Below are 103,905 nucleotides of genomic sequence, written 5' to 3' on the forward strand. Positions count from 1 at the left end.
TAAAACTATCCAGGCCATCTCAGTAAAACTATCCAGGCCATCTCAGTAAAACTATTCAAACAATCTCAGTGCAAAACCACTTGAAATTTTAAAAAATAAAATATTAAAATAATATTTCACATAAAAATAATTCATCAAAAAATGGACATTTTCCCCGGCATTCACTTAATTTATCGCAATCTCCACAATCTGTTCTACCATATTCGGTTATACTATTCCGATAATCTAAAAATTTGTTTTGCCAAATATCTTCGAAGTTAAATTCTTTTAAATTATATTTGTATTTATCATTATTACAAAAAGAACAAGGCATTACATTTAAGTTTTCATCTATATAAACTGAGAAAAATCCGCATTCGCAACTATCTATCATGTTATTGTCTACATCGGTATTTTTCATTAGAATCGGAACAAAGCAAGCATCAAAACCAATTCTAACTTTAGAAATTGGATTATCTATCAAATTTAAGAATGAATTGAGTTTATCTGGTGATTTGATAGAATCTTGGTTATCTGCTCTTCCAAATGGTTTATGAGTTAAAAAAATAATCGCATTGAACATCTCAAAATATTTATCATATTTTCCTTCAATTATCTCAATTGCATTATCTAAAGTTTTTTCGGATATTACATAATGAATATTTGCTTTAATATCATTTTCAAATAAATTAGACCCTATTTTATATAGTTCATCCAAAGATAAATCTCTATAGGGATCATAAGAAATTGCTATTGCTCCACAATATTTTTTTGTTGATTCAATATTCTTTTCATCAAAAAATTTTCCACTTGTTGTATAATTGGGAATAATATTAAATTTTTCCTTAGTTATCTCCAAAATTTCATTAAAATCTGGATGTAAAAGAGGTTCCCCTCCACCCAATGCAACTTGAAATACTGCTCCATATTTATTGCTTGTTAACTGTTCCAATATAAATTCATAGTTTTTGATTGAAATTAATTTACCTTCAGGATTACTAGACCTATAACAGTATTCACATTCATTAGTACAGTAATTGGATATTGAAATATCTGCTAATTCCGGCCAAGGAGCCATATATGGATTTTCTTTAAAATTTTTACCCCATCTAAACGTAATTCCCGTTTCAGGAATTCCAACAAAGTTATAGCCATCATAATGTTTTCTAATCATTGTATCATTAATTATGATATACAACTGTCAACCCAATACCGTATAATAAATTTGGGCGAGTTATTACAATATTATATAAAAATTTAAGTAACGTCTCATCATCTAAATCATTTACATCATAAGTATGCATTACAAAATCTAATTCTGAATTACTTACTTCATATTCAGTTCCATCTAAGGTTATACCATCTTGAGTATTAAAATCCAATTTCAATAAATATACTTCTTCATCATCTATAATAATTTTATTTCCTTCATTTTTAATTTTATCCATATAATACTTAATAAACGGATCCATACCACTTTCTTCTAGATAAACTTCATTATAAAATGTTTCACTCATTGCTAGGATATAACTTGCTGAACTACTATTAGTTACAAAATCTCCTCTAATTTTCATAAAATTCCCCCAAATTATTATTGAATATTAAAAATAAGAACTATCTATAAGAGTTGCACCTATACCTAATAAATCCTGTCCATCAGCTATTGCTAACTTTAATAATTCATCAAGCTCATCATCTTTTATGTTGCTAAAATCTGTATCTAGCCAGAAGTTTTTTTCAGAATATCCCTCAGGATGGTTAATATCATCATTACCAAAAGTTAATTTCATAAAAAATAACTCTTCTCCATCAATAGATATTTTGTTGCCTTCATTTTTGATTTTTGATTTAATATATTTAAGAAAAGACCCTCTTTCAGAGTTGTATCCATCAAACATATTAACAGTTCTATCAAATAGATCTTCTTTCATTGTTAATATATAACTTACAGAGCTACTATTTGTTACAAAATCTCCGCGAATTTTCACAATATACCCCCAGAATATAGTTAATTTATTATTTAACTAATTCTGTAAACAGAACTAATTTTTTTCCCAATAAAATGTAATATACCGATAATTTAAATTATTAAAGCTTAAATTTTTCTATTAAAATTATCAATAATTGGATTTTTTTCAATTTTTATTAATATAAACTCTGAAGTATGGAAAACCTTTTAAATCGAATTATTCCTTCTTTTATCGAATGAACTCTTAAGTAACTCAGATCTCATACTGTTATTTAATAAAATATTTATAACTAGTAAATAATATTAAAAATCATGTTTGAAACAGCAACTGTTTTAATTTTGGGGGCTGGTGCTAGTATGCCCTATGGGTACCCATCAGGAGAAGATTTAAGATCTTACATAATTAAAAACTTATCAAATGATGAATCGAAATTAAATGAAATTATACAACTTGGATATTCTCTAAAAGATGTTAAAAATTTTGTAAATGACCTTAAAGGTTCTCAAACATATACAATTGATGAATTTATCGAATCAAGAGAAGAATTAATAGAAATAGGCAAATGTGCAATAGCTCAAGCTTTGATTCCATATGAATCGAAAAATAAATTATATGAAGAAAATAATCCTCAACATTGGTACAGATTGCTTTTTAAAAGAATGAGAACTAAGAAATTTGAAGATTTTGATTCAAATGAAATTTCAATTGTTACTTTTAATTATGACAGATCTATTGAAGAATTCCTATTCAATACAATTCAAAGACTTTATGGTAAAAGTAATGATAAATGTTCTGAAAAAATAAACGAAATCCCCATTGTCCATGTATATGGAAAATTGGGTGATTTAGAATGGCAAAATTCTATGGGAAGACCTTATGATCCAAAAATTACTTCAATGAAATTAAAATCTGCTGCAATGGGCATTAGAACTATGCATGACTATGATAAAATGGGAATCAAAAAGATAAAAAATTTTTGTAAAAAATGTAAAGAGTTGTATTTTCTTGGTTTTGGTTATGATCCTATTAACTTAAGAAGATTAGATATCCTAAGTGATATCAAAGAATTTGATGGTTATGATAATGATACAATTAATAAAACAATAAGAGGAACTGCCTTTGATTTGGGGGAGCATAATATGCGGGAAGTTTCTAGGTATTTTAATGGAAAAATTGAATTTGGATCAAATGAAGAAGATTGTGCTAAATTTTTAAAAAAGTATGGATTTTAACCCAATCAATAAATCGTCACTCAAGCTATTCAACTTCGTTAAATCGTTGAGTATATAGCGAATTCTTCGATAGCGTTCGTAATGTAATAAATTCGCTATATACTGATTTGACGCTCGTTGTAATAGGTTTCCGCCGGAGGTACAAATTCCTGATTTTAGATTATTTATTATATATGAACCTGATCAGAGTACTGAATATTGTATAATGCATTGGTATGATTACTTTTTAAGATAATAATTTAGTTAAACTATTTAAAATTTGATAAATAATTGGTTTAATATTTATAACTAGTTTATCAAACTAGAATTGGTAGAAATGAAAACTGAAAATGAACTTAGCTCATGGATGAAAAATTATATTTTGAATTTTAGAGAAGAATATGATAAATTATCTGCTGATGAAAAAGAACAGTTAACAACTCTTGAAGATTTAAACAAACCTGTACAAGTTGAATCCATATGGATCAAAAATAAAGAATTAAATGTAGATCTACAATTCCATTTCTTTACTAAATTTATAAATAATAAAGATTTGGATATTGGTGTATCCGTCTTAGATTCAGAAAATTACATTGAATTTCTCGACGAATATCTTAAAATGGAGAAATGGAATAAATTAGTACATGGAAATGAATCTAAAATTTATATTAAAGATAGGAAATATTCAGATGAAATCAAAATTATTCTAATTAATGGAATAGAAACTTTTAAAAATTATATTCAAAATTTACATTCAAAAAGAAAAAAAACGAATTCAACAATAATAAAAATGAGAATTGGCCCAGATGCTTTTGGTTGGGTTCATTTAGGTAAAATTCAGGAAATTAAACCAGAAAATGAAGTATTCAATATAATTTCTCAAGTTAAGTTAAGAAAAAAACAAAAATTAATCAAACCAATTAATGAGAATAGAGAAAAAAAATTCATCCAAGGATATGGAACATTTTTTTATCCACCAATTTGGATTGGTGATCAATTCCCAAATCCTTCATTGAGTGATATATTATCCAGAAAACCATTAGTAAAGTTTACAAAAACCATTCAAGACATCAATTACAAAAATAAAATTTTAATAATTAAAAGTGATGGTTTTGTTGCAATTGAGGAAACTGATAGAAAAAAAGCAACTAAAAAGTTAAATGAAATAATGGCTATTGCACTCCTATTTGATATTCCGGTATCTATTATAAATGAATCTGAACTGGGGGAAGTTAAAATTGATCCTGATGATCGAAAGATTGGAAGTCAATCTATGCCTATAAATTCCATGAGAACAAGTTTAGTTAACGCACAATGGAATATACCTGTAAATATGGAATTTAATAGGATAAAAATATCAAAAAATAAAATATATAAATTATTTGGTACAATTGACAAAATTACTAATGATGAAATTTTTAAAGATTTCTTAATTTTTTATTTAGAAAGTTATACTTATTTCATGAATTATTTATACTCGCAATCATTCATAATAAGCTGGTTAATTGTAGAACGATATTTATCAATCAAATGGAAAGAAAAAATTATTGATAATATAGTAGAAAATGATAAACAAAACAAAAATAGAAAAAATGATTTAAAAAATCCGGGTCGCTGGTCAGCATACTACATTATTGAAACTCTAAGACTTTTAGGAATAATAAAAACCGATGATGAGTATAAAATCTTTATGAATCTTAAAAGAAAAAGAGATAAAATTGTTCATGAAGGTCAAGAATGTTCAAAAAAAGAATCTGAAAAATGCCTAAATTTAGCTAAACGTATTCTTAATGAACAAATAGAAAATAATAAATAAAAAGAGTTTAACTGTTTATTTATTTCTATTGAAACCGTCTCTGATTCTAGTTTTAACTCTTTTCTGTAGATCTGGGTCCAATAAATATTCGATCATCAAACATTGTGCAACCAGGTTAACTTTGAATTTTCCTGAAGTTTTCCAGATCTGTTCATGCATCGGTTTTGGTAGCAAAACATACAATCTTTTTTCATTCTTCATACGATTATCTCCTTATTCCCTTCAATTTTATCTTCTTATTGTTTTTAATTTTTGTTTGGCTTTCCACCAGGCCGTTTGGTATCCGCATTTATCACATTCTAGATAAATCCACCAATGGCCATTTCTTCCTATTAGTCTGACACCATGGATATCGGGGAACATTTTTGCTATTCCTTTTTTGGATTTGCAACTTAAACATCCTGTCTGGTTGAATAGTTGGATTACTTTTTTATCTCTGCAGATTTCCTTATCTTCTGGATCTTTGGATTTATCCTGAAAAGTACTAAGAGGACTTATTTTTCCACAGGCATGGCACCATCCGCATGGTGTGAAATGACCCCCGTCTGTGTGGATTTTATGGTCTTCTCTCATCATGTCTATTGCTCTGCAGTCGGGGGAATGTAATCTTCCTGTGTTACTGTTACCAATTAAACATCCTTCATGTCTCCGATCATCCGGGACAGCTAAAACCATTTGTTCTATTTCTTTCTCACTTTTCATTTTCACCACCAATTTTTATAATAATACTAATCTTGCTACAAGTACTATTATGTCATCCGGCCCTTATAAATGTTTTGTCTTAAATTACTCCGTTTAACTTATAAAAGAATAATATAGGTGTTTAAATGTTATTAATGAATTATGTATACAATTATGTTTTTGTGACGGAGGTGCTTGCGCCGACGGAACTTTGCATCATTTAAATGGGAATTGGAAAAACATAATTTCATTATCTTTTTTAATATAGAAGATCATAAATTATCATATGGAGATAGATCTTTGAAAATAACGAGAATAATTATAATTTTGGTATTAATTGCATCTATTGTAGCAATTGCAGGTTATTCAAGCCAAAATAATAATTCTCATAATACAAATTCAATTTCAAGTAATAATAACTCCTCTAATACATTATCAAATCTAAATAATAGTCCTAAAAGTACTAAAAATTATGAAGCAAGTGGATATTGCTCTTATGTAGTTGATGGAGATACAATCGATGTGGATGGTATTGGCAGAATACGATTTGTCGGAGTAAATACTCCTGAAAGAGGCCAACCAGGATATCAAGAAGCAAAAGATTTCGTATCAAGTTTATGTCTAGGAAAAACAGTAGGTTTAGACATTGACGATGCTAAACATTATGATAAATATGGAAGAGTTCTTGCAGTAGTTTATTCTGGAGATATGAATGTAAATGCAGAATTACTAAAAAGAGGATACGCAGAAGTTATGTATATTCCTCCATCAGAATTTAATCCATATTCATGGATATAAATATTAAATTAATGGAACCCTAAAATGTCCTGCTTTCCACCAAAAACAGATAAAAAAAATTTATAGTGTTATTAACCTATTTCTTTAATTGCCAGTTCAATATCTACTGCTTTAACAGTTGTTCTTCCAGCGTGTTTTGCAAGTAGAATAGCTTGTTTGGAAATATCTTCTCCACATTGTTCTAAAACTTTTCCTAAAGCTTCTTTTGAATCCTCACTGATTCTTATATTTGCATCTGCATTTTTTATTATTCTTCCTATTGTTGCTATTGGTAGTTCACTCATATTTATCACCAAATATAGTTAATAGCCTCATTTTATTTAAACACACTGAATATTAACAGATTTCCATAACAATAACTGCTTTTCATTAAGATTTAAGTGACGTTAATCACCAAAGAACAGTCATAACATGTAAGTGTTAAAAAATAAATCTTAATCAAAATGAATATTTTTAAAAACTACTACAAAAATAAAATATTTAGAGAATTATCTATAATTTAAACTGAATAGTTCCTCTTAATGCTAATATTAATCCTTCTATAAAATAACGTACCGTAATGCCTAATAAGAAGATATAAGTAAATAATGAAAAACTAAATAAAATAATCTTTAAATATTCACTAATATAATTAGCGGGATTAGTATAGGAAACACCTAATTGAATTAATAAGTCATCTGTGTCAGAATCATAAGTATCCTTTAAATCTAATTCCCTCAGCCCCATATTATCCCCCAATATCTCTGCATCAGTAAATTAAGATCATTCCTATAGATCATCTATTACAGTAGGATTTAATTAAATGTTTTCCAAAAAAATTTCACATTAACAATTAGATTAAAGATTTAAATATGAATTATATTCACTGAGTAGTTCTTTATGAGTGATTCCATTTTTATCACCTTGGAATAGAAAAATTTGTTTAGTATGCCCTCTATTCTCATAATTATTTATTGTTATCACCATTTTGAAATCTTTTTTTTCAATTGAAAGCTTTCCAATACTGAATGTCACTTGTGGATATATAAATATCGAACTTGGTGGATATCCCGCTAGATTTCTAAATGATGAAATAGAAAAATTATCATAAGTAAAAAATTTATTTAGAGAAGATTCGATAGTTTTATCTTTACTTCCAAAATCTAATCCATTAACTGGGACATTTATTTCATTCATATTCAAGTCGAAACCTTTCATATTCTTCAAATCAATATCTGAACTACGTTGTTTTTCAATTGATGACCCTTCGATCGAATAATTCAAATTGGAATTAGATACAACATTAATACTATTATATATATATCTACCAGGTTCCAAACCTTCATTGTACAGTTTTATCCCAAAAGAATAAGAATCTTTATCAGCATGCTGTTGAAATTTTGTAAAAATTTTGGCATGATTTTTGTTAGCTAAGAGTTCTAAAAAACTAGGTATATCTAGAGTCTTAGTTTCATCTCCACGTCGGATATAAACATTATTATCTAATTTTGAATAATAAATACCATCCAAATTATTACTTCCGACTTCAATTAGAAAAATATTCCCCTCATCAAATGGTACTGGAATTATATCCAACTTAAATGGCTTGATATTAGATGGTATTGTTCCTATTTGTTTATAAATTAAATTCCTTATCTGTTCTTTATCCTTCAGAGTAGTTACGCCCTTTATTGCTATTTGATCGTTTTCTTCTAAACCCAATATCAATAATCCTACCCCTCTCCCTGAGTTCAAGAAACTAACCAATTCTGATACAATTTTATTAATTTGATTTGATTTTTTCTTTTTTTTGGAAAGTTTACTTTTTTCCTCATTAATAAATCTATCAGCATCTTTGAATTCAATTTCATCATTCTCATGTAAAATATCAGAATTTATGGCATTTTTTATATCTAAAAGATTTAAACCAGAACCCTCTCCAAAAATCTCTTTAATTTTAGACATTAGAACCCCATCAAATAATCAATTAAAACTATAATTTATTATTTGCTATTTGGATTTCATAATTACTTTTCAAATGCTCTTACTTAACTTGCTTTAATCATAAAGCTCATATTCCAATTAACATATAAAAAAATATATATATTGATTCCAAGTTTGGAAAGAGGTATTCAATGAAAAATGCATTAGTTTCTCCAGTCGTTAAGTGGGTTGGGGGAAAACGTCAATTAATCACTGTTATTCATGAGAATGTGCCGAAAGAGAAATTTAAGTATTATTGCGAGCCGTTTTTGGGTGGTGGTGCTGTTTTATTTGATTTACAACCCAAAAATGCAATTGTTAATGATTTAAATTCTGAATTAATGAATGTATATGAAGTAATCAAAAATAATGTCGATGAGTTAATACTAGATTTAAAAAAACATAAAAATGAGTCAGACTATTTTTATGAAATGAGAGGATTAGATAGGGATAAAAAAATATATAATAATCTTTCTAATGTTGAAAAAGCATCAAGAATTTTATATTTAAATAAAACCTGTTTTAACGGTTTGTTCAGAGTTAATAGTTCGGGAGAATTTAATACTCCATTTGGTCGATATAAAAACCCTAACATAATAAACGAATCTACTTTGAGGGCCGTAAATTCTTATTTCAATGAATCTGACATTGTATTTTATAATAAAGATTATGAATTGGTACTTGATTCCCTTAAAAAAGATTCATTTGTATATTTAGATCCTCCATATGATCCTGTTTCAGACAGTTCAAGTTTTACAGGTTATAATAAAGGAGGATTTAATAAAAAAGAACAAAAACGACTAAAAGAGTGTTGCGATAATTTAAATAGTAGAGGAATAAAGTTTTTACTTTCAAATTCAGCTACTGATTTTATAAAAAATTTATATGAAGATTATAATATCGCAATTGTTAAAGCAAAACGTTCAATTAATTCTGTTTCAAATAAAAGAGGACAAATTGATGAAGTATTAGTGAAAAATTATGACAAAAAATGATGATGCTTGGGTAAAATTATTTGAAGATCATGATATTTTGAATGAAATTGAAGAAAAAGGGATGTATGAGATTGAATCTTCAGAGATAAATCTAATCCGAGAATCACGATTAATGGCTAAATTTGATTATAAAAATCAATTACCTCAAATTTTTAAGGATAATAATCTTTCAATTCTTCCAATAAGTAGAGGTAAATATGTAATTTCTAGCTTTGATGTGTATCATAACTTGGAAGAAAAAACAAAAGAAATAGATAATTGTGTATTCCCTAGTTATATAGAAAGTATTGATTTTAACAATATAAAAAGTGAAACTCAAGCAATAAACTGTGCTTATATTACGGGGATAATTAGTGATTTTTTGGAAGATAAAGAAATTTATCCCACGGTTGAGGGTAGAATGACGTCCGGTCAATTTGATTTTAAAATTTTAGATACAAAATCTTCACAAATTTTTGATCTTGAAATTGATAATTCACAAATAGAGATTGATGGTGCGTATGAAGGATTAGATTTTTTGTCGTTATTCGAAGCAAAAATAGAATACCCTGAAAACTTTTTGGTTAGACAACTTTATTTTCCATTTAGAACTTTGAATGATCGAGTATCAAAGAATATAAAAAATATTTTCTTAGTATATTCCAACGGAATCTACAGCCTTTACGAATATGTTTTTGAAAATAAGGATTGTTATAACTCTTTAAAATTAATAAAACAAAAAAATTATTCTATAATTGATGGAGATATTGAAATAGAAGATATCGAAAAGATAGTTGATTCTATTGAAACTATTCAAGAACCTAAGATACCTTTTCCACAAGCAGATGTATTTGAAAGAGTTATTAATTTATGTGAAATGCTCAAAGAAAATAGATTAAGCGCAGAACAAATTACTCAAGAATATTCTTTTGATAGACGCCAATCGGGTTATTATACTTCTGCTGGAGTATATTTAGATCTAATAGAAAAAATTAGTGATAATGGAACAATTGTTTATCAACTAACTCAACGAGGAAATAGAATATTTAATTTAAACCTTAAAGAGAGACAATTAGATTTGGTTAAATGTATTTTAGAACATGAAGTATTTTTAAACATTATTAAATTATGGTTTAGAAAAGCATCTCCCCCATCCAAAAATGAAATTGTTGAAAATATGAAAAAAATTGATATTTATAATATTGAGTCTGAAAGTACTTATAAACGACGTTCTAGCACTGTTAAAAGATGGGTTGAATGGATTTTACAATTAAGAAATATCTAAATAACCTAACAATAATTTTTTCACTATTAAATCCGCTAACTTTTCTTCAGATATTTTATTTCCATTAATATATCCTATCGTTGGAGTGATTCCTGGTATTTCTGTTTCATCAAAACGCACAGGTAAAATATATTCCTCTCTTTCTTCAAATGATCTTGCTTGTGCACTTCTACGTTCGTGATTAGTCCATAATTTATCTGCATAATCTTTTGAAATAAACATTACACAATATTTGGCCTTTTTCCTGTAAATTTCATCAAAATGAGTATAAAGATCTTTACCCCAGTTTTCAACTGTTTCAAAATTATCATAAAATACCTTAATCTTTTTATATAAGAGATAATTGGCTACTTTTTCGACGTAAATTCTATCTTCCCCTGCAAATGATAAAACTACATCATAATCATATTTAGAACCAATTTGAAAATAATTCTCAATTTCATAAAAAGTATAATCTAATGGATTTTTGACTTTTTTAATTTCTACTTGAATATCTCTTAAAAAACAATCAGCTCCCAAAGCATTATTGTAAGCTTTGGATATATCTTCCTTTATCAATTCATCAACTAATTCAATTTCATCCATCGGAATTTTAACGTACAAATGCCATCCAGTTAGTGTTCGATCTCCATCAAAAAGAACATCTGAACTTTCAACTAATTTTAAACTAGAATTTTGCAAAATATCTAATGCATCATCTTTTTCGTTATAAGATAAAAATTCGAATGCAGTTTGATGAATTATTATTTCCTGTTTAGTATCCACTATAATCCCCATAAAATATTATTTATTTGATATATATTACATCTTAGGATCTAAAATGGTAATGTTTGTTGAATTATAACTTTGTCTTTAGGTACAACTTTAAGTTTAATGGCTGTTTTGTTGGTGTTGTATATGGATGCATCGAGATAGGTTTGTAGTGGTTCTTTTGTTAGTATTGAATCTATATTTTTATCTAGTAGGTGTATTCTTTGTAGGATTTTAGGCCAGTATCCTATTAATTTCCAGTCTTCATTTCTGTCCAGGTACAGATCTATATTATTGATATAGTTTATTTGTTCCATCATAGAAGTGTAAAATCGATTAAATTCATTCCTTGTGAATACGATTACTTCTTCATGTTCTTGGAACATTTCAGGTTGGGATAGTTCTGCAATTCTTCCATTGGGTATTCCGTCACTCACTCTCATATATCATCAACTCCCCTATTTTCATGGAATTGAATTTATGATATTTGGATTATAACCCTGTTGAGATAGAGCCTATGAGAATAATTCAATATAATTAAATTAAAAATAGTCAATGAGTAGTTAATAAATAGTACCTATTCACGAACCTAATCACGAACCTAATCACGAACCTATTTTTTATTTTTAGTAAATACTTCCATGAAAGAAGAAATTACTTCATAATGTATTTCGTCATAGGGCCGTATGACGAAGTAATGATTTGATAATAATAATTGAAAATTGATCTAAGGCATTATTTATCAATTTAATGAAGTTTTAATATAATAAACATAATTTTTCCTTCAAAATCAAAATGAACAAATCTTCAAAAAATTGTTATATCTTACTAATTTTGTAAAAAATCCAATTTCTAAAGATATGTATGCATAAATAAAGTAAATAAATAAACATGAAGAGAAATTCTATGAATTCATTATAGGCCCATATAATGAAGTTTATATAAAAAAAATTAATTAAATTAGTTAATATGTGATAAATATCTGATAATTATAAAACCTTAAAATTAAGATTCCTAAAAAAAACAGTTAAAATAGATCTATAGTCAAATATAAAATATGTGCCTCATCAAGTCAATATCGACTATAACCCCTAAATATCATGAATGATATTCAAAAACACATTATCTGTCAATATTGGTTCCATTGCATCAATAGAAACGTTTTTCTTCAAATTTGCATACTGAATACCTCTATTAGCTTCAGCCCAGTAAGGTTTTTTTAATTTATATACTCTTAATATCCAAATAAAAGCAGTTTTGTTTTTTATATACTTCTTAACGTGGTCTCTGGTCCAAATATAATATTTATCAGATGGTATCGAATGAATTGACTTTTCAATTATATTTTCAACTATTATACAATATTTAATTAAAACCTTCCCTTCATTCTTCTCAGGTAATAAGTTTTTTTCTACAAAAGACTGATATTTCTCCTGAAAATGGTTTAAATAGTCTTTTTTTGATGAATAACTCACAGTTGGGTACAATAGAAACTCAGAAGCATTGGTTTTATAGTTTCGAATTAAAATAGTCTGTTTTCCTTGACCTAAAGCTTCTACAGTAGCATTCCAATCTTTAAGACATTTGTTTGTACTTTTCAGTCATATCCCTCCCTGATTAATTCTGAAATCTATTATTTAGTATAATTATTTATTATATATTAATATTCATACAAGTCATAATAATAAATTTTAAGAAAAACTTATAATTCTCGTTGAACAAACTATAATAACAGAAGAAATAAGGGGGTTATAATCTGGATAGAAATCAATATTTATTTCCAGGAATAATAATTTTAGTTGTAGTTCTTGTGGTATTGGTGTTTGCTTTTGCTTTAGGGGGAAATAATACTTTCAACTCGGGAACTGTTTCATTCCAATATCCTAACTCATGGTCACAGGAAAATCAGGTCGGAAATTTCAGTAATAGCTCTATATATTCAGCTGTAACATTAACAGCTAATTATGCAGATGCTAGTGGTAAAAATCAGCCAGCATATATTGTAGTGCAAATGCAGCAAAAGACAAATGGTGCTTTGAATCTTCCTACTACCAATAATATTGTATTAAATACAACTAACTCATCTGTGGCATCCACAACAGTTAACAATGTAACTGCTTCACAGATAGGAAGTGTAGGTACTAACATAGCAACTAAGTATACTATTATCGACAAAAACAACAATTATTACTTGTTAACATATATATGTCCTAGATTTGCACTTAATCAGACGGAACAGGCATACAACAACCTTTTAACATCACTGAAAATCAATTAATTTTTTAATTTTTTTTTTATCAGCATTACACTAAATCTATCTATGTTATTCAATAATTATAAAACTAAATGAGTTTATAGTAAGGATAATGGAAATTGTAAATATTGTTGCTATTGCAAAAATGAGAGAACCATTTGATTTAGACTTGCTATTAAATAAATTAGATCATACAGAAAGAGCTCCTGTTTGGCTTAAAATGAGATTAAAACCAGAAAACTATTATATAGCATTTTACGGATCTGGTAAATTTTTAATAACAGGTATTAAAGATATAAAAATGGTAGAGAATATTTCCAAAAGAGTAATAAAATTATTACATAATGCTAAAATTAATAATACATTAGAAAATATTAAAATAAAAAATATAGTCATGACTGATGAAGTTAATCTGAAAAAATCACTTAATGATATAATTGTGTCATTGAATAGTTCTTCTGCTTCATATGAACCCGAACAGTTTCCAGGTCTATTTTATAAAGACTCAGCAGGAATAACATATACTCTATTTTCAAGTGGAAAAATAACTATGACTGGTTTCATAGATCAAGAATTAGCTAAAAAAAATATTAAAAAGTTTAAAAAATTATTGATATGAGTTCATATCAACATATTATTCTGAAATCCTTTTCTATTAACTCTATATCTGTTTCTGAAAGATCATACATTTTATAAATCAAATAATCTATTTTACTGATTATTTCAGCACTATTTTTTATAAAAGGTACCAAAATACTTAAACTCTTGTTAAATTTTCTACTAACATTATCCTTGGAATTTATTTCGATTTTATTATCTATTAATACCTTAAAAAAATCATCTTCTGATAATTCATAATATTTTTCAAGTTTATTAGGTAATTTTTCAATATTAAAATCCTTTTTTAAATAATTAATAAATTTATTTCTTTCATTCATTTCGGAGTTTTTAATATTAATTACTTTATTAATATTGTTCACAATTTGATCTTGATTATCGTTAAGGCGAATGGGAAGCTTTTCTACAGTTTCCATATTAGTTTGAGCCATTACTCTTCCTAAAGAAAGATTAGTTAAATGATAATAGTGATTTAATAATTTTGAATTGAATAAAGCCATTAAAAATTTTAAATCATATTTTTTGTCTTTAAGTACTATTGAATGCATTATATCCAAATGGTATAAACCATCAGTATCAAGAGCAGTTATTAAACTATCTCCTGTTTTTCGCATCAATAGTTTATCTTGCTTGATAATATCTTTGTCGAAACCACCAGCCCACAATAAGTCTGGATCTAAATTGATATAATTGTGACAATAATTTACATTAAAATGTGTTATTTCATTGCCTTTAATTAACCCTTTTTTCCATTTATCATCTTTAGGAGTTTTTGAAGAGATATTCTTATATCCAATACGAGGTCTTATCCCAACATGTAAACTAACTACATCTCCAGCTTGTAATGATTTAGATTCAATTTTTTCTACAAGGATTTTTGAAAATTGATCAAAAAATAACCTAAAACGATTATATTGGATTGTTCTAAAATAGTTCTGAGGATAGCAATATTGCTTCAAAATTCCTTTATTAAAAGCCTTTATTGATTTTGTACAAATAGCAGTTAAATTATTATCTTCTCGTTTAACATTATCATCTTCTTTTTTAAATATGGCTATTACAGGAAAACCTATTACTCCAACCTTCCAAAAGTCTTCTCTAAATAAAAGAATTCTTTCAATTTTGCAAGTATTCATTATGAAATTTCGTAATTTAGAATAATATCTTCCAATTAAAAAACTATCTGGGGTAATATAACTCATAAATCCATCCTTGTTTAATAAGGAAATTCCTTTATTCATGAAAATAGCATAAGTACTAATTTTATATTCTGCCGAACTAGTATAATAATCTGTTAAATATTCTTTATAAGACTTTAAAAGCTTTTTCTCAATTCCTTTCGAACCACTGACTCTAGAAAAAGTTAAATAAGGAGGATTTCCAATGACTATATCAAAACCATCATTTAAAAAAATTTCATTAAAATCAACCATCCAATGTAAGGGTTCTAATAAATCGTATTCATCACGTGTAATCTTAATTCCTTCTGATCGAATATAATCATAAAAAACACCATTGATCTTATCATATATCGGTTTCCGTATACTTTCTATAACTATTTTCAGTTGTTCTGCTTCACCTTCAGTTGAATAAGAATAAAGATCTTTAAGAAGAGACATAGCTTTTGCATAACTTTGCATATCCTTTTTTAATAGTACTCTTTTGATATCATCAATTTTATCTTTATAGTGGATTTTTAATGCATCTAAAACTACCAATACCATTTTATCCAAATTAAATAAAACACTTTGTTTTAACTCTTCTTTTGTCCATCCAACTAATGAGTTTCCCACAACAAAATTATATTCAATGTTCGGTAAAGGTTCTACATCACCATGCGAACTACTTATTAACCAAAGCCATAATCTTAATTTGCATATTTCTACTGCTCCCTCTTGTATATCTACTCCAAAAATATTATTTACTATAATTTCTTTCTTCAAATTATACCGACTAATATTTTCTTTTCCCAATTTTCTTTGTATTAGAACTTTGTATTCGAGTAATATCTCTCCCGCTTTGATTAAAAAAGCACCAGACCCACATCCAGGATCACAAATAGTAATTTGATTTAAGATTTCATTCGATTTATTTAGAATTTCTATGTTGGAATTACTTAAAAAATCATTAAAATCCATATCAGACTTGATTCCCAACTTTTCATAGAGAAAAAGAGTAATAGTATTACGAGATATATAATCAGTGACTAATTCTGGAGTATAATAAGCTCCAATTTTCTTATTACCTTTAATTAGATATCCTTTTTTTGATATTTTAAGTTCATCAAGATTAATTTCGTTTAATGTTTCAATTGAAATTACAAATTTTTCATAAATATGTCCAATAATTTCAGGTGTTAAATTGCCCTCATATTCCCCTTCTAAATCGGATATATTATCTTCGATTATCCACGAATATTTATTCAAAGGTTCAAAAATACTATTCCAATTATATTCTATTACTAAATCTTCCTCACTAATTCCACCAATTGTTTTTGGTCTAAATAAACCCCCATTTAGATAAGGAGTTTTTATATAGACTCCATCACCACAATCTAGTTCTTTAACACCTGATTTTGCAAATTGTTCAAAAAATAAATGTTTTAAATAATCCCATGTATTGGAGGAAATTTGATCTAATATATCAGAAAACAATATATTTCCTTTAATCGGTTCTAAAACAGTTGATGAATCTGTTTTTACAAATACTAAATCCTTTTCACAAACAAAATAAGTAAATATTATTCTATCAATAATATGCTGAGCTTCCATTAAAGCATCGCTATCAGATAAGCCATTTTTATTTCTGATTTCTTTCCCTAATTCTAATCTTATATCCCAAAGCTTTTTATAAAAATAATCAAATACAGCTTTTTGATCGAATAAACTATCTATTGTATCTCTTTGGAGGTTTTTTAGTACTTTTAATTTGCCTTTAATATATTCTGTAGTATTTACCATTGAATGAGGGTTGTAAATGAAGACCTTATTTTCTCCAAATGATCTAGTCAAATATATAGCATTAGTCCTATTAACATATCCCCAAATATATGTCGGTTTTAATGATTCATTGTTTTTAATTTGATTTATTTCATTATCTAATTCTTCTTTGGTATTTTTTTCAACATAGATTAAAGAACCCTCTATGAGACTTATTCTAGGATAAATATACTCTTTATCAAATTTCCCTAATTTATTTTCAAGGAATGTAATATCAAAACTAAACATTATTATCTTCCTCTTGGTATTGTATAAATGCTTTAATATTTTTTTTATATGATTCAGGATCTTTAACCCATGTTTCCATAACTTTAATCTCTTCTGGATATTCTTCATCAATTATAGTTTCTATTTGAGATTTCCATTTGTGGATTTTAGATATCTCTTTATAGAATATAAACCCTTTTTTTGAAGATTCCATATAAATTTCGTCTATAATTGTTTTTATTTGAGGATTTGTATATATTTTAGTTGAAAATATATTGTTTATTGTGCTCTTTAATGGAATAATTTTTTTTTGGATTTTTTTGAGTTTATTTACAATAATAATCTCTTTAGAATCATCCATTGCTTGATCTTCTTTTAGATACTCAATTTCACGAAATTTATTTTTTATTATTCCACAAAATAAGGATATATCGGAATTTTTATAATTTTTAATTGGTTTTAGTGGTTGCTGGATGAATTCAGCAGGATGACCATATTCATAAAAATCATTATCAAATTTATATACCCCGTAAAATCCTTTTTTATTACTAATTAAAGATGTATAAATTGGTTTAGATGGTTTAGTAATAGGTATATCTTCTGAATTGATATCATATTTCTCAATGCTTTTTCTAAGAAGAATATCAAGTTTAGATTCATCTTTTAAATTAACTTGATAAATTTCTTCAGGATTTTCTTCGGCGATTCTTCTTTTCAACTCTCTTATGACTTCACATTTGTTAACACTTTCTATTTTCTCCCTATCTTTTATCATTTGTTCTGTATCAGACCAAATACTGTAATCAATACCAATCATACTAATTATGTTTGATATTCTTAATTTCAATTTTTCAATTAGTTGTAATTCTTGATCAATCGATATATCAGGATGGAAATTTCGGATCTGAATTTTTTTTGGAACATTTATTCTAGTTGCTCTACCAACTCTTTGAATTAATCGAACAGGATTGTAGGGTAGATCGTAATTTATGACTATATCTGCTTCAGGAATGTTAAAACCTTCTGATAAAACTTCAGTTGACAATAAATGATTAAAAATACCCTCTTTAAAACTCTTAATTCTTTTATCTTTTTGTGAAGGTTTCATTATTTGACCTTCAATATTTTTACCTGCAACATAATCAATACTAAAATCATCTTTAAGATTTTTATATAAATATTCTAGAGTATCAAAGTACTCTGTGAATATTAAACATTTTTTATCATCATTTTCTTTGAGAATAGTTTTTAATTTTTCTAATTTGGTGTCGTTTCTAAAACAACTATTTTCTTTCAATTCTTTAAGCTCGGAAAGCATTTCACTAACGGCAATGATATCCTCGTTTAAATTATTTATAATTCGTTCCTTAGATTGCTCTTCAAAATCATCGTAAATAGATTTAGCAAGGTTTAAACGTTCTTGAAGTTCATTTATATTATTAAATCGGCCAAAATCTGCAGATAATAAATTATTTTCTAGAAAAGCAACATATAATTCTAACTTATTTTTTAATCTGTTCAAAGAAGTGTAAAACGAATGTATGCTACTTTCTGCCCTCTTATATAAAAGCCACCTATACATATGAATTAAATTCTTATCTTCAATATATGTAGGACCTTTCCTTTCATCCATTCTAAATTTGGTATATTCATAATTCAAATCATAAAGGAAATCAGGTAAACGATCAAAGAATTTCTGGCGGTACTCTTTAGGATAATCATAATCTTCTTTTATAACCTCTGGTTCAGGTAGCTCTTTGGTACCAGCTAATTTTAATAAATCCTCTGCAAAATATTTTCTGATCATACTTCTCGTAGATTTAACAATCAGTTCCTGTTCAATATATCTTTGAAGTTCTTGAACCTCATCAAAAAGTTTTTTTGATTCTTCAGGGGCTAATTCTAATTTATTAACCTTAGTTTTAAATTTTTCATATTTACCTTTAAGTTCTTTATTTAGCCATCTGTACTTATTAACATCATAAAACAAATCAATAAGACTATTTAAATCACTAATCCTAATATTAATTGGTGTTGCAGTTAATAATAAATATTTTGCATTAGGAGAGTTCTTTATAAGTTCAATCATATTGTTCCTGCGATTAGATACATTCCTAAGATTGTGAGCTTCATCTATTACAATTAAATCATAATCTTTATACAAAGTCGCATCAAAATTACTTTGCTGTAAATCACCAAATCCTAATGTTTCGACCTCTAAATCATATTTATCAAGATAATCATTCCATACACCGCCTTTAACCAGGTTCGAAGGACCAATAAGTAATGCTTCCATATCATTATTTTCTGTATAACGCATAACCTCTAAAGCTACATATGATTTCCCTAAACCAACAGAAGATGCTAAAATGCACCCATTATACTTTTCTAAAATATTCATTACTTGGTAGAAGTCAAAGCTTTGGAATTTTACAAGTAATGTGTTATCACTAATATCTGAGTCATAAAACAGATATTCTTTGTCCATAAGTTTTATTAAGTTTTCAAAGAATTTTTTTGGTTCGTAATAAATAAAATCATATGATTTGTAAGATTGAATAATTTTTAGAACATTTAAATCATCCGTGGCTCTTTCCCATAATTTCATGAACCATACTTTATGTGCTTTTCTTATTCCATATGATGCATTAACAGGGGCTGTGAGTTCAATATTTCGGGTCATTCCAGAAGATGTTAAATTAGCTGAGCCTACGAATACATCCATGATAGCACGAGCATCGTAGAAAAAGTAAATTTTAGCATGAAATTTTTGTTCAGTGAAAACTTTAAATTTAATATAATCTTTTTCTATTAAATCCTCTAAAAACTTTAAATATTCTTCATTATGGGCATTAAATGCATATTTTATCATATTCGTTGCATTTACCAATGCTTGTTTAGTAGTTTGATTTGTTTCCTTACCCATTAGTACAAGTATCGGTGCACGAGTACCCCAATGTTTGAGATATGTATCAGATCCGAGATTAAGTTTTTTTAAGTCTATTTTATTATATAACTCTCCGAAACCATCTAAAAAGAAAAACCCTGAACCAACATGAAATTTAAAGTCTTCTGCATCATCATGATATTCTTGAAATATATCTACCATATTATAATGTGTTAGACCATCTTTGAGATCTTTTTGATTATCTACAATTTTACTCGTATAAATCTCTCCCTTTATTTGCTTGAATTAATTGATCATTTATATCTTCAAAATATAAAATTAGTGATTTAAGATTGTTGTAGAAATTTGGGAGTATTTCAAATTGATTATATTATTATAAAATTTGAAAATATCCCTTATTAAGTTACAATATTAATATTAATAAGAATAATGTTATGGTTTATAAAGAGGGTAAATTAATTGGGGTGATTTTATCAACAAAGAATGTGAAAATTATTTAATAGAATTAGGCAAATTAATTAAAGCAATTAAGAGTTTAAGTGGTTATTATGCTCTTAATGAAATTACTGAATTTGAAAATCATTATAATAAGGTTTATAATTCAATTAATGATTCTATTACTCGAATAAATGACAATTGTTCTTTAAACTTTAAACATACAAATTTTTATGATAACTCTGATAAGATATTTTTATCTGGAATGTCTTCAGAAGAACTGAAGAAGTATTTTGAAGATGCTTATGACAATTTAGATGATCAAATAAAAAGAATCCTAACTGAGGATATTGAAAGCAAAAATGGTAATGTTATAACTAGAATGGAAGAATCTAAAGAGTTAAATTGGGATGTATTCATTTGTCATGCTTCTGAAGACAAGGCTGATATTGTTGAACCTCTGGCTAAATGTCTCAGGTCATACGGTGTAAAAGTCTGGTATGATGATTTTACTTTAAAAGTAGGAGATAGTATTTCAAGATCGATTGATATGGGTTTAAGTAAATCTAAACAAGGAATAATTGTCATAAGTAAAGATTTTATTAGAAAAAGTGAAGGATGGCCTGGTCATGAACTAGGAGGAATGCGAGCCAAAAAAATGAAAGAAAAAACTAAAATAATCCCAATTTGGCATGGTGTTGATGAAGACGACATTATTGAATATAGTCCTTCTCTTCTTGATATTAAAGCAATAAATTCTAAAAGAATTAAACTTAAAGAAATTTGTTTATCCGTAATTGAAGTAGTAAGGCCAGATATTTATGAGAATATCCACCGAATTGATTCATTTAAAAAAATGATTAAAGAAACTAAACCTGAACTTATTCCAATAAATGATTTAAAATCAGGACCAATCAGACACAAAGAATTGCCAAAAACTTTGACAACAAGAATAAATATGATATTCAAAACCCTATCAGAAGTTCAATTAGGAACTATTGATGAATTTACAGATGCATTTAAGCGTGATATTGATCCTAATACAGAAATTGAAATCTGGGAAAGAATTGCTATTCAATATCATGCTGTGACTAATAAGAGGGAATTATCAATTAACAAAAAAAAGGAAATTTTTGCAATGTTACTTCAAACTTCTTTGGGATTTGATTTAAACAAATTTAAATTCAAGTATTTGACTAAAGAAGATATCTCAAATATATCTGAAGACATATCTGAATTAAAATTATAAAATATTTATTTTTAGATAAATCTCTTAGCTCATAATCATTCATTTATATTTTTATTTATCTAATCATTTTCTGAAGATCAATTTCTAGCATGTTTTTATATCGAATGGATTCATAAAACTCAATATATTTTTAAGTAAGAATTACATTAAATAAGGTAGTTAACAAAAATGTTAAGTTCCTGGCCAAGGAATTATACATGAACGATATTATCCGTAGTTTTAGATTAACTTAGAATATTTATTTTATCTTTCTGAATTGATAAATAATTTTTAAATAAAATAGAACATTGTACTATCAAATTATCTCTTAATTATGCTTAATATATTGATAGGTAAGTACATTGATTCGTATAGTTATTCGTTTATCGTTGATTTAATTTGCCATTACGGTAAGAAAAATGAAGAATGAATAAGTAAGAGATTTAATATGTTGTATACTATATCTGGGGGGATTACCCAAAACACAAGTTTATTATAAAAAAGTGGAAATGGATGAGTTCCATTCCAAAGGAAAATTTTGGGCGTTTTTTAAATTATAGCTTCAAACTAAGGAGTTGAAATTTAATATATTCAAATTATTCTTTTTTATTGTCCAAAACGCCTTCGTGTTCTAAGTATTTTCTGATGGTTTTGACAGGTACTGGGGGATTTGTATCGTTTTTATGTTCATCGTATATTGTTTTCAATTTTTCATCGAGACCTTTTAACATACATTTCACCTCCATTCAGTTCTATATTTTCAATTATATTTATGATTAAATTACTATTTAGTATTATCTATTATGAAAATTACGAAATTTCTAAGAAAAAAGATAATAAATCCCGTTAAAATAGTAAAAATAATTAAATGTACTCTTAATTCGAAGAAATATTAGTATCTAACTTGTCTAACTCTTCCAATTCTTCTATTACATTTTGATTGTTCAATATTTTATCCAAAAATTTGTCTCTTGCTTGATTTCTTTCTTTCATTTCCGCCATTTCTTTAACTAATGCAGATACTACTTCGTCTTTTTCTCTGGATTTTTCAATATATTCCTTGAATTCTTTGCTTTCAACATCTTTTACCTTTGCTTTATCAAGTGATAGGTATGGAAGTACTTCCAAGTAGTGTTTTTTTAGGTCAGCGGGATCTGCTTTCCAGTATGTTCTATCTTGGTCGTTAATTTTATGGCCTACCATGTAATCTGCAAAAATTTTTTCACGCATTTTATTAATTATTATGCTGATGAAATATTTTCGAAGTGAATGAGCTCTCCAAAAACTATAGGTTCCTTTTTCTCTTTTAAAACCGGCTTTTTCACCCATTCTACGGAAATTTGTAACTACACTGTCTCTACTTAATCTACTACCATAATTACTTACAAAAACAGTATCATCATTATTTTTTATTCTAATTTTTTTATTTCGGCCATAACATCTTTCTTTTAGGTAGGTTATGACCTCTCTAGTACATTCCGGAGGCATAAATGTATGATGTCGTATTTTGCTTTTGCTTCTTGTAATATCTAGAGTCAAAATTTCTTTAAGTAGTTCATCTTCGAATTTAAATAAATCATAAACATCATCTAAATCCTTTTCAATTGCTGAGCTAGCAAAACTTAATAATTTTCTCAATGTTAAATCTCTGGCCTCTCTTTGTCCCATACCTGACAGAGTCATTAAATAGATAAGAGCTCTTTCTCTAGGTGGAGAAACGCTTATTAATTTATGAATATCTTTACGAGTCAATGGTTTACCAATATTCTTATCTAATCCAATATCTCCCTTTGGAATCTCAATTTCAGGTAAAAAAATATGAAATGCTTTGTAAAATGATTTGATAGCATAAAAATAGAGATTTGAAGTTGATGGAGCTAATTCGCTATTTTCAAGATATTTTCTATATTTGAGTAAATAAATATTTATGTTGCGTTTCCTGAAGAGAATACCTTTTACTTCTTGCTTTTCAGCTTCTTCAATCAATTCATGTACTTCTTTGTTAATAATTCCTGTATAAAGCTTTAATGACCTTTTATAGGCTATTTGTGTTCCTGATGAAATATTTCGTTTAAGAAACCATTCTTCAATTAAATTTTCATCATCACTTTCCATAGTATTAATTTGTTCTAAATTGTTATTAAATTTTATGTTACCACATCCAATATATCGATACTGTGGATATGGTTAGTACCGTTTAGCGAAATAAAATTATTATTTATAATATGAATAGTAATATACCATTGTAAAAAAAGTCAGATCATTTAAAATTTAAAATTTCTAAAAGTTATCTATTCTAAAGTCCATCCATTTTTTATGATTTGCTAGGATCGTTAGAGTAAGTTCGTTTTGGGTACGGTTATGAAGTTTATCTTTTTCATTCATATCATCCCTATCATAATTTTCTGGTGTTAAATAATTCTTATCTATCTCATAATATTCCACAAGGGATTTTAGTGATATTTCATCCCCGATTTTTTTACCAATTTTTTTATTAAATTCTAATATGGCTTCTAAAAGTTTACTTGTTCTATCAATTGATTCTTCTTTTCCTTCAAAATAAACATCCATAAACGCCTGAAGGCTATCAAGATTCAATTCCTGATTAACATCAAAACGACCACATTTCTCCGCTTCTGCTATCAATGAAATTCTATATTCTTCTATTTCTTTTACAATTAAATCAAATTGATCGTCAGCTATCTCAAATAATGCGATTAATCGATTTAATTTTCTCCTTAAGTGCGTTGGAACATCTTCTTCACGTTTATAGGAAATTTTATGAGATACATCTGCCCAAGCATGCATTAATATAGTTCTAATTTGTATTTCCGCTTTTAGTCCTCTTAAATCACGAGTACTAGGAGTATATAGCCAATCATCTTCTAATGACACCACAAAATGTAAAGATAAATAATCAAACTTGTCGTGTTCTAATGAATCAAGTTTGTTTTCATATTTTAAAATATCAAACTCCCTTCTAATTACTTTAGATATTTTATCTAAATTGGCTTTATGAGTACAGATTATTCTGATTCCACATAGATCTTCAATATCCTCGAATGGATCGGCATATGGTTTTCTTTCAATTTTCTTCCAGAAAGAGTCAAAATCTTTTGTTCGATAATATATATCCATTACAGGAATTTCATTATCTTCAAAAAGAGTTTTTAATTCGTGATTTAACAAAATCCCCAATCTATCATATTTATCACGAACTTCTTCGTATTTTGCCAATACTTCTTCTTTAATAAAAGTTTTTCCAGACATATTTTCCTCAAGGCTATTATGATTACTTTGTAACTATACTTGTTTAAAGTTTAAAAATGAAATTTTTCTCTAGTCTTTATTAATTTGACTAAAAAACTTTAGACTTATTTACTATTCCAATTTAGATTAGAGAGTTGTATCCGCAATAATTTTCATTAATCTCTTTCAATTTACCATCAATCAAATTGCAGATTACATCATCAACTTCAAAGAACATACCTTGTAAATTTTTATTTGTAGAAATCCAATCGTCTAGGAGAGGATTTACTTTCATGTCCCTGTATTGAAGAGGATAGACAAATTCATGAATAATTTCATACTTACAACAATGGCCATTTATTATAACACCTTTTTGAGTTTCTATATGACAATCCTGCACTGATTCACTCTTTACTAAGGCCATTTCTTCAATATAACTCTTGGGATTCTTATGGTAAATAAAACATATATCTCCAACTTGGACATCCGGGCCACAATCACCCCAACAACCTTCTTGTCCTATAATTGCTTCTTTCTTAGCCACCCATAACCAAAAATTCATTATAAATCCCCCATATTAATCAAACTTCCTCAAATTATGGTTTTTACCTATTTAGGATATTCATCAAAATGCTTCCCTTTATATTCTGGTTTTACAAAATAACCTAATTCCTTTTGCATTTGATTACAATTCTTTATATCTTCTTCATTCCATTCTGGCCTATAAAGATAACACAAATCATAAGCATGACCTCCACCGTTGATATATTTGCTTGAAGCTATCCCAACTACCTCATTGTTTTTTCTAATAACATTCCTAGCAGCAAGGCATCTTAAAGTAAGATCCATATACCTCTGTTTCCTATCATTTTCCCGATATTCATCTAATAAAAAAACATATGTTACTCCAGAAGGAGATGTAGCTATACGTGCTTGAGATTTCGGTTCACCATAAACCCCAACAAAATCAAAGAATGCATCCACTAATATCATACGATTAAATCTTGACTCTTTAGCCATTACTCGAAGAGCTTGTTCAACTTCGTGAAAATCATTAGTAAAAAGTAGTTCTCCTTTTGACATATCACGATAAAATTCTTCTATAAATCTATCCCAAAATTTACTGTTTTCTTCTTGTTGTTTCCTATTTTTATATTCTGGCTTCTGAATGAGTTCTTCCCAGGAATCCCTATTAATTAAAGTATTATCAATGGTTTTAGGAAACCATCTACCCCTATGTAAATAAATAGCCAGTAAATCTTCTTCACTACTAAAATAAGCATTTTTTCCTAAATCAAAAAATTTTTCTTTTTCATCTAAATATTTAACAAAATCTGTGATTGTATCTAATTCATTTAATAGTATTGGAAATGATTGTTGATCAAAAAAATGGATAAATCCTTTGCCTTGATCACCAAATGGAAGTGGGAACGATTCCCTCCTACCAAAAGAAATACCTATACGATATACTTTCATTTTGTCTGAGTCTGGAAATTTAATTTCATATTTTTTGTCAGAAGTCAGGACATCTGTATGAGAATTACGTATAGCTCTTTCAGCACCATATATCTGTTTATACGATTTTTTTATTGCATTTTTTTCCCATCTTCTAATATCTATTTCTCTATTTCCACTGGGGTTGATATTTATTTCTTTTACAGAAATTATGATCACATATGGATCGTTTACAATCAATATGTCTGTTAGTTCTTTATTGTTATCAGTTCTAATCGTGTTAGGAAAGCTCCAAAAGGATAGAAATGAGTTTTTGCATACATCACTGACTATTTTTTCTGAAATGTTCATAATACTATCCCATTCATAATTAATTTAATTTTATTATTCAATACGTTTCTTATAAATTATGGTAAGCTCTCCTGATTTACATTCGTTACATTTCCAATCTTTATATTCTTGATATAACTCTGGTTCTTCATCTACTGGAAGTTTAAGATTATAATGTTTGGAGCAATTATTACATTCCAGTTTTAATTGATAAATCATAATATTACTCATAGGATAACCTCCCATAATATTAATCTAGTCCTAATACCTCATATAAACTATTTATACCATCTCGTTTAAGACGTGTATAAGAAATAAAGGGTAAAGACATATCTTGAATATATGTAATAGGGATTTCACGAACAGTTACAAATATTGAAAAAACTTGAAATTCATTTGATTTCAACCCATAAGCAGATATTAATTTGTGAGTATTTTCATTGAGCCATTTATCCCTCTTAGAATGTTTAGTAATCCAAGAATCACTTTCATCTTTTTCCCCAATGAATTTTTCAAGTTCATTTTTAATTTCACGAGGATTACGCCCATAAAAGATGTGTTTGCATTCGATTGAGAAGATATTCTTATTTTCATTATCAATCACTAATACATCTATGTCTCCCAAGTCTAAATTAGCTTTTAATGCCCTTCTTGGAGCAATTGGTACTTCAGAATAGATATCAAACTCTGTATTTTCCTCAAACCATTCTTTTACACTATTAGTAAATTTTTTGCCACGATCATTGATCTGTTTTCCAACAAGTTCTTTCATTTCACGAGGAGTACTCTCATTTACTTGGTATTGGCCACTAATAACTAAATTAACTAAATTCCTTTCAGCCTCCTCCACATGACGTGGACCCCAATATATCAAAGGATCATCATCAGGTTCAGAACATATAATTATAGGCCTTCTCAAGAAAGAAAGAGAGCGATTATATCTCCAAGGCCAAATATCCGTAGTTTCAAATCCATTCGGGGGAACTTCCCACTTATTTCTTTGTTTCAATGCAAAAATATCTAATGAATTATTAAATTCTACATCAGTCCACTCAAGTTCAGCTATAATTCTTAACTTTAATTCGGACATTAAAATTGAAGGAGCAGAAGATTCCTGCTCAAAAGCTATTCTTATTAATATATCATTAAATTGAATCATCTGAGTTAATGTTAATCCAAATTCTACCTTAAAAGCTTGATCTAATTCTTCCTTCAAACTTTCATCGGGTTTATGTTCCGGTTTATATATAAATTTAAAATTATCCAAATTAGTTTCTACATTCTCTAATGTTTTAGATCTCATAAAGGGATCCCATGTATCTGACATTCCCTTCCTATTCACCCCTACACGTCCAGATCTTAGAATTTTTAGATCAATATCATATAAATCAAAATAAATATCATCGCTTAACATAGCCCAATTGATAATATGATAAGTTATTGCAAGTATATTATCTAATGCTTCCATAGTTATTTCATGAACTCCATTTGGAGGTTCAGCTGCAATGATTTCTATAAGTGCTCTTGTAGTTAAAGCAGTTCTTTCTACTTCCATTACTTCTATAATATCTTTTTCAACTTTTGATGGGATATCCAAATAACATCCTAATACTGGTGCTGTTTTTAATGATTCATTAGCCCTTATATTACAAATTGCCTCATTATTACCAACTAATTTCTCTAAAACTGATTTCCAGTTGAATTCAGAAAGTGTCGTTTTTAAATTTTCATAATATACATCTACTATATTACCACAAAGCTCTACTTTGGCCTCTTTATCTAGAATTTCTCCTAATGGGGGAGTTTTATCTCCCAAATTATCTACAAGCCCATCTAAATTCTTTTCAATATCATGTTCTTGGAGTTTACGCAATTCAGGAATGTATTGTGGGTTTAAAGATATATTATTTGTTGCATTTATTAATAAGAAATGTTTTTTCATTCCAAGAGGTGCATGTATATCTAAAATATGTTGCCTCTCCAAATCATTTAAATTATTTGTTAATCCATGATTTTCTAATAATATTCCAAACGCCTTTAAAATCCCATCAATAATTAACCTATCAGCCGTATTATCTGTTTGATTCATTATAAAAAAGATTCCTTCTGGAATTTTATATTGAATAGTTTGATCATTAACCTCAAATTCTAAATTTGGAGTTTCAGTCGATTCTTCAAAATCACCAAACATCCAATTTTCAGGATCTTCTAAATCAATAATTATACGAATGGGATTAAAACCTAACGGTTCCAGATGAAGTTTAAGGTTAGGTGTTAATTGCCATAACCAATAGCTAATTGATGATGTTACATCCCAACTCAAACTTCTTAATTCTGGTTTTTCATATATTTCATCTATAATCCCTACCCATATGGGTTGATGATAACCCTCTATCAACCTTTCATGGGTTATTTCGTAATAGTATATTGGTATATTTTCATCTAAACGGTTGACTTTTGCATTTGGATTATCAAAGTGTACTGCAGAGTGAGTATCCCAAAGATTTGCTACTTTAATACGTAATGATTTACCAAGCTCAGGTATTGATATAGATATTGAACTTGGCTCGAAATCATCTGAAATATAAAAGCTATGATTGTTATTTACATAAAACACATATTTATCTAAGAATGAAGCGAATACCGAATTATTGATTGAATCCTGTACTTTTGCATACTTCCAAAGAGTTAAATTATCACATTCTCTAGTTTTTGCTGCCACACCTAATTCTTCATAAGTCATAAGTATAGTCTGTGAATATTCGGGTAACTCATTTATACAAATAGTTCCATAACGACCAATTTGCCCATAAATAACAAGTACAAGTACTTCATTACAATCAGACACATTTCCTTTTAGCCAATTGACCATGAACTCACATCTTTCACTAGCTAATTTGGAATAATCTGATGAATCCCAAGTCCCAAAGGGTTCATTTATGTCATAATCAGTTAAATCATCAGTTATTAGTAAAACATAAGCCAATTTATCATTATCTATTTTAAAAACATCTTCATCAAATGGTAAACTCTCCTCCAAAGAAGGAATATCTAAATCTATTTTTTGAAAAGACATCCACCTTAAATATTCATTTACATCAAACCATATTTTTGATTTTAAATTCTCTAATAAAAAATCTGTAACTCCAAATTGTTGAGATGTTATCAATATAAAATGTCTTAGTGTACCTGCTATGGTTCCGGGATTGGCAATGACAATATCATTAGATATTTTAATTAACGGAGTTTTAAATAGAGGATTCTTTGATATATCTTCATTGTTAAAATTTTGATGTCCAAATGGTAGAATGAAAGGGATAAACATGTGATAATCAATATCTTCAATTTCTTCTATTTTCTCTTTAGTAAATATAGTAGTTTTAGATAATTCATGTAATCCTTCACTTGCTGGAACTTTTATATCTTTTCGCCACCTATCAGGGCTACTCATATAACGATATTGTCCATTTCTATTGGCTAATTCATTACTCAAAGATAATAAACTAATAGCTCCAAAATAAATAAATGCATGAAATTTTTCTGGAAATTCATCTTTTAATAAAAATATTACGTTTAAAAGATTTTGTACACAAAGAGGTTCAGTATGAGATAAACCAGAATACACAGTATAATTACTCTGGCCAAACATTATGTTATCAGTAAATAGGCCTTCAGGTGGGTCTTCTAGTATCCCTATGCCACCATTAGAATGTAGATAAGTATTAAGATTTAAACTAAAATCAATAGGGTCTATACTTTCATTTCTAAAATTTTTTGTTTTACAAGCTATTCTCGAAGCAGTTTCAAGACGAAGTATTTGAGAATGATTTTCTTGACAAAGTTGTAGTCCCCCCAATGTTGAAACCAATTCTAATGGATCATATTTTTCAAAATATTTTTCTAATAGTTCTAAAGGCGTATGCATATTCATTCTCCATCATAACATTTTTAATTTTATTATACACTTTTTCAAGATCATAAACATTCCTATTGAGTATTTTTACCATATAATTCGTTACCATAGCAAAATCCATCATATGAAGTTAAATTGAATATTTTAGGATGTTATTCAAGATTATTAGTATTTGATAATAAAAATATTTCTATTTGATCTATTAGATAATACGGAATATCTTATTTTTTTATGATATAATAAACAATATTTCAATGAAATATTAACATACTTTCAATTTGATCGTTTTTTGACTTTGACGAACATAAAACCATAAACAATCAGGATATTACCTTTTTTATGTAAATTAACATTTTGAAAAGAATAAGTTTGTAGAAAAATTTATTATCATAAGAAATAAACTACCCTTGATAAATGAATAAAAACGTGATTTTAGTATATCTTTCACAAAACACCAGAAGGTCAAAAAGGCTATTACTAAATATTTAAAAATAAATGGTTGAATGTAAAACTGGCAGTAATATTTGTTCTGGAATGATTTTAGGAGAGGAATAATTGAGAATTATTTGAAAATGTGAATTTGGAGTTGTAATCAATGAATTTAGACAGCAAAAAATTGAGATGATTTTTTTGAATTTTACAGAAAAATTTAGCTTCATGGATAAAAAGTATGTAATATCTTTAACATTAGTTATAATATCCGTTAATTTGATTTTAGATCTATTTTTATACGTATTCTTTAAAATACCAACAAAATTTAGTTCTATCATAATTCTTATAATATTAGCTTTCTGTTTAAGCATTTTAGCTAATTATGGCTCTTTTCTATTAATTAGTAATTTTGACAGAGCTACTAAATTTTATAAAAGCAAATTTTTTCATATTTTTGTTCTTCTAACGCCAATATATCTTACTATAGTGTTTATTTCATATGGTATTAATATTAATGATGTTGATTCTGCTCGATATATGATTAGTTCCATAATTCAAAGTGAAGCAGCTATCATAGCTATTGTAATATCTTTGAGTCTAGTTGCTATTCAATTAGCTTCTTCATCGTATTCTGTAAGAATAATTGATATATTTAAAGAGTCAAAAAGCCTTTGGATATTAATTTTTTCATATATTATTGCGATAATTTATGGTTTAATAATTTTAGGTTTAATTAATAGAAATAATATCCAATATTATGAAGATCAAATAATAATAATTTATTATTTGGCTATTTTTGCATTCGGGGCTTTAATTCCATATATTATAGAAGTTATAGATTTGTTACAACCATCTACAGTTATTAAGAAATTATCATCCCATATAAATGATAAAAATATAATTGAAGCTATTAGAACTGAATCAGAAACGGAAGATATTGAATTTTATCCTGAGTTTAGTTTCCTAAATTCTTTTGAGGTTAATCAGATTAAACCAATAATTCAATCAGACAAAGAACCCATTCAACCCATTATAGATATTATAAGAAGTTCAATTATCCTTAATGATGTAAAAACTTTTAAAGATGGACTTATGGCCATACATCGCGTTGATATAATACTAGAAGATAATAAATTAGAAAGTAAAGATAAAGAAGAAATTTTGAAACTTTTATTGACGTATTTAGGGAGAATAGGGAGATTATTAATTGATAATGGGGATGAAGAAACTCTTTATGATTTAATTTTTCATTTACGTTATTATGGAAATAAATCTAAACAAAAAAGTTTTTATCAAGCCCTTATTTTAGTTATTAATACATTAGGAACTCTCGGAAAGATTGCATTGAATGGAAATCATGAGAATGTAGCTAGTTTTTGTGTGCATTCAATTAATATACTCTTTGATGATATAAAAGATGAAAAATTCAGTCAGAATATACAAAATTTATCACTTAATTATTATAAAAATATTGGAAGATATGCTATAAAAAAAGAATTTGATGACACTGCTTTTGCCGTAGCTTATTCACTTCAGAATTTGAGTAGAACACAAAATAAATTCACGGAGTTAAAAATCGAAATAATTAACTTTCTTGGAGAACTTGGAATTTTTTCAACAGAATCACGTTTAGAATATGCTTCAATAACATCTACAAGAAGCCTCTTGGAAATTGCTAAAGATGTTACAATAGACAATAGAAGTGAATTTAGTGAAATTATTTCTTATTTTTTGGAAATAGGTAATAGAAGTATCAATGAAAGGTTAAAAATGCCTGCTGCATCATCGGTCATTTCTCTCCAAAATTCTTCTGAATTAGCAATTATTGAAGGTTTTGAATTAGAAGCCATTAGAATTGGTAAATTTAATGTTAAATTAGCTGAAAAAGCCATAAACAATAAATTTGAAGTTTTATATGATATTCCTAGAATAGTTAAAGAAATCATCAAATTTGCTATTATTAATCATTATGATCGTTTAGAAACTATCAATACAGTTCAAAATATTATTGGTTCTTTAGCCAATTATGATGTTAAAGATATAAGAAAAGGTTTAGAGAACTATAAAAAATATAATAGCATACGTGTAATTAATAAATTAATAAATTCATTAGGTGATTTAGGAGAATTAATTGCATATGATAATCCTTATTGCCAAACAAGTAGAATTATCGAACATTTTACAGAAATCAATGAATTAGGATCAAAACTGGAAATCAGTCATTCAGTAGTATCAAATCTAAGCAAAATAGGTAAAATAGCAAGTGAAAAAAATGCGAAAGAAAATGTTGTTAGAATTATAGATTCTATTATTGTAATCATTAATGAAAGTATTAACAACAAGTCAAATATAGGAATGTATGACTTACAAAATGTCACAATAATAGCAAAAAATGCTATGAAAAGTGAATTTGAAAATTATAACGGATCAAACAAAGGATATGTAAAAATTTATGAAAATGTAATAGAATCTTTGATCGACTTTAGTAAAGAGATGATTAATGAGAAAAATAATAATATATTTCTATTTGGATTTTCACTAGGTGATATTGGGAAAAATGCTGCTCAATATAGAAATCTGGAAGTATTAAGAATTATATTAGATTCAATACAATTTATTGGAAAAAATAGTGCAGAATTAGGCTTATTTAATGGGGTTAATAGTGCTTCCTATTCTTTTGCAATAATAGGTAAAGAAGCAACGGATCAAGGATTTGAAAAAATTTCTGAGGAATGTATTAATTTCTTTAGAGAGAATACAAAAACGATTGTTGACACGGAAAACTATTTAGCTTTGAAATGGGCTGTTAATTCTTTGGGAGAAATAGGAAAAATAAGTACCAAGAAGAAATTTATAGAATTATCTAATATGTGCATTGAATATTCCGGACAATTAGGCAAATATTTAATTGGAAAAATAATTTGTAATAATAACATTAATAAGGAATCTATTGAAGAAATGCATAATTTATTTAATTTATTGGACTTTATGATTGTAATATCTAAACAAGCATATCAAAGCTCTGATTTAGAAACAGCATCCAAAATTGATATAGCTTTAAGTGAATTGGCTGAATATTCCAATGCTAATAGTTTAAACATATTAGAAAAACGTATTCAGAAATATGTTCAAGAGTTTAGAGGTATAAAATAAATTAATGTTCAAAAAAGTATTCAAGTTATACAATAAATTCCCTATTCACGTTCAAACAGTATATAATGAACACTCGTATTACCTACAATAACTTGAAGCGACCTACAATTTTCTTGAGTTAAAATATGTCTAATTTAATCTCCATCATCCAGTTTAAACAGCAAACAAATGATAGATGGTTTATGACTTGTACGGTTTGAAACCAGAGGAAAATTAAAATTAATTAAAACAAGTACAAATAGAATGATCAAGGAGTGATAATGTGCCTAAAGATTTTTTAGAATCGTTTCCATTATATAAAAAATTTTATTATGATTTTATAAATCAATCATTAGGGCTTGTACCTAAACCTCCAATAAAAATGTATTGCGATATTTGCAAATCTAATCAAACATTCAATAATACTATGGATTATTTTAAATTATATAAACGGCCTGAAGATTACCGAGCCAATGGTGAAGTTATAGGTCTTGAATATATTTGTATGAGTTGTAAAAAATTTAAAAGATATTTTTTCATAGAAATTAGTGAAGATTTGAATTGGATTAGGAAAATTGGACAAGTACCTCCATGGGATATTTCAGTAGATAAAGAAATAGGAGATTTATTAGGTAAGGAACGTTTAGAAATTTATCAAAAAGGTTTAATTAATGAGTCTCAAAGTTATGGGATAGGTGCATTTGCTTATTATCGCCGAATTGTTGAAGGAGTAATTGACGAACTTTTAAAAGAGATTTCTGTAATGATTGATGAAAAAAACCTTGTAGAATATAACGAGGCTTTAAAAAAGCTTAAAGATTCACATAATGGTGAAGAAAAAATCAAAGCGGTCTATGATTTACTTCCTTTAAGACTTATTCCTAATGGTAATAATCCATTGAAGATATTATATAAAGTATTGAGTGAAGGAATACATTCTGATTCAGACGAAGAATGTCTAGAAAATGCTCAAACAATACGTCACATCCTCATATTTTTGATCACTGAAGTAAAAAATCATCAAATAGGTGCTAAGCAGTTTACAGCAGGACTTAAAAGATTAGGAGAAAAAAATAAAGATTAAAAAGTTTTTTTCTTTAAAATAAAACAGTATTTCAGTCTATTAAAACAATGCGAGATACAATTAGGAGTGGAAAACTTAAATAATTAAATATTTTTAACCTCCACCTATTAAAATTGCAATAATAATCTGGGTTATTGTTGGTATCGTCCAATTAGCATTTTTCCTTAACCAATTAGAAATTTTTTGTATATTTGTTTTATTAATGTTTTCTTTAGTTAGTTCACTCTGCAATCTGGTTACCATTTCTTTTACTTCATCGGTATTTTGAGGATTTTTATTTTCTATTTGAGAATATATCTCATTAAAACTATCCTGAATATTTATTGAGATATCATGAGAGTTTATGAATACTCCAGAACTATTACTCACTATATTCTGTGTAAATGAAACAGGAGATTGGTTTATTAATTCGTTTTCATTTTCGACTAAATCTTTCCCATAAGTCGTTATTCGAGCTGCAAGAAAATATACATGACTTGCTGTTATAATTTCTAATAAACCTTTATCTTTTAAATTTATCACATCAGAATCTAGTTCATTAAAATCAATATGTAACTTCTCTTGCAGTTCTTCTCTATCTATATATTGGCGAAAATTTTCTCTATCTTTTTCATATAAAATTTCTAAAATTTTTTTTCTAATTTCTTTTCCCATTTAAACCCATCCAATAAATGTTATAATTATTGATTGTTCTAGATGGTTATATGTATGGTTAGGTATTTACACTTGCATATTATGAACTGGTTTTTGGTGATAATAGTCACTAAATCTTTATAAAAAGAATATAAAACGGTGAAAATCTATTAATATACTGTTTATTTAAAGAAAATGAATTATTTAATTATATATGGTGATATATAAAGACTGAACTACCAATAGCTCCAACAAAAAGAATAATAAAAAATGCCAGTGCAAAAAGAGTAAGTGAAATGCAGAAGAAGCTTTATCAAGGTTTTAGAACAATTTGGACAATATATCTCCCTACAAGCAGTTAAACTTGCAAAACATGCCGGAAGAGTGACTGTTAACGCATCAGATATTGAACTAACTGTTAAAGCACTAGACTAATAATCCTCATTAAATTTTTCTATTAATTATTTACCATAACATTTCTAAGAAGTCCCTCAATAAAATTAAGAATTTAAGTTATAGGATTGCTTAATGAGTGTCATTAAATAGTCCAAATCATCTTCAGGTGTTATAGAAATCTCATAGTCCCCATTTCCATGATGGCCTGTGTTTGAAACGTCTCTTGCTAAATTTTTTGGATCATCTAACGTTCCTTTTCTTAAATTGAGAAATAATTTGATAGTATTTTTAGTAAATTCAATATCAACAAAATTTTTGCTAGATTTAAAAGCAATATAAATTTTCAAAGGTTTAATTTCAACATTATCACCTAAATCTAAAATTCTTTTCTTAATATCTTCGTACAATTCTTTTATTTCTTCATAAGGAATTTTTAGATGGTCATCTTCTGTATATTTTTTTACAACAGAGCCAACTTCTTTAACAACCTCACTCTTAGAACTAACAGTATTTATTGATTCGCTTGTATCAGGAGATTTTAACTGATTAAAAAGTACTGTATTGTTTGTGTATTTACTTATTTCCCATAATTCAATGGGTAAATCTTTAAATTCAATTGCTTGCTGCTGATATTTGGTAAATTGTGGAGCAATAAATATAACTCTTGATTGTGACCAGTCCACATCGTTTTTCTTCAAAAAATTTTCTTTTCTCTCGTTATATTCTAAAATAAAATCAGCTTTGTTATTTAAAAGTAAAGCAAGGTATGCATATCCCTGATCTATAACGCTGAAATTTTTATCCCTTTTATATTCAATTATGACAAATGAATTGGTTTCTTCATCAAAAGCTAATGAATCTATCCTCAAATTATTGAGCTGAAATTCAGATTTTACAAAATCTAAACCAAAAATAATATTCATATTATGTTCGCTAATATTCTGAATATCTTTTTCTAACTTAAAATCAACTCGATGAACTTTCTTTAATTCTTGCCCATTTATTGAAAAAAGCACCATAAATAATACACCCCTCTCAACCTATTTTTCCCCATAATATTCTATTGTTTACTTAATAAATTAAATATTATATCGTTATATATTGGATTATTGGATCAGATATCAAAAATATAATTTAAACAAAATTCGAATGTTTCATTTTATTACAAAACATTGTTCAGTTTACTCATTAAAATAAAAATTCTAATAATTTAATTAACGCTCTAATTATAAAATAAAACTTCAGGAGCATATTTTAATTTTATTATTTATTTATGACTTCGTCATACTGTCCTATGACGAAATAAATTTTGTCTAAATTTATGCCGCATTTTACGCCGCAAAAATTCAGTTTATGCCTCATGAAAATTTATGCCACATTTTATACCTCTAATTGCTGCTTTTCTGATTCTAAAAAAGATGTATTTAAACAGGTTTTCGGTGATAACTAATGAAAAGTTATATGTATGGATAATAATGCTAATAGATATTTATTAAAAATAATAATAGATCTCAATTGTGGATTCGACAAGAAATTTAATTATGTATCATTATTATGTAAATATTTTTTTACTTTTTTATCAAAGTCTGAAACATAACTCGCATCTTGTATTTTCCTAAATTTTTTATATTCGTTGGTAGCAATTTCGTTAGCTACTTCTCTTGAAACATTGCCTGCGTCATTTAAAATTTCATATTCATTAAATTTTAGAAATGCATCCATTCTTTCTGTCCATTCTTCCATTGACATTAATTTATGTCTTCTAGCTTGATTTTCAGCATAGTCAAGATACATATTGACAATGTTATTAAGTTCGGACAGTTCATCTCTTGTCAAATAATTCTTTGCAATTGTTACATCACTCTTTAATATTTTACCTTCAGGTGAATTTTTCCAGCTACTAAGACCTAAATTTTCTTTTTTACTATCAACACGATCTACAACGATTTCAGCTGCAGTATGGCCTGTGATGGCCCAATGAAGTTTATTTTGAACTGAAGCATAAAATTTTTTAGTGGTTTCAGCATCCTTATTATAATCATAACTACACTGAGAATAAATATCCGTAATTTTCTGATAAAATCTACGTTCACTGGCTCTGATTTCTTTGATTCGTTCTAGTAACTCATCAAAGTAATCTTTTCCAAATCTAGTTCCATTCTTTAATAGTTCATCATCTAGGACAAATCCCTTGGTTATAAATTCATTTAAAGTATTTGTTGCCCAAATCCTAAATTGTGTTGCTTGCTTAGAATTAACACGATACCCTGTAGCGATGATGGCATCTAGGTTGTAAAAGTTTACATTTCTTGAAATATTCCTTTTCCCTTCTTTTTGAACTATCCGGAATTTCCGGATAGTTGAGGATTCGTTTAATTCTTCGCTTTCAAAAATGTTAAGTAAATGTTCATTAATAGTCCTTATATCAACATCAAATAGTTGAGCCATAGTTTTCTGCGTTGACCACATCATTCCATCTTTAATTAGCACTTCAACAGTTTTAGCACCTTCATCACTTGTGTAAAGAACTATTTCGTTTATTTGTATAATTTCATCTTTATCCATAATATATTCCCCAATAATTTGATATTTATATTAACGTGCTTTTTTGTTATATTTCTCGCCTAAGCAATTCTATGCTGATTCTATGCTGATTTATGAGTATAATTAAGAGAGAATGTTGAAATATGAGATGATCAAATAATGTTAATAGAACTACTCTATATTCTAATTTATTAATGTTTTCTTCCAAAGATAGGATATAAAACGAATTATTTAATGGCGGTGATTTTAATTGAGGAGATTTCATCCAGTTATAGCAATAATCACAGGAAGCTTCTTTATTTTTATAATAAACCAAATTATGAATTATATATTTGATTCCATACCTATAAACGGCATGTTGGGTTCGGAATTGATAACTATTTTGGTTCCTGTTTTGTTGATACTTGGAGGGTTTATAACAGCTTTTATTACTAATAGAAATAGGTTGTTATGTGCCTTTTGTGTGGGACTATTCTTCCCCATAATTAATAATGCAATCAATATAGCATATTTAAATTCAATCAGTGCAATAGTTTTGTTTGTTTTAGGAGCTTTATTTGCTGCTTTAATTACAACCCTAGGAGGATTTATTGCGGTGAGAGCAATCACAAAATATGTTAATGCTTTAAACGACAAAGGAATCGCTTTAGACGAAATTGGAAAACATGAAGAAGCAATTAAAGCCTATGATCGTGCCTTAAAATTAGATACAAATAACATTGAAGCGTTGTTTAATAAAGGGGAAACTTTAGGTATTATTGGAAAACATGAAGAAGCAATAAAATATTTCAATATTATTTTGAAAATCGATCCAGATGATGCAGAAACCCTGTATGAAAAGGGAGTAAACTTAAAAAAACTAGGAGAACATGAACAAGCAATAAAATACTTCGATAAAGCATTACAATTAGATCCAGATGATACTGATGCACAGAAAGGAAAAGAAGAAATATTATCCATGATACAATCAAAAAACACTTAAAATTTATAACCACCGAAACTTGGATGTACTAAGAGGGTTTACATAAATTAGGAGACAATTAAATGCATCATTTAACATCTAAATTAATGATCTACAGAAACATAGACAAGAATAGCATCTTGTTTAGATTATCGGATATTTACCGACAGTTTGAGGCAGAGAGCTATGTGAAAGATGATTTAATTAGAGATATTTATATAGAAATCAATCGTCTGCTTGATATTTCAACCCATTATGGGTTTGACAATAATCTATGGCACAATTATCTGGCTTTTGTTTTGGCCATGACTGAAAACCCCTTTACACGGGTATCTGAAAAAGTTGGAGCCAACAATGGTACTGTAAATAAATTTGCCAAGGGTGATTTCAGCATATTCAAACAGTTGTTTGACTTCGACTTTTCCAAATTGGAAAATGAACTGGCTATAGATTGTTTTACTGTTATCACAAATTATAAGGCTGTTGTGAAAGGTGAACAGATCTTCAACAAGAGTGTGAGTGAAAAAGTTCAAGAACTAAGTCAAGCCATTGAACAGTCTGAAGATGATATCGAGCTGTATCAGGTAATTACAGGTTTCTATAAAACATATGGTGTTGGAAAGTTAGGATTAAATAAGGCCTTCCGTATTTCAACTGATGATAAATCTGGATTCCTTTGCCCAATAACCATGACCAGTGATATGCTGCTGGATGATTTGGTGGGTTATGAATCTCAAAAAAAGGAACTAATAAAGAATACAGAAGCATTCGTTGAAGGATACAGGGCGAACAATGTTCTTTTATATGGTGATGCAGGTACTGGTAAATCCGCAAGTATAAAAGCCATTTTAAATCAGTATTACAGTCAGGGACTCCGGATGATCGAAGTCTACAAACATGAATTTAAGGAACTGCCCAAGGTCATTGCAGCGATAAAAAATAGAAACTATCGATTTATTATTTATATGGACGATTTATCATTTGAAGAGTTCGAAATAGAATATAAATATTTGAAGGCAGTTTTGGAGGGTGGTTTAGAGCCAAAACCTGAAAACGTACTTATATATGCCACATCGAACAGGCGACATCTCATCCGTGAAACATGGAGCGACCGTTCAGATATGTCGGAGGATGAAATGCATCGATCTGATACAATAGAGGAAAAACTATCCCTGGCAGAGCGATTTGGTGTGACCATCGGTTATTACAAGCCAAATAGAGAAGAATATTTCAACATAGTCACTAATCTTGCAAGGCGACACCCTGAAATCAAACTATCAGATGAAGAACTGAGATCAGAAGCAGGTAAATGGGAAATGCGCCATGGTGGAATGTCAGGGCGTACAGCACAGCAGTTTATTGATTCATTGCTGGGACCTGTATGATTTACCCTAATCTGTTATTTTAAAAGTAAATTTGTCTCAACTTCGTTTTCAGGATATTTTAGTGTTGTCTGGTTTAAAATTTGGTATAATCCATTTTAATCAACAAATATATCCCATTTTCATTCTATTTTATTTATTTTCCATAACCTAAACAAAATAAACTATTAACAGTTTTTCTATATTGACTCTCGGATTTTGCCAGCCCACAACAATTATTTTAATCAAGATCATAATATTTAGTTTGATATTTTTTTCCATTACTACCAGTTTGTAATAATTTGCACATACTGAATTTTCTCCATCATTATTGAGATAGAGGATAAAAAATAAAAAAATATATGAAAAAATTATATCCTTATCTGTACTTATTTAAGTCTTTCATTTCCTTTTCTATCTTGTCTAACTTTTTATTGTAGAATTTTTCTAATCCAAACATTGTTACACTTAATACTATTAGGACAACTATGATGATTATCCCTATAACAACCACTATGATTGATGCGGCATAAAAAGGGCTTAATACGGCTAGAATTGCTGCCAGGATTCCTGAGATTATAGCTAATATTTCCATTACTTCTTTCTTATGATTAAGAGGTATGTAATCACTAACTAATTCATTGTATTTATTCTGATATATTCTATTAATTATGAAATCAGGATTTGCTTTATTGTCCATATTTACTAATTTGATCTGTTTGTTTTGGTCGTCGCTTATAAAGGAGTCAATATCCAATTGAATTTCTTTTTTATCAGCTTTTAATATTACATGTTTTGAATCATTAGTAAGGCCCTTAAAAACGAAATATCTTATGTAACCATTACTGTTAATATACTGTACTATGTCACCATTTTGCAATTCATTAGAAAGATTTCCAGTTTTATTATAATTCTCTTTTGTTACAGTAATATTGTTTATACTCTTTAATTCTCCAATAGTCTTATTCGCATCTATATTTGCTTTATCTGGTTTGTAGGCACTCTTTTTTTTGGTACTTGAGTTTTGAATTTCGTTTATATTATTAACAGGTATATTAAGATTTTCTTCTTGCTCATTAATATTTTTTAACTGATTATTATTGACATCAAGTTTTTCTGCTTCTTTATTGATTTGTTTAATTTCTTTCATTATTTTAACGAACTTAATTGTAAGTTTTATTTTCTCAATTACACTTAATTTGTTCATTTTATATTTGTTCAAATTTTGTGCATCGTTTTTTATAGATTCACTGTGTTTTTGAATATCACTAATATCATTTGCAAATGCAGGTACAATGTTAATTATCATGATGACTAAAATGGCTGCTAAAATGCTTAATTTCATATTAAAAACCTCATATATGATTAATTCCAATTTAAATGGTAAAAAAAAAATTTAGTTTGTCATATATCTATCAATATCATTTTTTTGAGCATTCGCAACTGCTAGTTCTTTCGATGCTAATCTATTCACAATCCCTTCAGATATTCCTAAACTTGCTGTTGCAAATGCAGTAGCGCCAAGTGTTATGAGTAGTGTTATGAATACAGCCTTTTGAGTTTTTGATATCGGGTCGAATAAGCCTATGAATGGTGCTCCTTCATTAAACATAGCATACTGTCTAATTTTTCTAATCATTTCCCATAATTTTACTAATGAACAAATTATTCCCAATACTCCAGTTAAATATAGAAGGATACGAAATGCAACCCTTAGGTCTGAGACACGTTCTAGTCTGTTTGATGCATCTTTTATCTCACTCAGTATTTCCTGATTTTCTGCCATAAATATTTCATGTACAACGTATTCAGGTGGTTTATTAGAGTTATTAAATTTAATACCAGTTTTAGATTTCCAAAACTCATCAAAAGCCATAACTGTATTTATTCCATCTGCTCTAAGACGTACATAAATTAAATTGGAATCTTCAAGGGACTCTTCAAATATTAAATATCTTATGAATGCCTTTCCAACTTTATCATCCTTGCTCATTATCTGAACTATGTCCCCTGAAACAAGTTCATCTATTTTTTGGTAAGTTCCTTCATCTACAGCTATATTTTTCTCTTTTAACTGTTTAATCGTTTTATCTGCATTTTTAAGGTCATATGATGGTATCCCCTCATTTTTATCGTTAGTATCAGTTATTTTATTATTGTTATCGGTTGTTCCATCATTAATACCGGTTGTTCCATTATCAGCATCAGTTGTTTCATCAGTAATATCAGTTGATCCATCATCATTAATATCGGTTGTTCCATTGTTAGTATCGGTGTGATTCGAACCGTCAACTGGGATATTTCTGTTATTATTTTTTAAGTAATTATATAAGGCTTTACTTTCTTTTTCTTGTTTTTTAAGTCGTTTTAAATCTTTTCTAGCTTTTAAATTTAATTTATGGGCGTTTTTTGTTATCTTAACAGATTTTTTCATGATTTTTGGAAGTTTAGTTAGTAATTTTATCATATCCATAAAACTAAATTTCTTTAATTTCCCATAATATTCTAGTTTTTTCGTATCTTTACTTAAGGATTCAGAATAGTTCTCTATATTTCCTATCTCCGTTGCAAAAGCAGGTACAAGGTTAATAATTATAACAACTAAAAATACTGCTAACAACTTTTTTTTCATTATATAATCCCTCCATATATTTTATAAACATTACTAAGTTTGCAAATGATTATTATGGCACTTAGAATGGTTTCTTGAAAATTCATATCTAAATTTTCATTATCTTAAGATTATTTAATAATATTATAATAACATTAATTTAACATGCAAAAGTTGCATTATATATATTTTTCGAATTGTATGGATATGTGATATTATCATAAAGGTTATATAGTATAAATTTTACATGTAAACGTAAAATAGAGTTATTAATTAATTGAGGTGAATTATTAAATGAAAATAAAAATTTTCGGTATAATTATGACTTTAATAGTAATGTCTTGCATATTTGCAGCTAATGCTGAAAGTGGTGGGCAGGATATGAGTGTCATTTACGTGAATCCTAATCTAGGTAATCCTGTAAATATGGGTAATGACCATAACCCTGGAAATGATATTCATGCACCTAAACTAACCATAACAAGTGCTTTAGATGCTGTAAATAATGGGGGAACAATATACCTCAGCAATGGAGTATATACTGATCCCGATATGTATGACAATTATATAATAAATAAAAATGTTACAATCATCGGAGAAGACAAAGATCGGACCATAATAGATGGATTAGGCCGACAATATTCATTTATTCGTATTAAGCCTAATAGTACTGTTAATTTTCAGAAAATAACATTCAAAGGGAACAACAAAGTCGTCCAAGCAGAAGGATTAATCTTTAATCGTGGAAATACCACAATCACCCAATGTACTTTCAGAGAAAACGATGGCGGTTTTGCAGCCATATATAACCTAGGTATATTAAACGTTACCCACTGCCTGTTCATTAATAACCCCGCTTTATGCATAGCAGGCGCTAATTCCCAAGACCACGGATACCTTATCCAAACTATGGGGGAAAATAGTAAATGCTCTGTAACCTACAGTACATTCATAAACAACAGCGCATATGTGGATTTCATTGCATATGATTCAAATAGTTCAATAAACTATTGCAACTTTTACGACCAAGGCGATGTAGTTGCTGTTGGAATATGTACCTTAGATGCTAAATACAACTTCTGGAATGGTACACCAAATATATTTACAAACTGGGGAGGAAATCTAACCTGGGAACCTGTTTCAGACAGTCCATTTTAAAATAAAACTAAAATCACAAATAAGAGAAAATGGATATGGAAAAACAGATTAAAATCAAAACAATGGTTTACTATCCGCAATATTAATTAACATATCGGGATAACCTATCATTTATAAAAATATTGATAAATTAAATTATAAATTTAAAAAGAAACTATGAAACTCAAAAAACTAAAAAATATTGAAAAGAAATATTTCGGATTAATTTTTGTCATCGTTATTATTTTAGTGGCAGTTACTGGTGGGTATTTTCTACTTAATACTGGAAACGAAGCTAAATACTATGAAAATTATGGATTACAATATAAAGCAATAAATAACGCTACTGATACAAGTAGTAATCTAATAGCCAGTATATTCAGCTCAATGATGGTTTCTGAAGGTATAAATTTAGAAGATGAAGATTTGAATTTGACAAAAAACACAAATTCAAATGTAAATGATGATGTAGATAGTGCTAAAAACAATATTTTAATAGCTATTAATTATGACCATGAAATGATTAAATATGCTAAAACGGGATTACAAAAGAAATATGCTGAAATTTTAAACCAACAAGCAAATGCAATGTTGAAATCAATGGACCTAATTAAAGAACTATCAATAGCCTCAAAAAACAACGAACAAGGAAAAGTTGATAATATAACAGCCCAACTTGAAGAAATTAATAACCAGATGGATGGATTTCAACATGAATTAGATGATATGAAAAATCAAGATACCAATTTTAAAACTAGCCTGGAAAAAATAGAGAATGGAGAAACAGATGAAAATTAATTAAGGATGTGGGAATCATATTCTTCTACAAATCTAAGTTTAGTATTTTTTTATCTAATTTTTTTTATTTCGGCTCCTTAAATCTAAATAATACATATTTTAGTCATAGATCAGTTGGAAAACAAGCTATCTTTTCATATTTACTGTTATAACCCCATCTTTACAAGTTACTGAAGTTAGAGCGAGATGTGAGTCAACTCGTAAAGTACCATTTTCATCTTTATAAATTAACTTCATCCGTTGATCCTCTTTACTTTTTAGATGAATGTATATTCTAGTATTTCTAGTATTTCTGTTAAACTTAAAATCTGCTTTTCCACCTTCATAATAATGATGAGTTACGTCAGTAATTTCAAATTCATCTATCTCTAAATAAACTGAAGACATTATTGGCATATATCTCACTCCATAGAATACTTGTAGGATTTATTAAGTAATATTTTCTATTAACTAATATATATTATTACAATCTAAAATAAATGCAAATCATTCTAACGAAATACTAATATTTTATATCATTTATTGAAAATTAGTTTATAGGATTAATCTAAGGAATCTTAAAAAATTTAGAAAAATAAAATTATGGAGTATGATCGAGATTTATTAAAATCGTCTACTTTAATTGTTATTTATTATGTCTTGATTACTATGAGATATAGTTAAGAACTATTTACTTTAGGATCTTTTATTGTGGCTTTCTTTTATTCTTTGGCTTTATATTTTTCAATTTTAACATGATCTAACAGTTATTTATTTAAAAAATGATTTTCAATGATAAATATTTTTAAATTCATAATTATCAAATCTATACTTCATTATAAAATCCTGTAGAAATAAATTATTGAATCACACATAACAAATAATAAATTATAGTTTTAATTGACTATTCTTTGGGGGGGAATTCGTTTGGATTATTTGATTTGTGATAAATGTGAGGGGTATTATGAGCTTCAATCTGGAGAGTCCCCTAATGATTTTGATTTATCATGTGATTGTGGTGGAGAATTACAGGTTCATAATATGTCCAATGATTATGCATCTGAGAATAATGAACCTAAAAGAGAAATTATTGGTATTGGTAAGGGTTATGCTGAAAAAAAGAGCTCTCACTACAACAACCTTTTTATTTTTGGTGGAATTATTGGTTTAATTGGATTAATTGGTATTATTATAACTCCATTCTCTTTAATTATTCTATTATCCGGATGTGGATTGCTTTATTATGGATATAATAATGGTAAAAGTTGGAATAAGGGTATTATTGGAGAATCTATTGTTGCAGATTATCTAAATCAATTACCTGAAGATTATTATATTTTTAATGATGTTAAATTCCCTGGAAGCTATGGAAATCTTGATCACATCGTAATTGGCCCTAATGGAATTTTTGTAATAGAAACAAAAAATTATAAAGGATTTTACTTTGTTAAAGATAAAGAATGGTTCTATAAAACTGGTAAATATACCAAAAAAGCACGTTCACAACCTGGAAAACAGGTAATCCTAAATGCAATGTCATTAAGAAAATTTTTAGTTGATAATAATATTAAAATGGACGATGTCTGGATTGATTCAATAGTTACATTACTAAATAACAATTTTAAGATTGAAAAAAGACCAAAAGATTATAATGTTTTGTTCCCTTCCACTATACCACAATTCATTCTAAATTCAAGAAGAAATATTGATATAAATATTCTTAATAAAGCTATTGTTTTAATAGAACCATTTTGTATAGAATTGTCTTATATATATCAAACAGGTAAAGAATCAGATGAATAGAATAACCACTTAAATTTAATATTCTAAATGAATTTAAATAACAAACTTATTTTTTTGTGATAAAAAAAATGATTTAAGTGATAAATTTTTATGCAAATCTTTATATTTTCCCCTTTCTCTTTACTTGTATTATTGTTGGGACATACATCACTGCAAAACCAATGACAATGGAAAATACAATGTCCAAGGTAGTAAATGTTCCCCATAAGTTAGAATAAATATACAATGAAAGTGGGGCGTATATTGCACTTGCAGTCACAACCCCCTGGTGAATATTCGCCAGTGTACAACGTGTATGATGCATGAATTATAAAATTTGAAAATATCCATGCTGCTGTTGACAATCCCAGAATTAACGTCCATTCACTTGGATAAAAAATTGCAAGTGACACTGATACAAGAACATAAACCATGAAAATAACATTTCCAACAATGAACTGTTCAAATGTTTCAGGTGCACCAAAATATTTCTTTGCCCAAGGCACAAATCGTGGTGATTCTTCTAATATATGTACAAAATATGCTAAAGGTACAAACCACAGAATTTTTAAATCCATAAATTTATTACCCCTTTAATATTAATCCTATTTATTAATACTAAGTATAAATAGTTATTAATGTTAAATTAGTCAGATAGCTTTGAACAATTAATTTTTATTAAACAACTTGAATTAGATATGAATTTAGCTAAAAAAAAGAAATATTTAATTTATGTAGCACTAGCAGTTGTGTAAGCATCGTACATACCGTAAAGCCATACAATAATGTAGAGTATATACGCAATTATTCCCAATAAAAAGATTGTTGCCAATGCTCCTAGTATCACTGCTACGATGAATATTATTATTCCCTTCATTATATTTCCAGCGTATACAGTACCGATACCTGGCAAAAAGAAAGATATAATCAATGCTAAAATAGGGTTTGCCATTTTTTTTCACCTCAGATAGTTTATCTATATTACTATTGGTTTAACTAATTAATATTCTTTTTCTTCACTCCTAAAACAGAACTATTGTATAGTATGCTTTATTTGATGTTTTATTTTGTTCAGCCAATCTGCAGCCATGAGGTTTAGATACATGACACCAACGGAAAGGGTTGGAAAATATGTCTTCAACATATTTATATGAAGTAATCATCTACAATAATAAGTGCATACTAATCTGTATAAATATTATAAAAAAATAGGTGATTTAAATGGCAAATCTAACTGTAAATATATTATATGTAATTTTATTCGTGGTTATCATAGTCTTTTTAGATTTTAAATATTTTAGAAATGACCTTATGAAACGGTTAATTGCAAATGTATTGATTGTTTTGGTGGCTGTTGCTATATATTATCAGTTTTTAGTTAATTTATAAAAAAAATAGATTAAAATGGTCATATAATAACCGTTAAAGTTAAAGAATTATATTTAATGGATTAAATTAGTTTAGTATTCTGGCACAAACTATTTGATGATCTGGTCAGTATTCCATTACTGATCAATTTATTTTAATTTTTTATAATAGTACAACAGGCTTATTTTCCATTTAATTACCCGGTCGATTGATTACTTTCATAAATTTTTTTTGATCAATCTTTTTTGAAAAATTTCTATAAATTTCTTATAAATACTAAATAAACAACCCCAAACACAATAACAATTAATATATTAACGATTAGTCTAGCAATGAAATCTTGGCTTAAAAATGTCATTGTGTCTAAAAGAATTATTAGAGCTACTAAAATAATTATATATATCAATGAAATTATTGGATTTCCTCTTTTTCGGTCCATTCTTGGTTTCCCCCTGTTAAACTGGCGATTACAAAAAAAACAACAAGTGCTACAATAAAAATTAATATAGTAGTAATGCTTATTCGGAAATATATAAAATCTAGAATTACAGTTAATACAAAAAGTAAAGTTACAATCCATCCTTGCCATGTTTTTGGAGCTGGTCCATATCCAACAAGTTTTTTACCAAACCATGGTTTTTGAGTTATTCTTTTCATGTTTTCACCCGTACATATGAATGTTATTATTATTTAACATGTTTATATTTATATTGTAATACAGGAAATTAGTCATTTAAATTAAGAAATCATTACAATGATACATGATCTTTTTGCTCCCCTACCGTATTACATTTAACTGCTATAATTAATTTAATTTATATATTTTATTCCATCAAAAAATGTCTCAAAAAATATTTTCCTTTCTTTGGTCTTTGTCTGGATAATGTATTCAACTGTAAATGAGACGTGAGCTGAAAAAAACTTTAAAATGTATTTGGGAGGTATTTAAAGGAATATGGAGTAGGAGTGAAACTACAACTTCAACTTTGTTTTTAAATATCGAAGCTATTCATTATTTATTTCTCTATTTCATTATTATTTTTCCTGTAATCCTTCATTATTTCAATTTCATCATCTAAAAGAGACTTTTTATTATCTTTTTCGTGTCTGATAATCTTTTTAGATTTTAAATATTTTAGCAATGACCTTCTGAAACGGTTAATTGTAAATGTATTGATTGTTTTAGTGGCTGTTGCTTTATATTATCTGTTTTTAGTTAATTTATAAAAAATAAGGATCAAAATGGTTAGATAACAACAGTGAAGTAAAAAGTCATATTAAATGGATTAAATTAGTTAGTATTCAGGCAAAATACTATATTGAAGTCAATTGTTTAGATTTTTTGGGCTATCCCTTCATACTTAGAGAATACCATCAGAAAACAAGCTGTATTTTTAGAACTTAATCCTAAATATCCGGTTATTACATGAAAAAAATATGTGAGGATTTTTAAATCCTCTATAGATATTCGTTTATTTTATTTGTTTTTTTATGTTGTGGTTGTTGTGAATTTTGTTGTGTATGGTGTTGTTAGTCCTGCTCCGCCTGTGCTTGTAACGCTGTTTGAATGTAGTATGACTGTGTAGGTTGTTCCTCTTGCAAATGCTGCGTTGGCTGTTATATTCAGTGTGTTACCGTTTATACTGGTTGTGTATGGTTTTATTTGTCCGTATTGATTTTTGAGTTCTATCCATGAGTTAGTTCCGAGTTGGATGGCTTTGCTGAAGTTGATTTGTATCACCTTATTTACAGCCACATTAACTTCGTTGTTCATTGGACTTGTGCTTGTTACGACTGGTGGTAAGGTTGTTGTGAATATGGTTGTGTACGGTGTGTTTAAACCATTTCCTTGCATGTCTGTTATGCTGTTGGAGTGTAGGATGACTGTGTATTTAGTTCCTGCATTTAAGAGTGAGTTAGGTGTTATTGATAGTACATTTCCTATTATGTTTGTTGTGTATGGTACTATTGTTCCACTGTTGCTTGTTTTGAGTTCGATCCATGGATTGGTTCCGAGTTGTATGGCTTTATCAAAGGTTATCTGTATCACCTTATTTAATGCGACGTTAAATGCATTGTAAAGTGGATTTGTACTGGTAACAACTGGTGCTGCCTCTGTAGTGAATCGTGTTGTATAAGGGGCTGCTAATCCAATTCCTGCTAGATTTGTGATGCTGTTGGAGTGTAGGATAACAGAATATTCTGTTCCTAGTGCTAGTAGTGAGGAGGGTGTTATGGATAATACATTGTCTACTATGTTTGTTGAGAATGTTTTGATGTTTCCTGTTCCTGTTTCATAGAGTTCTATCCAAGGGTTCACTCCGAATTTAATGTTTTTGTCGAAGACTATCTGTATCACCTTATTCAAATCGACATTAACTGAATTGTTAACCGGACTTGTACTTGTAACAACTGGAGGCACATTTTCATTAATTGTAACATCTGTTGTTACAGTTGCTGCATCAACAGTTGATGTTATTGTAGATATTCCCGGATTTAAACCTGCAGTGAAGATGGTTGATGCCATACCATTAATCATAGTACCTGTTAATGGGTTAACTGTGCCTAATGCATCACTACTTAAGTTCACAACTATACCATCAGGTACATGACCATTTGCGGGGTTATAGACTGTTCCATTATTGTCATGCTGTAAATCAACAATTACAGTTGAATTACCACCATTCAGAATACTGGTTGTTGATGCTTTTAAACTGAGTATTAACCATGTGTTAGCATTTACATTATTATTTACTCTTCCCGCTGTTACTGGATTGTTTCCCTGGAAGTTAGTTCCCCACCAATTATTGGTAGCATTAACACCACTTATACCCCAAATATCATAACTTCCAGTATTGTTTAGAATACGGTTGAAATGAATTTGAGTGTTAGCATTTATTGTGTAGATAGCAATACCATTGTTACCGGTGATATTATTGCATGTAATAGTACAGATAGTACCTGAATTGTAGATAGCACCGTAATTATAAGATGAACTGCTACCTGTGAAAGTGCTTCCATTAATGGTTAAAATACCTGCATGTGGGATAGAGCCATCTGAATTGGAAATAGATCCGCCCCAAATAGCTGCAATATTACCATTAAATATGCTGTTATTAATATTACAAGTTCCACCATAGTTTTGGATAGCACCACCTCCACCACTTGCATTATTATTGGTGAATGTACTTCCATTAACAGTTAAATTACCACCCTCATAACTGTAGATAGCACCACCATCATAACTAGTTGCAGTGTTACCTGTGAATTTACTTTCAGTAACCGTTAACTTACCATTCTCACCATTGAAAATTGAACCACCATAAAAAGTTGCTATGTTACTTGTGAAATTGCTGCCAGTAATAGTTAAATTATCCTCATTATAGATTGCGCCACCAGAATAAGTTGCAGAGTTACTGGTGAAAGTACTGTTATTTACAGTCACAGTACCATAATAATTGTAGATAGCACCACCCTGAGTTGCGGTGTTACTTGTGAAAGTACTGTCATTAACAGTCACAGTATTCTCATTGTAGATAGCACCCCCAGAATGACTTGCAGTGTTACTGGTGAAAGTATTGTTGTTTACATTCAAAGTACCAGCATTGTAGATAGCACCACCATAATAATTTGCATAGTTATTGGTGAAAGTACTGTCTGTTACATTCAAAGTACGACCATTATTGTAGATAGCACCACCAACATCTGCGGTGTTACTGGTGAATGTGCTGTTGTTTATTGTCAAAGTACCAACATTGTAGATAGCACCACCATAATAAGTTGTGGTTGCGTTGGTTAGTGTTAGGTTGTTGATTGTAACATATATTCCACTGTTAATATGGAATATCCCGTTGGTGCCGGTTCCGTTTATTATGGTATCTGTTTGACTTTCTCCATTAATAGTCATGTTTTTATCAATGGTGATTTGTGTGTTGTTTATTCCTTTGTATTGTTCATTGGCTATGTATATTTGTCCGTTGGTGTTTACTGTTCCTGTTGCGTTTTTTATTGAATATTTTGGACCGATTATGCCTGATTGATATGTTGCAGATTCACCGTTCCAATCATCGTTTCCCAGAGTACTGTTTCCATTAACATAAATAGTATCTCCCGAAGCAGCTGAAACATTACCCATACCCAAAGCAAAAATAACCCCTAACAAGGTTATTAAAACTGCAAAAATAATTAAATTATGATCATTTATTGAAAATTTATTAATTCTATAAATCTTTCCACCCCCTCCTCAAAAATGTTTTTTTTTATAAAAAAAATTATTGACCTTCCTTTGATATTTTTACAATATGGGCTATTAATATATTTGTTTAATAACAACCAAATAGAAAGACTTTTAAGTAAAAAAAAAGGATTATATGACGTTTTCACATAATTGAATACACACAAAATAAAATTCATAAAATTTATTTTACCAACTTGAACGAGATAAATTTTTTTTGAGAAATAAAATTGTATATAATGAAGTAACATACCCATCAAGTGTTCTATAAGTTGTTGCGATAAGTTATTTCGGAATTTATTTTGATAACTATCAAACAGATAAATAATTATAAAATAGTATATTTCCATTCATTTTATCTAATACTGGTCTAAGCCGGAAGATATGGAGGCAACACACCTTATAATATGGTAAGTATCCATTATTAGTCAATTATTTTTTTTAATCCAATTAGAATTAATAATTTAATTAGTAAATATTTATATTAGTTAAATATCAAAAAAGATTTAAAGTTAATTTGAGGTAAAATGTCTAATAATAGTAATTCTAATCCCACCGTAGAGTCTTATAAATTAATTTTTGAATCTAGTTTGGATGCTATTTTACTTACTCATCCTGACGGTACTATTTTTTATGCTAATTCTTCTGCTGAGGAATTGTATGGATACACTCAACAAGAGATTTGTGATCTTGGAAGAAGTGGAATTGCGGATACAAATGATCCGAATTTACAAGTGATTTTAGATGAAATGGCACGTTTAGATAGATCTAAAGGTGAACTAACCCTTATAAAGAAAGATGGATCTAAGTTCCCCGCCGAGGTATCTACAAGTATTTTCAAAGATGAAAATGGCAATATAAATACTTTCATGACAATTCGAGATATCTCCCAATGTAAACGGAATGAAAAACAAGCCAAGGAACTATTAGAGAGTGAACAACAACTTGTAGAAGAGCTTCAAGCATCAAATGAAGAATTACAGTCTGTTACTGAAGAATTACATGTTTCTAATGAAGAGCTTCAACATCAAAGAGAGGGATTGGTAAAGGTCAATCAAGCCTTGCTAGAAAGTGAAGAAAGAAAGGATAGATCACAGGAAATTGCACATCTCGGCAGTTGGGAACTTGATATTTTAAAAAATAAATTATTCTGGTCTGATGAGGTTTACAGGATTTTTGGACTGAAACCACAAGAATTTGATGCAACATACGAAGCTTTCCTAAAAGCAATACACCCTGATGATCGAGAAGCAGTAGATGAAGCATATACTAGCTCTTTACATGAGGGAGTAGACACTTATGAAATAGAACATCGCGTTGTAAGAAGATCAACAGGTGAAATTCGTATAGTCCATGAAAAATGCGAACATTTACGAGATAGTTCTGGTAGGATTGTTCGTTCGTTAGGAATGGTACATGATATCACTGAACGTAAAAAAGTTGAAGAATCTCTTAATCAGAGTCAAAAATTGTTGCAAGATATAATTAATGGTTTTCCATCTCCTATTTTTGTTAAGGACATTGAAGGCCGGTTTTTAACAGTCAATAACAAATTTGAGGAATTACTTGGAGTTAAAAATAAGGAATTAAAGGGTAAAACTGATTATGATATCATCACTAAGGAATTAGCGGAATATTATAGGGCTAATGACCAGAAAGTGCTTGAAGAAGGAAAGGCGATATCCATTGAAGAAGAAGCAGATTTGATTGATGGACATCATACTTTTATTGCAAACAAATTCCCTATCTATGACAATAACAGTCAAGCTTATGGAATAGGCTCTGTTTCCACCGACATTACTGAATTGAAAAAAACTGAAGAAATTTTAAAGGAAAGTGAAGAACGGTTGCGTCTAGCCCAAAGTCTAGGCAATGTAGGCATATGGGATTGGAACACAATTACAGATGAACTACATTTTACCCCTGAGCTTGAGCTATTATATGGGTTAATCCCAGGAACAATAAAAACATATCAAGATTGGCGTCAGTTAACTCACCCAGACGACATTGAAAAAATTGAAGCAGAAAGAGATGAAAAAATTGCAAACCACGAAGCTTTCGATTTACAATTCCGCATACTACACAAATCAGGTCAAATCCATTGGTTATCAGCCAAAGGTGGAGCAATCTACAATGATGAAGGAGATATATTACGAGTACTTGGCATAAACTCAGATATTACGGATCGTATTAATCGTGAAGAAGAACTGAAAATCTTTATGAATGAGTTAGAACGCTCCAACAAGGAGTTAGAGCAATTCGCATATATTACATCTCATGACCTACGGGAACCATTAAGGATGATAATTAGTTTTTTACAATTATTAGAGCGACGATATAAAGATCAGTTGGATGAAGATGCTAATGAATTTATTGGGTTTGCAGTTGATGGTGCTAAGCGCTTGGATGCTATGACAAATGATCTTTTACAATATTCTAAAATTACTAGCGAAAAAAGAGAAGTTAAACCTGTAAATTTTGAAAATGTCATGGAACATGCTTTAACAAACCTGAAAGTACCAATTGAAGAAAATAATGCAATAATCACCCACGATCCATTACCAACAATCAATGGGGATGAACAACTAAAGGTTCAACTATTCCAAAACCTCATAGGAAATGCTATTAAATATAGAAGCCAAGAAACTCCTAAAATTCACATATCTGCAACTAAAGAAAAAAATCAATATCTCTTTAGCATCAATGATAATGGAATTGGAATATCCCAAGAACACTTGAAAAAAATATTTACAATCTTTCAACGACTTCACACCCAGGAACAGTATGAAGGAACTGGAATAGGGCTTGCAATAGCACAAAAAATCGTACACCAACGAGGTGGACAAATCTGGGCAGAATCAGAACTAGGTGAAGGTTCAACTTTCTATTTTACAATACCATATTAAAAATATTGAATTTCCAATAAATACTTCGATAAGATGGATGTCTAAGAAATTGCTAATTTAGTAAAATTTAGCAAATTGTTTTGAATAATTATTCCCGAGTAATGACAAAAAGAGGAGATTTTTTTCTATGAGTAAAGAAGTTTATTATTTTTAGGGACTGGAAATTCTTTACATGTGGCTAAAAAATTACAAAAATTCCAGAAACAAATCTAATAGCAATAGCCGGTCTTTTAAATAATGAAGTTATAGGAATCAGTGGAAAATGAATCCTTTTTTAAATCTTCAACAAGGAAATTCCAATCTCTGAGAAAACCTGTAATTTTATTCATTCTATCAAATCCTAAAAAATTATTTTTCTATTTTTTCAATAATATCAAATAGGATTCCTTACATATTATATCATAGGTAAATATCTATGGCAGATGTATTAAAATTCTATTAGTTGAAGATGAGAGCATAGAACTATATTTTAGAATTAATTTAATTTCTCTAAGATCTGATAATTGTTTAAAAGTACATTACAGAAAAGTATACTAAACTTATACAAAAATTGGGGTGAGTTTTAGTGAATACAAAAGATATTGTTCAAAGTTATTATAAAAGTCTAGATGAAAAAGATGATAAATGGAAAGACCTCTATTTAGAAGACGCTGTATTTTCAGATGCATCTCAAACTCTGTTAGCAAAAGGAAAAGAAGCAGTTGTTCAATCTTTCACACCTTTTTTAAAGGGAGTGGCGGGAATAAAAATAAAACAACTAATTGTTGAAGGAGAAAGTGCCTGCGCAATAGTAGGCTATGATTATGTAAATCCTAAAGGAGAAAGAATGAGCCAAGATGTATCAGAAATATGGGAGGTCAAAAATAATAAACTGGCAAAATTAACCATTTATTTTGACCTGACTGCATACCGAAACTTTATGAGCAGTTAATCAAGAATAAAAGGAGTAAAAAATAATGATTTCAAAAATGAGTGAAAGTAAAGGAAATGTATTGGGCTTCAAACTAATAGGAGACATTACTAAAGAAGATTTCAAAATAATAGTGCCTGAAGTGCAAGCATTGGTAGACAAAGAAGAATCAATCTCCCTACTTCTCGATATGACACAATTCAAATGGGAAAATATCGATGCATGGGGGGCTGATTTTAACTTTAATCGTACATACCGCAAGAAGATAAATAAAATAGCCATCATTGGGAATAAAACTTGGGAAAAGTGGCTAACAAAGCTTGTAGAACCATTTTATCATTCAGCAGAAGCCAAATTTTTCAACCCAATTAATATAGAAGCCGCATGGAAATGGTTAAAAGAATAAAACTTCGCAAACAGAACAACCCATAGACCTACTTCTACAGAGGCGGAGCAGCAAAATAGAAGCACCCAAATTAAGGATGAAATACTCAGATTGATAAAAAGGACACATACTAATATGGAGTCCTAACAGGCTCCTCTTAACTTATTTTTATAACTTAGACATAAATGATATCACATTTATATTTCATTCATTAAACTATCAGATTAAAAACTTTCAATTTAAAAAAAAAGAGGAGATATTACTTGTTTATCGATAACTTAGATAAAATTATTGCAATGGTGGGTATGATTATGGGAATTGAATTAATCGCCATCGGAATTTTTACACTTTCAATTGCATATTTCAGGAGTCCTGTAGTAGCAGGAATAATTGGAAATATCTCCAGTCTTGGAATGATGTTAGGAGTTATTTTTGTCTTTGTAAAAAAAGAAATTCATTAAACTTTGATACTTACAAATTTGTCACAGATTAAGGAAAAAATTACTTCTTACATCTTATTAATTTTCAAGTTTTAATTTCCTTTGCTTTAAAGCTCTTCTGCTGTGTTTACGATAGATAAATTCAACTAAAAAAGCTGTAGTTGTTACTGTTACTAATAATTCCAGAATTAATGGTGAATTATAGATTTGGTAGTATATTAGTACGGTAAGTGCAAATATGCAGCCGATTATGGCTAGCTAGATGATGTATTTGTTTGCGTTTGTTTGTTTATGTACTTTGAGGTGTGCGATGTTTACTCCGGCATAGATTATTAGAAAATAATGCACTGCCCATCAAAGCTACGCTGCTCAAGTTTAGGAATATTGTGAAGAAGATAACAATAGCGTTTGTGATAATTAAACCTTCTTTACCCTCCCTCCATGCGGTTCTATTGAAAATTTTAGGTAGTTCAGCTTTTTTTTGCCATGATATAACTTATATTAGCCCCACCGTAAAGAGTGGCATTAATTGCAGATGAAGTTGAAATTATAGCTGCTATGGCCATCATAGTAAATCCAATTGCTCCTGCAAAGGGTTCAGCTGCCACTGCCAAGGCATAATCAGCTGTTTTAGCAACCTCAGGAATTGGAAGATTTCCCACAACCACCAAAGAGACAATTACGTATATTATCATCACTAGTGAAACTGTACAGTGCTCTAGATATGTTTTTTTCAGGGGTTTTCTATATCCTCCGCAGTATTTGTGATTAAACCAAAGCCCTGATATCCTAAAAATAATAATGCAGATGCTGTTGATATGTTAGTAACATGGGGAAACTGAGAAATTGTTAATAGGGAAGGTTTTATGAAGAACAATCCTACTAAAGCAAAAGTTAACAATATCCCTACCTTTATTCCCACAATTACTATTTCTGATCTTCCCACAACTTTGGGTCCCAAAAAATTGATGAATGTAAATATCAATATAATTAGAATCGCCAAAATAGTAACAGAGAATCCTGATTGGCCCATAGTAGGAAAATAGAAGCATAATTTCCAAATGCCTCTGCATAAACACTCAGAGCAAAGATGTAACCAATCCACAATAAAAAATTAAATCCACCCTCAAGACACCATCATCAAATCCTCTGACTAAAAATTCTACAGTTCCTCCTGCAGATGGATATTTAGTAGCTAATTTGGCATAGGAGTACGTACTGAGAAGTGCATAATTGCAGCTAAAAAAACCTCAAGAAGAACTATAGAAGTTCTCATGTTGATGCTCAAAGGTTCAGTTCCAGATTTCAATTTTTCTCACCATCTATTGTAGATAAAATACTTGCTAAGAACTTTATCACTTAATATTCTAGTTCAATAAAAGGGTTTGTAAAATTTAAGCATCATTATTCATTGTACTGTAATTTTTGGAAATTAGCAAGCATCATGAGGAGATTAAATCCTTTCTTGGTTATCATATAATCTCCTCTTTCATGACGCTGCAGTATGAGATCGGTTTCTAATAGTTTTTGTATGTGGAAGAGTAAATTACCGCCACGAAGTCCTGTGGATTCCGAAAGAGCCGAAAAAGTTCTGGTCTCTGAGGCCATAGATTTGAGTATCTGAAGCCTTTGTTTATTGGATAATGGTTCGAGTACACTTTTGACTATATTCTCTTCTTGAATAGTTGAAATTTCAGTCCTTTTTTCTTTATTAGTACTGTAGATTTGAAGTGAACTAATTAGGTCTAATTGTTTATTAAATAGTGAATTGACTTCAGAAAAACAAATATCACATTTATCAAACGGTGCTCCTTTTCGAATTTCACTCAATTCTAATTTCTTCTCTTCAATAACATCTTCCGGGACATTATCTTGCAGGAAAAGATTTTCATTGTTAGCTAGGAAATTTGTAAATCTTGACTTACATGTTTCCCTCATCTCGCAGGGATCTACCATGCTGCTCTCTAAGCAATTTTCTCTATCATCTGAAACGTAAGATGTGATGGAATTTAAAAAATCCTTCTTTAAATTGGATAACATTAATTCAAGATATTCTTTATTGGACCTTTCCATCAAACGTTTAATATCTTGATGTATTGAGTCTAATTTAGCGTCAATGTCCACTATTTTTTCACTGTAGATTTCTTCTACCTTCTCCATAAAATACTATTTCGATTTAATAAATAATAAAGGTTTCTATTAAAACCTTAAAGGTCATCTTAGTAATTATAATGTAGTAACTATATTTTACTGACCGTCAAGTATATTATCATCTCACACCAATTATTATTTAGAATTAAAAAAGGCAGGTGATTATATTGGTATTAAGTACAGAAATGATGGATTCTATTGAAAAGAGTAATATAGTCTTTTTAGCGACTGCAAACAAAGAAGATTATCCTAATGTCGTTCCAATAGGGCTTGCCAGACCATTAGATAATGAAACAGTATTGTTAGTTGCTAATTTCATGAATAAAACATATGAAAATCTCAAAGAGAATCCAAAAGCCGCTATTATTGTGGCGGATGTAACAAAATGCCCTTATCAGTTCAAAGGTAATGTAGAGATACATGAATCAGGTAAATATTTTGAGGATGCAGTAGAGTGGGCAAAAGGTGTTATGGCTCAACTCAACCCCAAAGGTGCAGTTTTACTCAAGATTGACGAAATATATTCAGTACAACCAGGTCCAGATGCTGGCAAAAAAATAGAATAAACAGTTCGTTGACTATTAATAAAAAAGAGGTGAAGTCATATGATGATAAAATTCGATTTACAACATTTCTGTTGTGGCCCTAAAGGCTGTGAAATTGAAATAGTTTACGGTGAAATGTTAGATGCAGAAGAATAATGGGCTTGCCATTTCCCATTCTACATTCTGAATTGATTGATTGATAAAATATAAATGGAGGAGAAAAAATGAGCGTAAAAGAAGAAATACATGCACAAATAGTAGGAGCACTCGCAGGAACCAAGTTCCCAATAGAAACACCCGAAGCACTTCTAGGGGCATTTCCGGATGGTGCAGAAACTACATGTAAATCTGGAGATGTGGAATTAAAAGCAGGAGATGCAGGAAAAGTTTTAACTGCAGATGATTTCCCCTTTAAATCCGCCAAAGAAGTTGCAGATGTTATAGTGGATAGGGCAGGTTTGTAAACCTATCCCTTTTTATTTATTAAAATATAACAAATGTTACTTAAATTTGCAAAGGTGGTAGTTTGAAGACGGAATGGGCAATGATGAAGAAAAAGAAATAAACGCAGAAAAATTACCGGAAAAGAATTATTAGCAGAACTTGATATCTCGGCATTTGAAGCCATGATCATGAAAAACAATAAAATAGTAAGAGAAAGTGAAGTGCTCACCAATCAAGACAAAATAAAAATTTTAAATATGATTCATGGTGGCTAAAAATTAATTGTTAAACTTTTCAATTATCTGTAAATTCAATATTTTTCCATATCAAAAGTATCACCTCCTTTTATATTCAGGGTGAAGATCCATAAGAAGAACTGATTACAATGATCCAACAATAATTGAAACTGAATCTGATTCTGAAACACTAAAGTTTAGTCTGTAAATAAGTAAAATAGAAGGAAATTTGTCATATTAAACGAATATGGAGGAAGGATGAAACTACAACTTAAACTTTGTTTGAAATATCGAAGCTAATCAATATTTATTTCTCTATTTTATTGTTATTTTTCCCATAATCCTTCATTATTTCAATTTCATCATCTAAAAGAGACTTTTTATTATTTTTTTCGTGTCTGATTAAAATCCATACTCCAAAAACCGCACCAATAACTGCTCCTACTATATCAACCATTAAATCCGTCATAGTATCTGTAAATGGATCTAATATTGAAGATCCTTGAGTTAAAGCACCTTGAGTAATATAAAAATTAGTAGCCGGACCAATAAAGTGGTCATAACTATATTCTATCACCTCAAGCACAGCACCCATGCCAATTGTAACAAATACAATTATTATTCCTGACATTAAGTAACTTGCCTTAAATTTACCAAAACGATAACCAATATACACTAGCAATACGCCCATAAATGAGATAATTGCCGGAATCATGGTGTGTTGGAACTTATCATAGTAACCAAATCTTGCATAGAAACTTAGGGAATCAGCTACAACATATTCAAGGACAATTATTATTAGAAATAAAATTTCCAACTCAAGTGGAATAAATATATGTTGACGAGTTAAAATAGCAGGAAGCAAAATAAAAGAAACTGCAACCAAGATCATAAAACCATAAACTGGAAAACCAAATATAATTTCATAAATTCCAAAAATTATAAGGAACAACCTTAATGTCCATGCAATAATGATACTTATTTTGTGATCTTTAAAAAGTATATCATCAGTTTTAGAAATCATAGTACTCAATAATAAATAAGTAATTTAATGTATATCCATTTATGTCCTTAGATGGATATATTTACGGTATAGCCATTCAAAAAGGAATGATACGATTACTAATGCTACAAAAATGTATAAAGTTAGAGGTGAGTTGAATATTTCATAGTAAACCAAGACAATTAATGAAAATAAACATCCAATAATGGCTGACCATATGATATACTTATTAGCATTAGTTTTTTTATATAATTTAAGGTGAGCTACGTTAACACTCATGTAAATCAGTAAAAACGCTGCACTACCTAACATAACTACGCTACTTAAATCCAATAAAACTATCAAAACTAGAATAATGAAACTTGTTATGAATAAACCAGTCCTACTGCCATAAAAAGATCTTCGATTAAAACATTTGGGTATTTCACATTTTTCAGACATCAACCCACAAACGTTAACTCCTCCATAGAGTGTTGCATTTATAGCTGAAGAAGTTGAAAAAAGTGCAGCTATAACTATAATTGTAAATCCAATTGCCCCTGCAAAGGGTTCTGCTGCAACTGCCAATGCATAATCTGCAGTTAATTTAATTTCAGCGAAGGATAAGTTGCCCACTACTGCAATAGAAACTGCTACATATATCAAAATTACAAATATAACAGTTAAATATAAAGCTCTAGGTATATTCTTTTTTGGATTTTCAATATCCCCTGCAGTACAGGATATTAAACCAAACCCTTCGTATCCCATGAAAAGTAATGCTGCACCTGTTAACACGTTACCAGTAGATATGTTTGTTGGAAATGATAAATAAGATATTTTAATAAAGAAAAATCCTATCACTGCAAAACTGATTAATATTCCCACTTTGATAGCTACAATTAAAGTTTCTGATTTTCCAACGGCTTTTGCTCCTAAGAGGTTAATAATTGTGAAAAATAGTACAATACTAATGGCTAAGATTGTGGCAATAATCGGTGATGGAGTCGAAGAGAAAAGAGTCGCTGCGTAAACTCCAAAAGCTTTAGCATAAACACTTATTACAATAATATAACCTAAATATAAAAGGATATTAAATCCTCCACTTAAAACCCCATCACCAAATCCTCTAATTAAAAATATAACTGGCCCACCTGCAGATGGATATTTAGAACTTAATTTAGCATAAGAATAAGCACATAATAACGCAATAACACCCGCAATAATGAATGAAATATATACTAAATTACCAGCAATTTCAGTAGCAATACCTAAAATAGAGAAGATACCCGCTCCAATCATACCCCCTATTCCAATGGCAATTGCTGACCATAACCCAATAGGTTTTCCATTTAAAGCTTTAGTAGTCTTACCCATCATTAGTGTTTAGAATATTCTAATTGTTATTAGTAACGTTTTATGTTCAAAATGAATCCTTCATAATTAAAGAATCCCATCAGAAACAGATGTATTCTAGAACTTACATGAATATCCATTATTATGTAAAAAAAATTCAAAATTGAAACGGGATCTTAGTACTTGAACAACTATGAATCAAAGAAACTATATTTTGTAGGTTTATGTCTTTAATTATAACTGCTTTGTAATTTTACAATGAAACCAATGCACTCAACATCATCTAAAGTACATTGATTCCTACTGAAGTCTAATCAGAGCAAATAGAACAATTAAAATTGAAATCCACACAATTATTGATCGTATAGCAACTCTTCTTGCATTTATAGATTCTTTTTCTTTTAATGGTCTAATTTTTTGAGCTATGAATGAAATGGTTGCAACTAAATTTATGCTAACCAAATTTACTAAAAATAAGATCAATGCACTTAATGCTAATATATAATTTTCTGAACCTGTATGGAGTCCAAATGTAGCTAGTGGTGGCAATAATGCCACAGCTTATCATAACCCCGACAAAGGAAGAACTTAATTCTGTTGTTATGGCCAGTAATCCCGCCAGTCCTGATGCTAATGCTAGTAAAATACTACCTGCAGCAACATTTGTTCTTAAAACTATTGAAGAATTTTGAGGATTTACAACCCACAGCATTCCCATAATAAAAGATATTACAAATACTATTAATATCCCTATAATATTTGTTTTAATAGCCTTGTATCTCAATTTATTATCACCAACTACATTTGCCAAGGATAAACCAATATTTGGACCTATTAAAGGTTCTATAATCATGGTACCAATGATTACAGCCACATCATCATTTATAAGTCCTATTGATGCTACAAGAGCAGATGCAGCTACTAATATCATGTAAACATTTGTTAGTTCGCTCATTTCAGATACTTCTGCTATTATTTCTTCCCTGCTGATTCTTTCATGTTAACCTTTGGTTCTAAATCATCTATTCCACGATTAATTTCTTCTATAGGTAGGCATGTCCTCGATGGGGATGATTATTATCCTGAATCCATCTAAATTTGAAAATGTTTTCTGGAAAATTCCAAGCAATTCTTCTGTTAAATCCCTTCCAACAATTATATGAAATTATAAATTTGTTTCTGAATATGTTGATATGGAATAATCCATAACATTGTATTCTTCTAATAGTTTTTCTACATCTTCCCTATTAGATTTCGGTAACACAAATTCAATTAATCTGAATATCATCCTATCATCTTGTTTTTTTAAATACATAATAACATTATTTACTATCCTAGTAAAATTAAATCTATACTAGCCCGATAAAACAGTATTGAAATTATGAATATGGAAAGTAGTATTGACCATATCAAGATAGCAGTGTAAGTCCATTTTTTGGCTAATTCTATTCTATCTTCTTTAATAGGACGAATATTTTGTATCATGAATGTGATAACACCTGATAAATTAACACAGACAAGGTTAATTAAAAATAGTAGAAATGCCCCTAATGCCAGTGAAAGATGTCCTGAGCCTAAAAGTAGTCCAGAAGTAATCAATGGAGGTAGTAGGGCTACTGCAACCATTACTCCTATTAATGTACTTCTAAAACCAACTGTAAATGAAAGTGCACCCGCAATACCTGATGCTAATGCTAATGTGACACTTCCAAGACCTGCTTGTGTCCTTAACAAGATTTCAGGAATTGTGGGATTAACAGTTAGTATGGATCCTAGAATTGTGGATAAGATTAAAGCTGTGAAAATACCAAAAAAATTAGTTTTAATGGCACTTTTAGCTAAATCAACATCCCCAAGTACAGTAGCCAATGATAAAGCAGTATTTGGCCCTAAAAGAGGAGCTATAACCATTGCCCCAATTATTACTGCAACATTATTATTTAAAACACCAATTGCACCTACAATAGAAGATAGAATAACCATTAAAATAAAAACTTTCGATAATTGTGCAATATCAGATATATCTGCATATAGTTCATGTCTGCTTAACCTGTTAACAAGTTCTTGAGGACCTATACGATCTGTAAAGTCTTCAATTAATGTTTCTGTATCTTCTGGTTTTGATTTAGTAAGTGTATTCTTAATAGGTTCTGGGATCGGGATAGATGCCTCTACTGGAAGCAAACTTATGCTAAAATTTTCTAGATTTGAAAATTCTTTTTGCAAGGTATTTAAAAGTGATTCTGTTTTTTCTCTTCTTATAATTATATTAGTAATAGTTTTTTCTTCTGTTTCTACAGTCCAGGATTCAATTACATCATACCTATAGAGTAGATTCTTTACCTTTTCAACTTTACCCTCAGGAAGGATCAATATTATCAGACGATAAGTCATGTTAGCACACCTATTTAATACTGCCCATCATCTTCGTCTCATCAATTAAGATGTTTTAATCGAGATCATAGCTAAGATACCTTTCAACCATACTTCATAAAAATAGATTTAATTATTATTTCTGATTCAAATTGGCCCTCTTCCAATTTCTTAATATGCTTTAAAATAAGATCTTGATTTGAGGGGTTGAATTTAAAATTCTTTGAATATTTCCTCATCAATGTTTGATTAAAAAGATCATTCTTCATTACCATAATTATGTATTTGGTTTAATTAAATATGTTTTCATTTGTTTCGGCAATATTGATATAAACTAATGCAACAATTTATCGACGTATTTATAGGGATAATGTAATAGATATGCAATATTACTTAAAAATTTGGAAAATATGGCTTGAAGTACTAGAAACCAAAATAAGACCAAATAAATCATCATAGATTTCTTTCAATTTTAATTGTAAAAAATAAGTTGATGAATTAATCCTGATTTTGAATGATTTAAATAACAATAATATTGATATAATCCCATCATTAACTAATTCCTCATTGAATATAAATAATTAGATCATAATTCATATCCTATTTTCCATTTACAAATAACTAAAAAATAACAGCGTCTTTTCCGAACAATATTATCATTACTTATAAATGCTTTCATCAATTAATATTTAGAACAATCTAATTGTTATTAGTAGCGATTTTACGTTCAAAATGATTTATTCACCACCTTAGTATAAATATCTCTAACAATTATTTATTTATATCATCAGATCTATTTCTAAGATTAAATTATATGCGAGTAGATTGCTAAATTAAAAATAATAATATTTATATAAAATTGTTATATAAAATTAATATAATAAATTTTTTTTGAAAGGTGATGGAGTTCACCATTAACCGCTTTTTTTTAAGCTGATGACTCCTACTTAGATTTTTTAGGAGTAGGAGATAATATGGCAGTTGATTTAGTAACGTATGCAAATATATTAGTATTGGTAATAGTTATTTTGTTGTCGAGTTTAATTTCCCTAAGATTGGGATTGGCTGTATCAATAATAGAATTAGTTATTGGGGCAATTTTTGGAAATTTTGGTTTTCTTCATGCAACTGATTGGATGACTCTCATAGCAACATTTGGTGGTATACTTTCAACATTTATGGCCGGTACAGAGATCGATGTCAATCTAATGAGAGAGAAGTACAAGGAAAGTTTTTTAATAGGATTCTTTTCGTTTTTAGCACCATTTATAGGGGCATTTCTTTTCACATATTTTATAGCTGGCTGGACTATGCAATCTTCTTTAATTGCAGGAATTGCACTTTCATCTACTTCATTTGCTGTTATTTATTCAGTTCTGATTGAATCGGATCTTCCTGATGTTAATTTGGCTAAAACACTTTTAGCAGCAACATTTGTTACTAATATGACAACTATTATAATGTTGAGCATAATTTTCATAAAACCTGATTTATATACCATTTTGTTTTTAATAATTTCCATAATAGTCATAGTTTTGGCAGCTAAGTATTCTGAACATATTTTTAACCATGACAAACTGAAAAACAAAGTTATTGAGCCTGAAATAAAATATGTCTTTTTACTTCTGGTAATATTTATGTACTTTGCTGCCCTTGGAAATGGCGAGGCTGTTCTACCTGCATTCATATTAGGTCTTTTAATGTCTAAACAATTAGCAAAAGTGAAAAATTTAATGATAAGAATGAGAACCGTATCATATGCCGTTATAACTCCTATTTTTTTTATAGTGGGTGGTCTGAGGATTTCTTTTGAATTAATATTAACATCCCTAGGATTATTTATAATTTTACTTGGAATCAAAATTTTCTCCAAATTCATAGGAGTTTACTTCCTTACTAATAAATACATATCTAATGGAAACATGTATTTCACTCTTCTAATGAGTACTGGTTTAACATTTGGAACCATTACTAGCCTATTTGGTCTCAACGCAGGCTATATAAACCAAGTACAATATTCTGTTTTAATAGGAGTGGTGGTTTCTAGTGCGATAATCCCAACGTTTGTAGCACAAAAATGGTTCTTACCACAGCATAGCGAAGATATGATTGAATAAATTCCATTACAAATAATAAAAGAAATAAATATCACCAAAGTAATCTTAAACAATAAACATTGGATATTTAATTGATGATGGATATTTTTTGATAGGAAATTAATAGTCAGATGCAGACAGCATCTAAAAATCAGATATAATATAAAAACATGTTATTTATGATATTACTGCTATGATGAATAATATGTTCAAATTAATTAGTATTTGGAAATACTGTTTAAATTATTTCTACAATATTCACAAACAAAACTTGACAACTCCATAATTAAAAATTAAATCAACAACAACCTGTAAAATGACTTGAAGCTCTCACAGGATAATCATGTTAAGAAATGATTGTCACAGCACATTTTGCATTTTGTACTACTTTTTCAGCTACACTTCCCATCAAAAGTCGGTTAAAGCCATGTTTTCCAGAATTTCCCATGACAACCAAATCAATATCATTGTCCTCTACTGTTTGGAGTATTACATTTGCAGGAGAACCTTCTTTAATTATGAATGAAACATTAATTTCAGGAGATTTCTCTAAAAGTCTTGATATATTATCCAAGGCAGTATTGCCTTCTTCTATTAACATATTTATTAGTTTATGTTCAACATCTACTGCAATTATTTCTGGAAGTTTAGAGGATTCCACAACATTTAAAACAAAAATATCTGCATTACATAAATTAGCAGCCCATATAGCATGTTTAGCAGCTTTATGGGCATATTCTGATCCATCTGTAGGTAAAAGTATTTTTTTATACATATAATACACCATTCAAATAAATAATCTTCATAAATATCTTATTAAATTTTTGTTATTCCGTTTTTGTACCGGTTCGTACTAGTAAAACCGTGCATGGGGCAGAGTGAATAACTTTTTCAGATACACTTCCCAGTAGGCGTTTATCTATTCTATTCTTTCCTGTTCCAAGTACTATTAGATCAATTTCCTCTTTCTCGGAGGTTTTTACTATTTCATCAGCGGGATCTCCTTCTAAAAGCAGTTTACGAAAGTTTATCATGTAACTGCTAGGTGAGTGGAATTTCTGTTCCATGCTGTCAAGTATTTCCTGACCACGCTCCGTTAATTCTTCGGTCATCATTTCTTTTACTTTTTTAGGAGTTAAAAATGGTACAGAAGTTTCGACCACATATATTCCTATTACTTCTGTTCTCTTTTCCCCTATGATGTCCAAAGTATGTTCCATTATTTCATCCATATATTCGCCCATGGTTGCAACTAATATTTTTTTATACATTTTTTTATCACACCAATACAGTTAATCTAATTACAGCATATGAAATGTAGGTAGCCAGTAATATTATTCCTCCATTTCTAGTGAGTTTACCGTTTCTTTTTACTAGGAGCAATAGTAAAACCGTTACAAAGATCATCACAGGAGCGTCGAAGGTTAGTGAAAGTTTTTCAACGGGTATGTCAATGAACAGTGCAGGTATTCCAATACCTATTAGTATGTTGAAAGTGTTACTTCCAAGTACCGTTCCTATTGATAGTTCGTGTAAACCTTTCATTGCAGAGGAAAGAGTAACAACCAATTCAGGTATGCTAGTTCCAATTGCAAGGGTAAATAATCCCATAATCATCTCAGGTATTCCTGCGATCCTTGCAAGCTCAACACCACTGTACACAAGAATTCTGCAGCCTATAATCAAACCGGCCAAACCTATAATTACAAAAACAATCTTTCTTTTATCAATAGGCTTTTTTTCAGGAGTCTCATAAGCTAATTCGTCTTTAATTTTCTCTTCTTTATATTCTTTTTGACTCTTTATTAAACGCCATAGGTAGAATATATATAGAGTTATCATCACTACAGATGCAATCCAATTAATGTCTCCAAATAACATGAAAAATATGAGTATTACACCTGTTGCAAGTGTCATAAGACCATCACGATTAATTCCACGTGAATCTGTTCGTATAATTCCTGCAGCAATTGCTGAAATACCTAGTATACCTGCAATGTTCCATATGTTGGAACCTATAACGGTACCAACTCCTATTTCAACGCTACCTGAAAGCGATGCTATCATGGCTGATCCAAACTCGGGGAGTGAAGTTCCAATGGCTGCAGCTGTAACTCCCAATATTATCTGAGATATTCCCAAAGCCCCCCCAATATCTACTAAATTGTCAACAAAAATATCTGCTGACTTTATAACTATGATTAAGGCTATTATTAATGCTACTATCAAAATCACAATTTCAATCATTACATCACCGGAAGTAACTTTCCTCTTATTAGTATATGTATTTTTTGGATAAAATTTTTCTAATCTATCCCTATAATTTTTAGTATGTTATTTGGAGGATAAAAATATTTTTTAAATTGTTTTTTTTGTTTATTCTTAATTATTAATCGTTTTCTGATGATCCCCATCTAAATGTTAGTAAGAATAATAATTCAAATAATATAATTGATTAATACCCTTGCATCATTCCAGATCCCATATAATTACCATAGTTACCATGGAATCCGCCCATATAAGGAGTGTACATCCATAACCAACTTAATATAACTAATATGACTACTGCAATGATCAACACTAATATCATTATCATTGTGTTTCTATCCATTAAGTCAACCTCCTTAATCATTTTAGTTATATCTGTACTAAAAATTGGGTAATGAGTTAATCCAGTGATATTCAATCAACCCCATATGATTATCTCCCTATATCCTATGTTTAACAATTTTATCAATTTTAAGGGTTCTTGAGTTAAAAGCAACAATAATGGTACTCATTGACATTAATATAACTCCTGCTGCAGGTGTTATAAGAATTCCAAAACTATAAAGAACTCCTGCTGCAATAGGAATAGCAAAAATGTTATATCCTGCACCCCAAGCTAGATTTTGGAACATTTTATTGTAGGTGGATTTTGCAAGTTTTATTATGTATACCGCATCAAGAGGATTGCTTCTAACCAGGACAATATCTGCTACTTCAATAGCTACATCTGTACCTGCACCAATTGCAATACCTACATCAGCTTGTGCAAGTGCAGGGGCATCATTGATACCATCTCCAGTCATGGCAACAACTAAACCTTCAGCTTGAATTTCTCTAACCTTTTCTGCTTTTTCCTGTGGTAAAACTTCTGCATAATATTTATCAAGCCCGATTTCTTTTGATACCCATTCTGCAACCTCTTTTCTGTCCCCTGTAATCATCATGCACTGGATTCCCATATCTTTGAATTCTTTTATCGCTTCTTTGGACTCTTCCCTTATAATATCTGCAAGTGCAAGCGCACCTTTAAGTTCTCTGTCAATAATTACGAAAACAATTGTTTTTCCCTCAGATAAGAGTTTATCTATCTTTTCATTAGGAATATCAATGTTAAGTTCCTTTAAATATCCTGGACTTACTACCTCAACATTTTTTGTATTAATTTTACCTTGAATACCTTTTCCAGGGATTGATTTAAAGTCTTCAACGTCAAAAGTCTCTTTTGCAGAGTTTACAACTCCTTTGGCAATAGGGTGCTCAGAATATGATTCGAGTGAAGCAGCATATTTTAAAACATCATTTTCATGGTATTCACGACTTAAAGGAACAATATCAGTTACACCGAACTTTCCTTCTGTAAGTGTTCCTGTTTTGTCAAATATTATGGCATTAATATCCCTTGATCTTTCAAAAGAGGTACGATTTCTTATTAATAGTCCATTTCGTGCTGATAAAGATGTTGAGACCGCAACAACTAGGGGTACTGCAAGTCCGAGTGCATGTGGACATGTAATAACCATTACAGTTACAGCTCTCTCTAGAGCAAATTCAAATCCATAACTTGTAATTCCCAACCATACTAACAGTGTTATAAATCCACCAGATAATGCTATTATCGTAAGCCATGTTGCAAAACGGTCTGCCAAGTTCTGTGTCTTTGATTTAGTTGCTTGTGCTTCCTCAACAAGGTTTATAACTTGTGAAAGGAATGAATCCTTCCCTGTTTTTTTTATTTCCACTGTAATGGATCCATCCCCATTAATGGATCCACCAATGACTACTGCCCCATTTTCCTTAAATAACGGTTCTGATTCACCAGTAAGCATTGATTCATCAATGGAAGTACTCCCTTTAATAATTTCCCCATCTATCGGGACCTTTTCTCCTGGTTTAATGATTACATTGTCTCCCACATTCAGTTCATCTGAAGGTACATCCATTGTGCTTCCGTCAGCCATTATTTTATGTGCACTTGATGGGATGAGTTTTACAAGTTCTTCAAGTGCTCGGGAAGCGCCCATCACAGATCTCATCTCCAGCCAGTGCCCTATAAGCATAATATCAATTAAAGTAGCAAGTTCCCAGAAAAAAACTTCACCATTAAGACCGAAAACAACTGCACTGCTGTAAAGATAAGCACTTGTAATGGCAACAGAAATTAGCATATCCATTCCAGGTGTTCTCAATTTAATTTCATTTAAAAATCCTTTAAAAAATGGATAACCACCATAAAAATAAACTATCGATGATAAGGCGAAAAGAAGGTATAAATCTCCTGTAAATCTGATTGAATTACCTATACCAACTAATCCTTGAATTGTTGGTGATAATATAATAATTGGTATAGTTATGAGTAATGAAATATAAAATCTCTTTTTTAAATCATCAATCATACTTGAATGGACGTGTCCTCCTTCCATTCTATGTTGTTCAGTAAGTTTTCCTCCACATACAACACATTCACCCTTTTTTTCAGGACTTTCATGATCCATATGTTTCATCTGATGATTAGAATCGTCGTAACCCAATTTATCATCCCCAATTAGTACTAATCTAATTTATGAATCTAATAGTTTAATAAATTTAGTTATTTTTATGATGCATTTTTTGAATAACTCCTTTAGAACCTTAAAAACCGTTTAAAGAATAAATTTAAGATATTGGATTCATTAACATTTATTATTTTCATTAGAATGAATTACTAGTCATATTAAAAAATATAGATATCAATGGCAATAGAAAATCAAAAAAATATGAATGTTTACGAATTCATTTTCATTTTATGTCTTCGTAATTTATTATTTTGATGATTAAATAAAAAAAATCACTTTATTATTGCAATCTTAAAATAGGAAAATAATCATGTTTATTGATTACTTAGATAAAATAATTGAATTATCAGGTTTATTAATGGGAATTGAATTGATTGCCAATAGCAATTTTTAAGTTTCACTTGCATATTTCAAAAGTCCAGTAGTTGCGGGAGTAAATTGGAATATGTCAAGTTCAAGGAATGTCATTAGAAACTATTATTGTTTTTATGAGAGAAATGTAATATTGAACTTTTTTAAACCAAAGATTTACAAGACTATAAAATATTTAATTGAAAAAAGGTTTTTCTAGTAATTTTTGAATATGGAAGAGTAAATTACCCCCCCCACGAAGTACTTCTACAGAGACGTAATCGCAAAATAGAAAGCTCAATTTTTCTAAACAATAATAATTTTTTAAGTTATTAAATTTTTTTTGTTTTATATTTGATTTTAAATATCAGTATTTTAATAAAATTTATTAGTTATGCTCTACTAACATTGTAATAAGGTGATATAGACTGAATAATCTTGTATTTATTAAATCAATATATCAATTTTTTAGAGGATTATATATGATAATCAATATCAACAAAAAATTTACAAAAGTTGATTAAATGTTATAGTTATGATTAAATCATTTCAAGGCGTTATAAACCTATTTAACGGGAAACTACAATATTCATTGTGATGGTATAGATAAATTAGCAATTATTAATATTGAAAATTAAATTGAAAATGATTGTTCTAAATAAATTTTAAGGCTTAAGTTTTAGTATTCATGCCCAAATAAAGAAGTAATAATTATAATATTTCCCAACACTATATTGTATGTCAAGAGCTGACATTAATTTGGATAATAAAATAGAGATTTATAAAAAATGGAAATCTATAACAAAATTAAAGTTCTTCTTATAGAAGATAATCCTGGAGACACAGCATTAATACGAGAAATGCTTGATGATAGTGAACAAATTCATTTTGAAGTAACAGATGCTGCCCGATTGGATAACGGTCTTAAATTCTTAGTTAAAGATAGTTTTGATGTCATACTTCTAGATCTCTGTTTACCCGATAGTAATGGAATTGATACTTTCAATGTTATGAATTATAATGCAACAAATATTCCAATAATAGTACTTACTGGCCTTAAAGATGACATATTTGCTGTAACTGCAGTAGGGCGTGGTGCTCAAGATTATTTAGTTAAAGGAGAAGTTACAAACAAACAACTAATCCGTTCTATTTGCTATGCAATTGAACGTAAACGTATTGAAAAGGAATTAAATGAATCAGATGATAGATTCCATTTAGCTCAAAAGGCCGGAGGAATTGGAACTTTCGATTGGAATATAGAGACTAATGAGATTATATGGACAGATGAACTGGATAAAATTTATGGCCTACCTTCAGGAAGTTTTGGAGGTAAATATGAAAATTGGATAGATCTAATATATCCTGAAGATAGAGAACGTGTGAAAGATGAACAACAAAAATCTATAAAAAACCTTAAAGATTGGAGTGACTTCTTTAGGATAATATGGCCAGATAAATCAATACATTGGATTAAAGCACAAGCAATGATAACCTACAATAAAGAAGATAAACCCCTACGTATGATTGGAGTGAATTTCGATGTAACAGATCTTGTATAAAAATTTAGATAAATTTTAATCTAATTAATATAGAGGTATATATATGACAGAGCTTAAACGTGACCTTGGCCTTTGGGGTGCAGCTAGTATTGGTATTGGTGCTATAATTGGTACTGGTATTTTTGTGTTATTAGGTGTAGCTGCAGGTTTGGCTGGTCCTTCTGTAATTTTTTCATTTATGATAGCAGGTTTAACTGCACTTCTTACTGGACTTTCTTCGGCAGAACTTTCTTCATTCATTACCGAAGCGGGAGGAAGTTATATTTATACTACCAAAGCTTTTGGTCGGCTTCCGGGTTTTATTATTGGGTGGTTGGTGAGTTTTGATTATATTGTAGGTTCCAGTGCTGTTAGTATAGGATTTGCATCTTATTTCACATATTTTCTTCATTTACCTCCTATCCAAAGTACAATAGTTGCTGTGGCAATAGTTTGGCCTCTTATTCTTATGATACTAAATTTAAAGGGTATAAAAGAAGCATCTGGAGCAAATAATGGTTTGGTTTTTCTAAAAGTTTCAGCATTGATTCTTTTTATTATTGTTGGTACAACTTACATTTTTGGTCATCATAATCTATCCAATTATATTCCATTTTTTCCTACAGGGATTAATGGTATGCTTTCGGGTGCAGCTATAATCTTCTTTGCTTTTATAGGATTTAATACAGTCACTATGGCTGCAGAGGAAATTAAAGATCCTCAAAAAAATGTTCCACGAGCTGTTCTTCTGGCATTTGCCGTTTGTACACTGCTCTATATTTTAGTAGCCTTAGTGGCAGTTGGATTGTTAAATTGGCAGATTTTAGGTATGTCAGCAGCGCCTGTGGAAGCAGCTTTGACTGTGGCGACTAATAATTTCTGGATATTGGAGTTTGTTGCTATATCTGCATTATTTGCTACCACATCTGTTATTTTGTCATCTATTATTGGCGGTTCTAGGGCTCTTTTCTCCATGTCTAGACATAAATCACTTCCAGTAATATTTAGTAGAATTTCAAAAAATGGTGTTCCATTGTTTACAGTTATTATTTCAGGTATTTCCATATCTCTCATTATATTAGTTTCATATGGTAATCTTGATCAGCTTGCTTCTATTTTCAATTTTGGAACTCTTTTAACATTCATCTTTATTAATCTAAGTTTATTAAAATTGAGGAGAAGTTTGCCGAATATTGAACGTAGATTTAAGGTCCCATATTACCCTTTAACACCAATTTTAGGTATTATAAGTTGCGTGGGGTTAGCTTTTTATTTAAATCATAATTCCTTGATTTATGGTGGTTCATGGGTTCTGATAGGGATTGTAATATTTTTATTAAACAGATGGCGTCTAAAGAGGAAAAATGAGAAGCTTGGAAAGATTATCAAATGGTGAATGGACATCTAAATTAAAGAAATAAATCAACTAAGGGATTGTACATGGATAAAATAATTATAAACGTAGATGAAGCAAAAAAAAATTCTATGAAAGAATTGTTAAGTAAATTATCTTCTAATAAAAACGGTTTGTCCGTTCAAGAGGCTAATCAACGTCTTCAAAAATATGGGCCAAATGAAATCATTGAAAAAAAACAAATCCTTTTATTAAATTTATTAGATATTTTTGGGGTCCTATACCATGGCTTATTGAAGTAGCAATTATTTTGTCTGCTTTAATTCAACACTGGGCCGATTTAGGAATAATATCTGTATTACTTGTTTTGAATGCGGTTGTAGGTTTCTGGCAGGAATATAAAGCAGATAATGCAATTGAATTACTAAAAGAGAAACTTGCATTAAGAGCACGAGCATTACGTGACAATAAATGGCAAGAAATGTCAGCAAAAGAACTGGTTCCTGGAGATATTATACACATAAGTTCCGGAGATATTGTCCCTGCAGATTCAAAGATAATTGATGAAATATTAGTAGATGAATCAGCTTTAACAGGAGAATCTTTACCTATAGAAAAAAAAGCTTCAGATGTTGCCTATTCTAGTTCAATAGTCAGTCAGGGAGAAACCAATGCACTGGTTATTGCAACAGGACAGAATACATATTTTGGTAAAACAGCTCAATTAGTTGAAAAAGCCAGAACCATAAGCTTCCTACAAAAAACGGTCATAAAAATTGGAGATTATCTAATTTTACTTGCAATGATTATGGTAACAATCATTTTTATTGCAGCACTGTTCCGTCATGAAAGTATCTTTAACACACTGCAATTTGTACTAGTACTAATTGTTGCATCAATACCAGTAGCATTACCTGCAGTTCTCTCGGTTACAATGGCTGTAGGTGCAGTAGCTCTTGCTAAAAAAGAAGCAATAGTAAGTAAATTGGTGGCTATTGAAGAGATGGCTGGAGTGGACATATTATGTTCTGATAAAACAGGGACAATAACCGAAAATAAACTTACTTTAGGAGAAATCAAACCATTTGCCAATTTTAAAGAGGAAGATGTCTTGTTGTATGCTGCTTTAGCATCTCAGAAGGATATTAAAGATCCCATAGATGTTGCAATACTATCTAAAACAGAAGAAAATTCCATTGAAACTAATGGATATATAATAAAAGAATTTGAACCATTTAATTCCCTTTCAAAACGTACACAATCATTAGTAAAAAATTCTAAGGAATTTAAAGTTTCAAAGGGTGCAACACAAGTGATATTAGCACTCATAGAAAATAATGAAATAATTTCAGATAAAATGAATGGGATTGTCAACAAATTTGCTGAGAAGGGTTATCGTGCTCTTGGTGTTGGAAAAACTGATGAATCTGGAAAATGGCAATATGTGGGCCTTCTTGGGTTTTATGATCCTCCGCGTGAAGATTCAGCTGAAACTATTAAAACAGCTGAATCAATGGGAATAGATGTGAAGATGGTTACAGGTGATCATATTGCAATTGCAAAGGAAACATCGAAACTGGTAGGTCTTGGCACTAAAATCGTAATTCCAGAAAATTTTGTTGATAAACCCGATAGAAAAGCAAAGAAAGTTGTTGAAGAAACAGACGGATTTGCTGAAGTTTTTCCAGAACATAAATACCATATTGTTGAACTGCTTCAAGATAAAGGACATATTGTGGGTATGACTGGAGATGGAGTAAATGATGCCCCAGCACTTAAAAAGGCCAATGTAGGGATTGCAGTTGCAGGAGCTACTGATGCAGCCAAATCTGCAGCTTCTATTGTTCTCACACAGCCAGGAATTTCAGTGATCATTGATTCTATAAAACAAAGCCGTAAAATTTTCCAAAGAATGAATAATTATGCTATTTATAGAATAACTGAGACTATAAGGATATTATTTTTCATTACAATGTCTATTCTTATATTTAATTTTTATCCGATAACAGCTTTGATGATAGTATTGTTAGCATTATTAAATGATGGACCTATTATGACTATTGCTTATGATAATGTGAGATACTCAAATGAACCTGAAAGGTGGGATTTAAGGATTATTTTAGGTATTGCTACTTTTCTTGGAGTTTTAGGAGTAATTGAATCATTTTTTGTGCTTTATTTAGGAATTGATATATTAAAATTATCCCTTCCAGTTCTTCAATCGTTTATATATCTAAAACTTTCTATAGCTGGTACGTTAACGCTTTATATGGCCCGAACTAAGGGTCATTTCTGGGAAATTCGCCCAGCAAAACAACTTTTTATTGCTATTACCGGGGCACAGATTACTGCAACACTAATCACTGTTTATGGAATATTGTTACCAGCTATGGGCTGGTTTTTAGCAGGTGTAATTTGGGTAGAAGCTTTAACAGCATTTTTCATAATAGACGCAATAAAAGTACGTTTTTATCAATTATTAAACAGAGAAGGAATTGATGTATATAAATAGCTCAAAACGAATTAATCTATATAATTTTAAAAATTAAGGATCAAACTAAATAATTAGACTAATGATAGTAAAAAATCCATACAACCACGGTATTTGATGTATAAATTATGACAAGGACGTATTTGTTTTTACATTCTATTCCTTGAAAAAATCTCATTTTTATATGACTGGGAAAATAGTAGATAGTTGAAAAAACAGATAATAGAATATGGAAGAACATGAACAAGTTGAAGTAAAAATTGATGATGACTTTGTTATTATGGTTGATAATGGAATGGAAGATATTGTTAAAAACTTTTTTCACTGGGAAATTGAAACATGTAACTCCTGCATTGATTACCGTGGATCAGTGTGGATAGAATTCTGCGATTTTGAGGATTGGAAAAAATTTTTACATTTAGCCTTACGAAACAATATTGAGATCAATGGTTCATGCCATAAACAAGACACTCTATGGGATTTCCTTCAAGAAAAAGTAAATGTAAAACTGGTTTTTGATGAAGAACTCATGGAAGACCCGAACAATGAAGATAAAGTTCTAGGTACTGGTGTACTTGTTATCTGTGTAGGATTAATCTTCCCAATAGAACTTTTAGATGAGTTTAAAAAATTGTTCTTTGAAGTCTTAAAACCAGAATAAATAAAACTATTTAATTTATTTTTTCTATTTTTCGTTTAAATACATGTTCACTATAATTGACAAGAATAAAATTTATTAATTATGGTAAAATATATTTCTTATGTTGTATAATATTGTAATAGGGTGAAATAAGTTACATTTAATTTAACTAAAATAAATCATCCTAATTTTGTAAATAAATTGTTGAAACTCAAATTATAAAATTAGAGACAATACTGTAAAAACAATGAAATTTTAGATATTGACTATCTAAAAATGAATTAAGGTTAGGAGGATTATTTTGTCTGAAACCATCACTATTAAACCCAATAACAATGTTAATAATTTATTGAAATTTATCAAACTGGGAAAACCACAATTTGCTGTAGGATTGTTCTTTTATTTCAGTCTAGGTGCTTTACTTGGGGTTTTATTTAATGCTGAATTTGTTTTAAGCAAATTTATACTAGGATTTGCAATTATATTCTTATCAACATGGGCAGTTCACTATCATAACGATTATTATGATTTTGTTTCAGATCATTTTGGCACTCCAACAGCCATTTCTGGTGGTAGTGGAGTTCTGGTTGAACATCCTGAATGGAGAAATAAATCTAAAATAATGGGTATCACACTAATTGGATTGGCCATTGGCATTTCTGTACTTTTTACATTCTTATTTTCTTACCCAATAACTTTTATCCTCTTTGTTATTGTTGCAAATCTTATAGCATGGTTTTATGCGGCTCCACCATTTCAACTATCTTATCGTGGCCTAGGTGAATTTGGAAATACTGCAATCGGCCTTCTATTTCCAGGTTTAGGTTACTTTGCATTAATTGGAACGTTAAACCTTCCTTTTTTTGTTTTTGCCATTCCCATGCTGTTTTTACAATTATTATTTACACTCAGCGTAGAAATTCCTGACATGGAAGGGGATATATTGGGGGGCAAAATGACATGGATTGCTTCCAAAGGTCGTGAATTTGGATTTAAAATCATTGCAATATCCGGATTATTAGCAACTATCTCATTTCTAATACTGCCCTTCACAAATCTATTCCCTACAATAATCGATTTCCGTATAATAGCCCTTATATCATTAATTCCATTGAGTTTAGGAATAATTGAACTAATAAAAAAGCCATTAGACAAACTCTCTGCCACAAAATACTGTATTTACAACCTAGCATCAATATTTGCAGCTGTAATACTAATTAATCTCTATTTCATTTACCTAATAAAAATAATATAATACCTCCATTATTGGGAAATACTATGGAATATAATCTTAACACATTATCTAAAATTATTAAACTTGGAAGGTTCAAATATCTACTTGGAGACTTCCTTTTATTCACAATGGGAGCATTACTAGCTATTTTGCTTAATGCCGAATTTGTATTAAGCAAGTTTGTACTAGGATATGCCATATTATTTACAGCCCATCTATCTGTACATTACAGTAATGACTATTTTGATTCCAATGTAGATCAACACACTTCACCTACAGTAATTTCAGGCGGTAGTGGGATCCTAGTTGATAACCCCGAATTAAAAGAGTTTGCAAAATGGTTTTCAATAATTATAATGAGCATATCAATTATTCTTACAGCGGTTTTTACTGTTATATTCAAGTATCCCATAACATTTTTCTTATTCTTATTATTTGGAAACATGTTAGCGTGGTTTTACACTGCCCCTCCTATCAAATTATCTTATAGAAGGTTAGGAGAAGTTGCAAATATTATAGCGGTTGTTATATTCCTTGGAACTGGTTACTTTGCTTTACAACGAACATTAGATCTATCTTTCTTTTTATTTTCAATTCCCATTATTTTTTTAAATTTGGTGTTTATAGTTAGCTTTCAAATTCCTGATATGGAAGGAGACAAATTAGGAGGTAAAATTACATGGATTGTTCTCAAGGGTCGTGAATTTGGATTCAAAATCATTGCTATTTCAGGATTATTAGCAACAATTTCATTTTTGATCTTACCATTCACGAATATGTTTCCATTGAGAATAGATTTCCATGTACTAGCATTGATCTCACTCATATCTCTATCGTTGGGAATTATTGGAATGATAAAAAGACCGGTTAATAGGGAATCAGCAACAAAATTAGCTATTATTAATGTAGCAGCTCTTTTTATTATTTCAATACTAATAGATCTATATTTCATTAAACTTATTCATTAAAATATAAATTATTATAAAATATAAGTGGATTATTGGGATTCTTTAAAGTTAGAACTCTTATGGGTAATAATTACGATTACTAATTAAATTGTTATTTTAAAATGTCTAATAATCTATAGCAACAGATGCAGAACTAGCTAATTCTTAATTTGAATGTTTACTAATTTTTCTTAGAATCTGATATTAAGAGTATTCCTACAACCAATGATATAATTCCACCAGGAATAACTATAGAATATAAAAAACTACTGATTAAAATAATCACACCTAATATGCAAAATATAATTCCTAATCCTAACTTCTGCTTATTCCTCATAATAATCAACAAGATGACAGGATATTTAATCTCATAGAAAGTTGTAGGACTTCAAGAATTCTATAAGAAAGAAATTTGAAAAATACATTAAGTACAATCCCTGTTTTATCTATTATTTTTTTAATCAGACAAATACTTAAAATTTTTGAAGATGTTTATTTTAAAGTAGGAGGGTAAAGGGCAGGAAATAAATTTAATAAATTTAATAAAATATTTTACTGAGGATGTGTCTGTAAATCACCGAATAGTCCTGCCCTCTATTCTTGTTATTGAATAATTTTACTAAAATAAAAAATAAAAATGATTCACAAGTTAATTTCATCCCTATTAGTCTGAAAAGATACGGTATCAAATTAAAACTTTAAAAAAAAAATAGAAAGAAAAAATAAGTTATCTTTCTTGCTTTAATTCGTCTGGGATTGGTAAAATATTTTAATATTCACATTAATAGGTTTACAAACCAAAACCTACTGTCAGCAGCATATAAAGAGCCCAAACCAATATAACTGTAAGAATTACCAATTCCTTCCATGCTCTTCCAGGACTTGCTTCTATTGCATAAGACATCATTTTTATAGGCGATATTGGTGGTTCTGGTGATTCTTCTGTTTTTAATGGCTTTGAAAAACTGTGGAAATACAGTTGAATAAGTAACATTCCAACAAATAGTCCAGTAGTGAAGCTGATATACTGCATTCCTCCAGATACAAACAGGAGGCCCAGTAAAATTAAAGCCATAACTAGAAGAAATATATCCTGTACTTGGGTTGCACTAGTTTTCCCATTGTAAGATGAATCAAGCAATTTACGCCTTCTTTCGTACTTTATAAAAAAGAAAACGTAAAATTTGATTAACGAGTACATAACGAAGAATATTAACAGTATCTTTAGACCAAACAATGCATAATCTGCCATTTTTTCCTTCCTTTTGAATAAAATAATTATTGACCGATAGTCATTTAATATGTATTAATGGTTAATAAATTTAATGGAGATACTTTTAAATATATTATCGTTCAATAAGTGATACAATGACAAGAGTTGTACCTGATTATAAGGAAATAGCTAGATCTAATATTTTACAGGCTTCCATAAAAGTTTTCTCTAAAAAAGGATTTCATGGAGCCACAATGAATGAGATCGCCAAGGAAGTAGGTGTTAGCAAGGGAACATTATACACATACTTCAAAAGTAAAGAAGATATACTAAACGAAATATGGGTATTGTCAAGTCAAAATATTTTAGATCTGAAAAATACCTATAAAGGACGAGATTTCATAGAGGTATTGGAAGAATTATATGCTATGATGGTTGAATCAACAGGATTGCAGTTATCCTTTGAAGTGATATTAATATCACAGCAAAACGAAAAGATCAAAAAAATCAATCAGAAATCATACAAATCAAAATTGGAATCATTAAAGATATTCATACAGGATCAACAGGATAATGGCAGTGTTAGAAAGGATTTAGATGCTGATTTATTGGCTCAGATTTTAACTGGTTTATACACAGATGTTGCAGCACAGCTATTAATTGGACTTGATAATGAGGAAGTACATGAAAAATGGATAAAATCAGTAAAAGCCATATTAAAACAATAAATGTACATTTTATACAATAATCCAATCTTTCTTGAAATTTAAAATCAAAATACATAATAAGCCAGAAATTGAACACAGTTCATAGATATTTGATTATTATCATATTACAAACTCAAAAGGATACACTCCGTAGACCAACATAGTTACCCAAATATTCAGTTATATCCATGAACCTATAATTTAACAGTCACAAAAAACAATTATTATAATATGAAGTTAACAAAAATTGAAGGTAAAATAATTCAAGAATGCGATTTTGGAAATGATACCGCTAAAATTGTATTCACAGATGGAACAATACTAGAATTTGAAATGTGCTTAGAAGGAGATCCTCCACTAATTAATGTTTTTCTAACTAAGCCCGGAGAAGAACGTAAACTTTATTAATCAATTTTTAAGAAACTCTTTATAAAATTGTTAGAATTCCATAATATTTATTTTATAAGGCTCCTATTAATTTTAATTGGAAAAATACTTGTCTATAATAATTATAATCAAATATATTACTCAGAATGGGGATTAAAATGATGATAACCCCACTTATTATCTTACTTGAATAAAGTATTGAAAATTATAAATTGTATCTTTTTTTAGGGAAATCATATCATTTAGGTTCCAGTATTACCTAATTAATTTATTTCAAATATGCCTAATTTTGATGTCTGTCCATGTTAACTCCATATCAACACCAAATAACAATTTGTTTGGAAACATTTATTTAATTAAAATGTAATAGATGATTTTATAACGATGAATATTCTCTTTAATCAAATTTCCATGGAATATTCAACAAAACTTCAATCAGATTGAGATATAAATGGGTGTGAAAGATGAACAAAAAGATTTCAATATTGATTATTTTAGTAGCAATAATTGGTATTTATGGATTGTTTTATGTAGCAGTAACAAATGTTCTAATGCCAATGGAACTAGATAGTTTTAAAAATGATTTAAATGGAATGCCTCAACTTCCAGTAAATAATAATTCTACCATTAGTGATCTAGAAAATTCTGCGGATATTATTGAAAATAACCCTTCATTGAAGTATATGTCTCAGAGCCAAAGATCCGAAATGGCTAATCAAATGCGACATCTTAATTCTCCACCAATTGGATTTTTAAATCAAAATTTTACCGATTATAATAATTTTTATGCGGGTAGTGTTTTAGCATATAAACTAATAGGAAAAGGAACTCTTGCTAATGAAATAAGTAATCTATCGAGTATCACTAATAACCTAACGTCTTTAACAAACGAATCAACAGCTATAAATCAAAAAACTGCCAATGACTTTGAAAATGGAGACGATAAAGCATATGCTGAAGATTTGAGAAGTAGTGTCAATAATCTGAAACAATATAACAAGGTAATGGAAGAGTTAAAAACCCAACTACAAAAAATAATAAACCAATTAGCGGATAAAAAAACATGAAATGGAACCTAATATATGCTCTGTTTATTAACCTTAGTGCATATATTCGGTAATTCATATGACAAAGCTTTATGATGTTAATTAACTTTTTTTTTATCAAATTACCTTAATAAAAATAGTAAATATTAAATCATAGTTTCAATTAACTTAATTTTGAAGCAAAATGGCTGAAAATATCAAATGTCCCCGTTGCGGATTTAAAGGTCAAATGAATAGATTTGTTCGTCCTTTAAGTTCCAAAGATGAAAATTCAGAACCAAAGCAGAGTAACTATAGGACTATTCTTGTTACAGAGAGTTATTGTCCAAAATGTAAAAAGTGGTTTAAACTTTAATTTTGTGATAAATCTAAAATTTATTTCTTATTTTCTGTGTCCGCAACCAGTCTCTATTTATATCTGGCCCATTTGGTAATTGGGAGGTATGATGAGAAGTCTTTTATAATTTTATTCCAAACATTTATGGTAGTACTCTAATCTGTGAATCTTTAGTTAATATTAATCTATCCTGGGTTTTTAGGATAGAATAATAGTTGATTTCTGTTAATATGGTTATTTCTCCTTGAAAAATTTAAAAACCCTTGCTCATAGTAACGAATAATTAATTTTTAATGTATTTTGGTATTTTCTACTATAACCTCTTTTATAATCATATAATTTGATTATTAGTATTATATATTTGTGCTTTGTAAATATAATTAGAATAACAAATAATTGGATATAACTAAATTTTTTTTTAACAATACCTTAAATTAAATTAAATGGGCTTAATAGGATGTATCCCTGTAATAAACTGTTTGATAACCTAATAAATAAAAAGACTTAATAATCACAAATTATAATTGGAAAATATAAACATCAATTAGGAGGATATGAATGAATAAAAACTTTGCCATAATAATGTATTTTCTTGTGGGGTTTTATCTCATAGTTATACCATTTTGGCCGGTTTGGGAGGGTTTGAACCCTTCAAATTTATCATTGTTAGCTTTAGGAGTTTTCGCAATAATGGGTGGTGTAATTGTATTATATGATAAATACACTTTCTCTTTAAAACTTTACAAACTGATTTTAGCATTATTATCTCTAATTGAAGGAATTTTAATAATTGATATTTTTATTAACTCCTTTACCCACAATGACTTTATAATTTATATTATTTTAATGTTAACAGGATTATTAACCATCATATTCATCATAGCTATAATTTACTTCCTTGTTAATAAAAGAGAAATATCCAAAATTCAAAGAGGTTTCGAACTCATTGATCAGAGTAAATATCAAGAGGCATGTGATTACTTTGATAAATATGTAAAATCGGATCCTGAAAATCCGCTGGCATGGTCTGGTAAAGCTGTAGCACTTTTAAAACTTAATAAATATGAAGAAGCTTTAGAATGTTCAAATATTGCTTTAGATATAAAATTAAGCCTTAATAAATTTCTGGTTAAAAAGACAATTAACGTTATCCAACTTAGCAGTAAAGGCCTAGCTCTTGCTGGGCTTAAAAGATATGATGAAGCTTTAGATTATTTTGATAAGGTTTTAAAAATGAATCCAAAGTACTTAGTTGCATTGAACGCTAGAGCATGTGTTCTTGCAAAACTCAAAAATTATGATGAAGCTTTAAAAATAATTAATAAAGCTCAGAAACTGAGTCCAAAAAATGCATATATACTTGATACTAAAGCATATATATTAAGCGGATTAGGAAAATCAGACGAAGCACTCCAATATTATCAAAAAGCAATTGATATAAATCCACACAATGAAGAAATACATTATAATAAAGGTAAAACCCATAAAAAACTTCAACAATATAATGCTGCTTTGGATTGTTTTGATGAATCATTAAATATAAATCCAAATTTTGAAGATGCAGTGAAAGCTAAAAATGTAGTTATGAAGTTGATAGAGAAGTGAGAATTTTTTGAACTTATTATTAAATTTTAAATTGAAGAGGGGTGTATTAATTTATTCAGTTTTACAGAAGATCATCAAAAGCCATAGAATATTTAAGTACACCATTTACTCTACAAAGAGCATCTGTTACTAGTTCATATACCATGAAGACATCTTCAGGAACTTCAAATGGGTGTTGGATGCCATTTTGTTCTGCTGGTTTAAATCCAAAACGAGGATAGAATTCAGGATGTCCAACTAGTATTATAATTGAATGTCCCTGATTTCTGCATTCAACAATCCCTTTTTCAACGAGTTTAGATCCTATACCCTGATTTTGATATTCGGGTAGAACAGCAATGGGTGCAAGTATAAGTGCGGGAAATGATTCCTTATCATTTTCAATGGTTAATGGGCTGAAAAGTATATGGCCAACCACTTTATCCTCAACAGTTGCAACCATTGAAATAACATCCATAGAATTTCTGATTCTTTCAACGAGAGTTGCTTCAACATCACTCGGGAATGCTTTGAGATTCACTTCCCTGATTGTAGAATGGTCATCTGTTTTTTCCATGCGGATAATCATTAAATTATACCTCTTGATTTTATTGATAATTTACACACGTTACATTGGATTATACCATTAAATAAATCTTTATAATCTATTTTATATATGAAAATTTAGATATAACTGTATATAATATTATATACGTTACTAAACTTTAAGAATATATCAAATTAGAAGGTTAATAATGAAAAGATATCATTCCGTTATTGCAATAATATTTGGCATTGTTTCAGTGTCATTTTAGGATTTATTTTACCAATCATCTTAACATTTTTTAGCTGGATTTCGGATGGATTCACACCAATATCTATCTCAAACAAATAAAAACACCGGTAGATATACTTGATAATTACTTAAACATGGGAATTTTCATATTATTCATATTTCTTTACGGTAGGGCTTATCTTCGCAGATATAAAGCTGTTAAATTACCTTGGAAAGATGAATGGTAATCTAACAATTTATTTCCAGTGCACCGGAGTTTATTCTTTTACACCTATATAAATCTCAACTTCCGAATTTTCTAAGTCGTTATATTTGTCTCCATAAACTTCGAAATCTGTTACATAAGATCTTTTTACATCAATTTCAGGACTCCATATATATTGCCACACCTCAACTATTTTGTCTGGCATTTTCCCTTTTGCAGTGAATATTTCATATTTTGCTGAGGAAATTGATTTTCCTATCATACCATCTGGAATATCACTTAAAGAATTCACTGCACATCCAAGAATGTAAGTATAGGGCTTTGTAAAATTTCCTTCATAATTAGTATAAATCGCCAAAACATTATTATCTAGCCTATTTGGAATATTCTTTTTTATATCCTTTGTATAAAATTTCTCCCATAAACTTGGGATATCTTCCATTGCTTGTTCATTTGATGTCCTTATCTCTATCCCTATGACTTGAAATGGTTTTTTGGAATTGGTTTTTTGATTCATAAATTTACTCCTCAACTTAAATTATTAATTAAATCTTTAAATATTCTATTTTATATTATGTTTCTGTAATTCCACATATTCAAATATAACTCCTTCAACACATTTTTTCAATCATATTTTTATCTTTAGTCAGGTTTTTTGTAAAAAAAGGATATAAATAGAATAAATATTGTCTATAAACTAATTTACCAACCCTTTGACATGAATTTTTTAACCATATTCTCCACCGATACAACCTCATCTTCGGATGGAATGTTAAGTTGGAATGGATATTCTTCTTCACTGAATCTTTCAAGAAGTATAATACCCTCATTTGTATCTGATGTTACTTCAAAACGTTTTAATTCTCCTAAAGGGATGTTTTCAAGCATGCTTAACATTTGCTCTTTGGTTTTCTTATCCAATCCTTTGATAAAAAATTTCATTATGGCCATATTAGATTCCAAGGAATACCCAAACTCCAATATTTTCACTTCAACCATTATTAACACCTCTTTCTACCAAATCAGCTTTGAATATAGATAAGTTTCTTATATTGGATATAAGGATTTATGATATAAACTAATTTTGATAATGGGAAAAAATTACCAAATGGGAAAATTAATTATTAATGATAAACCCAGTATTCATACGGTGATATAATATGAAAGTTAAATACGCTACCATCATAGTTGAGGATATGGACGAATCAATTAAATTTTACACAGATGTTATGGGACTTGAAATAGATAGCCAACACAACCCTTATCCCGGATTAACGATCACATTACTTAAAGGGGAAGGAGATGCTATGATAGAACTCATAAAAAATACAGAAAATGAAACTGGCCTGTTTTCAGTGGGAATGGAAGTTGAAGATATAAACAAAACAGTAAAAGAACTCAAATCCAAAGGAGCCAAAATCACCAAAGAACCCATGCCAATAACAATTGGAACCCTTGCATTCTTAGAAGATCCAAATGGGGCTACAATAGTACTAATTCAACACCACTAATCCACTTTAATTCATTTCAGTTTTTATTTACTCGAATATTCCCGAATATTATGGCTTAAATTAATTAACGCGTTTTCCGTTGCTTTTTTAATTTCAGGATTATCATTTTTTTCTAATTCCTGAAGTGCATCTATAGCATCTGGTCTACTAATATTAATTTGACCTAGGGTTCTTGCTGACTCCCATATAATTGCAGCATCATAATTACTTTTTAATATATTTACCAACGGGGTTAATGCTTCTTCACTATGTTTAAATCCACTTAAAGCTCTTATTATTTTCCATAAACTAATTTTATTATCTGAATGTGTTTCAAGGCCATCAATCATAACAGACAATACACTTTTATCATCTGTCTTAGCTGCTATTCCTCCTATAGCATCAATTGCCTGTTGCATGATAAAATCATCTTGTTCTTCCATTACTTTAATTAGATAAGGTGTAGCTGGTTTTCCAATTTTTATAATGGTTCTTGCAGCCATATCACGTGCTAATGGGAAACTTCTCTTGTTAAAATATTTTTTTGGTAATTCAACTTCTTGATTGTTCCCAATTTGGCCTAATAATTTGATTAATGGCAGAACTGATGCTTCACCCATTTTTCCTAACGCTTCAGACATGGCAATTCGTGAATAGAGTGCATTTTCTTTCTTTAAAGAGTTGCATAGATTTCTAATGCATTTACTGTCCCTTTTATTTCCTAAAATAGTCGCAGCAATTGTTCTTTTTTGAGGATTATTATCATCTAACATTTTGATTAAATGTTCTGTTGAAAATTCAGCATATGCTTTAATATCTTCAGGCGAAATCTGTCCCCTTCTTTTTCGATCCAAATTTCTTTTCTCTTCAGAACTATTTATCATTAATTTAACACCCTATTTACTTTTAGAACACTGTTAAAAACCACATATCTACAAACGATGATTAACATAAGTTGGATCTACTCTAATAAATTTATATTTATTGAAATTTATTATAAATTCTAAAACTTTTGAGTGGTCACAGTTTTCTTAGATTTCTGGCCACTTCCATCTGCAAAATCCCTTGCTACCTGTTTTACTATTTCCATCATGTTATTATATTTCAGTCTGGGTGTTATTTTTGGTTTGACAAGTATTTTTATGTCGCATCTCCTCATATCACTGGTGTAACTATTTCCTATCTGTTTCTTGTACTTCTCATCCAATGTGGATATGTAATGATAGGAATAATCAGCTACCCTTTTCGGGTCAAAAAGGTGTTCAAGTTCTTCTGTGATGTTGTTAAGCACACCCACTGCCAGGTTAAACTCTGCTATGTTGAGGGATTTTGTTCTCTCCCTATTTGTGGAGTTGATCTGGTATAAACCATCTATATATTCCTTTATATCACCCTGCCATTTATGGAAGTCTCTGGTGGGGAAGACCAATATGTAATCCCCACTTAAAAATATTTGTGGCTCGTACAACAATATCTTTCTTCTATCCATGATGCCGTAGCTGTAACGCATATTATATCAGTCCATTAAAATTAGGAGAGTTAAATTGGAAGCTGTGATTGTGCTGGTACCTTACTTTTAGATACTGCAACATTCTTCTCTAAACTTCCAACAGCATTGTATAGGCATGCATCAAGATAGCATTGTAATGGTTCTTTTTTTAATATTGAATCCATGTTCATATCCAGGATATGTACTCTACCCAGAATTTTTGGCCAGTATCCTATTAACTTCCATTCTTCACCCCTACACAGATGCAGATCAGTTTTATTAATATAGTCGATCTGTTCCCTCATAGATGTGTAAGTGCGATTGAATTCATCCCTGGTAAATACAATGACTTCTTCACGTTCCTGGAACATTTCAGGGTTATATAGTTCTGCAATTCTCCCTCGGGGTTCCCCTTCACTCATTCTCATATCTATTTTCACCTCCCCTAACGGGTTAATTACTATATCATCCAAAGGTCATGGAAATTGAGGTAGAGAGCATATGAGAAGTAATAATGATTTAAAAAGTATATAACCCACGCATAATAAATTAAATCTTATATGGAGACTAGACAATTCGTACTTTTAGACATTGATTACATCACCAAGAACCATATCGCAGTGATAAGATTATTTGGCAGACTCATTGGAGAAAATGAAGGATCAATAATAGCCCTAGATAAAAGTTTCAGACCATACATATACGTTCAACCGCATGATATGGACAACTGTGTAAATGATTTAAGTGAATTGAAGCTTCTTAAAGTAGAAAAACTCCAAAAAAGAGATAATGGACTGTTGAAAGATTTCCTTAAGGTAACCCTTAATCATCCCCAAGATATCTACAAGTTAAAAGATAAAATAATGGAATTGAAATCTGTTGAAAATATCAGGGAGTATGATATACCATTTTACCGCAGATATCTCATAGATAACGGATTATTCCCCATGAACACCATAGAAGTGGAGGGTAAGGTATTGAATTCCACCCATTCTTCGCGTGGTGGAAAATGCTTATTTGAAATTCATGGCGAACCTAAAAATCTAGAATCTGATTTAGAGGGACTAAATATGCTTAGTTTTAATATTGAAGCATGCAATCCCAAGGGCATGCCCCAGGTAAAGGAAGATCCCATCATCATGGTAAGTTTCTCAAGTAACCAGGGCTTTCAGAAGATATTCTCCACCAAAAAATCGTCACTGGACTTTGTAGAAACCTTGTGCAACGAGAAAGATTTAATTGAAAAATATGTTAACACCATACAATCAGAAGACCCAGATATTATTCTCGGATATAATTCAGACCGTTTTGACTTTCCCTATATTAAGGAGAGAGCAGAGAAGTTGGGTGTACCCCTTAAATTAGGAGTTGATGAGTCATACCTTAAAATCACGAATAATGGCCTTAGAAATGCCACACAGATAAAGGGAAGAATCCATATCGATCTCTACTCCAACATGCGCCGTAACCTGCCACTGGAGCATCACTCGCTGAAAAGGGTGTATAAAGAGCTTTTTGGGAAGAATAAAATTGATATCCCTGGAAACGAGGTATACACCTGTTGGAACGATGGTGGTGAAAAATTAGAGAAACTCTTTAGATATTCACTGGGAGATGTAATGGCAGTCACCGAAATCGGAGAGAAAATGCTGCCATTGAGTATGGAATTAACACGAATTGTTGGCCAGCCCTTATTTGATGTGGCCCGTATGGGCTCGGGAAAACAGGTGGAATGGTATTTAATAAGGAAAGCCTTTGAATATGGGGACATGGCACCGAACAAATTTGGAAATTATTTAAGAGATGTTGTGGGTGGCTATGTTGAAGAACCTGTTAAGGGATTACATACGAATATTTATTACTTCGACTTTAGAAGTCTCTATCCCAGCATAATAATTTCTAAAAATATTTCACCCGAAACACTGGTTGAAGATGATAGTAAAGAATGCCACATAGCACCAGAATTCGGGTATAAATTCAGGAAATCTCCCCAAGGATTTATCCCATCGGTTGTCAGCGAAGTATTAGAAAATAGAATGCGAATTAAATCTCTCATAGCAGAATCCACAGATTACAGGGAACGTCAGGTGTTAAATTATCAACAAGAAGCATTTAAAAGACTCGCCAGCACTATTTATGGACTTTACAATCACAGCACATTTAGATGGTACAGCATTGAGTGCTCGGAAGCCATAACTGCATGGGGAAGAGATTTTCTACAGAAAACAATGAAAAGAGCTGAAAAACATGGTTTCAAACCAGTATATGCTGATACTGATGGATTCTATGCTATACTCGATAGAGATTAGGATAAGATAATATCATAATTACTAACAAAATATTTCAAAAATGATTATATTTCATAGTAATTTATCGTTACTCTTTTATAGACTGATATACTGTTTTATTTTTATTTTTTTCTTGAATCAGCTAAGATCTCAAATTTACATATATCAGTAGTATTTTAATTTTTGTTTATTATGAATTCCATTTAATAAGTGACATACCATCCAATTCTTAATTATCTAACCCAAGTACTTATAAAAAATTTACGGTTCTGACTTGTTTGCACAATTCTTTTTTTGAAAATTATTTAACAAAGTTTAAGTATTTTATATTGTATAATACATTTTAGTAGAATATAAAAAAATGACTTATTATTCTTTTGGATTTCTGTGATAGAGTCCTTCGTGGGGGGGGAATCATCTATAAAAGGAATAGATCTATAAATGGTAAATTAAGTTGCGGTAAAGTTCATTTAACAATGTTCGCAGTGGTTTTAATTGGTTTAGTAGTTATCTTTTCGTATGGCGTGGGTAATGTTTCAGCTGCTAATTCAACTGGATTAACTGTTAATAAAAATATAGTTAATACTGTACCTGGGAAAGATTTAGTGGTTACTTCTGTAACTGCTCCGTTAACTGGTGATAAAAGTCTGAAATTTTTTTTTCATAACACTATTAAAAATCAGGGATCTGCTGCGGCTTCAGGTTTCTGGGTGAATTATTATTTAAGAGCTAATTTCACCAGTCCTACTAAATATATTGGGCATCGATATATCAGTAATCTTGGTGCAGGAACTAGCAACAGCCAAAATACCGTATTAACTATTCCAAATACTATTGCCTCAGGTCGTTACTATATTTTAGTCTATGCAGATTCATCAAGAATAATAACAGAGTCTAATGAACACAACAATTGTCTTTACAGTTCCTCCACAATAAAAATCCATTCAATCAAGGGTTACTGGATAAACAATGGTCCAGATGAACTTAATTATATTAATGTCACAGAACTTAAAAAAGAAGGTGTCTCTGATCTTTTTGTTCTGACAAATAAACAAAACCCTACAAGTACTCTTAAGCCATTTGTAGATGCTTTTTCTGGATCAGGTATTAAAATTAATGCATGGATAACCTGTTTCAAGAATCGAGAAGGGAAATGGTTTGATCCAAGAGGAAATCCTGTTTTAGTAGATGAATTAGTTAACAAAATAGCATCAATTGCTACGAATTATAATGTGGATGGAATACACCTTGATTATATGCGTTATCCCGGCACAGCCTACCGATACTCAAATGCTGCCAATACTGTGACCTCTTTTGTGCATAGGATAAACGGAAAAATTCAAAATATCAATAATCAGAACATCCCGGGAAAACATCGAATACTTTTATCAGCAGCTTTGATGCCAGAATGTAGTATAAACAGCTATTATTATGGACAAAACTATGGTCAATTAGCACCTTATATGGATTTCCTAGTACCAATGATCTATAAAGGGAACTACAATCAAAATACTAACTGGATCGCTGCAACAACACATTACATAAAAATACATGCAAATGGAAAACCTGTAGTGGCGGGATTATTAAGTTACAACTCTGACACTAACCCTATTCCCCTATCTGCCAGTAGACTTAAATCAGATATAAATGCAGCCCTAACTAATGGATCTTCTGGATTCGTTTTATTCAAATACGGATTAGTGGACAGCAATATACTTAGAATTCCCACTTATAAAACCGCTTCCATAGCACAGATCACTACTACAGCAGCAATAGTCAAAACATATATCGAAAAAAATAAAAAACTTCCTTCTAATGTGACCTTAAATGGTGTTAAGTGGGGAATGCCTACGTTTTTCCATCTCTTATTAAATTGTTTATCAAAAGTTAGTAAAGGATATACAGGTTCCATAAAAATTAAAGTTTTTAGATTACCACTTTATTCTTCTGAAACATTAATAAGTGGAAATATGATAAAAAATGATTATTTAAGCCTAGCTACAAACATTCAAAATTTCATGGATGTCAATGGAGCAGCTCCCAAATATATGAACATTAAACTGGGAAAAATTCGCTACGAATCTCTTATTTACATGTATTCCCGTATTCTTAACTATTATAGTGTTAACAAAGTTTTACCCTCCAATATCATGGTAAAACCTTGGTTTAACCCCAAATCCACATATTACTACTGATCTACAGTAATATACTGCTGTAGTATCCTAATATTCACTTTTTAGAAAGACAAAAAATCTGTCTTTAGGAAATGTGCGGCGATTAGGATTGGCAAATGCCATTATACATATCCAGATACCTATTTTAGATGAACCTGCCAATGGACTGAACCCTGTAGGTATTGTTAAGCCCCTACCCAAGTATAGGCAGTTATATAATATTATTCTCCTACAATATCTTGGGAGTAATAGCTACTCTGGTTTGGTGGCGATTTGCGGGATCAAAGTTAAGCAAAAAGAAAATTTTATTTATTTTTTAAGTTAATTCAACTAGAGAACATTTATTCATGTTTTAAAGATTAAATTTATTTTACTGTAGGGTAATATAATTAGATTGGGGTATTTGAAATTATTATAAATTACAATAAGGATACTTTGAAAAAAATTATAGAATTAGGAAAACCTCAGTTCACCTTTGGTATTTTTATGTACTTTTTAATAGGAGCCCTGTTTGCTCTTCTATTAAATGCACAATTCGTTTTATCTAAATTTATTTGGGGATATTTAATTCTGTTTATGGCCAGTATGGCTATCCATTATGCCAATGATTATTTTGATTTTGAAGTCGACCATTTTGGTACTCCTACTACCTTCACAGGTGGAAGTGGTATCCTAGTTGAAAATCCCGAATTAAGAGGAATATCAAAAAATTTGGCAATATTTTTTATTATCATATCCATAATCATTGGGGCATTATTTACGGTTATTTATTCATATCCAATTTCATTCTTCTTGTTCGTATTAGTTGGAAACGCTCTAGTATGGTTTTATTCCGCTCCTCCCATTAAATTATCATATCGTAGATTAGGAGAATTTGCAAATGCAATAAATGGCTTTATACTGCCTGCAATGGGTTATTTTGTTGTAATGGGTACAATTGATCTCCCATTCATAATTTTCTCAATACCCTTTGTGTTTTTACAACTAATGTTTACTGTAGGAGTTGAAATTCCTGATCTGGAAGGGGATAAATTAGGCAATAAAATTACTTGGACAGTATCTAAAGGACGTGAATTCAGTTTTAAATTACTTGGAATATTAGCAATACTTACCACAACTTCATTTATAGTTTTATCATTAACTAATCTATTTCCTCAAAGCATTAATTTTCTTATACTCGCCCTCATTTCAGTTATTTCTTTAAGTTTGGGGATCGTTGCAATAATTAAAAGACCTATAGCTAAAATACCAGCTACAAAACTAGCCACACTTAATGTTGCAACGGTTTTCGTTGTTATAATCCTTGTAAATTGTTACTTCGTTTATGTGTTAGCTTAACTGAATAATTTTCAATATATCCAAGATGCCCTTAAAATCATTAAACTATATGATTCCCATTCAAATCATTAAAAAGAAGTAGCAGATTTGATATGTAGAAGAAGACAGGTTTATAAAACACCCATATCCTACTCTTTTTTATTCCATTTTTCTACTAATTTTATTCCACGAGGAAGGATATTTACTTCAAAACCATCTAGATATGGCTCAATAGTTAGATATCTTTCTCCTTCTAAATAATTCGTGATAACAACTAATTCATCGGGTTTAATATCTAATTTTTCTTTTAAATCGTTATTATCTACCTGATATTTTGGATTTTCCTTATATGAATCATATAGAACTTTCAAGACTTCTTTATATTCTTCATCCATTTAAAATCCCCTCAAAATAATATTATTCCCCTAAAGGTTAATTAACTTTTCATAAAAAAAATCTTGGACAATATATTAAAATTTATAGAAAGACCATACACTCTTCCAAAAAAAATTTATAAAAATAATTACAATAAATAAGTATGGAATAAAAAAAATTGGGGAGATGTTAAATGAAAAAATATCAATGTTCAGGCTGTCAGTATGTCTACAATCCCGAAGTAGGAGACCCAGATCAAGGAGTAGCACCAGGAACACCCTTTGAAGATTTACCCGATGACTGGGTATGTCCATTGTGTGGGCTTGATAAAGACCTATTTAAAATGAAATAAAATTCTTTTTTTATATTTTTGCTCCAAACTTCCATTGTTATAACCAAATTTGTATTCATTTTTAGCCAATAAAAACATTAAATTTTATACGAACGAACGTTAGTTTTATATGCTATGCTGCATGATTACAATTAACGAACAATCGTTAGTATACTTGTATGATATAGTAATTTTATTGAATCAAAACAGTACATACCCTTAATTATATTGAGATAGTTGTAGGAGGATGGGGAATGAATATTGTTGACAAACTTGGAATTGAAACACCACCATGGCCCAAAACCTCCAGTTCAGACATGAAAAATATTAAAAAGATCCAAAAAACAGCAAAGATCTTCTATAAATCACTTGAATCTTATGAGCTTCCAAAGCCAAGTTTAATGGATTACATGAGATTTAGAATAGTTAAAGAAATGTCACGCCGTTTAGACGGATATCTGCAGGCAGACTACCAGTTTTACGATAAATTAGAAAATTACTACTACGATACAAAAATAAGTATATTTAAAAAACTAATGGGTAAAATAATGCTTAAAATAGGGTTCTACACAATAAGGGACAATTTTGTTGAAAAATAACTAAGAAAATGTAAAGTCAATATAATCGTCAGACCTAACGTAATCTACTATTCATGCACCATTGGAAAGGAACAGACCTAAATTTCTCCTTTTTTATTTTTTAATCCCTTTATTGGTATTTTTTATTTATTTCTTAATTTGAACTCTGCAAATATATTATTCTAATACATAAAGATGATCTTAGAAAATGATTAATACATTGAGAGGGTAGATTAAATTATTTAATCATTGAAAATAGGGGGATTTTATGGCAGAACTACCTGAAATTATGATATTAACCAGGCAGATATCCCATGAACTCAAGGGTAAAGAATTTGAATCTGTGGAAATAATCCAAGAAAAAAGTTTAAACATGGAAAAAAATGATTTTATTGAGAATATCCTCTCTAAAAAAGTTACCGGAGCATATAATAAGGGAAAATGGATATTTTTAGAGTTATCTGGAAATTCTAATCTTTTGCTTAATCTTGGAATGGGTGCTGATATTCTGTTTTATAATGCAGGGGAAGATTTGCCTGAGAAGTATCAATGCCACTTTCAATTTAATGACCAATCAGGATTTACCTGCAGGTTCTGGTGGTTTGGCCATGTAGAATTTGTTCCAACTCAAGAGTTAAACGAACACAAACCCACCATGGACATGGCACTTTCTCCTTTGGATACCAATTTCACAAATGAACATTTCACCAAGTTAATTAAGGGACGTTCCCAGATAAAAAACCTTATTTTAAACCAGAAAAAAATTGGCGGCATTGGAAACGTATATATACAGGATATCCTCTTTAAAGCTAAAATACACCCTCAAAGATTAGCAAATACTTTAAAACCAGAAGAAATAAATGATATCTACAAAATAATGAGGGAAAATTTGAAAAATGCCCTTGATAAAGGTGGTCTGGCATATGAAATGGATTTTTATGGAATCAAAGAAGGATACACCACAGAAGATTTCCTGGTGGCTTATAAAGACGGAGAACCCTGCCCTGTTTGCAGTACCATCATTGAAAAGATAAAAACAAGCAGTACATCCTCTTACATCTGTCCACAGTGTCAGCAGCTGTGAACAATTTTACTGTCTGTTTTATTATTGCATTAAATGGATTTTTACTTTCACCTCATCTGGTCTATTTTAACCTATTGATTACTTAATAAATTCTTGTTGAATCCTTCCTGTTACGTATCACCTCTACAAGTATGATTCAGGTATAATCATTAGTAGAAACTAAAAAATATTAGAGAAAAAAAAGATATTATGTGTTAATGTTTGAATTCAAAAAATATATTTCGCTATCTAGTTTGTTTAAGGCTTATTTTACTCAATAATTGGTAGTTTGTGAAGTTTAAATTTGTGATACTAATTTGTGTCAGTCATAATATAAATAATTTTTATCAATAAAATAACACTTAAAAGGAGATCTATCATAAAAAATAAATATTAAAACAAAACATAATCTAATAATAGTATAAATGAGAATTTAAGATATATAGTTGGGGGGAAATGTATATGAGAATATATATAATTCTGTTAATAATTGTTTCAGTGGTAATTATGTCTTCTGGATGTACTATACCCTTGCCGTGGGAAAACAACAATAACAACACAACACCAAACACTACGGTGATAGTCCAAAATAATAGTGATGGCTCTTCATCAGGCGGGGGCAACACAGTGAAAGCTGCTGCACAAGACTGTCTAAATTGTGGGCACTACCCATGGTATAAAGGTACCAGATGTTCGGAATGTGGGTATGGGGACAATGATGGGATACTTAACTGTCCAAACTGTGGACGATACACTTTCCATGGAACTTCTTGGGCTCAGGGATCCTGTAGTTCCTGTGGATATGGAACCTATAAATAACACCAAAATTCAGTTTAGAATCAAATATTTTGTTAACTTCACTAGTTTAATAATCCCGAAGTTAAATGAATCTAAAATGATACAAAATTTTTATTTAAATGTCTATTTAACTCAGTTTAAGAAACATTATGAATAAAAAAGGAAAAGCTATTCTAATTGGTGCTGAAGACGAAGAAAACTTGGCAATAAGGTATTTAGCAGCGATTTTAAAGTTTGAAGGGCATGAAATCACAGTAATTTCCTGTTCAGGATATAATGACTTTTCCCGAATATTATCAAAGGTTAAAAGCTGGGATCCTGACATGGTAATAGTTTCTATGGCTTTCCAATCCTTGGCATTCATGTTCTTTGCAATTATCCAACAAATAAAAGAAATCAAACCCGAAATTCATGTAACTGTTGGAGGCCATTTTCCCACCTTCGAATACCAGAAAATATTAGAAAATGAATATGTAGACTCTTTAATCCGTTTTGAAGGTGAAAAACCAATATCCATGCTAATGGATTGTCTTATGAATGGAAAAGATTTATCAGATATTCCTAACTTGTTATATAAAAATTATGAAGATGGAAAGGTAGTAGAAAACCATTTAAAACCTGAATTTCCTGATCTAGATGTATTACCATTTCCTATGCGTAATAAAAAACCTCAATTTAGATTAGGTGAGAAGTTTGCAACCTTAGTCACCAGCCGGGGTTGTTTCTATTCTAAATGTCTTTATTGTTGTATTGGTGCATTTCACACCCCTAAGAAAGGAACTAAATACGCCATTAGAACTCCAGAAAATGTTGCAAAGGAAATGGCGCAATTGTATCACCATCAAGGAGTGAAATTATTTCAGTTCCATGATGATAACTTCCTCTTACCCTCAAAAAAAAAATCTTTAAAAAGGGTTAATTTATTAAAAAAAGCCCTTAAAGATAGAGGAGTGGGGGTTGACGAGATAGCTATCATGATAAAGACCCGTCCCGACTCATTGCATGAAAATATGGTAAATTCTCTTGTGGAAATGGGCACTGTTGGAATATTCCTCGGTGTTGAAAATGCAAGTGAAAGCGGGTTAAAGGCACTTGCAAGAGGTTCAAATCTTGATGAAATATATGATTCACTCGAATTACTGGATAAGTATCCTATTTCGTTGACATTTAATCTGCTTATCTTCCATCCTAAAGCCAACCTAGTTGAAATCAATGATAACATCTGCTTCATGAATAAAAATTTGGATAAAGCCTTTGATTTTGGAAGGGCTGAAATTGTTGCAGGTTCTCCCTTAGAAAAGCTTGTAAGGAGAAAGGGACTTTTAAGGGGTGAATGGCCTCAATGGGATTATACCATTGAAGATCAGGAGGTAGAGAAGATGTTTAGAATCAATTCTTTGACCTTTTATCGTGAAAATTCGCCCTACCCTGATTTTTCACATCATTTAATTGCACTCTCATATCGTGCCCAGTTGCTTAAACGATTTTATCCCGGTAGAATGTCCCGAAAATTAGCAAACGAAACATTGGATATTATCACAAAATCCAATGCATTTACAATTGAAAAACTGCTCAAAATATATGAGATTACAGCAGATATAGAAATTGATGGTGAAATTAACTTACTCTACAATGAAATGGAAAAATTTTATTTAAGTTTAAATAGAAAGGTTGATAAATTATCAGATAAAATGTTGAGGTTCCAATTAGTAGAGCAAAAGTTCCAAAATCAGGGTTTAGTGGGGTACTTTCAAAATTCACAGACATTGAGTAAAATATTTAGGATTTAGAATTAATATCTTATTAAAAATTAGTCATATAAAGAAATATAATATTATATTATGAATTAAGGTTGGATTAGATGAGGGTTGGTTAACTATGGTTGATATCAAAATGGTTCTTTATCCCAATAAGTTCAAGATCTTCTTGTGTTTAATGTTGTTTATTCCATGTTTAACTGTAATCATAGTTATTTTAGGCCCTACTTATGCATATTCCAAGGTATTCCTCTATTTCTCTTCAATTATTCTAAATGATCCTATATTTATAATCAGCATTTTTTTGGGTTTCATTTTAAGCTATATTTTAGGCTGTTCAATTGATAATTACATAGAAAATAAAAATCTTAAAATTTTCATTGCAGTTCTATCTGGAATAATCTCTTTAATAATTATTTATGCCCTTTATAAAATGGTCACTGACCCGGTAATTTGTGATCCTGTACATATGCCCCAGAATCATACGATTTGTGATCCTGTTCATAAGAATGCTCAAGGAAATATTTACAATTTAGATATTTTAAAGGACATTAACGTTGATTCTCAATCTATTAAAGATTCATACCAACAATGTATCAACAATCTAGGAAACAAATGATTAAATAAATTTATTTGATAATACTTATAAGAATTTATTTTCATCAAATTATATCCGATTACTTTTTAGTTATGGTTATAACCATTTTTCAAGAGCAGAATATTAAAATAAATAAAAGAAAAAAAAGAAGTAAGTTTATGCTCCTGTTTTGAATCTGAAGTGTATGTGGCTGCTAGGTTGTTGCCTGCGATGTCTTTGATTGCTTTGGCGTGCATATGACATGGATACTAGACTAATCATAAAGGATCTAATGTTTCTATACGATCCATCTCAACTTTGATTAAAATTCTAACTCTTTTTTTATTGTTAGGATGTAACAAGTTCGGCATTAATACTCCTACTTCTAGTGGATAGATGTGTATCCAAGTAACACTCAGATGCTTCTATCATCCTATATCTGGCCTTAGGATTAGAGTCTTTTAACAATTTATAAAATGAAGGAACAGTTTCTAAACCCAATTCTACAACTTTTTTAAAGGCATATTTTTTAAATTCATGTTATTAGTTTCATAAAATTAAAAGTATCGTTTGTGATGATAGATTCTTTATACATTTCTACGTTTTCTGTAATATTTATCGTATTTTCTTTTATTTGGTTGTTATTAAACAAAAATATATTAATAGTCCATATTGTAAAAAGATCAAAGGAAGGTAAATAAATTTTTTTTTGTTAAAAAAAAACTTTTTTGGGATGGGGGTGGAAAGATTTATAGGACAAAATAAATTTTCAATAAATGATCATAATTTAATTATTTTTGCAGTTTTAATAACCCTATTAGCTGTTATTTTTGCTTTGGGTATGGGTAATGTTTCAGCTGTTCCGGGAGATACTATTTATGTTAATGGAAATAGTACACTGGGAAACGATGATTGGAATGGTGAATCTGCAACATATCAATCAGGTATAATCGGCCCGAAATATTCAATAAAAAACGCAACAGGAACAGTAAACACCAACGGACAAATATACATAGCCAATGAACAATACCAAGGAATAAACAACACAGGAATCACCATTGATAAAAACATGACTATTAATGGAGAAAGTCAAACAGATACCATAATAAACGGAACCTGCGCCAACTGGATATTCAAAATGTATAGTGGAATATATGTTACAATCAACAACATAACACTAACTGACACACAGTCAGATCAGGGTGGTGCTATCTACAATAATGGTGGTACTTTGACAGTAAACAACAGTACTTTCACCAGTAACACCGCAAATTCTGGTGGTGCTATCTACAATAATGATGGTACTTTGACAGTAAACAACAGTACTTTCACCAGTAACACTGCATATTATGGTGGTGCTATCTGCAATTATGGTAGTGTGACTGTAAACAACAGTACTTTCACCAGTAACACTGCATCTTATGGTGGTGCTATCGCCAATTATGAAAGTACTGTGATAAATAATAGTACTTTCACCAGTAACCCCGCAAATTCTAATGGTGGTGCTATCTACAATTATGATGGTACTGTGACTGTAAACGACAGTACTTTCACCAGTAACACCGCAAATTCTGGTGGTGCTATCTACAATAATTATGCTGGTACTGTGACTGTAACAGACAGTACTTTCACAAATAACACTGCACCGAATGGTTATGGTGGTGCTATCTACAATGATGGTACTTTGACTGTTGATAACAGTACTTTCACAAATAAC

At 29.6% G+C, this 103,905-nt stretch carries 98 protein-coding genes, 1 pseudogene and 1 riboswitch; of the genes and pseudogenes, 47 read left to right on the top strand and 52 right to left on the bottom strand.

Translation table 11 applies throughout. The features are described from left to right. Window positions 1–103 precede the first annotated feature (103 nt). Genes K8N75_RS00175 through K8N75_RS00185 form a run of 3 tightly spaced genes read right to left on the bottom strand, consistent with a single transcriptional unit; the run spans window position 104 to window position 1,967 of the window. Window positions 104–1,153: a radical SAM/SPASM domain-containing protein gene (locus K8N75_RS00175; protein WP_223790155.1), complete on the bottom strand. Its 1,050-nt coding sequence runs from the start codon at window positions 1,151–1,153 to the stop codon at window positions 104–106. A 7-nt stretch (window positions 1,154–1,160) separates the two neighbouring features. Further along, window positions 1,161–1,553 carry a hypothetical protein gene (locus K8N75_RS00180; protein ID WP_223790156.1) on the bottom strand — a complete coding sequence of 131 codons (393 nt, stop codon included), beginning with the start codon at window positions 1,551–1,553 and terminating at the stop codon, window positions 1,161–1,163. 27 nt (window positions 1,554–1,580) lie between these two features. Then, window positions 1,581–1,967, bottom strand: coding sequence for a hypothetical protein (locus K8N75_RS00185; protein ID WP_223790157.1), 387 nt, complete (start codon window positions 1,965–1,967; stop codon window positions 1,581–1,583). Between the two features lie 293 nt (window positions 1,968–2,260). Here K8N75_RS00185 and K8N75_RS00190 point away from each other — a divergent pair, with 293 nt between their 5' ends. Together K8N75_RS00190 and K8N75_RS00195 are read left to right on the top strand one after the other, a co-directional pair. Beyond that, window positions 2,261–3,181 carry a hypothetical protein gene (locus tag K8N75_RS00190; protein ID WP_223790158.1) on the top strand — a complete coding sequence of 307 codons (921 nt, stop codon included), beginning with the start codon at window positions 2,261–2,263 and terminating at the stop codon, window positions 3,179–3,181. A 598-nt stretch (window positions 3,182–3,779) separates the two neighbouring features. Further along, window positions 3,780–4,976: a hypothetical protein gene (locus K8N75_RS00195; RefSeq protein ID WP_223790159.1), complete on the top strand. Its 1,197-nt coding sequence runs from the start codon at window positions 3,780–3,782 to the stop codon at window positions 4,974–4,976. 15 nt (window positions 4,977–4,991) lie between these two features. On the opposite strand, the gene K8N75_RS00200 is transcribed toward K8N75_RS00195, so the two are convergent. Next, a complete protein-coding gene (locus K8N75_RS00200; RefSeq protein WP_223790160.1) occupies window positions 4,992–5,177 on the bottom strand; it encodes a hypothetical protein in 186 nt (61 codons plus the stop codon). Between the two features lie 27 nt (window positions 5,178–5,204). Then, window positions 5,205–5,678 carry a hypothetical protein gene (locus tag K8N75_RS00205; protein ID WP_223790161.1) on the bottom strand — a complete coding sequence of 158 codons (474 nt, stop codon included), beginning with the start codon at window positions 5,676–5,678 and terminating at the stop codon, window positions 5,205–5,207. 279 nt (window positions 5,679–5,957) lie between these two features. Between K8N75_RS00205 and K8N75_RS00210 the strand changes: the two genes are divergently transcribed. Then, entirely contained in the window at window positions 5,958–6,455 is a 498-nt protein-coding gene (locus tag K8N75_RS00210; protein WP_255590746.1) for a thermonuclease family protein, read from the top strand. A 71-nt stretch (window positions 6,456–6,526) separates the two neighbouring features. Here K8N75_RS00210 and K8N75_RS00215 read toward each other — a convergent pair whose 3' ends face one another. The 3 genes from K8N75_RS00215 to K8N75_RS00225 form a co-directional block, all read right to left on the bottom strand. Further along, window positions 6,527–6,739, bottom strand: coding sequence for a histone family protein (locus K8N75_RS00215; RefSeq protein ID WP_223790162.1), 213 nt, complete (start codon window positions 6,737–6,739; stop codon window positions 6,527–6,529). Between the two features lie 208 nt (window positions 6,740–6,947). Next, window positions 6,948–7,181, bottom strand: a complete 234-nt coding sequence (locus K8N75_RS00220; protein WP_223790163.1) for a hypothetical protein — start codon at window positions 7,179–7,181, stop codon at window positions 6,948–6,950. 111 nt (window positions 7,182–7,292) lie between these two features. Beyond that, complete coding sequence (locus K8N75_RS00225) at window positions 7,293–8,399, bottom strand: AlbA family DNA-binding domain-containing protein (protein WP_223790164.1); 1,107 nt, start codon at window positions 8,397–8,399, stop codon at window positions 7,293–7,295. Window positions 8,400–8,569: 170 nt separating this feature from the next. Between K8N75_RS00225 and K8N75_RS00230 the strand changes: the two genes are divergently transcribed. Then, window positions 8,570–9,412: a DNA adenine methylase gene (locus K8N75_RS00230; RefSeq protein WP_223790165.1), complete on the top strand. Its 843-nt coding sequence runs from the start codon at window positions 8,570–8,572 to the stop codon at window positions 9,410–9,412. Further along, entirely contained in the window at window positions 9,399–10,676 is a 1,278-nt protein-coding gene (locus K8N75_RS00235; RefSeq protein WP_223790166.1) for a type II restriction enzyme, read from the top strand. The genes K8N75_RS00230 and K8N75_RS00235 overlap by 14 nt, the downstream gene beginning before the upstream one ends. On the opposite strand, the gene K8N75_RS00240 is transcribed toward K8N75_RS00235, so the two are convergent. The 3 genes from K8N75_RS00240 to K8N75_RS00250 all read right to left on the bottom strand — a co-directional run bounded on the left by K8N75_RS00240 (window position 10,662) and on the right by K8N75_RS00250 (window position 13,027). Next, window positions 10,662–11,441 carry a toll/interleukin-1 receptor domain-containing protein gene (locus tag K8N75_RS00240; protein ID WP_223790167.1) on the bottom strand — a complete coding sequence of 260 codons (780 nt, stop codon included), beginning with the start codon at window positions 11,439–11,441 and terminating at the stop codon, window positions 10,662–10,664. The two genes, K8N75_RS00235 and K8N75_RS00240, sit on opposite strands and share 15 nt — an antisense overlap. A gap of 50 nt (window positions 11,442–11,491) precedes the next feature. Beyond that, a complete protein-coding gene (locus K8N75_RS00245) occupies window positions 11,492–11,869 on the bottom strand; it encodes a hypothetical protein (protein ID WP_223790168.1) in 378 nt (125 codons plus the stop codon). Window positions 11,870–12,517: 648 nt separating this feature from the next. Beyond that, entirely contained in the window at window positions 12,518–13,027 is a 510-nt protein-coding gene (locus K8N75_RS00250) for a DUF1802 family protein (RefSeq protein ID WP_223790244.1), read from the bottom strand. 218 nt (window positions 13,028–13,245) lie between these two features. On the opposite strand from K8N75_RS00250, the gene K8N75_RS00255 reads away from it, so the two are divergent. Together K8N75_RS00255 and K8N75_RS00260 are read left to right on the top strand one after the other, a co-directional pair. Beyond that, on the top strand, window positions 13,246–13,704 hold the full coding sequence (locus tag K8N75_RS00255) for a hypothetical protein (protein ID WP_223790169.1): 459 nt from the start codon (window positions 13,246–13,248) through the stop codon (window positions 13,702–13,704). Between the two features lie 88 nt (window positions 13,705–13,792). Continuing rightward, a complete protein-coding gene (locus K8N75_RS00260; protein WP_223790170.1) occupies window positions 13,793–14,299 on the top strand; it encodes a TBP family protein in 507 nt (168 codons plus the stop codon). A 7-nt stretch (window positions 14,300–14,306) separates the two neighbouring features. Here K8N75_RS00260 and K8N75_RS00265 read toward each other — a convergent pair whose 3' ends face one another. Beyond that, window positions 14,307–17,525 (bottom strand): Eco57I restriction-modification methylase domain-containing protein, encoded by a 3,219-nt coding sequence (locus K8N75_RS00265; protein ID WP_223790171.1) that lies wholly within the window; start codon window positions 17,523–17,525, stop codon window positions 14,307–14,309. After that, window positions 17,518–20,613 carry a helicase-related protein gene (locus K8N75_RS00270; protein ID WP_223790172.1) on the bottom strand — a complete coding sequence of 1,032 codons (3,096 nt, stop codon included), beginning with the start codon at window positions 20,611–20,613 and terminating at the stop codon, window positions 17,518–17,520. Before K8N75_RS00270 ends, K8N75_RS00265 begins: the two co-directional genes overlap by 8 nt. A 499-nt stretch (window positions 20,614–21,112) precedes the next feature. Here K8N75_RS00270 and K8N75_RS00275 point away from each other — a divergent pair, with 499 nt between their 5' ends. Beyond that, complete coding sequence (locus K8N75_RS00275) at window positions 21,113–22,096, top strand: toll/interleukin-1 receptor domain-containing protein (RefSeq protein ID WP_223790173.1); 984 nt, start codon at window positions 21,113–21,115, stop codon at window positions 22,094–22,096. Between the two features lie 575 nt (window positions 22,097–22,671). On the opposite strand, the gene K8N75_RS14030 is transcribed toward K8N75_RS00275, so the two are convergent. The 7 genes from K8N75_RS14030 to K8N75_RS00305 all read right to left on the bottom strand — a co-directional run bounded on the left by K8N75_RS14030 (window position 22,672) and on the right by K8N75_RS00305 (window position 31,034). Next, entirely contained in the window at window positions 22,672–22,806 is a 135-nt protein-coding gene (locus K8N75_RS14030; protein ID WP_255590745.1) for a hypothetical protein, read from the bottom strand. A gap of 145 nt (window positions 22,807–22,951) precedes the next feature. Continuing rightward, a complete protein-coding gene (locus tag K8N75_RS00280; protein WP_223790174.1) occupies window positions 22,952–24,190 on the bottom strand; it encodes a tyrosine-type recombinase/integrase in 1,239 nt (412 codons plus the stop codon). A 165-nt stretch (window positions 24,191–24,355) separates the two neighbouring features. Beyond that, window positions 24,356–25,345 (bottom strand): GTP pyrophosphokinase, encoded by a 990-nt coding sequence (locus tag K8N75_RS00285; RefSeq protein ID WP_223790175.1) that lies wholly within the window; start codon window positions 25,343–25,345, stop codon window positions 24,356–24,358. A 121-nt stretch (window positions 25,346–25,466) separates the two neighbouring features. Next, complete coding sequence (locus K8N75_RS00290; RefSeq protein WP_223790176.1) at window positions 25,467–25,886, bottom strand: EVE domain-containing protein; 420 nt, start codon at window positions 25,884–25,886, stop codon at window positions 25,467–25,469. Between the two features lie 47 nt (window positions 25,887–25,933). Continuing rightward, a complete protein-coding gene (locus K8N75_RS00295; RefSeq protein WP_223790177.1) occupies window positions 25,934–27,130 on the bottom strand; it encodes a hypothetical protein in 1,197 nt (398 codons plus the stop codon). A gap of 33 nt (window positions 27,131–27,163) precedes the next feature. Then, window positions 27,164–27,340 (bottom strand): hypothetical protein, encoded by a 177-nt coding sequence (locus K8N75_RS00300; RefSeq protein ID WP_223790178.1) that lies wholly within the window; start codon window positions 27,338–27,340, stop codon window positions 27,164–27,166. Between the two features lie 19 nt (window positions 27,341–27,359). Beyond that, the gene (locus K8N75_RS00305) at window positions 27,360–31,034 is read right to left on the bottom strand and encodes a hypothetical protein (RefSeq protein ID WP_223790179.1); all 3,675 of its coding nucleotides are present in this window, start codon (window positions 31,032–31,034) and stop codon (window positions 27,360–27,362) included. Window positions 31,035–31,652: 618 nt separating this feature from the next. Here K8N75_RS00305 and K8N75_RS00310 point away from each other — a divergent pair. Then, window positions 31,653–34,607: a DUF2254 family protein gene (locus K8N75_RS00310; protein ID WP_223790180.1), complete on the top strand. Its 2,955-nt coding sequence runs from the start codon at window positions 31,653–31,655 to the stop codon at window positions 34,605–34,607. A gap of 262 nt (window positions 34,608–34,869) precedes the next feature. Then, a complete protein-coding gene (locus K8N75_RS00315) occupies window positions 34,870–35,670 on the top strand; it encodes a hypothetical protein (protein ID WP_223790181.1) in 801 nt (266 codons plus the stop codon). 93 nt (window positions 35,671–35,763) lie between these two features. Here K8N75_RS00315 and K8N75_RS00320 read toward each other — a convergent pair whose 3' ends face one another. Next, window positions 35,764–36,324 (bottom strand): hypothetical protein, encoded by a 561-nt coding sequence (locus tag K8N75_RS00320; protein ID WP_223790182.1) that lies wholly within the window; start codon window positions 36,322–36,324, stop codon window positions 35,764–35,766. A gap of 203 nt (window positions 36,325–36,527) precedes the next feature. On the opposite strand from K8N75_RS00320, the pseudogene K8N75_RS00325 reads away from it, so the two are divergent. Continuing rightward, window positions 36,528–36,738: pseudogene (locus tag K8N75_RS00325) on the top strand (histone family protein). Window positions 36,739–36,803: 65 nt separating this feature from the next. Here the strand turns inward: K8N75_RS00325 and K8N75_RS00330 are convergent. Then, window positions 36,804–37,718 (bottom strand): DUF5655 domain-containing protein, encoded by a 915-nt coding sequence (locus K8N75_RS00330; protein WP_223790183.1) that lies wholly within the window; start codon window positions 37,716–37,718, stop codon window positions 36,804–36,806. A gap of 520 nt (window positions 37,719–38,238) precedes the next feature. Then, a complete protein-coding gene (locus K8N75_RS00335) occupies window positions 38,239–39,264 on the bottom strand; it encodes a virulence RhuM family protein (RefSeq protein ID WP_223790184.1) in 1,026 nt (341 codons plus the stop codon). 229 nt (window positions 39,265–39,493) lie between these two features. Here K8N75_RS00335 and K8N75_RS00340 point away from each other — a divergent pair, with 229 nt between their 5' ends. Continuing rightward, the gene (locus tag K8N75_RS00340; RefSeq protein WP_223790185.1) at window positions 39,494–40,225 is read left to right on the top strand and encodes a tetratricopeptide repeat protein; all 732 of its coding nucleotides are present in this window, start codon (window positions 39,494–39,496) and stop codon (window positions 40,223–40,225) included. A 62-nt stretch (window positions 40,226–40,287) separates the two neighbouring features. Next, complete coding sequence (locus K8N75_RS00345; RefSeq protein ID WP_223790186.1) at window positions 40,288–41,589, top strand: ATP-binding protein; 1,302 nt, start codon at window positions 40,288–40,290, stop codon at window positions 41,587–41,589. Window positions 41,590–41,944: 355 nt separating this feature from the next. Here K8N75_RS00345 and K8N75_RS00350 read toward each other — a convergent pair whose 3' ends face one another. Further along, the gene (locus K8N75_RS00350) at window positions 41,945–42,910 is read right to left on the bottom strand and encodes a hypothetical protein (protein ID WP_223790187.1); all 966 of its coding nucleotides are present in this window, start codon (window positions 42,908–42,910) and stop codon (window positions 41,945–41,947) included. A 51-nt stretch (window positions 42,911–42,961) separates the two neighbouring features. After that, complete coding sequence (locus K8N75_RS00355; RefSeq protein WP_223790188.1) at window positions 42,962–44,197, bottom strand: hypothetical protein; 1,236 nt, start codon at window positions 44,195–44,197, stop codon at window positions 42,962–42,964. A 273-nt stretch (window positions 44,198–44,470) separates the two neighbouring features. Here K8N75_RS00355 and K8N75_RS00360 point away from each other — a divergent pair, with 273 nt between their 5' ends. Next, window positions 44,471–45,334: a right-handed parallel beta-helix repeat-containing protein gene (locus K8N75_RS00360; protein ID WP_223790189.1), complete on the top strand. Its 864-nt coding sequence runs from the start codon at window positions 44,471–44,473 to the stop codon at window positions 45,332–45,334. A gap of 156 nt (window positions 45,335–45,490) precedes the next feature. Beyond that, window positions 45,491–46,111, top strand: coding sequence for a hypothetical protein (locus K8N75_RS00365; RefSeq protein WP_223790190.1), 621 nt, complete (start codon window positions 45,491–45,493; stop codon window positions 46,109–46,111). 126 nt (window positions 46,112–46,237) lie between these two features. On the opposite strand, the gene K8N75_RS00370 is transcribed toward K8N75_RS00365, so the two are convergent. Next, the gene (locus tag K8N75_RS00370) at window positions 46,238–46,507 is read right to left on the bottom strand and encodes a hypothetical protein (protein WP_223790191.1); all 270 of its coding nucleotides are present in this window, start codon (window positions 46,505–46,507) and stop codon (window positions 46,238–46,240) included. Window positions 46,508–47,017: 510 nt separating this feature from the next. Here K8N75_RS00370 and K8N75_RS00375 point away from each other — a divergent pair. Next, on the top strand, window positions 47,018–47,893 hold the full coding sequence (locus K8N75_RS00375) for a nuclease-related domain-containing protein (protein ID WP_223790192.1): 876 nt from the start codon (window positions 47,018–47,020) through the stop codon (window positions 47,891–47,893). 209 nt (window positions 47,894–48,102) lie between these two features. Here K8N75_RS00375 and K8N75_RS00380 read toward each other — a convergent pair whose 3' ends face one another. The 4 genes from K8N75_RS00380 to K8N75_RS00395 form a co-directional block, all read right to left on the bottom strand. Further along, window positions 48,103–48,450 carry an HXXEE domain-containing protein gene (locus K8N75_RS00380; RefSeq protein ID WP_223790193.1) on the bottom strand — a complete coding sequence of 116 codons (348 nt, stop codon included), beginning with the start codon at window positions 48,448–48,450 and terminating at the stop codon, window positions 48,103–48,105. Between the two features lie 152 nt (window positions 48,451–48,602). Continuing rightward, window positions 48,603–48,824 (bottom strand): hypothetical protein, encoded by a 222-nt coding sequence (locus tag K8N75_RS00385; protein ID WP_048190195.1) that lies wholly within the window; start codon window positions 48,822–48,824, stop codon window positions 48,603–48,605. Window positions 48,825–49,651: 827 nt separating this feature from the next. After that, window positions 49,652–49,897 carry a hypothetical protein gene (locus tag K8N75_RS00390; protein WP_223790194.1) on the bottom strand — a complete coding sequence of 82 codons (246 nt, stop codon included), beginning with the start codon at window positions 49,895–49,897 and terminating at the stop codon, window positions 49,652–49,654. Window positions 49,898–50,729: 832 nt separating this feature from the next. Next, window positions 50,730–53,375 (bottom strand): beta strand repeat-containing protein, encoded by a 2,646-nt coding sequence (locus K8N75_RS00395; protein WP_223790245.1) that lies wholly within the window; start codon window positions 53,373–53,375, stop codon window positions 50,730–50,732. Window positions 53,376–54,001: 626 nt separating this feature from the next. On the opposite strand from K8N75_RS00395, the gene K8N75_RS00400 reads away from it, so the two are divergent. The 4 genes from K8N75_RS00400 (at window position 54,002) to K8N75_RS00415 (ending at window position 58,136) form a co-directional block, all read left to right on the top strand. Further along, window positions 54,002–56,380 (top strand): PAS domain-containing sensor histidine kinase, encoded by a 2,379-nt coding sequence (locus K8N75_RS00400; RefSeq protein WP_223790195.1) that lies wholly within the window; start codon window positions 54,002–54,004, stop codon window positions 56,378–56,380. Between the two features lie 565 nt (window positions 56,381–56,945). Next, complete coding sequence (locus K8N75_RS00405; RefSeq protein WP_223790196.1) at window positions 56,946–57,311, top strand: nuclear transport factor 2 family protein; 366 nt, start codon at window positions 56,946–56,948, stop codon at window positions 57,309–57,311. A 37-nt stretch (window positions 57,312–57,348) separates the two neighbouring features. After that, entirely contained in the window at window positions 57,349–57,696 is a 348-nt protein-coding gene (locus K8N75_RS00410) for a SpoIIAA family protein (RefSeq protein WP_223790197.1), read from the top strand. 242 nt (window positions 57,697–57,938) lie between these two features. Further along, the gene (locus K8N75_RS00415; RefSeq protein ID WP_223790198.1) at window positions 57,939–58,136 is read left to right on the top strand and encodes a hypothetical protein; all 198 of its coding nucleotides are present in this window, start codon (window positions 57,939–57,941) and stop codon (window positions 58,134–58,136) included. A 449-nt stretch (window positions 58,137–58,585) separates the two neighbouring features. Here the strand turns inward: K8N75_RS00415 and K8N75_RS00420 are convergent, their stop codons facing one another. From K8N75_RS00420 to K8N75_RS00430, 3 genes are all read right to left on the bottom strand, one after another. Then, window positions 58,586–58,810 carry a hypothetical protein gene (locus K8N75_RS00420; protein WP_223790199.1) on the bottom strand — a complete coding sequence of 75 codons (225 nt, stop codon included), beginning with the start codon at window positions 58,808–58,810 and terminating at the stop codon, window positions 58,586–58,588. Between the two features lie 38 nt (window positions 58,811–58,848). After that, complete coding sequence (locus K8N75_RS00425) at window positions 58,849–59,220, bottom strand: amino acid permease (protein WP_338038010.1); 372 nt, start codon at window positions 59,218–59,220, stop codon at window positions 58,849–58,851. A 299-nt stretch (window positions 59,221–59,519) separates the two neighbouring features. Then, window positions 59,520–60,275: a winged helix-turn-helix domain-containing protein gene (locus K8N75_RS00430; RefSeq protein ID WP_223790200.1), complete on the bottom strand. Its 756-nt coding sequence runs from the start codon at window positions 60,273–60,275 to the stop codon at window positions 59,520–59,522. Window positions 60,276–60,433: 158 nt separating this feature from the next. On the opposite strand from K8N75_RS00430, the gene K8N75_RS00435 reads away from it, so the two are divergent. The 3 genes from K8N75_RS00435 to K8N75_RS14265 all read left to right on the top strand — a co-directional run bounded on the left by K8N75_RS00435 (window position 60,434) and on the right by K8N75_RS14265 (window position 61,530). Continuing rightward, a complete protein-coding gene (locus tag K8N75_RS00435) occupies window positions 60,434–60,832 on the top strand; it encodes a pyridoxamine 5'-phosphate oxidase family protein (protein WP_223790201.1) in 399 nt (132 codons plus the stop codon). 203 nt (window positions 60,833–61,035) lie between these two features. Next, on the top strand, window positions 61,036–61,275 hold the full coding sequence (locus K8N75_RS00440; protein ID WP_223790202.1) for an MTH865 family protein: 240 nt from the start codon (window positions 61,036–61,038) through the stop codon (window positions 61,273–61,275). Window positions 61,276–61,386: 111 nt separating this feature from the next. Continuing rightward, window positions 61,387–61,530: a MoaD/ThiS family protein gene (locus K8N75_RS14265; protein WP_420830707.1), complete on the top strand. Its 144-nt coding sequence runs from the start codon at window positions 61,387–61,389 to the stop codon at window positions 61,528–61,530. Window positions 61,531–61,798: 268 nt separating this feature from the next. Here the strand turns inward: K8N75_RS14265 and K8N75_RS00445 are convergent, their stop codons facing one another. The 5 genes from K8N75_RS00445 to K8N75_RS00460 all read right to left on the bottom strand — a co-directional run bounded on the left by K8N75_RS00445 (window position 61,799) and on the right by K8N75_RS00460 (window position 66,223). Next, on the bottom strand, window positions 61,799–62,515 hold the full coding sequence (locus K8N75_RS00445) for a DUF2238 domain-containing protein (RefSeq protein WP_223790203.1): 717 nt from the start codon (window positions 62,513–62,515) through the stop codon (window positions 61,799–61,801). Between the two features lie 39 nt (window positions 62,516–62,554). Next, window positions 62,555–63,850 carry an APC family permease gene (locus tag K8N75_RS00450; protein ID WP_223790204.1) on the bottom strand — a complete coding sequence of 432 codons (1,296 nt, stop codon included), beginning with the start codon at window positions 63,848–63,850 and terminating at the stop codon, window positions 62,555–62,557. Window positions 63,851–64,129: 279 nt separating this feature from the next. Beyond that, on the bottom strand, window positions 64,130–64,387 hold the full coding sequence (locus K8N75_RS14270; protein WP_420830706.1) for a DUF389 domain-containing protein: 258 nt from the start codon (window positions 64,385–64,387) through the stop codon (window positions 64,130–64,132). Further along, window positions 64,284–64,820, bottom strand: coding sequence for a TIGR00341 family protein (locus K8N75_RS00455; RefSeq protein WP_338038013.1), 537 nt, complete (start codon window positions 64,818–64,820; stop codon window positions 64,284–64,286). Before K8N75_RS00455 ends, K8N75_RS14270 begins: the two co-directional genes overlap by 104 nt. Before the next feature lie 338 nt (window positions 64,821–65,158). Beyond that, on the bottom strand, window positions 65,159–66,223 hold the full coding sequence (locus K8N75_RS00460) for a TIGR00341 family protein (protein ID WP_223790205.1): 1,065 nt from the start codon (window positions 66,221–66,223) through the stop codon (window positions 65,159–65,161). An 867-nt stretch (window positions 66,224–67,090) separates the two neighbouring features. Then, a riboswitch (Fluoride riboswitch) is annotated at window positions 67,091–67,155 on the top strand. A 21-nt stretch (window positions 67,156–67,176) separates the two neighbouring features. Here K8N75_RS00460 and K8N75_RS00465 point away from each other — a divergent pair. Continuing rightward, window positions 67,177–68,319: a cation:proton antiporter gene (locus K8N75_RS00465; protein ID WP_223790206.1), complete on the top strand. Its 1,143-nt coding sequence runs from the start codon at window positions 67,177–67,179 to the stop codon at window positions 68,317–68,319. 325 nt (window positions 68,320–68,644) lie between these two features. Here K8N75_RS00465 and K8N75_RS00470 read toward each other — a convergent pair whose 3' ends face one another. The 5 genes from K8N75_RS00470 to K8N75_RS00490 form a co-directional block, all read right to left on the bottom strand. Continuing rightward, window positions 68,645–69,073: a universal stress protein gene (locus tag K8N75_RS00470; protein WP_223790207.1), complete on the bottom strand. Its 429-nt coding sequence runs from the start codon at window positions 69,071–69,073 to the stop codon at window positions 68,645–68,647. A 52-nt stretch (window positions 69,074–69,125) separates the two neighbouring features. Further along, entirely contained in the window at window positions 69,126–69,569 is a 444-nt protein-coding gene (locus K8N75_RS00475; RefSeq protein ID WP_223790208.1) for a universal stress protein, read from the bottom strand. Between the two features lie 7 nt (window positions 69,570–69,576). Beyond that, the gene (locus K8N75_RS00480; RefSeq protein WP_223790209.1) at window positions 69,577–70,545 is read right to left on the bottom strand and encodes a calcium/sodium antiporter; all 969 of its coding nucleotides are present in this window, start codon (window positions 70,543–70,545) and stop codon (window positions 69,577–69,579) included. A 208-nt stretch (window positions 70,546–70,753) separates the two neighbouring features. Continuing rightward, on the bottom strand, window positions 70,754–70,909 hold the full coding sequence (locus tag K8N75_RS00485) for a hypothetical protein (protein ID WP_223790210.1): 156 nt from the start codon (window positions 70,907–70,909) through the stop codon (window positions 70,754–70,756). A gap of 97 nt (window positions 70,910–71,006) precedes the next feature. Then, on the bottom strand, window positions 71,007–73,094 hold the full coding sequence (locus K8N75_RS00490) for a heavy metal translocating P-type ATPase (RefSeq protein ID WP_223790211.1): 2,088 nt from the start codon (window positions 73,092–73,094) through the stop codon (window positions 71,007–71,009). A 1,163-nt stretch (window positions 73,095–74,257) separates the two neighbouring features. On the opposite strand from K8N75_RS00490, the gene K8N75_RS00495 reads away from it, so the two are divergent. The 7 genes from K8N75_RS00495 (at window position 74,258) to K8N75_RS00525 (ending at window position 81,697) form a co-directional block, all read left to right on the top strand. Next, window positions 74,258–75,031: a PAS domain-containing protein gene (locus tag K8N75_RS00495; protein ID WP_223790212.1), complete on the top strand. Its 774-nt coding sequence runs from the start codon at window positions 74,258–74,260 to the stop codon at window positions 75,029–75,031. Between the two features lie 43 nt (window positions 75,032–75,074). Further along, window positions 75,075–76,406, top strand: a complete 1,332-nt coding sequence (locus K8N75_RS00500; protein WP_223790213.1) for an APC family permease — start codon at window positions 75,075–75,077, stop codon at window positions 76,404–76,406. Window positions 76,407–76,450: 44 nt separating this feature from the next. Next, the gene (locus tag K8N75_RS00505) at window positions 76,451–76,666 is read left to right on the top strand and encodes a cation-transporting P-type ATPase (RefSeq protein WP_223790214.1); all 216 of its coding nucleotides are present in this window, start codon (window positions 76,451–76,453) and stop codon (window positions 76,664–76,666) included. Then, a complete protein-coding gene (locus K8N75_RS00510) occupies window positions 76,657–78,876 on the top strand; it encodes a plasma-membrane proton-efflux P-type ATPase (RefSeq protein WP_338038014.1) in 2,220 nt (739 codons plus the stop codon). The genes K8N75_RS00505 and K8N75_RS00510 overlap by 10 nt, the downstream gene beginning before the upstream one ends. A 208-nt stretch (window positions 78,877–79,084) precedes the next feature. Beyond that, the gene (locus K8N75_RS00515) at window positions 79,085–79,516 is read left to right on the top strand and encodes a hypothetical protein (RefSeq protein ID WP_223790215.1); all 432 of its coding nucleotides are present in this window, start codon (window positions 79,085–79,087) and stop codon (window positions 79,514–79,516) included. Between the two features lie 280 nt (window positions 79,517–79,796). Then, a complete protein-coding gene (locus K8N75_RS00520) occupies window positions 79,797–80,750 on the top strand; it encodes a prenyltransferase (protein WP_223790216.1) in 954 nt (317 codons plus the stop codon). 23 nt (window positions 80,751–80,773) lie between these two features. Then, a complete protein-coding gene (locus K8N75_RS00525; RefSeq protein ID WP_223790217.1) occupies window positions 80,774–81,697 on the top strand; it encodes a prenyltransferase in 924 nt (307 codons plus the stop codon). Window positions 81,698–82,466: 769 nt separating this feature from the next. On the opposite strand, the gene K8N75_RS00530 is transcribed toward K8N75_RS00525, so the two are convergent. Continuing rightward, window positions 82,467–82,928 (bottom strand): hypothetical protein, encoded by a 462-nt coding sequence (locus tag K8N75_RS00530; RefSeq protein ID WP_223790218.1) that lies wholly within the window; start codon window positions 82,926–82,928, stop codon window positions 82,467–82,469. A gap of 116 nt (window positions 82,929–83,044) precedes the next feature. Here K8N75_RS00530 and K8N75_RS00535 point away from each other — a divergent pair, with 116 nt between their 5' ends. From K8N75_RS00535 to K8N75_RS00550, 4 genes are all read left to right on the top strand, one after another. Continuing rightward, the gene (locus K8N75_RS00535; protein ID WP_223790219.1) at window positions 83,045–83,617 is read left to right on the top strand and encodes a TetR/AcrR family transcriptional regulator; all 573 of its coding nucleotides are present in this window, start codon (window positions 83,045–83,047) and stop codon (window positions 83,615–83,617) included. Between the two features lie 210 nt (window positions 83,618–83,827). After that, window positions 83,828–84,004, top strand: a complete 177-nt coding sequence (locus K8N75_RS00540) for a hypothetical protein (protein WP_223790220.1) — start codon at window positions 83,828–83,830, stop codon at window positions 84,002–84,004. Window positions 84,005–84,447: 443 nt separating this feature from the next. Further along, a complete protein-coding gene (locus tag K8N75_RS00545) occupies window positions 84,448–85,050 on the top strand; it encodes a hypothetical protein (protein WP_223790221.1) in 603 nt (200 codons plus the stop codon). 874 nt (window positions 85,051–85,924) lie between these two features. Next, entirely contained in the window at window positions 85,925–86,971 is a 1,047-nt protein-coding gene (locus K8N75_RS00550) for a tetratricopeptide repeat protein (RefSeq protein WP_223790222.1), read from the top strand. Window positions 86,972–87,032: 61 nt separating this feature from the next. On the opposite strand, the gene K8N75_RS00555 is transcribed toward K8N75_RS00550, so the two are convergent. From K8N75_RS00555 to K8N75_RS00565, 3 genes are all read right to left on the bottom strand, one after another. Next, entirely contained in the window at window positions 87,033–87,539 is a 507-nt protein-coding gene (locus K8N75_RS00555) for a GNAT family N-acetyltransferase (RefSeq protein ID WP_223790223.1), read from the bottom strand. 464 nt (window positions 87,540–88,003) lie between these two features. After that, window positions 88,004–88,468, bottom strand: a complete 465-nt coding sequence (locus tag K8N75_RS00560; RefSeq protein ID WP_223790224.1) for a GyrI-like domain-containing protein — start codon at window positions 88,466–88,468, stop codon at window positions 88,004–88,006. A 185-nt stretch (window positions 88,469–88,653) separates the two neighbouring features. Beyond that, window positions 88,654–88,950 carry a hypothetical protein gene (locus K8N75_RS00565; protein ID WP_223790225.1) on the bottom strand — a complete coding sequence of 99 codons (297 nt, stop codon included), beginning with the start codon at window positions 88,948–88,950 and terminating at the stop codon, window positions 88,654–88,656. Window positions 88,951–89,111: 161 nt separating this feature from the next. Here K8N75_RS00565 and K8N75_RS00570 point away from each other — a divergent pair, with 161 nt between their 5' ends. Next, a complete protein-coding gene (locus K8N75_RS00570) occupies window positions 89,112–89,462 on the top strand; it encodes a VOC family protein (RefSeq protein ID WP_223790226.1) in 351 nt (116 codons plus the stop codon). Between the two features lie 23 nt (window positions 89,463–89,485). On the opposite strand, the gene K8N75_RS00575 is transcribed toward K8N75_RS00570, so the two are convergent. The 3 genes from K8N75_RS00575 to K8N75_RS00585 form a co-directional block, all read right to left on the bottom strand. Beyond that, a complete protein-coding gene (locus K8N75_RS00575) occupies window positions 89,486–90,325 on the bottom strand; it encodes a HEAT repeat domain-containing protein (protein ID WP_223790227.1) in 840 nt (279 codons plus the stop codon). A gap of 119 nt (window positions 90,326–90,444) precedes the next feature. Then, window positions 90,445–90,951: a hypothetical protein gene (locus K8N75_RS00580; RefSeq protein WP_223790228.1), complete on the bottom strand. Its 507-nt coding sequence runs from the start codon at window positions 90,949–90,951 to the stop codon at window positions 90,445–90,447. A gap of 29 nt (window positions 90,952–90,980) precedes the next feature. Beyond that, window positions 90,981–91,358, bottom strand: a complete 378-nt coding sequence (locus K8N75_RS00585) for a hypothetical protein (RefSeq protein ID WP_223790229.1) — start codon at window positions 91,356–91,358, stop codon at window positions 90,981–90,983. Between the two features lie 132 nt (window positions 91,359–91,490). On the opposite strand from K8N75_RS00585, the gene K8N75_RS00590 reads away from it, so the two are divergent. The 4 genes from K8N75_RS00590 to K8N75_RS00605 all read left to right on the top strand — a co-directional run bounded on the left by K8N75_RS00590 (window position 91,491) and on the right by K8N75_RS00605 (window position 96,730). Then, window positions 91,491–93,239 (top strand): DNA-directed DNA polymerase, encoded by a 1,749-nt coding sequence (locus tag K8N75_RS00590; RefSeq protein ID WP_223790230.1) that lies wholly within the window; start codon window positions 91,491–91,493, stop codon window positions 93,237–93,239. Window positions 93,240–93,694: 455 nt separating this feature from the next. Continuing rightward, window positions 93,695–95,413: a pseudomurein-binding repeat-containing protein gene (locus tag K8N75_RS00595; RefSeq protein WP_223790231.1), complete on the top strand. Its 1,719-nt coding sequence runs from the start codon at window positions 93,695–93,697 to the stop codon at window positions 95,411–95,413. Window positions 95,414–95,501: 88 nt separating this feature from the next. Beyond that, window positions 95,502–95,717, top strand: a complete 216-nt coding sequence (locus K8N75_RS14330) for a hypothetical protein (protein ID WP_223790232.1) — start codon at window positions 95,502–95,504, stop codon at window positions 95,715–95,717. A gap of 161 nt (window positions 95,718–95,878) precedes the next feature. Next, window positions 95,879–96,730, top strand: coding sequence for a prenyltransferase (locus tag K8N75_RS00605; protein ID WP_223790233.1), 852 nt, complete (start codon window positions 95,879–95,881; stop codon window positions 96,728–96,730). A 128-nt stretch (window positions 96,731–96,858) separates the two neighbouring features. Here K8N75_RS00605 and K8N75_RS00610 read toward each other — a convergent pair whose 3' ends face one another. Further along, window positions 96,859–97,104: a hypothetical protein gene (locus K8N75_RS00610; protein WP_048190334.1), complete on the bottom strand. Its 246-nt coding sequence runs from the start codon at window positions 97,102–97,104 to the stop codon at window positions 96,859–96,861. Between the two features lie 173 nt (window positions 97,105–97,277). Between K8N75_RS00610 and rd the strand changes: the two genes are divergently transcribed. The 6 genes from rd (at window position 97,278) to K8N75_RS00640 (ending at window position 102,230) form a co-directional block, all read left to right on the top strand. Beyond that, on the top strand, window positions 97,278–97,436 hold the full coding sequence (gene rd / locus K8N75_RS00615) for a rubredoxin (RefSeq protein ID WP_223790234.1): 159 nt from the start codon (window positions 97,278–97,280) through the stop codon (window positions 97,434–97,436). Window positions 97,437–97,669: 233 nt separating this feature from the next. Continuing rightward, window positions 97,670–98,014 (top strand): hypothetical protein, encoded by a 345-nt coding sequence (locus K8N75_RS00620; RefSeq protein WP_223790235.1) that lies wholly within the window; start codon window positions 97,670–97,672, stop codon window positions 98,012–98,014. Between the two features lie 247 nt (window positions 98,015–98,261). Then, complete coding sequence (locus K8N75_RS00625) at window positions 98,262–99,077, top strand: Fpg/Nei family DNA glycosylase (RefSeq protein WP_223790236.1); 816 nt, start codon at window positions 98,262–98,264, stop codon at window positions 99,075–99,077. 441 nt (window positions 99,078–99,518) lie between these two features. Continuing rightward, the gene (locus K8N75_RS00630; RefSeq protein WP_223790237.1) at window positions 99,519–99,875 is read left to right on the top strand and encodes a hypothetical protein; all 357 of its coding nucleotides are present in this window, start codon (window positions 99,519–99,521) and stop codon (window positions 99,873–99,875) included. A gap of 128 nt (window positions 99,876–100,003) precedes the next feature. Further along, window positions 100,004–101,644: a B12-binding domain-containing radical SAM protein gene (locus K8N75_RS00635; protein ID WP_223790238.1), complete on the top strand. Its 1,641-nt coding sequence runs from the start codon at window positions 100,004–100,006 to the stop codon at window positions 101,642–101,644. A gap of 88 nt (window positions 101,645–101,732) precedes the next feature. After that, window positions 101,733–102,230, top strand: coding sequence for a hypothetical protein (locus K8N75_RS00640; protein WP_223790239.1), 498 nt, complete (start codon window positions 101,733–101,735; stop codon window positions 102,228–102,230). A 306-nt stretch (window positions 102,231–102,536) separates the two neighbouring features. Here the strand turns inward: K8N75_RS00640 and K8N75_RS00645 are convergent, their stop codons facing one another. Beyond that, window positions 102,537–102,689 carry a hypothetical protein gene (locus K8N75_RS00645; RefSeq protein ID WP_223790240.1) on the bottom strand — a complete coding sequence of 51 codons (153 nt, stop codon included), beginning with the start codon at window positions 102,687–102,689 and terminating at the stop codon, window positions 102,537–102,539. 238 nt (window positions 102,690–102,927) lie between these two features. On the opposite strand from K8N75_RS00645, the gene K8N75_RS14205 reads away from it, so the two are divergent. Further along, window positions 102,928–103,905: right-handed parallel beta-helix repeat-containing protein (locus K8N75_RS14205; RefSeq protein WP_223790241.1), on the top strand; the 978-nt coding region annotated here is incomplete at its 3' end.

The organism is Methanobacterium spitsbergense (assembly GCF_019931065.1).
Classification (GTDB): Archaea; Methanobacteriota; Methanobacteria; order Methanobacteriales; family Methanobacteriaceae; genus Methanobacterium_B; species Methanobacterium_B spitsbergense.

Bases quoted from the DNA above. Each gene is read 5' to 3' on its own strand.
- K8N75_RS00175 (WP_223790155.1), bottom strand. From the start codon at position 1,153: ATGATTAGAAAACATTATGATGGCTATAACTTTGTTGGAATTCCTGAA.
- K8N75_RS00180 (WP_223790156.1), bottom strand. From the start codon at position 1,553: ATGAAAATTAGAGGAGATTTTGTAACTAATAGTAGTTCAGCAAGTTAT.
- K8N75_RS00190 (WP_223790158.1), top strand. From the start codon at position 2,261: ATGTTTGAAACAGCAACTGTTTTAATTTTGGGGGCTGGTGCTAGTATG.
- K8N75_RS00195 (WP_223790159.1), top strand. From the start codon at position 3,780: ATGGAGAAATGGAATAAATTAGTACATGGAAATGAATCTAAAATTTAT.
- K8N75_RS00200 (WP_223790160.1), bottom strand. From the start codon at position 5,177: ATGAAGAATGAAAAAAGATTGTATGTTTTGCTACCAAAACCGATGCAT.
- K8N75_RS00205 (WP_223790161.1), bottom strand. From the start codon at position 5,678: ATGAAAAGTGAGAAAGAAATAGAACAAATGGTTTTAGCTGTCCCGGAT.
- K8N75_RS00215 (WP_223790162.1), bottom strand. From the start codon at position 6,739: ATGAGTGAACTACCAATAGCAACAATAGGAAGAATAATAAAAAATGCA.
- K8N75_RS00220 (WP_223790163.1), bottom strand. From the start codon at position 7,181: ATGGGGCTGAGGGAATTAGATTTAAAGGATACTTATGATTCTGACACA.
- K8N75_RS00225 (WP_223790164.1), bottom strand. From the start codon at position 8,399: ATGTCTAAAATTAAAGAGATTTTTGGAGAGGGTTCTGGTTTAAATCTT.
- K8N75_RS00230 (WP_223790165.1), top strand. From the start codon at position 8,570: ATGAAAAATGCATTAGTTTCTCCAGTCGTTAAGTGGGTTGGGGGAAAA.
- K8N75_RS00235 (WP_223790166.1), top strand. From the start codon at position 9,399: ATGACAAAAAATGATGATGCTTGGGTAAAATTATTTGAAGATCATGAT.
- K8N75_RS00245 (WP_223790168.1), bottom strand. From the start codon at position 11,869: ATGAGAGTGAGTGACGGAATACCCAATGGAAGAATTGCAGAACTATCC.
- K8N75_RS00260 (WP_223790170.1), top strand. From the start codon at position 13,793: ATGGAAATTGTAAATATTGTTGCTATTGCAAAAATGAGAGAACCATTT.
- K8N75_RS00265 (WP_223790171.1), bottom strand. From the start codon at position 17,525: ATGTTTAGTTTTGATATTACATTCCTTGAAAATAAATTAGGGAAATTT.
- K8N75_RS00270 (WP_223790172.1), bottom strand. From the start codon at position 20,613: ATGGTAGATATATTTCAAGAATATCATGATGATGCAGAAGACTTTAAA.
- K8N75_RS00275 (WP_223790173.1), top strand. From the start codon at position 21,113: ATGTCTTCAGAAGAACTGAAGAAGTATTTTGAAGATGCTTATGACAAT.
- K8N75_RS14030 (WP_255590745.1), bottom strand. From the start codon at position 22,806: ATGTTAAAAGGTCTCGATGAAAAATTGAAAACAATATACGATGAACAT.
- K8N75_RS00280 (WP_223790174.1), bottom strand. From the start codon at position 24,190: ATGGAAAGTGATGATGAAAATTTAATTGAAGAATGGTTTCTTAAACGA.
- K8N75_RS00285 (WP_223790175.1), bottom strand. From the start codon at position 25,345: ATGTCTGGAAAAACTTTTATTAAAGAAGAAGTATTGGCAAAATACGAA.
- K8N75_RS00290 (WP_223790176.1), bottom strand. From the start codon at position 25,886: ATGAATTTTTGGTTATGGGTGGCTAAGAAAGAAGCAATTATAGGACAA.
- K8N75_RS00295 (WP_223790177.1), bottom strand. From the start codon at position 27,130: ATGAACATTTCAGAAAAAATAGTCAGTGATGTATGCAAAAACTCATTT.
- K8N75_RS00300 (WP_223790178.1), bottom strand. From the start codon at position 27,340: ATGAGTAATATTATGATTTATCAATTAAAACTGGAATGTAATAATTGC.
- K8N75_RS00305 (WP_223790179.1), bottom strand. From the start codon at position 31,034: ATGCATACGCCTTTAGAACTATTAGAAAAATATTTTGAAAAATATGAT.
- K8N75_RS00320 (WP_223790182.1), bottom strand. From the start codon at position 36,324: ATGGGAAAAGAAATTAGAAAAAAAATTTTAGAAATTTTATATGAAAAA.
- K8N75_RS00330 (WP_223790183.1), bottom strand. From the start codon at position 37,718: ATGGTGCTTTTTTCAATAAATGGGCAAGAATTAAAGAAAGTTCATCGA.
- K8N75_RS00335 (WP_223790184.1), bottom strand. From the start codon at position 39,264: ATGGATAAAGATGAAATTATACAAATAAACGAAATAGTTCTTTACACA.
- K8N75_RS00345 (WP_223790186.1), top strand. From the start codon at position 40,288: ATGCATCATTTAACATCTAAATTAATGATCTACAGAAACATAGACAAG.
- K8N75_RS00350 (WP_223790187.1), bottom strand. From the start codon at position 42,910: ATGAAATTAAGCATTTTAGCAGCCATTTTAGTCATCATGATAATTAAC.
- K8N75_RS00355 (WP_223790188.1), bottom strand. From the start codon at position 44,197: ATGAAAAAAAAGTTGTTAGCAGTATTTTTAGTTGTTATAATTATTAAC.
- K8N75_RS00360 (WP_223790189.1), top strand. From the start codon at position 44,471: ATGAAAATAAAAATTTTCGGTATAATTATGACTTTAATAGTAATGTCT.
- K8N75_RS00365 (WP_223790190.1), top strand. From the start codon at position 45,491: ATGAAACTCAAAAAACTAAAAAATATTGAAAAGAAATATTTCGGATTA.
- K8N75_RS00370 (WP_223790191.1), bottom strand. From the start codon at position 46,507: ATGCCAATAATGTCTTCAGTTTATTTAGAGATAGATGAATTTGAAATT.
- K8N75_RS00380 (WP_223790193.1), bottom strand. From the start codon at position 48,450: ATGGATTTAAAAATTCTGTGGTTTGTACCTTTAGCATATTTTGTACAT.
- K8N75_RS00385 (WP_048190195.1), bottom strand. From the start codon at position 48,824: ATGGCAAACCCTATTTTAGCATTGATTATATCTTTCTTTTTGCCAGGT.
- K8N75_RS00390 (WP_223790194.1), bottom strand. From the start codon at position 49,897: ATGAAAAGAATAACTCAAAAACCATGGTTTGGTAAAAAACTTGTTGGA.
- K8N75_RS00395 (WP_223790245.1), bottom strand. From the start codon at position 53,375: ATGGGTAATGTTTCAGCTGCTTCGGGAGATACTATTTATGTTAATGGA.
- K8N75_RS00400 (WP_223790195.1), top strand. From the start codon at position 54,002: ATGTCTAATAATAGTAATTCTAATCCCACCGTAGAGTCTTATAAATTA.
- K8N75_RS00410 (WP_223790197.1), top strand. From the start codon at position 57,349: ATGAGTGAAAGTAAAGGAAATGTATTGGGCTTCAAACTAATAGGAGAC.
- K8N75_RS00420 (WP_223790199.1), bottom strand. From the start codon at position 58,810: ATGATAATATACGTAATTGTCTCTTTGGTGGTTGTGGGAAATCTTCCA.
- K8N75_RS00430 (WP_223790200.1), bottom strand. From the start codon at position 60,275: ATGGAGAAGGTAGAAGAAATCTACAGTGAAAAAATAGTGGACATTGAC.
- K8N75_RS00440 (WP_223790202.1), top strand. From the start codon at position 61,036: ATGAGCGTAAAAGAAGAAATACATGCACAAATAGTAGGAGCACTCGCA.
- K8N75_RS00445 (WP_223790203.1), bottom strand. From the start codon at position 62,515: ATGATTTCTAAAACTGATGATATACTTTTTAAAGATCACAAAATAAGT.
- K8N75_RS00450 (WP_223790204.1), bottom strand. From the start codon at position 63,850: ATGGGTAAGACTACTAAAGCTTTAAATGGAAAACCTATTGGGTTATGG.
- K8N75_RS00460 (WP_223790205.1), bottom strand. From the start codon at position 66,223: ATGACTTATCGTCTGATAATATTGATCCTTCCTGAGGGTAAAGTTGAA.
- K8N75_RS00465 (WP_223790206.1), top strand. From the start codon at position 67,177: ATGGCAGTTGATTTAGTAACGTATGCAAATATATTAGTATTGGTAATA.
- K8N75_RS00470 (WP_223790207.1), bottom strand. From the start codon at position 69,073: ATGTATAAAAAAATACTTTTACCTACAGATGGATCAGAATATGCCCAT.
- K8N75_RS00475 (WP_223790208.1), bottom strand. From the start codon at position 69,569: ATGTATAAAAAAATATTAGTTGCAACCATGGGCGAATATATGGATGAA.
- K8N75_RS00480 (WP_223790209.1), bottom strand. From the start codon at position 70,545: ATGATTGAAATTGTGATTTTGATAGTAGCATTAATAATAGCCTTAATC.
- K8N75_RS00485 (WP_223790210.1), bottom strand. From the start codon at position 70,909: ATGGATAGAAACACAATGATAATGATATTAGTGTTGATCATTGCAGTA.
- K8N75_RS00495 (WP_223790212.1), top strand. From the start codon at position 74,258: ATGGAAATCTATAACAAAATTAAAGTTCTTCTTATAGAAGATAATCCT.
- K8N75_RS00500 (WP_223790213.1), top strand. From the start codon at position 75,075: ATGACAGAGCTTAAACGTGACCTTGGCCTTTGGGGTGCAGCTAGTATT.
- K8N75_RS00505 (WP_223790214.1), top strand. From the start codon at position 76,451: ATGGATAAAATAATTATAAACGTAGATGAAGCAAAAAAAAATTCTATG.
- K8N75_RS00515 (WP_223790215.1), top strand. From the start codon at position 79,085: ATGGAAGAACATGAACAAGTTGAAGTAAAAATTGATGATGACTTTGTT.
- K8N75_RS00525 (WP_223790217.1), top strand. From the start codon at position 80,774: ATGGAATATAATCTTAACACATTATCTAAAATTATTAAACTTGGAAGG.
- K8N75_RS00530 (WP_223790218.1), bottom strand. From the start codon at position 82,928: ATGGCAGATTATGCATTGTTTGGTCTAAAGATACTGTTAATATTCTTC.
- K8N75_RS00535 (WP_223790219.1), top strand. From the start codon at position 83,045: ATGACAAGAGTTGTACCTGATTATAAGGAAATAGCTAGATCTAATATT.
- K8N75_RS00540 (WP_223790220.1), top strand. From the start codon at position 83,828: ATGAAGTTAACAAAAATTGAAGGTAAAATAATTCAAGAATGCGATTTT.
- K8N75_RS00545 (WP_223790221.1), top strand. From the start codon at position 84,448: ATGAACAAAAAGATTTCAATATTGATTATTTTAGTAGCAATAATTGGT.
- K8N75_RS00550 (WP_223790222.1), top strand. From the start codon at position 85,925: ATGAATAAAAACTTTGCCATAATAATGTATTTTCTTGTGGGGTTTTAT.
- K8N75_RS00555 (WP_223790223.1), bottom strand. From the start codon at position 87,539: ATGATTATCCGCATGGAAAAAACAGATGACCATTCTACAATCAGGGAA.
- K8N75_RS00560 (WP_223790224.1), bottom strand. From the start codon at position 88,468: ATGAATCAAAAAACCAATTCCAAAAAACCATTTCAAGTCATAGGGATA.
- K8N75_RS00565 (WP_223790225.1), bottom strand. From the start codon at position 88,950: ATGGTTGAAGTGAAAATATTGGAGTTTGGGTATTCCTTGGAATCTAAT.
- K8N75_RS00570 (WP_223790226.1), top strand. From the start codon at position 89,112: ATGAAAGTTAAATACGCTACCATCATAGTTGAGGATATGGACGAATCA.
- K8N75_RS00575 (WP_223790227.1), bottom strand. From the start codon at position 90,325: ATGATAAATAGTTCTGAAGAGAAAAGAAATTTGGATCGAAAAAGAAGG.
- K8N75_RS00580 (WP_223790228.1), bottom strand. From the start codon at position 90,951: ATGCGTTACAGCTACGGCATCATGGATAGAAGAAAGATATTGTTGTAC.
- K8N75_RS00585 (WP_223790229.1), bottom strand. From the start codon at position 91,358: ATGAGAATGAGTGAAGGGGAACCCCGAGGGAGAATTGCAGAACTATAT.
- K8N75_RS00590 (WP_223790230.1), top strand. From the start codon at position 91,491: ATGGAGACTAGACAATTCGTACTTTTAGACATTGATTACATCACCAAG.
- K8N75_RS00595 (WP_223790231.1), top strand. From the start codon at position 93,695: ATGTTCGCAGTGGTTTTAATTGGTTTAGTAGTTATCTTTTCGTATGGC.
- K8N75_RS00605 (WP_223790233.1), top strand. From the start codon at position 95,879: ATGTACTTTTTAATAGGAGCCCTGTTTGCTCTTCTATTAAATGCACAA.
- K8N75_RS00610 (WP_048190334.1), bottom strand. From the start codon at position 97,104: ATGGATGAAGAATATAAAGAAGTCTTGAAAGTTCTATATGATTCATAT.
- rd (WP_223790234.1), top strand. From the start codon at position 97,278: ATGAAAAAATATCAATGTTCAGGCTGTCAGTATGTCTACAATCCCGAA.
- K8N75_RS00620 (WP_223790235.1), top strand. From the start codon at position 97,670: ATGAATATTGTTGACAAACTTGGAATTGAAACACCACCATGGCCCAAA.
- K8N75_RS00625 (WP_223790236.1), top strand. From the start codon at position 98,262: ATGGCAGAACTACCTGAAATTATGATATTAACCAGGCAGATATCCCAT.
- K8N75_RS00630 (WP_223790237.1), top strand. From the start codon at position 99,519: ATGAGAATATATATAATTCTGTTAATAATTGTTTCAGTGGTAATTATG.
- K8N75_RS00635 (WP_223790238.1), top strand. From the start codon at position 100,004: ATGAATAAAAAAGGAAAAGCTATTCTAATTGGTGCTGAAGACGAAGAA.
- K8N75_RS00640 (WP_223790239.1), top strand. From the start codon at position 101,733: ATGGTTGATATCAAAATGGTTCTTTATCCCAATAAGTTCAAGATCTTC.